This is a genomic window from Desulfuromonas versatilis (assembly GCF_019704135.1).
Lineage (GTDB): Bacteria > Desulfobacterota > Desulfuromonadia > Desulfuromonadales > NIT-T3 > Desulfuromonas_A > Desulfuromonas_A versatilis.
The window spans coordinates 1-115,343 of sequence record NZ_AP024355.1; the positions used below are offsets into that span (position 1 = coordinate 1).

Annotated in this window: 93 protein-coding genes and 1 tRNA gene (1 of these 94 running past the window's edge); 63 read left to right on the forward strand and 31 right to left on the reverse strand. The window is 64.5% G+C overall.

Going from position 1 to position 115,343, the window contains the following annotated elements:
• Window positions 1–131: 131 nt before the first annotated feature.
• The 9 genes from DESUT3_RS00005 to dnaA form a co-directional block, all read right to left on the reverse strand.
• Window positions 132–869, reverse strand: a complete 738-nt coding sequence (locus tag DESUT3_RS00005; protein ID WP_221250421.1) for an endonuclease/exonuclease/phosphatase family protein — start codon at window positions 867–869, stop codon at window positions 132–134.
• 47 nt (window positions 870–916) lie between these two features.
• Window positions 917–1,483, reverse strand: a complete 567-nt coding sequence (locus tag DESUT3_RS00010) for a peptidylprolyl isomerase (protein WP_221250422.1) — start codon at window positions 1,481–1,483, stop codon at window positions 917–919.
• A 43-nt stretch (window positions 1,484–1,526) separates the two neighbouring features.
• Window positions 1,527–2,534 carry an NAD(P)H-dependent glycerol-3-phosphate dehydrogenase gene (locus DESUT3_RS00015; protein WP_221252416.1) on the reverse strand — a complete coding sequence of 336 codons (1,008 nt, stop codon included), beginning with the start codon at window positions 2,532–2,534 and terminating at the stop codon, window positions 1,527–1,529.
• A 30-nt stretch (window positions 2,535–2,564) separates the two neighbouring features.
• Window positions 2,565–3,446 (reverse strand): tetratricopeptide repeat protein, encoded by an 882-nt coding sequence (locus DESUT3_RS00020; RefSeq protein ID WP_221250423.1) that lies wholly within the window; start codon window positions 3,444–3,446, stop codon window positions 2,565–2,567.
• The gene (gene gyrA, locus DESUT3_RS00025; RefSeq protein ID WP_221250424.1) at window positions 3,379–5,886 is read right to left on the reverse strand and encodes a DNA gyrase subunit A; all 2,508 of its coding nucleotides are present in this window, start codon (window positions 5,884–5,886) and stop codon (window positions 3,379–3,381) included. Before gyrA ends, DESUT3_RS00020 begins: the two co-directional genes overlap by 68 nt.
• Window positions 5,887–5,965: 79 nt before the next feature.
• Window positions 5,966–8,353: a DNA topoisomerase (ATP-hydrolyzing) subunit B gene (gene gyrB, locus DESUT3_RS00030; protein ID WP_221250425.1), complete on the reverse strand. Its 2,388-nt coding sequence runs from the start codon at window positions 8,351–8,353 to the stop codon at window positions 5,966–5,968.
• Window positions 8,343–9,458, reverse strand: a complete 1,116-nt coding sequence (gene recF / locus DESUT3_RS00035; RefSeq protein WP_221250426.1) for a DNA replication/repair protein RecF — start codon at window positions 9,456–9,458, stop codon at window positions 8,343–8,345. The genes gyrB and recF overlap by 11 nt, the downstream gene beginning before the upstream one ends.
• 51 nt (window positions 9,459–9,509) lie before the next feature.
• Complete coding sequence (dnaN, locus tag DESUT3_RS00040; protein WP_221250427.1) at window positions 9,510–10,628, reverse strand: DNA polymerase III subunit beta; 1,119 nt, start codon at window positions 10,626–10,628, stop codon at window positions 9,510–9,512.
• A 258-nt stretch (window positions 10,629–10,886) separates the two neighbouring features.
• Window positions 10,887–12,245: a chromosomal replication initiator protein DnaA gene (gene dnaA / locus DESUT3_RS00045; protein WP_221252417.1), complete on the reverse strand. Its 1,359-nt coding sequence runs from the start codon at window positions 12,243–12,245 to the stop codon at window positions 10,887–10,889.
• A 322-nt stretch (window positions 12,246–12,567) separates the two neighbouring features.
• On the opposite strand from dnaA, the gene rpmH reads away from it, so the two are divergent.
• The 18 genes from rpmH (at window position 12,568) to DESUT3_RS00135 (ending at window position 27,881) form a co-directional block, all read left to right on the forward strand.
• A complete protein-coding gene (rpmH, locus tag DESUT3_RS00050; protein ID WP_221250428.1) occupies window positions 12,568–12,717 on the forward strand; it encodes a 50S ribosomal protein L34 in 150 nt (49 codons plus the stop codon).
• Between the two features lie 6 nt (window positions 12,718–12,723).
• Window positions 12,724–13,074 carry a ribonuclease P protein component gene (gene rnpA, locus DESUT3_RS21260; RefSeq protein ID WP_221250429.1) on the forward strand — a complete coding sequence of 117 codons (351 nt, stop codon included), beginning with the start codon at window positions 12,724–12,726 and terminating at the stop codon, window positions 13,072–13,074.
• 18 nt (window positions 13,075–13,092) lie between these two features.
• Window positions 13,093–13,305 (forward strand): membrane protein insertion efficiency factor YidD, encoded by a 213-nt coding sequence (yidD, locus tag DESUT3_RS00060; RefSeq protein ID WP_221250430.1) that lies wholly within the window; start codon window positions 13,093–13,095, stop codon window positions 13,303–13,305.
• Between the two features lie 35 nt (window positions 13,306–13,340).
• Window positions 13,341–14,939: a membrane protein insertase YidC gene (gene yidC, locus DESUT3_RS00065; protein WP_221250431.1), complete on the forward strand. Its 1,599-nt coding sequence runs from the start codon at window positions 13,341–13,343 to the stop codon at window positions 14,937–14,939.
• Between the two features lie 7 nt (window positions 14,940–14,946).
• Window positions 14,947–15,576, forward strand: coding sequence for an RNA-binding cell elongation regulator Jag/EloR (jag, locus tag DESUT3_RS21265; RefSeq protein ID WP_221250432.1), 630 nt, complete (start codon window positions 14,947–14,949; stop codon window positions 15,574–15,576).
• A gap of 5 nt (window positions 15,577–15,581) precedes the next feature.
• Window positions 15,582–16,949, forward strand: a complete 1,368-nt coding sequence (gene mnmE / locus DESUT3_RS00075) for a tRNA uridine-5-carboxymethylaminomethyl(34) synthesis GTPase MnmE (protein ID WP_221250433.1) — start codon at window positions 15,582–15,584, stop codon at window positions 16,947–16,949.
• A 74-nt stretch (window positions 16,950–17,023) separates the two neighbouring features.
• Complete coding sequence (gene mnmG, locus DESUT3_RS00080) at window positions 17,024–18,883, forward strand: tRNA uridine-5-carboxymethylaminomethyl(34) synthesis enzyme MnmG (RefSeq protein ID WP_221250434.1); 1,860 nt, start codon at window positions 17,024–17,026, stop codon at window positions 18,881–18,883.
• Between the two features lies 1 nt (window position 18,884).
• The gene (gene rsmG / locus DESUT3_RS00085) at window positions 18,885–19,538 is read left to right on the forward strand and encodes a 16S rRNA (guanine(527)-N(7))-methyltransferase RsmG (RefSeq protein WP_221250435.1); all 654 of its coding nucleotides are present in this window, start codon (window positions 18,885–18,887) and stop codon (window positions 19,536–19,538) included.
• Window positions 19,539–19,707: 169 nt separating this feature from the next.
• A complete protein-coding gene (locus tag DESUT3_RS00090; RefSeq protein ID WP_221250436.1) occupies window positions 19,708–20,472 on the forward strand; it encodes a ParA family protein in 765 nt (254 codons plus the stop codon).
• A 2-nt stretch (window positions 20,473–20,474) separates the two neighbouring features.
• Window positions 20,475–21,326 carry a ParB/RepB/Spo0J family partition protein gene (locus DESUT3_RS00095; protein WP_221250437.1) on the forward strand — a complete coding sequence of 284 codons (852 nt, stop codon included), beginning with the start codon at window positions 20,475–20,477 and terminating at the stop codon, window positions 21,324–21,326.
• 55 nt (window positions 21,327–21,381) lie between these two features.
• The gene (locus DESUT3_RS00100; protein ID WP_225911578.1) at window positions 21,382–21,762 is read left to right on the forward strand and encodes a bactofilin family protein; all 381 of its coding nucleotides are present in this window, start codon (window positions 21,382–21,384) and stop codon (window positions 21,760–21,762) included.
• 203 nt (window positions 21,763–21,965) lie between these two features.
• Entirely contained in the window at window positions 21,966–22,391 is a 426-nt protein-coding gene (locus DESUT3_RS00105) for an ATP synthase F0 subunit B (RefSeq protein WP_221250439.1), read from the forward strand.
• 23 nt (window positions 22,392–22,414) lie between these two features.
• Window positions 22,415–22,996: a F0F1 ATP synthase subunit B gene (gene atpF / locus DESUT3_RS00110; RefSeq protein ID WP_225911579.1), complete on the forward strand. Its 582-nt coding sequence runs from the start codon at window positions 22,415–22,417 to the stop codon at window positions 22,994–22,996.
• Entirely contained in the window at window positions 22,993–23,535 is a 543-nt protein-coding gene (gene atpH / locus DESUT3_RS00115; protein ID WP_221250440.1) for an ATP synthase F1 subunit delta, read from the forward strand. Before atpF ends, atpH begins: the two co-directional genes overlap by 4 nt.
• 9 nt (window positions 23,536–23,544) lie before the next feature.
• Entirely contained in the window at window positions 23,545–25,053 is a 1,509-nt protein-coding gene (gene atpA, locus DESUT3_RS00120) for a F0F1 ATP synthase subunit alpha (RefSeq protein WP_221250441.1), read from the forward strand.
• 27 nt (window positions 25,054–25,080) lie between these two features.
• The gene (gene atpG / locus DESUT3_RS00125; RefSeq protein WP_221250442.1) at window positions 25,081–25,950 is read left to right on the forward strand and encodes an ATP synthase F1 subunit gamma; all 870 of its coding nucleotides are present in this window, start codon (window positions 25,081–25,083) and stop codon (window positions 25,948–25,950) included.
• A gap of 8 nt (window positions 25,951–25,958) precedes the next feature.
• Complete coding sequence (gene atpD, locus DESUT3_RS00130) at window positions 25,959–27,410, forward strand: F0F1 ATP synthase subunit beta (RefSeq protein WP_264082179.1); 1,452 nt, start codon at window positions 25,959–25,961, stop codon at window positions 27,408–27,410.
• 57 nt (window positions 27,411–27,467) lie between these two features.
• A complete protein-coding gene (locus DESUT3_RS00135) occupies window positions 27,468–27,881 on the forward strand; it encodes a F0F1 ATP synthase subunit epsilon (RefSeq protein ID WP_221250444.1) in 414 nt (137 codons plus the stop codon).
• 98 nt (window positions 27,882–27,979) lie between these two features.
• Here the strand turns inward: DESUT3_RS00135 and DESUT3_RS00140 are convergent, their stop codons facing one another.
• Entirely contained in the window at window positions 27,980–28,702 is a 723-nt protein-coding gene (locus DESUT3_RS00140; RefSeq protein ID WP_221250445.1) for a FadR/GntR family transcriptional regulator, read from the reverse strand.
• Window positions 28,703–28,807: 105 nt separating this feature from the next.
• Between DESUT3_RS00140 and dinB the strand changes: the two genes are divergently transcribed.
• The gene (gene dinB, locus DESUT3_RS00145) at window positions 28,808–30,007 is read left to right on the forward strand and encodes a DNA polymerase IV (RefSeq protein ID WP_221250446.1); all 1,200 of its coding nucleotides are present in this window, start codon (window positions 28,808–28,810) and stop codon (window positions 30,005–30,007) included.
• Here the strand turns inward: dinB and DESUT3_RS00150 are convergent.
• On the reverse strand, window positions 29,975–30,745 hold the full coding sequence (locus DESUT3_RS00150) for a sugar phosphate isomerase/epimerase family protein (protein ID WP_221250447.1): 771 nt from the start codon (window positions 30,743–30,745) through the stop codon (window positions 29,975–29,977). The genes dinB and DESUT3_RS00150 overlap by 33 nt on opposite strands.
• Window positions 30,738–31,265, reverse strand: coding sequence for a potassium channel family protein (locus DESUT3_RS00155; protein ID WP_225911581.1), 528 nt, complete (start codon window positions 31,263–31,265; stop codon window positions 30,738–30,740). Before DESUT3_RS00155 ends, DESUT3_RS00150 begins: the two co-directional genes overlap by 8 nt.
• A gap of 159 nt (window positions 31,266–31,424) precedes the next feature.
• On the opposite strand from DESUT3_RS00155, the gene DESUT3_RS00160 reads away from it, so the two are divergent.
• Window positions 31,425–32,135: a GntR family transcriptional regulator gene (locus DESUT3_RS00160; protein WP_221250448.1), complete on the forward strand. Its 711-nt coding sequence runs from the start codon at window positions 31,425–31,427 to the stop codon at window positions 32,133–32,135.
• A gap of 171 nt (window positions 32,136–32,306) precedes the next feature.
• Window positions 32,307–32,888, forward strand: coding sequence for a YfaZ family outer membrane protein (locus DESUT3_RS00165; protein ID WP_221250449.1), 582 nt, complete (start codon window positions 32,307–32,309; stop codon window positions 32,886–32,888).
• An 80-nt stretch (window positions 32,889–32,968) separates the two neighbouring features.
• Here DESUT3_RS00165 and DESUT3_RS00170 read toward each other — a convergent pair whose 3' ends face one another.
• The 4 genes from DESUT3_RS00170 to DESUT3_RS00185 are packed head-to-tail and all read right to left on the reverse strand — an operon-like array spanning window position 32,969 to window position 35,883.
• Complete coding sequence (locus tag DESUT3_RS00170) at window positions 32,969–33,760, reverse strand: ABC transporter permease (RefSeq protein WP_221250450.1); 792 nt, start codon at window positions 33,758–33,760, stop codon at window positions 32,969–32,971.
• Window positions 33,757–34,695: an ABC transporter ATP-binding protein gene (locus tag DESUT3_RS00175; protein ID WP_221250451.1), complete on the reverse strand. Its 939-nt coding sequence runs from the start codon at window positions 34,693–34,695 to the stop codon at window positions 33,757–33,759. The genes DESUT3_RS00170 and DESUT3_RS00175 overlap by 4 nt, the downstream gene beginning before the upstream one ends.
• A 53-nt stretch (window positions 34,696–34,748) precedes the next feature.
• Window positions 34,749–35,528, reverse strand: a complete 780-nt coding sequence (gene tatC, locus DESUT3_RS00180) for a twin-arginine translocase subunit TatC (protein ID WP_221250452.1) — start codon at window positions 35,526–35,528, stop codon at window positions 34,749–34,751.
• Window positions 35,518–35,883: a twin-arginine translocase TatA/TatE family subunit gene (locus DESUT3_RS00185; protein ID WP_221250453.1), complete on the reverse strand. Its 366-nt coding sequence runs from the start codon at window positions 35,881–35,883 to the stop codon at window positions 35,518–35,520. Before DESUT3_RS00185 ends, tatC begins: the two co-directional genes overlap by 11 nt.
• 125 nt (window positions 35,884–36,008) lie before the next feature.
• On the opposite strand from DESUT3_RS00185, the gene nadA reads away from it, so the two are divergent.
• The 4 genes from nadA (at window position 36,009) to DESUT3_RS00205 (ending at window position 42,514) form a co-directional block, all read left to right on the forward strand.
• On the forward strand, window positions 36,009–36,959 hold the full coding sequence (gene nadA, locus DESUT3_RS00190) for a quinolinate synthase NadA (protein ID WP_225911726.1): 951 nt from the start codon (window positions 36,009–36,011) through the stop codon (window positions 36,957–36,959).
• Window positions 36,960–37,028: 69 nt separating this feature from the next.
• Window positions 37,029–40,517 carry a transcription-repair coupling factor gene (gene mfd / locus DESUT3_RS00195; RefSeq protein WP_221250455.1) on the forward strand — a complete coding sequence of 1,163 codons (3,489 nt, stop codon included), beginning with the start codon at window positions 37,029–37,031 and terminating at the stop codon, window positions 40,515–40,517.
• A 106-nt stretch (window positions 40,518–40,623) separates the two neighbouring features.
• Window positions 40,624–41,544 (forward strand): peptidylprolyl isomerase, encoded by a 921-nt coding sequence (locus tag DESUT3_RS00200; protein ID WP_221250456.1) that lies wholly within the window; start codon window positions 40,624–40,626, stop codon window positions 41,542–41,544.
• Between the two features lie 22 nt (window positions 41,545–41,566).
• Window positions 41,567–42,514, forward strand: a complete 948-nt coding sequence (locus DESUT3_RS00205; RefSeq protein ID WP_221250457.1) for a SurA N-terminal domain-containing protein — start codon at window positions 41,567–41,569, stop codon at window positions 42,512–42,514.
• A gap of 76 nt (window positions 42,515–42,590) precedes the next feature.
• On the opposite strand, the gene DESUT3_RS00210 is transcribed toward DESUT3_RS00205, so the two are convergent.
• The 5 genes from DESUT3_RS00210 to purB all read right to left on the reverse strand — a co-directional run bounded on the left by DESUT3_RS00210 (window position 42,591) and on the right by purB (window position 47,989).
• On the reverse strand, window positions 42,591–43,643 hold the full coding sequence (locus DESUT3_RS00210; protein WP_221250458.1) for a hypothetical protein: 1,053 nt from the start codon (window positions 43,641–43,643) through the stop codon (window positions 42,591–42,593).
• 128 nt (window positions 43,644–43,771) lie between these two features.
• Window positions 43,772–44,170, reverse strand: coding sequence for a peptide-methionine (R)-S-oxide reductase MsrB (gene msrB, locus DESUT3_RS00215; protein ID WP_221250459.1), 399 nt, complete (start codon window positions 44,168–44,170; stop codon window positions 43,772–43,774).
• A 293-nt stretch (window positions 44,171–44,463) separates the two neighbouring features.
• Complete coding sequence (locus DESUT3_RS00220) at window positions 44,464–45,531, reverse strand: sensor histidine kinase (protein ID WP_221250460.1); 1,068 nt, start codon at window positions 45,529–45,531, stop codon at window positions 44,464–44,466.
• 1 nt (window position 45,532) lies between these two features.
• Window positions 45,533–46,243, reverse strand: coding sequence for a response regulator transcription factor (locus DESUT3_RS00225; protein WP_221250461.1), 711 nt, complete (start codon window positions 46,241–46,243; stop codon window positions 45,533–45,535).
• Window positions 46,244–46,633: 390 nt separating this feature from the next.
• A complete protein-coding gene (gene purB / locus DESUT3_RS00230; RefSeq protein WP_221250462.1) occupies window positions 46,634–47,989 on the reverse strand; it encodes an adenylosuccinate lyase in 1,356 nt (451 codons plus the stop codon).
• Window positions 47,990–48,210: 221 nt separating this feature from the next.
• On the opposite strand from purB, the gene DESUT3_RS00235 reads away from it, so the two are divergent.
• Window positions 48,211–48,996, forward strand: coding sequence for an enoyl-CoA hydratase-related protein (locus tag DESUT3_RS00235; RefSeq protein ID WP_221250463.1), 786 nt, complete (start codon window positions 48,211–48,213; stop codon window positions 48,994–48,996).
• Window positions 48,997–49,011: 15 nt separating this feature from the next.
• Here the strand turns inward: DESUT3_RS00235 and DESUT3_RS00240 are convergent, their stop codons facing one another.
• The gene (locus tag DESUT3_RS00240) at window positions 49,012–49,380 is read right to left on the reverse strand and encodes a hypothetical protein (RefSeq protein WP_221250464.1); all 369 of its coding nucleotides are present in this window, start codon (window positions 49,378–49,380) and stop codon (window positions 49,012–49,014) included.
• A gap of 208 nt (window positions 49,381–49,588) precedes the next feature.
• Here DESUT3_RS00240 and DESUT3_RS00245 point away from each other — a divergent pair, with 208 nt between their 5' ends.
• The gene (locus tag DESUT3_RS00245; RefSeq protein ID WP_221250465.1) at window positions 49,589–51,031 is read left to right on the forward strand and encodes a putative nucleotidyltransferase substrate binding domain-containing protein; all 1,443 of its coding nucleotides are present in this window, start codon (window positions 49,589–49,591) and stop codon (window positions 51,029–51,031) included.
• Window positions 51,032–51,045: 14 nt separating this feature from the next.
• On the opposite strand, the gene lpdA is transcribed toward DESUT3_RS00245, so the two are convergent.
• Genes lpdA through aceE form a run of 3 tightly spaced genes read right to left on the reverse strand, consistent with a single transcriptional unit; the run spans window position 51,046 to window position 56,640 of the window.
• Complete coding sequence (gene lpdA / locus DESUT3_RS00250; RefSeq protein WP_221250466.1) at window positions 51,046–52,452, reverse strand: dihydrolipoyl dehydrogenase; 1,407 nt, start codon at window positions 52,450–52,452, stop codon at window positions 51,046–51,048.
• A 39-nt stretch (window positions 52,453–52,491) separates the two neighbouring features.
• Window positions 52,492–53,943 (reverse strand): 2-oxo acid dehydrogenase subunit E2, encoded by a 1,452-nt coding sequence (locus tag DESUT3_RS00255; protein ID WP_221250467.1) that lies wholly within the window; start codon window positions 53,941–53,943, stop codon window positions 52,492–52,494.
• Window positions 53,944–53,952: 9 nt separating this feature from the next.
• Window positions 53,953–56,640 (reverse strand): pyruvate dehydrogenase (acetyl-transferring), homodimeric type, encoded by a 2,688-nt coding sequence (aceE, locus tag DESUT3_RS00260; RefSeq protein ID WP_221250468.1) that lies wholly within the window; start codon window positions 56,638–56,640, stop codon window positions 53,953–53,955.
• Window positions 56,641–56,998: 358 nt separating this feature from the next.
• Here aceE and ppsA point away from each other — a divergent pair, with 358 nt between their 5' ends.
• From ppsA to DESUT3_RS00300, 8 genes are all read left to right on the forward strand, one after another.
• Window positions 56,999–59,380, forward strand: a complete 2,382-nt coding sequence (ppsA, locus tag DESUT3_RS00265; protein WP_221250469.1) for a phosphoenolpyruvate synthase — start codon at window positions 56,999–57,001, stop codon at window positions 59,378–59,380.
• Between the two features lie 71 nt (window positions 59,381–59,451).
• Window positions 59,452–60,690, forward strand: a complete 1,239-nt coding sequence (locus DESUT3_RS00270) for an MgtC/SapB family protein (RefSeq protein ID WP_221250470.1) — start codon at window positions 59,452–59,454, stop codon at window positions 60,688–60,690.
• A gap of 39 nt (window positions 60,691–60,729) precedes the next feature.
• Complete coding sequence (locus DESUT3_RS00275) at window positions 60,730–61,317, forward strand: DsbA family oxidoreductase (protein WP_318835967.1); 588 nt, start codon at window positions 60,730–60,732, stop codon at window positions 61,315–61,317.
• 36 nt (window positions 61,318–61,353) lie between these two features.
• Entirely contained in the window at window positions 61,354–61,764 is a 411-nt protein-coding gene (locus tag DESUT3_RS00280) for a GFA family protein (protein ID WP_221250472.1), read from the forward strand.
• A gap of 12 nt (window positions 61,765–61,776) precedes the next feature.
• Window positions 61,777–61,853: transfer RNA gene (locus DESUT3_RS00285), tRNA-Arg, on the forward strand.
• Window positions 61,854–62,150: 297 nt separating this feature from the next.
• Window positions 62,151–64,940, forward strand: coding sequence for a transporter substrate-binding domain-containing protein (locus DESUT3_RS00290; protein ID WP_221250473.1), 2,790 nt, complete (start codon window positions 62,151–62,153; stop codon window positions 64,938–64,940).
• 278 nt (window positions 64,941–65,218) lie between these two features.
• Window positions 65,219–65,689 carry a hypothetical protein gene (locus DESUT3_RS00295; RefSeq protein ID WP_221250474.1) on the forward strand — a complete coding sequence of 157 codons (471 nt, stop codon included), beginning with the start codon at window positions 65,219–65,221 and terminating at the stop codon, window positions 65,687–65,689.
• 209 nt (window positions 65,690–65,898) lie between these two features.
• Window positions 65,899–67,302 carry an MFS transporter gene (locus DESUT3_RS00300; protein ID WP_221250475.1) on the forward strand — a complete coding sequence of 468 codons (1,404 nt, stop codon included), beginning with the start codon at window positions 65,899–65,901 and terminating at the stop codon, window positions 67,300–67,302.
• A gap of 69 nt (window positions 67,303–67,371) precedes the next feature.
• Here DESUT3_RS00300 and DESUT3_RS00305 read toward each other — a convergent pair whose 3' ends face one another.
• A complete protein-coding gene (locus DESUT3_RS00305) occupies window positions 67,372–67,692 on the reverse strand; it encodes an RNA recognition motif domain-containing protein (protein ID WP_221250476.1) in 321 nt (106 codons plus the stop codon).
• A 188-nt stretch (window positions 67,693–67,880) separates the two neighbouring features.
• Between DESUT3_RS00305 and DESUT3_RS00310 the strand changes: the two genes are divergently transcribed.
• Window positions 67,881–69,545: a formate--tetrahydrofolate ligase gene (locus DESUT3_RS00310; protein WP_221250477.1), complete on the forward strand. Its 1,665-nt coding sequence runs from the start codon at window positions 67,881–67,883 to the stop codon at window positions 69,543–69,545.
• 24 nt (window positions 69,546–69,569) lie between these two features.
• Here the strand turns inward: DESUT3_RS00310 and DESUT3_RS00315 are convergent, their stop codons facing one another.
• The gene (locus DESUT3_RS00315; RefSeq protein ID WP_221250478.1) at window positions 69,570–69,764 is read right to left on the reverse strand and encodes a hypothetical protein; all 195 of its coding nucleotides are present in this window, start codon (window positions 69,762–69,764) and stop codon (window positions 69,570–69,572) included.
• 284 nt (window positions 69,765–70,048) lie between these two features.
• On the opposite strand from DESUT3_RS00315, the gene DESUT3_RS00320 reads away from it, so the two are divergent.
• From DESUT3_RS00320 to DESUT3_RS00340, 5 genes are all read left to right on the forward strand, one after another.
• Entirely contained in the window at window positions 70,049–70,837 is a 789-nt protein-coding gene (locus tag DESUT3_RS00320) for a dienelactone hydrolase family protein (protein ID WP_221250479.1), read from the forward strand.
• Between the two features lie 36 nt (window positions 70,838–70,873).
• A complete protein-coding gene (locus tag DESUT3_RS00325; protein WP_221250480.1) occupies window positions 70,874–71,080 on the forward strand; it encodes a (2Fe-2S)-binding protein in 207 nt (68 codons plus the stop codon).
• 91 nt (window positions 71,081–71,171) lie between these two features.
• Window positions 71,172–72,173 (forward strand): 4-hydroxythreonine-4-phosphate dehydrogenase PdxA, encoded by a 1,002-nt coding sequence (pdxA, locus tag DESUT3_RS00330; protein WP_221250481.1) that lies wholly within the window; start codon window positions 71,172–71,174, stop codon window positions 72,171–72,173.
• 185 nt (window positions 72,174–72,358) lie between these two features.
• Window positions 72,359–75,172 (forward strand): excinuclease ABC subunit UvrA, encoded by a 2,814-nt coding sequence (uvrA, locus tag DESUT3_RS00335; RefSeq protein ID WP_221250482.1) that lies wholly within the window; start codon window positions 72,359–72,361, stop codon window positions 75,170–75,172.
• 345 nt (window positions 75,173–75,517) lie between these two features.
• Window positions 75,518–75,919: a PEGA domain-containing protein gene (locus DESUT3_RS00340; protein ID WP_221250483.1), complete on the forward strand. Its 402-nt coding sequence runs from the start codon at window positions 75,518–75,520 to the stop codon at window positions 75,917–75,919.
• 49 nt (window positions 75,920–75,968) lie between these two features.
• Here the strand turns inward: DESUT3_RS00340 and DESUT3_RS00345 are convergent, their stop codons facing one another.
• Window positions 75,969–76,427: a hypothetical protein gene (locus DESUT3_RS00345; RefSeq protein WP_221250484.1), complete on the reverse strand. Its 459-nt coding sequence runs from the start codon at window positions 76,425–76,427 to the stop codon at window positions 75,969–75,971.
• A gap of 175 nt (window positions 76,428–76,602) precedes the next feature.
• Between DESUT3_RS00345 and DESUT3_RS00350 the strand changes: the two genes are divergently transcribed.
• The 5 genes from DESUT3_RS00350 to cls all read left to right on the forward strand — a co-directional run bounded on the left by DESUT3_RS00350 (window position 76,603) and on the right by cls (window position 81,320).
• The gene (locus DESUT3_RS00350; protein ID WP_221250485.1) at window positions 76,603–77,976 is read left to right on the forward strand and encodes a TrkH family potassium uptake protein; all 1,374 of its coding nucleotides are present in this window, start codon (window positions 76,603–76,605) and stop codon (window positions 77,974–77,976) included.
• A 20-nt stretch (window positions 77,977–77,996) separates the two neighbouring features.
• Window positions 77,997–78,653, forward strand: coding sequence for a potassium channel family protein (locus DESUT3_RS00355; protein WP_221250486.1), 657 nt, complete (start codon window positions 77,997–77,999; stop codon window positions 78,651–78,653).
• A 124-nt stretch (window positions 78,654–78,777) separates the two neighbouring features.
• Window positions 78,778–79,287, forward strand: coding sequence for a rubrerythrin family protein (locus tag DESUT3_RS00360; RefSeq protein ID WP_221250487.1), 510 nt, complete (start codon window positions 78,778–78,780; stop codon window positions 79,285–79,287).
• Between the two features lie 126 nt (window positions 79,288–79,413).
• On the forward strand, window positions 79,414–79,743 hold the full coding sequence (locus tag DESUT3_RS00365; protein ID WP_221250488.1) for a hypothetical protein: 330 nt from the start codon (window positions 79,414–79,416) through the stop codon (window positions 79,741–79,743).
• A 155-nt stretch (window positions 79,744–79,898) separates the two neighbouring features.
• Window positions 79,899–81,320 carry a cardiolipin synthase gene (gene cls / locus DESUT3_RS00370; protein WP_318835968.1) on the forward strand — a complete coding sequence of 474 codons (1,422 nt, stop codon included), beginning with the start codon at window positions 79,899–79,901 and terminating at the stop codon, window positions 81,318–81,320.
• A 294-nt stretch (window positions 81,321–81,614) separates the two neighbouring features.
• On the opposite strand, the gene DESUT3_RS00375 is transcribed toward cls, so the two are convergent.
• Complete coding sequence (locus tag DESUT3_RS00375; RefSeq protein ID WP_221250489.1) at window positions 81,615–82,424, reverse strand: energy transducer TonB; 810 nt, start codon at window positions 82,422–82,424, stop codon at window positions 81,615–81,617.
• 447 nt (window positions 82,425–82,871) lie between these two features.
• Here DESUT3_RS00375 and DESUT3_RS00380 point away from each other — a divergent pair, with 447 nt between their 5' ends.
• Together DESUT3_RS00380 and DESUT3_RS00385 are read left to right on the forward strand one after the other, a co-directional pair.
• The gene (locus tag DESUT3_RS00380) at window positions 82,872–86,048 is read left to right on the forward strand and encodes a tetratricopeptide repeat protein (RefSeq protein WP_221250490.1); all 3,177 of its coding nucleotides are present in this window, start codon (window positions 82,872–82,874) and stop codon (window positions 86,046–86,048) included.
• A 27-nt stretch (window positions 86,049–86,075) separates the two neighbouring features.
• Window positions 86,076–88,541: a TonB-dependent receptor plug domain-containing protein gene (locus DESUT3_RS00385; RefSeq protein ID WP_221250491.1), complete on the forward strand. Its 2,466-nt coding sequence runs from the start codon at window positions 86,076–86,078 to the stop codon at window positions 88,539–88,541.
• A gap of 23 nt (window positions 88,542–88,564) precedes the next feature.
• On the opposite strand, the gene DESUT3_RS00390 is transcribed toward DESUT3_RS00385, so the two are convergent.
• Complete coding sequence (locus tag DESUT3_RS00390) at window positions 88,565–91,654, reverse strand: LVIVD repeat-containing protein (protein WP_221250492.1); 3,090 nt, start codon at window positions 91,652–91,654, stop codon at window positions 88,565–88,567.
• A gap of 30 nt (window positions 91,655–91,684) precedes the next feature.
• Window positions 91,685–94,135 carry an ATP-binding protein gene (locus DESUT3_RS00395; RefSeq protein ID WP_221250493.1) on the reverse strand — a complete coding sequence of 817 codons (2,451 nt, stop codon included), beginning with the start codon at window positions 94,133–94,135 and terminating at the stop codon, window positions 91,685–91,687.
• A gap of 343 nt (window positions 94,136–94,478) precedes the next feature.
• Here DESUT3_RS00395 and DESUT3_RS00400 point away from each other — a divergent pair, with 343 nt between their 5' ends.
• The 15 genes from DESUT3_RS00400 to tssI all read left to right on the forward strand — a co-directional run.
• Window positions 94,479–95,096, forward strand: coding sequence for a type VI secretion system-associated FHA domain protein (locus DESUT3_RS00400; protein ID WP_221250494.1), 618 nt, complete (start codon window positions 94,479–94,481; stop codon window positions 95,094–95,096).
• Window positions 95,093–95,557, forward strand: coding sequence for a type VI secretion system lipoprotein TssJ (gene tssJ / locus DESUT3_RS00405; protein WP_221250495.1), 465 nt, complete (start codon window positions 95,093–95,095; stop codon window positions 95,555–95,557). Before DESUT3_RS00400 ends, tssJ begins: the two co-directional genes overlap by 4 nt.
• Window positions 95,558–95,583: 26 nt before the next feature.
• On the forward strand, window positions 95,584–96,921 hold the full coding sequence (gene tssK, locus DESUT3_RS00410) for a type VI secretion system baseplate subunit TssK (RefSeq protein ID WP_221250496.1): 1,338 nt from the start codon (window positions 95,584–95,586) through the stop codon (window positions 96,919–96,921).
• Between the two features lie 6 nt (window positions 96,922–96,927).
• Window positions 96,928–97,713, forward strand: a complete 786-nt coding sequence (icmH, locus tag DESUT3_RS00415) for a type IVB secretion system protein IcmH/DotU (protein WP_221250497.1) — start codon at window positions 96,928–96,930, stop codon at window positions 97,711–97,713.
• Window positions 97,710–101,381, forward strand: coding sequence for a type VI secretion system membrane subunit TssM (gene tssM / locus DESUT3_RS00420; protein WP_221250498.1), 3,672 nt, complete (start codon window positions 97,710–97,712; stop codon window positions 101,379–101,381). The genes icmH and tssM overlap by 4 nt, the downstream gene beginning before the upstream one ends.
• 44 nt (window positions 101,382–101,425) lie before the next feature.
• The gene (tagF, locus tag DESUT3_RS00425) at window positions 101,426–102,445 is read left to right on the forward strand and encodes a type VI secretion system-associated protein TagF (RefSeq protein ID WP_221250499.1); all 1,020 of its coding nucleotides are present in this window, start codon (window positions 101,426–101,428) and stop codon (window positions 102,443–102,445) included.
• Entirely contained in the window at window positions 102,442–104,013 is a 1,572-nt protein-coding gene (gene tssA, locus DESUT3_RS00430; RefSeq protein WP_221250500.1) for a type VI secretion system protein TssA, read from the forward strand. The genes tagF and tssA overlap by 4 nt, the downstream gene beginning before the upstream one ends.
• A 53-nt stretch (window positions 104,014–104,066) precedes the next feature.
• Entirely contained in the window at window positions 104,067–104,576 is a 510-nt protein-coding gene (tssB, locus tag DESUT3_RS00435) for a type VI secretion system contractile sheath small subunit (protein WP_221250501.1), read from the forward strand.
• 214 nt (window positions 104,577–104,790) lie between these two features.
• Entirely contained in the window at window positions 104,791–106,323 is a 1,533-nt protein-coding gene (gene tssC / locus DESUT3_RS00440) for a type VI secretion system contractile sheath large subunit (RefSeq protein WP_221250502.1), read from the forward strand.
• A gap of 131 nt (window positions 106,324–106,454) precedes the next feature.
• On the forward strand, window positions 106,455–106,940 hold the full coding sequence (locus DESUT3_RS00445) for an Hcp family type VI secretion system effector (protein ID WP_221250503.1): 486 nt from the start codon (window positions 106,455–106,457) through the stop codon (window positions 106,938–106,940).
• Between the two features lie 184 nt (window positions 106,941–107,124).
• Window positions 107,125–107,538, forward strand: coding sequence for a type VI secretion system baseplate subunit TssE (gene tssE / locus DESUT3_RS00450; RefSeq protein ID WP_221250504.1), 414 nt, complete (start codon window positions 107,125–107,127; stop codon window positions 107,536–107,538).
• Window positions 107,531–109,264 (forward strand): type VI secretion system baseplate subunit TssF, encoded by a 1,734-nt coding sequence (gene tssF, locus DESUT3_RS00455; protein ID WP_221250505.1) that lies wholly within the window; start codon window positions 107,531–107,533, stop codon window positions 109,262–109,264. Before tssE ends, tssF begins: the two co-directional genes overlap by 8 nt.
• The gene (gene tssG / locus DESUT3_RS00460) at window positions 109,228–110,253 is read left to right on the forward strand and encodes a type VI secretion system baseplate subunit TssG (RefSeq protein ID WP_221250506.1); all 1,026 of its coding nucleotides are present in this window, start codon (window positions 109,228–109,230) and stop codon (window positions 110,251–110,253) included. Before tssF ends, tssG begins: the two co-directional genes overlap by 37 nt.
• Before the next feature lie 113 nt (window positions 110,254–110,366).
• Window positions 110,367–113,096 carry a type VI secretion system ATPase TssH gene (tssH, locus tag DESUT3_RS00465; RefSeq protein WP_221250507.1) on the forward strand — a complete coding sequence of 910 codons (2,730 nt, stop codon included), beginning with the start codon at window positions 110,367–110,369 and terminating at the stop codon, window positions 113,094–113,096.
• A gap of 28 nt (window positions 113,097–113,124) precedes the next feature.
• Window positions 113,125–115,343: the 5' portion of a type VI secretion system tip protein TssI/VgrG gene (gene tssI / locus DESUT3_RS00470; RefSeq protein WP_221250508.1), read on the forward strand. Its footprint extends 1,030 nt past the window's final position; the window shows 2,219 of its 3,249 coding nt (coding positions 1–2,219); the start codon lies at window positions 113,125–113,127; the stop codon falls past the right edge of the window.

Genomic DNA, 115,343 nt, shown 5'->3' on the forward strand with positions numbered 1-115,343 from the left:
GTTGCCTGTCTCGTTGGCGTTATTTTTTAAAAGCGGTGCCGATTTCCTCCAGCATGCGGGCAGTTTTTTTTGCCTATCCACCTTTTCCACAGACTTGTCCACAGATGGGGATAACTTTGCGCCTTACCCTGTTACCCAGGCGCGATTTCCATGCGGTTGCGGTTGAGCTTCTCCAGCCGCAGGTAATTGCGGGGATCGATGATCTGCAGGGTCAGGGTCAGGGGGAGGTGGGAGGATGCCTCCCGGGCCAGGGCGTGGCGGTCGATGGCCGTGTGGAGAATGCGCAGATCCCCCTTGAGATAGGCGCGGTCGCGCCCCGCCACGGGGAAGCGGGAGGGGTAGGTGCCGTGCCACAGGGGGCGGGGGGCCCTGCGCAGGCCCATATTCAGGCTGACGTTGCCCGGTCCCCAGAAAAGGTCGCCGAAATCCCCCAGCACCAGGGTGGGACAGGTCAGGCAGCGATTGCCAAGCAGGGTTGGGCCGAGCAGATAGTCGATCTGCTGGCGCCGCAGCCGGGGAGTGGTCTCGAGCCGCAGGTTGAACAGGTGCAGGCGTTTTCCGCCAAGGTCGACATCGGCGCGCAGCACACTGCAGTCGCCGCCAAGGTCGAATTCCTGGATACCCCTGAGGGGATGGTAAGAGAGAAAGGCGTTGCCGGCAGGCCCGGGGAGGCCCGGGTAGCAATGCATACCGAGCCGCTCGCCGAGTTGCTGCAACTGGTTCTGGGCCGGAAGGGTGCTGACCTGCTGCAGGGCGACGATGTCCGGCGCGCCGGCGGCGATCACCTCGCGGATGCGATCCGGGTCGCTGCGCCCGTCCCCGCCCCGGCAACGCTGGATGTTGTAGGTCATGACGCGGATCGTGGTCATGCGACCCTCTTCCGACAATGGCTAAGCTCGGCTCTCGACCGTGGGGGCTAGGGGGCGACCCGGCGCACCGCCTTGATGAGCACCTGCTCTTCGGGCAGGTCCTGGAACAGCCCGTTGACCCGTTTGGTCCTGGCATTGCCAATCATATCAACAATATCCATACCTTCAACTACTTTCCCGAACACCGCGTAGCCGAATTCCTGCGGGGTGCGGCCGCGCTGATTGAGAAAATCGTTGTCCTTGAGATTGATGAAGAACTGGCTGGTGGCGCTGTCGACCACTCCGGTGCGGGCCATGGCGAGGGTGCCGCGGTTGTTTTTCAGGCCGTTGCCCGCCTCGTTGACGATGGGCGGGTGGGTTTCCTTGCGCTTCAGATCGCCGTCGAAACCCCCGCCCTGGATCATGAAGTCCTTGATCACCCGGTGGAAAACGGTCCCGGAATAGAACCCTTCGTCGACGTAGCGCAGGAAGTTCTTCACCGACTCAGGCGCCTTTTCCTGGTCGAGTTCGATGGTGATGTCGCCCTTGTTGGTCTCCATGATCACCTGCGGCCCGGCCCAGGCGTTAACCGTAAGCAGCACAGCCGCCGCCAGCAAAAAAAGTTTTTTAAGCATGATTTTCTCCTGATTTCCGAATCCTGACTCCTGGATTCTGCGCTTAAATGCCCTCGGCCTTAAGTTCCCGCTGCATCAGGTCGATGACCGCCTGGCGCGGGTCTTTGGCCTCGTACAAAACCCGGTACATCTGCTCGATGATCGGAACTTCCACGCCGATTTTGCCGGCAAGCTGGAAGGCCGACAGGGTGGTTTTCACCCCCTCGGCGACCATGTTCATGCTCCCCAGGATCTGCTCCAGGCTTTTGCCCCTGCCCAGTTCCATGCCGACGGTGCGGTTGCGCGAAAGATCCCCGGTGCAGGTCAGTACCAAATCGCCCATACCGGCCAGGCCGGCGAAGGTGGCGGGTTTGGCACCCATGGCCACCCCCAGGCGGGTGATCTCGGCCAGCCCCCGGGTGATGAGGGCGGCGCGGCTGTTGTGGCCGAAGCCCAGCCCGTCGGCCACCCCCGCGGCCAGGGCGATGACGTTCTTCAACGCCCCGCCCAGTTCCACGCCGACCACATCGTCGTTGCGGTAGACCCGGAAGCAGTCGGTGCTGAAGATCTCCTGGACCTGTTCGGCGACAACGGGGTTCCCCGAGGCCACCGCCACCGCAGTCGGCATGCCGGCCGCCACCTCGCGGGCGAAGGAGGGCCCGGAGAGAAAGGCCAGGCGCTGGGCGATCTGCTTGCCGAATACGTCTTCAAGAACTTCGGCCATCGGCTGCAGGGTGTCGTTTTCGATCCCCTTGGAGGCCGAAACCAGGATGGTCTGCGGCGAAACGTGGGGGGCGGCCTGCTGCATGACCCGCCGCATTACCTGGGAGGGGGGAACCAGCAGCAGCAGGTCCTTGCCGGCGGCTGCCGCGGCCAGGTCGTTGGTGAAGCCGAGATTCGCCGACAGGGTGAAGTCCGGCAGGAACAGATCATTGACCCGGGTGGCGGACATGCGTTCCACCAGGTCCTTTTCGTAGGCCCAGAGGGTGACCGGGAAGCCTTTTTTCGCCAGCAGGTCGGCCAGGGTGGTGCCCCAGCTTCCGGCTCCGATGACGCCGATTTTCATAGACAGTTTCCTCTCCAGTGGCGGGCAGCGCCGAGACTAGGGAGCCTTTTTCTTGCGGATGCGTTCGCGGACCTGGTCGGTTTTTTTCGCCAGGGCCTCCCCGTTCGGATAGATCCCGGCGAGGCTCTCCAGGATTGCCAGGGATTCGTCCAGCCTCTCCTCCTCCTCGAGCACGCTGGCCAGGCCGAAGCGCGCCTCGATGGTGTAGGGGCTTTCCGGCCAGTCGGCGATCACCCGCCGATAGGCGGCCTCGGCCTGCTTTAACAGGCCCTCCAGGGAATAGGTCACCGCTACCCGATAATGGACCTCGGGCAGCAGGGGGCTCTCGGGAAAGGCCTTGACCAGGCTTTCCAGCTCGATGCGCGCCTGCTCGAAGTTATTCAGGCGAAAATAGCAGTCAGCGGCCTCGTATTGGAGCCGGTCGGGGTTGGCCGCCCCGCTGTCCAGCAGTTTTTGATAGGCGACGATGGCCCGATTGTAGTCCCGCAGGCGGTTTTTGTAAATCTCCGCCACCTGCTCCTGGGCTTTCAGCACCAGGTCCGAATCGGGGTAGTCGTGCTCCAGCAGCAGAAAGACCAGGACCGCTTCCTGGTAGTTGCCCAGATAGAGATTGAGGATCTCACCGGCGGAAAAGAGGGCCTGGGGAGCCAGGCTCGAGGAGCGATGCCGGGAGTGGATCTGCCGGTAAAGGTCCGCGGCTTTTTCGAACTGCTCCTGGTGAACCAGCAGTTCGGCCTGCTGGATTCGCTCCAGCAACTGAGACTCGCTGGCGCGGAGGTAATAGGTACCGCCTGCCCCGGCAGCCAGGCCCGCCAGCAGGATCAGCCCCACCAGCGTCCAACGCCGCTTCTTATTCCTCTTCCGGCGCTCCCTCAACTCCTCCTTCAAAAGCTTCTTCTTCAGCTTCTGAATCTCCATTTTCCTCGTCCTTCTCTGCCAGCTTGGCCACCGCCACGATGCGCTCGCCGGGCTCCAGCACCATCAGCCGCACCCCTTGGGTGTTGCGGCCGATGATCGAGAGGTGCGAAACACTGGTGCGCAGCACCTTGCCCCGGTCGGTAATGAACATCAGGTCGACATCCTCGTTGACCAGCTTGATGTCGACCACCTTGCCGTTGCGCTCGGAGGTCTTGATGGTGATGATCCCCTTGCCGCCGCGGCTCTGCACCCGATATTCCTCGAGATCGGTGCGTTTGCCGTAGCCGTTCTCGGTGACTGTGACCAGGGTCGCCGAGGTGGCGTCGGTGACCACCTCCATGCCGATGATGCGATCGTCGTCCTCGAGCAGCATGCCGCGCACCCCGCGGGAGGTGCGGCCCATGGGGCGCACGTCGCTCTCGGGGAAGCGGATCGCCTTGCCGTGGCGGCTGGCGAGCAGGATGTCCATTTTGCCGTCGGTCAGGCGGGTGGAGACCAGGCGGTCCCCCTCGTCGATGGTCAGGGCGATGATGCCGCCGGCACGCGGGTTGGAGTAGGCCATCAGCTCGGTCTTCTTGACCACGCCGTTGCGGGTGGCGGTGATGATGTATTTGCCTTCGGCAAACTCCTTGACCGGCAGGATGCTGGTGACGTTCTCGCCCTGGGCGAGTTGCAGCAGGTTGACGATCGCCTTGCCCCGCGAAGCCCGTCCCCCCTGGGGAATCTCGTGGACCTTGAGCCAGTAGACCTTGCCCTGGTCGGTGAACACCAGGATGTAGGAGTGGGTCGAGGCGATGAACAGGTGCTCGACGAAATCCTCCTCCTTGGGGCGCATGCCGGTCTTGCCCTTGCCGCCGCGGCGCTGGGCGCGGTAGAGCGAGACGGCGTTGCGCTTGATGTAGCCGGTGTGGGAGACGGTGACCACCATGTCCTCCTCGACGATCAGGTCCTCGAGGGAGAGCTCGCCGGTCAACGGCACGATCTCGGTGCGGCGGGGATTGGCGTACTTCTCCTTGATCTCCAGCAGCTCGGTCTTGATGATGTTGAGGATCTCCACCTCGCTGGCGAGGATCTCCTTGAGCCGGGCGATCAGCGCCAGGATCTGGTTGTACTCCTCGACGATCTTGTCGCGCTCCAGGCCGGTGAGCCGGTGCAGGCGCATGTCGAGGATGGCCTGGGCCTGGATGTCGCTGAAGCCGAAGCGGGCCATCAGCCGCTCCTTGGCCTCGGGGGAGTTGGCGCTGGTCTTGATGATCTGGATCACCTCGTCGAGGTTCTCCAGGGCGATCTTGAGACCTTCGAGGATATGGGCGCGGGCCTCGGCCTTCTTCAACTCGAAGATGCAGCGCCGGGTCACCACCTCCTTGCGGTGGTCGATGAACAGGTCGAGGACCTCGCGCAGGGTCAGGATGCGCGGCTGCCCGCCGACGATGGCGAGCATGATGGTGCCGAAGGAGGACTGCATGGCAGTCATCTTGTAGAGCTGGTTGAGCACCACCTGGGGGATGGTGTCCTTCTTCAGCTCGATGACGATGCGCATCCCCTCGCGGTCCGATTCGTCGCGCAGGTCGGAGATCCCCTCGAGCTTCTTGTCCTTGACCAGGTCGGCGATTTTTTCGATCAGCTTAGCCTTGTTGACCTGGTAGGGAATCTCGGTGACGATGATCGCCTCGCGGCCGGTGCGCTTGTCCTTCTCCACCAAGGCACGGGCGCGCATGCGGATGATGCCGCGGCCGGTGCGGTAGGCTTCGCGGATCCCTTCGTAGCCGAAGATGAAGCCGCCGGTGGGAAAATCCGGACCGGGGACCTTTTCCATCAGCTCTTCCACGCGGATGCGCGGATCGTCGATGATCGCCACCAGCCCGTCGACCACCTCGCCCAGGTTGTGGGGCGGGATCTTGGTCGCCATGCCCACGGCGATCCCCTCCGAGCCGTTGACCAGCAGGTTGGGGAACTTGCTGGGCAGCACCAGCGGCTCCTGCAGCGAGTCGTCGTAGTTTGGACCGAAGTCGACGGTCTCCTTCTCGATGTCGGCCAGCAGCTCGTGGGCCAGCCGGTCCATGCGCACCTCGGTGTAGCGCATGGCCGCCGCCGAATCGCCGTCGACGGAACCGAAGTTGCCCTGGCCGTCCACCAGCGGGTGGCGCATGGAGAAATCCTGGGCCATGCGCACGATGGTGTCGTAGACCGCTGTATCGCCGTGGGGATGGTACTTACCGATGACGTCGCCGACCACGCGGGCCGACTTCTTGTACGGCTTGTTGAAATCGTTGCCGAGATCGTGCATGGCGTACAGCACCCGCCGGTGCACCGGCTTGAGCCCGTCGCGCACGTCGGGCAGGGCCCGGCCGACGATGACGCTCATGGCGTAGTCCATGTAGGACTTGCGCATCTCGTCTTCGATGTTGATGGTGACTTTATTCTGTTGATCGGAAAGCATGCAAAACCTCCGGGGAGTAAAGGAGCTAGGAGTTAGTAGTGAAAACCAACTCCCGACTCCTGGCTCCTAACTCCTGCCTTTAAATATCCAAATTCGAGACGTTCAGGGCATTGGTTTCGATGAACTCGCGGCGCGGTTCGACCTGGTCGCCCATGAGCACGGTAAATATCTCGTCGGCTTCCACCGCGTCCTCGATTTTAACCTGCAGCAGCACCCGTTTTTCCGGGTCCATGGTGGTCTCCCAGAGCTGCTCCGGGTTCATCTCCCCCAGCCCCTTGTAGCGCTGGATGTACTGGCCCTTCTTGGCCCGGCTGGTGAAGTACTCGAGCAGTTCCTGGCGTTCGTGGATGGCTGTTTCCTCCTTCCCCTCGAGGGAAACGAAGGCTTTTTCATCCACGCAGATATCCTCGACCTTGCGGTAAGCCTGCAGCAGCAGCTTGTACTCGTGGGAGGAGAGGATCTCCAGCACCGTCTGGTCGATGCGCGCCCGGATGCTGCCGAGGGTGAAAAGGATGCGCGGCGGCTCATCGAGGGCTTCGAAAACCGCTCGGGGTTCGATCCCCTTGAGGGTTTCGGCCAGCGGGCGCAAATCGTCCATGTCGGCGAAACCGTTCTGGATCTTGCCGCGCACGAAGATATTGAGCACCTCGCGGTTGACCCCCTTGTGGACCAGTTTGTCGAAGAGGGTGTTGAAATCGATGATGTTGCGCAGAGTCGGGATGATCTGTTTGCCGCGGATGACCTTGCCGGTTTTCTCCATCTGCACGGTTATCCCCTCGGTCCCCTCGTCGAGCAGGTACTCGAGCAGGGCCGCCTCGTCCTTGAGGTAGATCTCCTTCTTGCCGCGCTTGGCCTTGTAAAGCGGCGGCTGGGCGATGTAGAGGTGGCCGCGCTCGACCAGTTCGGGCATCTGCCGGAAGAAGAAGGTCAGCAGCAGGGTGCGGATGTGCGAGCCGTCGACGTCGGCGTCGGTCATGATGATGATGCGGTGGTAGCGCAGCTTGGCGACGTCGAAGTCCTCCTTGCCGATGCCGGTGCCCATGGCGGTGATCAGGGTGCGGATCTCGTTGGAGGTGAGCATCTTGTCGAAGCGCGCCTTCTCCACGTTGAGGATCTTCCCCTTGAGGGGCAGGATCGCCTGGTACTTGCGGTCGCGCCCCTGCTTGGCGCTGCCGCCGGCCGAATCGCCCTCGACCAGATAGATTTCGCACAGCGCCGGGTCCTTCTCCTGGCAGTCGGCCAACTTGCCGGGGAGCGAAAGCCCCTCCAGGGCCCCCTTGCGGCGGGTCAGGTCGCGGGCCTTGCGCGCCGCCTCGCGGGCGCGGGCCGCCTCGATCCCCTTCTCGAGGATCTTGCGCGCGACCTGGGGGTTCTCCTCCAGGTACATGGCCAGCTTCTCGTTCATCAGGGTCTCTACGTACCCCTTGATCTCCGAGTTGCCGAGCTTGGTCTTGGTCTGCCCCTCGAACTGGGGATCGGGGACCTTGACCGAGATGACCGCGGCCATCCCTTCGCGCAAATCGTCCCCGGAGATGGCGGTCTTGACGTTTTTGAGCAGGTTGTTGGCCGTGGCGTAGGTGTTCATGGTGCGGGTCAGCGCCGCCTTGAACCCCACCAGGTGGGTGCCCCCCTCGTGGGTGTTGATGTTGTTGGCGAAGGAGAAGATCTTCTCGTCGTAGCCGTCGTTGTACTGGATGGCCACCTCGATCTCGACCCCTTCTCTCTCCCCCTTGAAGAAAATCGGGGTCGGGTGGACCGGGGTCTTGGCCCGGTTAAGGTACTCGACGAAGGAGAGGATCCCCCCCTCGTAATGAAACTCGTGCTTCTTCTCGGTGCGCTCATCGGCGATGTTGATGCGCACCCCGCCGTTGAGAAAGGCCAGTTCACGCAGGCGCTGGGAGAGCACTTCGAAGGAGAACTCGGTGGTCTCGAAGATCTCGCCGTCGGGCCAGAAGGTGATCTTGGTGCCACGGCGCTTGGTCTCCCCCTCCTCGCGCAGCGGGGTGGTCGGCACCCCGCGCTCGTAGTTCTGGCGGTAGATCTTGTTGTCGCGGCGAATTTCCAGGTCGAGGCGGACCGAGAGGGCGTTGACCACCGACACCCCCACGCCGTGCAGACCCCCGGAGACCTTGTAGGAGTCGCTGTCGAACTTGCCGCCGGCGTGCAGCACCGTCAGCACGACCTCGGCGGCGGATTTTTTCTGCGTCGGGTGCATGTCCACGGGGATGCCGCGGCCGTTGTCCTCGACCGTCACCGAGCCATCGACATGGATGGAGACGTTGACCTCGTCGCAGTAGCCGGCCAGGGCCTCGTCAATGGAGTTGTCCACGACCTCGTAAACCAGATGATGCAGGCCATTGGGTCCAGTGGAGCCGATATACATGGCTGGGCGCTTGCGCACCGCGGAAAGCCCCTCGAGAACCTTGATGCTTTCGGCTCCATACTGCTTTTCCGTCTTATCCGTCATACTTACCTCGTTCTGGATTATCTTCCTGAAGGCTGCCAGCGCGCACCCGGAAAAATTTGCCCTGGTGAATGCCTTCCTTGATCAAAGGTTGAATATCGGTCGTTGTGATGAAAACCTGCCCCCTGCGCTCGAGCAGAAAACGAAAAAAGTATCCCTGGCGATGGCGGTCGAGCTCGCTGGTCATATCATCGAGCAGCAAAACCGGGGGTTCGCCGGTGCGAGATTCCAGATCCATGATCTGAGCCGTTTTGAAAGCCAGCATGAAGGAGCGCTGCTGGCCCTGAGAGCCGAAAAGGCGTAATGGGCGCCCATCAACGAGAAAAAGCGGATCGTCCCGGTGAGGACCGGCCAGGGTCTGGCCCAAACGACGCTCCCGTTCCGCCTTTCCATCCAGTTCCTCACGGAGTCTTTCCCGCAAAGCTTCCTCGTCCGCTTCACCCTCGCGGTAAACCAGGTCGGCCTGCTCCCGGTTATCGGTTATCCCGCCGTAAACTTCCCTCAACCGGGGTGTCATTTCGGCAAGATACCTGGCTCGTTCCCAACGCAGCCGGGCCCCGCAGCGGATCAAGCCCTCGGTCCATGGGGCCAGTTCCTGGGCGGGTTTTCCCTCCCGGAGCAACAGGTTTCGCTGACGCAGGTGGCGCTCAAATTCCTGGGCCCGTTCGAGATACAGCGGATCGGTCTGGAAAATGGCCCGATCCAGCAACGCGCGACGCCCGGCCGGTGAACCTTTGATGAGGTTCACCTCCTCGGGGGAAAAAAGAATCGGACGCAGATGGCCGAAAAAGTCCCGGGAAGATCTCAGGTCCTTGCCGTCGATGCGGACTTTTTTCCCCGTGGAAACAATGCTCAGCTCCAGGCGGCGCTCCACCTGTTGACTGCTGACACGGGCCGAAAGGTGGGCCGTGCCGGTGCTTTCGGGCAGAAATTCCCCGTTGCGGGAAGCCCGGAAGCTTTTCAGGTTGCCGAGAAGGTAAATTCCTTCCAGGAGGTTGGTTTTTCCCTGGGCATTATCGCCCCAAAGAACATTGAAGCCAGTATCCGGGGAAAACTCCGCCCGTTCGATATTTCGAAATGCTCGGTACTGAATCTGCTTAATGTACATGCAGTGGATATCCGGACGATGGCACCTTCCGGGACAAACAAAGTTCCCCGGTCACAGGCGCATCGGCATGACCACGGCCAGGTAGTCGGTCTCTTCTGCGGGGTTGATAAGCCCCGGGGAGAGATTGTCCTTGAGTTTGAGGACAACCTTCTCTGCATCCTGAGCCTGGAGAATGTCCATCAAATAGCGGGCATTGAAGCCGATGGAAAGTTCCGGTCCCTGATATTCAATCTCCAGATCCTCCCTCGCATCACCCAACTCCGGGTTGGATGAGGAAATCTCCAAAAGATCGGTACGCAGGAATAGCTTGACCCCCCTGGATTTTTCGCTGGAGAGAATCGACATGCGGCGCAGAGAGTGCAACAGCAGGTCGCGGGGAATCGTTGCGGCGAATTCGTTGGCCTTGGGGATGACCCGGCTGTAATCGGGAAATTCCCCATCCACCAGACGCATCACCACGATGGTCTGATCCTTTTTGATGACCGCATTGTTGTCCATGAACCCCAGGTGGATATCCGAAGGGCCTTCTTCGGCCATTTTCTTCAATTCCATGATGCCTTTGCGGGGAAAGATGACTCCCTTTTGCAACTCAGGAATGTGGGAGGCACCGAGATCGCGGCTAATCAGGGAAAGGCGGTGGCCGTCGGTGGCAACCAGGGTGAGTTGGGCTTTTTCCTGCTGCTCCGTGGAGCGGAAGAATATCCCGTTCAGATTGTATTTGGTTTCGTCATTGGAAATGGAAAAGGCTGTTTTATCGATCATTTCCTTGAGCAGGGTGCTGCTGATGGCAACAAATTGCTCTTTTTCCGGTTGGGGAAAGTAGGGGAATTCCTCCGCCGAGAGACCCACGATATTGAAAAGAGCCTTTCCGCAACGGATTTCGATCCAGCAATTGTCCTTGGCGAGGAAAGAAATTTCCTTTTCCGGCAGTTCCTTGATGATTTCGTAGAGTTTTTTCGCCGAGACGGTTACCCGACCGGGGGTTTCCACGGTCGCCGGGTGGGATGCGCGCATTCCGACCTCGAGGTCCGTGGCCGTGAGGAAAATCTGTCCATCCCTGGCCTCGATCAGGACGTTCGAGAGAATAGGGATGGTGTTGCGTTTTTCCACTACCCCCTGGATACGGGCGAGGCCCTTGAGGAAAACCTCTTTTTCAATAAAAAATTGCATGGGACCTCCTATTCACAGAAACCGGTTATTTCGAAGAAATAATAAATTCGTTTAGTAGATAGTAGTAAATGCCTGTGGACTTGTGGAAAAGCAAAAAAAAACCTAGGAAAACAGAAACTTGAACTGTTCATCATATCGTTGGCGAGGTGTTGCGGAAAACCTCCGATTTGTTGATGGGCAGTTTTTCACCAGTCTGTCCTCAAAGCTGTCCCCTGGCCATGCACAGGGCCGAAAGGGAAAATGGTGCCCCGCAAAGAACTAATTGGTTAAGGCGTTCTTAATGGTATTGATGGTTGAACGCAACTGGAAATCGTCCTCGGTCTGCTTCTCTATTTTTTTTATGGCGTGGATAATCGTTGAGTGATCTTTGCCGCCAAAACGTTCGCCGATCTCAGGGTATGAGCATGAGGTCAATTGGCGGGACAGGTACATGGCTACCTGGCGGGGGAGGACCAGGGCCTTCAGGCGCTTGGAGGATTTGATGTCCGATACCCGGACATTGTAGTGGGCGGCTACCGTCTTCATGATCTCTTCAACGGTGAGCTCACGGTTTTTTTCCACCAGGATGTCTTTCAAGACCTCCTTGACCATCGCCAGGGTTACCGGTGTGGAGGTAAGGCTGGCATATGCGCCGATGCGGATGAGGTAACCTTCCAGTTCGCGAACGTTGCTGGTTACCGAATTGGCCAGGAACAGGGTGACATCCTCCGGGAGGAATATCCCGTTTTGTTCCGCCTTCATTTTCAAGATGGCCTGCTTGGTCTCTACATCCGGGGATTGGATATCCGCGATCAGGCCCCACTCGAACCTGGACCGCAGGCGTTCCTCCAGGCCCGGAATTTCCTTGGGAAATTTGTCCGAGGTGACGACGATCTGTTTATGGGACTCGTAGAGAGCATTGAACGTGTGGAAAAACTCCTCCTGGGTACGTTCCTTGCCGGCGATGAACTGGACATCGTCAATGAGCAGCACGTCCATGGAACGGAATTTATTTCTAAACTCGTCCATTTTCGCGTAGCGTAGCGAATTTATCAGTTCATTCATGAATTTTTCGGAAGTGTAATAGCAAACGCGCATTTCCGGGTTTTTCTTGTGAATGGCGTTTCCTACCGCGTTGACCAGATGGGTCTTGCCCAGGCCGACCCCACCATAAATAAAAAGTGGGTTATAGGTAGTGGCCGGGTTGTTAGCCACCGCCATTGCGGCGGCAAAGGCAAACTGGTTGGAAGAACCCGAAACAAATTCCTCAAAGGTGTATTTGCTGTTTAAGCCGTATGCGCCGCAACCTTCCCTCGATATGGGTTCGGAGTCCCTGGCGGGCGGGGCTGGTGGTATTTCGGGCGATGAGGGAACCTGGGGAGTTGTATCGGGGCTTTTGCGCTGGGCGATGTTCAACTGCACCCTATAAGCCACCGCGCCAATCTGGGAGAGAGTTTCCCGGATGATGGGGATGTAGTGTTCTCTGACCCAGTCGAGGATAAAACGATTGGGGACCTCCAGGATAACCAGGTCCTTGTCGATTTCCACGAAATGAATGGATTTTATCCAGGTGGAAAAATGCTGAGGGGTTAGGGTTCGCTCCAGGTGAGCGAGTGTTTCCTGCCAGAGTCTGTTCATGGGCAATAAAGGTAAACAGCCGTTCTCCTGGATAAGTGGTACTCGCGGCAAAAAATATCCACACCCTTATAAACAGCTGTGGATAAAAGTAAATTCCTTGTTCGGCGGGGTTGTTAGGGCCGCCTGGAGGGTGGAAATCGACACTCTAAACTAACAGAGGCGTCCCCCCAATGCAACAGGTTTTTCCGCAGAAACGGCGGATCTCGCTGCAAGAAACAGGGAGGGTAATTGCTTTTAGTGCTTGACAAAATACCCGAAAAATGGGTAATGATGTCTTTTGTCAAAAAACACCCAATCCAATGCAAAGGGAGAACATAATACAATGAAAAGAACTTATCAGCCGAGCAAGATCCGTAGAAAAAGAACCCATGGTTTCCGCAAGCGGATGCAGACCAAGAATGGGCAGACCGTTCTCAAGCGGCGGCGGGCCCGGGGCCGTAAGGTGCTGGTGCCTACGATCCCGACCAAATAAAGACCCTTGGCAGGAATTGAAGAGGGAAGGCTGACGTTTCCCAGCCGGCTGCGGTTGCGGGAACGGTTTGAATTCAACCGTGCCTGGGCCAAAGGCCAGAAGCGGCATACCGCCCACTTCATCGTGCTTATCCTGGAAAAGAGTGACGGCCCTACCCGGCTCGGGCTTACAGTAAGCCGCAAAGTCGGGGGGGCCGTTTCTCGCAATAGAGTAAAGCGGATTGTCCGGGAATTCTTTCGTACCCAGCAAAACCATCTGCCGCCTGGAATCGATCTATCCATAATCGCCAAGAAAGGCGCTTGCCGACTCACTGTGGGCCAGTTGTGCGAGGAATTCAAGTTTCTTCTGGTTCGGTAACCAGCATTGGAATACCCCATGCTTAGGCGCTGCCTCATCGGTCTGATCGTTTTTTACCAGAAGTTCATCTCCCCCCTTAAGGCACCCTCCTGCCGATTCTACCCCTCCTGCTCCAGTTATGCCCGAGACGCTTTTGCCAAGTACGGTGTCGTGCGAGGCCTGCTATTGAGTCTGGGCAGAATCGGCAAGTGCCACCCCTTTCATCCTGGCGGGTTCGATCCCCTTCCCTGAAATTTGGCCGCATTGCGGCTGGTTTGGAGCAATCGATGGAAAACAAGAATACCGTTATAGCCCTGGTTCTCATGCTGGCCGTCTGGCTGGGATTCAGCTTTCTCTTTCCTTCGCAGGAACCCGCGCCGGAAACGGTAGGGCAACCCCAGGCCCAGACCAGCACCGCGGTCGATTTCGCACCATCTAAACAGGACCAGCTTGCTGTGCCCCCCGTCGCTATGCCTGAACCGGTCGGGGAGCGGGTGGAGGTGGTGGTTGAAAATGATCTGTTCCGGGCCGTGCTGAGTAACGCCGGGGGAGTGGTAACCCAATTCGAATTGAAGAACTTCAAGGAAACCACTGCTGCCGATTCTCCGAACATCCGGGTCCTGGACCTCCCTCCCGGCCAGGCCGGTTCCCTGCAAATGGGCGGCAGCGGAAATTTCTCCCTCGATCCTCGGCAGCTTTATGCCGTGGGGGATTCTCGGGGAGAAATCAAACTTTCCGGTGATGAGGAAGCTCGCGTGGTTTTTTCCACCACGACCGCCGGGGGCCTGGTGGTGGAAAAGATCTATACCTTTGCCGGCAACAGCTACGCTTTTGACCTTAAAGTCAGGGTAGCCAACCAGGGGAACGACTTCCTGCGCGGCAACCTGGAATTGACCCTGGTACATCCCTGGGACGAAGAGACTAAAGGCGACCGTTTCTCCTTCCACGGCCCTTCCACTCTGGTGGGTGACAAGCTGGTTAAGGACGAGCCCGAAGATCTCGCTCAGGACGGTGCCAAAAGTTACGGGGAGGCGCGCTGGAGCGCCTTTGAGACCAAGTACTTCATGTCGGCATTGGTGCCGCTGGATGGCGCCGGCGAGCAACTGCGAGTGGCTCTTAAGCAGGGGGTTGTGGAAAATGGCTTTTCCACGCCCCAGGTCGATCTGAGGGCCGGCGAAGGGGCTGAATATAGCTACCTGGCTTATTTCGGGCCAAGGGACCTGGATATCCTCCAGGAAGTTGATCATGAGCTTGCCCGGGCCATCGATTTCGGTTTTTTCACCGTGGTGGCAACACCGCTGCTTCACGCTCTTAAATTCTTTTACGGTTACATCGGCAATTATGGGATTGCCATCATCCTCATTACGGTCATTCTCAAGTTGATTTTCTGGCCCCTGACCCAGAAAAGCTACACCTCGATGAAGGCCATGCAGAAACTGCAGCCTGAAATGGCCAAATTGCGGGAGAAATTCAAGAACGACAAGCAGAAGCTGAATATGGAGCTCATGCAGCTCTACAAGCAGAACCGGGTAAACCCCCTGGGGGGGTGTCTCCCCATGTTGATTCAGATCCCGGTTTTCTTCGCCCTGTACAAGGTGCTCATGGACACCATTGATCTGCGGCATGCGCCTTTTGCCCTGTGGCTTACCGACCTATCCGCCAAGGATCCCTATTACATCACGCCGCTGATCATGGGGGCCACCATGTTCATTCAGCAGAAGATGACCCCGAGCACCATGGACCCGGCCCAGGCGAAGATGTTCATGCTGATGCCCGTGATCTTCACCTTTTTGTTCCTCAATTTTCCCTCCGGTCTGGTTATTTACTGGCTGGTCAATAACTTGTTGACCATTCTCCAGCAATACCTGATCAAGCGGCAGGCCTGATAGAATCATGCTCCGCGGTATTCTGGAAGTGGATATAACCGCCGCCACCCTCGAGGTGGCGGTGGAGCAGGCTCTTGGGGAATTGGGCTGCAGCAGAGCCGAAGTCGAAACAACTATCATCGAGGCCCCCGTAAGGGGGTTTTTCGGTTTATTCGGGAAGCGTCCCTGTCGGGTAAGGGTCAAACTCACCGATCCCGCCTTCGTGGCAAGGCGGATCGCCGAAGTACTGCTTGGCAAAGCCGGGATTGAAGGGACTGTTCAGGTATTTCCGGTTCGCCAGAGGATCGAGCTGCAGATCGACTGTGCCGAGCCCGCCCTGCTCATCGGCAGACACGGACAGACCCTTGAGGCACTTCAATGCCTTGTTCAGACTTTGGTCAATCGGTGGGGGGGCAGCCCCATGCCGCTCACTGTCGATGTCAATCGATACCGGGCGCGGCGGCGGGCCTCTCTCGAACGACTTGCCCGGCGCCTAGCCACCCGGGCGCGGATCTCCGGGGAACCTGCTCCCCTACCCGCCCTTTCCCTTCCGGAGCAGAGCCTGGTTCATCAGGTGGTCAGTCAGGAGCGTGGGGTTGCTGCGCGCTCCGTCGGCAACGGCCCTCAGCGGCGTCTGGTCGTATTGCCCCAGAGCTAATGGCTATGGAACCATCAGATACCATCATTGCTCCAGCTACCCCCATTGGTGAGGGAGGGGTAGGGATTTTGCGGATATCCGGTCCTCGTGCGGAAGAGGTGCTGAAGGATATATTCGTTCCCTGCCGTCCCCTTAACCGCTTTGTATCCCACCGGCTCTACTACGGCAAAATAGTTACCAGCCAAGGGCAGACTCTGGATGAGGTACTGGTGGCCTTCATGAAGGGGCCCAGGTCCTATACCCGGGAGGACGTCGCCGAAATTCACTGTCACGGCGGTAGTGTTGTGTTGCGGCAGGTTCTTGATCTGGTTTTGGAGCGAGGCCCAAGATTGGCCAAACCGGGAGAGTTTACCCTGAGAGCCTTTCTTAATGGACGGCTTGATCTGGCCCAGGCCGAGGCAGTCATCGAACTGATCCGCTCCCGCTCCGATTCAGCCGCCTCTTTGGCCCTGCGGCAAATGGAAGGGACTCTTTCGCGGTTTGTTCATGGCCTCAGCGAGCGCATTGCAGATTCCCTGGCCCTGGTCGAGGCCTATGTTGATTTTCCCGAGGAGGATATCGAGCTTCCGGTAGTTGACCAGTTGCTTGCGGATATGGGGGGTGTGGTCCAGGAGGTTGAACGTCTGCTGGATACCTTCGACTCGGGGCGGGTCCTGCGCGAAGGGCTTTCTGTGCTGATTCTTGGGAGGCCCAACGTTGGCAAAAGCTCCCTGCTGAACGCCCTGCTTGGCGAAGCCAGGGCAATCGTTACCGAGATTCCCGGCACTACTCGCGATACCATCGAAGAGCAATTGGTGCTCGGGGGGGTTCCTTTGCGGCTCGTCGATACCGCCGGGGTCAGGGATACCTCCGACCCTGTGGAAAGCGAAGGGGTGCGTCGGGCGCGGGCCAAGGCGGGCACCGCCGACCTGGTGCTGCTGGTGATCGACGGCAGTGTCGCTCCAAACGAAGAGGATCTGCTGGCCTACCGGGCCTGCAGCGGAAGGCCCACGATCTTGGTCGTCAACAAGGCAGATCTCGGCCAGGTGGAACTGGCGAAACCTTTTTGCGACCTGACCAGGGTTGGGGTCTCCGCCCAGCAATCGAGCGGAATCCAAGCACTTCAGCAAGCCATTGTCGAAAAAGCCGGTTTTGGGAGCCGGACTGAGACCAGGGAATCCGTGGTAATTTCCGATCGGCGGCATCGTGAGGCCCTGCTAGCGTGTCGGCGGTGCCTCGCTCAATTTATCGAGCAGGGGCAAGGCGGAGCTTCCCCGGAATTTCTTTCCCTGGAGTTGCAGGAGGCTTTGGCCGCCTTGGGGCAGATCACCGGGGAAACCACCCCGGATGATATCCTCGAACGTATATTTGAGCGGTTCTGTATCGGCAAATAGAATCCATGTTTCACGTGAAACATCCCGATCAACAGTTTGAAAATAATAGGTTTTTTTGACTGAAAGCGAAAAAGATGGCGGATTACGGCAAGGCATATCAGGTTATCGTGGTCGGCGCCGGGCATGCCGGGTGTGAGGCGGCCCTGGCTGCGGCGCGCTTGGGATGCAGGACTTTGCTGCTGAACCTGAGCCTGGACGCGGTGGCTCAGATGTCCTGCAATCCGGCCATCGGGGGCCTGGCTAAGGGTCATCTGGTTAAGGAGATCGATGCCCTTGGTGGCGAGATGGCGCTCAATATCGATGCGACGGGGATCCAGTTCCGTATTCTGAATACCAAGAAAGGACCAGCGGTTCGAGCATCCCGGGCACAGGCTGATCGTCAGCGCTACGCTGCGCGAATGAAGCGGGTGGTGGAAGAACAGGGGAATCTGGATCTTAAGCAGGGGGCTGTGTCCGCCCTGTTGCTCGAAGGACACCGGGTCGCCGGAGTGAAGACCCGGGAGGGACTCTGCTTTCGCGGGGAGGCGGTGGTCTTGACCACCGGTACCTTCATGCGGGGTCTGATCCATGTCGGCCTGAACAATTATCCCGGAGGCCGGGCAGGCGAGCCCCCCTCCGAAGGGTTGTCGGACCATCTGCGATCCATGGGGTTGCGGGTGGGGCGGCTCAAGACCGGAACCCCTGCGCGGTTGGATCGGCGCTCGATCGATTTCGGCAGGTTGACACCCCAGTATGGTGACGATCCTCCCCGCCCTTTCTCTTTTTTGTCGACCTCGATCAGGGGACCCCAGGTTCCTTGCCATATAACCTATACAACGGCGGCTACTCACGAGGTCATTCGCTCGGGCCTGGACCGTTCTCCCCTCTACAGCGGTGTCATCGAGGGGGTCGGGCCCCGCTACTGCCCCTCCATTGAAGACAAGGTGGTGCGCTTCCCCGATAAGGAGCAGCATCAGTTGTTTCTCGAGCCCGAAGGGCTGGGGAGCGCCGAGGTCTACCCCAACGGGGTCTCCACCTCGCTCCCCCCGGATGTGCAACTGGCCTTTCTCAGGACCATCCCCGGCCTGGAGCAGGTGGAAATCATGCGGCCCGGCTACGCGATCGAATATGATTTCGTCGATCCGATCCAGCTGGAACCCTCCCTGCAGACCAAGGCGGTCGCCGGGTTGTTCCATGCGGGGCAGATCAACGGGACCTCGGGTTACGAGGAGGCCGCCGCCCAGGGACTGGTGGCAGGTATCAATGCGGCCCGCCAGGTCCAGGGAACCGCGCCGCTGGTTCTCGGGCGTGACCAGGGCTACATCGGGGTGCTGATCGATGATCTGGTCAACCTGGGTGCCGTGGAGCCCTACCGCATGTTTACCTCCAGGGCGGAGTACCGCCTGCTGCTGCGTGAGGATAACGCCGACCAGCGCCTGACCCCCATCGGCAGAGATCTGGGCCTGGTCGACGATCAGCGCTGGAAGGCCTTCGTGGAGAAGGCCGAGCAGATCGAACGAGGCCGGGCGCGCCTGGAGCAGGTGCGGGTCGCGCCGGGGGCTCGGGAAACCTTGACGGCACTGGGGATCGAGGAGCTGAAAAACGGTGCGTCTCTGGCGGATCTGTTGCGCCGGCCGGATATCCATCTGCAGGATCTGCTCGGCCTCGACGGAGAGTTGGCGGAGCTCGACCCCCTGGCCCTGGAGCAATTGGAGATCTCCACCAAATACCAGGGCTACATCCAGCGCCAGCAGGACCAGGTGGAGCGGTTTCGCCGGGCGGAGAACATCGCCATCCCCTCCGGTTTCGACTATGCCGGAGTGTCGGGACTTTCGGCTGAAGTGCGGGAGAAACTCGCCCGGGTGCGTCCCCTGACCCTCGGCCAGGCCTCGCGGATTCCCGGGGTCACGCCGGCGGCAATCGCCATTCTCTCGGTTTTACTGCGCAGGACTTAGGATGACGCGAACAGAACTTCTAGCCGGCCAGTTGACAGCTTTGGGCCTGGAGGTGGAGCCGCAGGCCCAGGAGCGGTTGCTGCAATTTCTCGACGAGCTGCTGCGCTGGAACCGGCGCATCAACCTGACGGCAATCACCGATCCCGAGGAGGGAATCGAAAAGCATCTGGTCGATTCGCTGACTCTGCTGCCGCTTTTGCAGGAGCGGGAGCGTCTGCTTGACCTTGGCTCGGGAGGAGGCTTTCCAGGAATTCCCTGTCTGCTGGCCCGGCCAGGATTGCAGGTCACCACCGTGGATGCGGTGCAGAAAAAAATCCACTTTCAGCGCCATGTGGCTCGACTGCTCGGAACCAGGGGGCTGCAACCCTTGCACTGTCGCGCGGAGGACCTCCCCAGGGTTTTGGGCGAAGACGGTCGGTTTGACCTGGTGGTGTCCCGGGCCTTCACCTCTTTGGGGGGATTTTTGGCCCTGGGGCTTCCCTGTCTGGCTCAGGGGGGGCGCCTGGTGGCCATGAAGGGGGCCGAGGGGCGCCAGGAGCTGGACCATGCGCAGCCCGAGATCGCCTCCCTGGGGCTGGTCTGCAGCGAACTGCGCGAGTTGGAGTTGCCGCTCTCGAGGGCCAGGCGCACCCTGCTGGTGTTCGAGCGGGCCTGAGCAGAAGGTTTCGGCGGCCGGGCCAGCTCCGCCAGACCCTATATCTTGAGTCTGTTTCCTGGTCTGCTACCAGATATGTGGTCTTTATGGGGAATTCCCTTTTTTCTTTGAAGAATAAAGGTGTTATGGTACTCTTTCCGACCGGTCCAGGTTGTGAGGAGGGAAGCCGATGGCTCTGACCATTGCCATAGCCAATCAAAAGGGCGGAGTTGGAAAAACCACCACCGCGGTCAATCTGGCGGCCTCGCTGGCCGCTGCCGAAAAGCGCACATTGCTGGTGGACATGGACCCCCAGGCCAATGCCTGCAGCGGCGTCGGGCTCGACAAGGCCTCCCAGGAGGCCACCGTCTATCATGCCCTGCTCGGCCAGGTTTCGGCACGCGACATCCGGATCCGCTCCAACCTGGATCATCTCGATATCCTTCCAGCCAATACCGACCTGATCGGCGCCGAAATCGAACTGGTCACCGCCTTTGCCCGCGAGGTCAAACTGCAGGGGGTGCTTCAGGATATAGCCGAGGATTACGACTACATCATCATCGACTGTCCCCCTTCCCTCGGCCTGTTGACCGTCAATGCCCTGACGGCGGCCGACACCGTATTGATCCCATTGCAATGTGAATTCTACGCGATGGAGGGGCTCAGCCAGCTGATGAAGACCATCCGGCTGATCCAGAAGGAACTCAACCCGCGCCTGAGCGTGAAGGGGATCCTGCTGACCATGTTCGATGTCCGCAACAACCTCTCCCATCAGGTCAGCGAAGAGATCCGCAATCATTTCGGGGGGCAGGTGTTCCGCACGGTCATCCCACGCAATGTTCGGCTCTCCGAGGCTCCGAGTCATGGGCTGCCGGTCCTTCTCTACGACATAGCCTCCCGGGGGGCTACCGCCTACCTGGAGTTGGCCAAGGAAATCATCGACTCAGGAAACTAGCCATGGCAAAAAGACCCGCGCTCGGCAAGGGCATTGGTGCTTTGCTGAACTCCGCGACCCAGGAAGGGGGACGCAAGTATTTCCTCTGCCCCATCGAGGAACTGCGACCCCACCACAATCAGCCCCGCAAAACCTTCAATGACGAGAAAATGGCCGAACTGGTCGCCTCGGTCAAGGAAAAGGGGATCATCCAGCCGCTGGTGGTGCGTCAGACCGCCAGCCACTACCAGATCATCGCCGGGGAACGCCGCTGGCGGGCCGCTCAGAAGGCGGGGCTGCGCGAAGTCCCCGTGGTGATCCAGGATGTTTCCGAAGACTGGGCCCTGGAGATGGCCCTGATCGAGAACATCCAGCGGGAAGACCTCAACCCCATCGAGGAGGCCGAAGCCTACCGCAATCTCATGGACGGGTTCGATTTCTCCCAGGAGGAAGTGGCCCGACGGGTCGGCAAGGACCGTTCCACCGTTTCCAATACCTTGCGTCTGTTGCGCCTGCCCCAGCAGGTGCGCGAGGAGGTGCTGGTGGGCCGCATCTCCATGGGCCATGCCCGGGCCCTGCTCTCCCTGGAGGTCGACGAGGACATCCTGGAGGCCAGCCAGCGGGTGGTGGAAAAACAGCTCTCGGTCCGTGAAACCGAGGCCCTGGTAAAGAAAATAAAGAGCTTCGGGGCACCGAAAAAATCCCCGGCCAAAAAGGAACTTGATCCCGAACTGGTGCATCTGGCCGGCGAAATGAAGCGGGCCCTCGGCACCCAGGTGAAAATCGTCCCCAAGGCCAAGGGGGGCAAGATCGAAATTTCCTTTTACTCCGCACAGGACCTGGACCGCTTGCTCGAGGTTCTGGGGATCTCCTGAGACAGGGCAGAGAAGGACCATCCAAACCATGTTCGCCAGGAAGGAAAAAGACGTCATGAGAAAAGAGACGCCCCTTGAGAAAAGTGAAATCAAGGCTTTTCTCGGCCCCGGCAGCCAGTTCGAAGGGAAGTTGATCTTTGACGAAATCGTGCGCATCGATGGCAATTTCCGCGGAGAGGTTACCTCCCGCGATACCCTGATCGTGGGTCAGACCGCCGATGTGCAGGCCGAGGTCAACGTCGGAACGCTGATTCTCAGCGGACGGTTCAAGGGCAACGTCAAGGCGACGGCCAAGGTTGAACTGCGCTCGCCGGCCCAGGTGGACGGCAGCATAGACACCCCGGTGCTGGTGGTGGAAGAAGGGGTGATCCTGAACAGCAACCTGACCATGAAAAAGGAAAAGGCCCCCGAGGAAAAAGCCCCCGCCAAGAAGTAACCGCTCCCCTGATGCGTGGCGGAGTGGTGATTAATCGCCAGAAAAGTTGGAAATTAGCAGAACCTCCTTGACAGACGCCGGGCGGGTATGATAGCAATCTCCTGTTTTATCCCACCCCCCCTCAAAACCGATTTAATCTTAGTCAGTTTTGTATACAGTATACCGAAGGCGGGCTCTTCCCGCCGCAGTGACGAGGTGTTGCAGTGATTGAAATCAATTGGACTATTCTGCTGCAGATTGCCAATTTCCTGGTGCTCATGGCCGTCTTGAACATGCTCCTCTATCGGCCCTTGCGCGAGGTGCTCAACCGGCGCAAGCAGGCGGTCGAGGGCGGCCACCAATCGGCCCGGGATCTCGAGGGGCAGATCAAGGAAAAAATGGCGCGTTACGAGCAGCAACTGCAGGAAGCCAAGGCCAAGGGAGCCGCCGAGAAGGCGACCCTGCGCCAGGCGGCCGCCAGCGAGGAAGCCGAGTTGGTGGGGAAAGCTCAGGGCCAGGCTGCCGAAAAGCTCGAGAAGATCAAGCAGCAGGTAGCCGGCGAGGCCGAACAGGCCCGCACCACCCTGAAGATCGAGGCCCGTTCCCTGGCTTCGGACATCGCCTGCAAGATTCTCGGGAGGGCCCTGTGAAAAACCTGCTCAAGGAATCCGTCATGAAGAAACTTACCGCCATTCTCGCCGCGGCACTGCTCCCTGCCCTGCTGGCCGGCGCTGTTTTCGCCGCTGGCGGCGAGGGGCACCACGTCGACAGCGGCGTTTTGCTGAAAGATTTCCTTTATCGCTGCTTCAACTTTGCCGTGGCCTTCGGCCTGCTGGCCTTTTTCGTCACCAAGCCGATCCGCAAGGGAATGGCCATGCGCCGCGAGGGGATCGAAAAGTCCCTGGCCGACGCCCGCCGCGCCAAGGAGGAGGCTGAGGCCAAGTTCGCCGAATATGATCGCAAGCTCGATCAGGCCTCGCGGGAAATCGAGGAGATTTCCGCTCAGCTCAAGCGCGAGGGCGAGCAGGAGCGGGAGAAGATCCTGGCCAACGCCCAGGCCATGGCCGAGAAGATCCGCCAGGAAGCGGAGAAATCCGCTGCCCGGGAAGTCGCCAAGGCTCGTGGCGAGCTGCGGGACGAGGCCGCACGGCTGGCCATTGAACTGGCCGAGGATATCCTGAAGAAGAACTTCACCGTCGAAGACCATAAACGCCTGGTGAATGAATACATGCAGAAGGTGGGAGAACTACATTGAGTATCAGCGCTATATCCAGACGGTATGCCAAGGCCCTGGTAGACCTGGGGGCCGAGCAGAAGATGGTGGGGCGGTACGCCGAGGAACTGGCCACGGTCGGTTCGCTGCTCGAGCGCGAGGAGTTGCTCCGCCTCATCCTGGAGAGCCCTTCTTTTCCCCAGGAAAAGAAGTCGACCATCCTGGCTGACGTGATCGCCTCGATGAAGCTCTCCGCGGGAATGGCCAAGTTCCTGGGGCTGCTTCTGGCCAAGGACCGCCTCCGGTATCTGCCGCAGATCCAGGGCAACTACCGGGCCTTTGCCGACGAGCTCTCCGGAGTCCTGCGGGCACGCCTCTCCAGTGCCTCGGAGCTGGCTCCCGAACAGCGTCAGGCCATTCAGAAAGACCTCGAAAAGCAGACCGGGAAAAAGGTCGAGCTCACCGTCGATATCGACCCGGCCCTGATCGGTGGTTTGAAGGCCGAATTCGGCGGCAAGGTCTTCGACGGCAGCATCCGGACTCAGCTGAAACGCATTGAAGATACCTTAAAGAAGGGGTGAGAAGGTCCTATGGAAATCAAAGCAGAAGAAATCAGCGCGATCATCAAGAAACAGATCGAAAACTTCGGTCGCGAGGTTGAAGTCAGCGAAACCGGCACCATCATCTCCGTCGGCGACGGTATTGCCCGTATTCACGGTCTGGACAAGGCCATGGCCGGCGAACTGCTGGAGTTCCCCGGCGGGATCATGGGCATGGTGCTCAACCTTGAAGAGGACAACGTCGGCGCCGCCATCCTCGGCGAGGGCGCACACATCAAGGAAGGCGACACCGTCAAGCGCACCGAGAAGATCGTCCAGGTCCCCGTCGGCGAGGCGCTTCTTGGCCGCGTCGTCAACGGCATCGGCATCGCCATCGACGGCAAGGGCGAGATCGACTCCAAGGACTTCCGCCAGGTCGAGATCAAGGCCCCCGGCATCGTTGCCCGTAAGTCGGTTCACGAGCCGATGCAGACCGGCCTCAAGGCCATCGACGCCATGGTTCCCATCGGCCGCGGCCAGCGCGAGCTGATCATCGGCGACCGCCAGACCGGCAAGACCGCGGTGGCCATCGACACCATCATCAACCAGAAGGGCAAGGACGTCGTCTGCATCTACGTCGCCATCGGCCAGAAGCGCTCCACCGTGGCCCAGGTGGTCGACAAGCTGCAGCAGCACGGCGCCATGGATTACACCATCGTAGTTGCCGCCACCGCCTCCGACCCTGCCCCGCTGCAGTTCATCTCCCCCTACACCGGGGTTACCATGGGCGAGTTCTTCCGCGACAGCGGCAAGCACTCCCTGATCATCTACGATGACCTCTCCAAGCAGGCCGTGGCCTACCGCCAGCTCTCGCTGCTGCTGCGCCGTCCGCCGGGGCGCGAGGCCTACCCCGGGGACGTTTTCTACCTGCACAGCCGCCTGCTGGAGCGCGCCGCGAAGCTCAACGACACCCTCGGCGCCGGCAGCCTCACCGCCCTGCCGATCATCGAAACCCAGGCAGGCGACGTTTCGGCCTACATCCCGACCAACGTCATCTCCATCACCGACGGCCAGATCTTCCTCGAGACCGACCTGTTCTACTCGGGCGTGCGCCCGGCCATCAACGTCGGCCTTTCGGTCTCCCGCGTCGGCGGCAGCGCCCAGGTCAAGGCGATGAAACAGGTCGCCGGCACCCTGCGTCTGGCCCTCGCCCAGTACCGCGAGATGGCGGCCTTCGCCCAGTTCGGTTCCGACCTCGACGCGGCGACCCAGCGCCAGCTCAACCGCGGCGCCCGCCTGGTGGAGATCCTCAAGCAGCCCCAGTACAAGCCGATGCCGGTCGAGCGCCAGGTCCTGGTCATCTATGCGGCCAACAACGGCTACGTCGACGAGTACCCGGTCACCGCGGTCCAGCGCTACGAGACCGAGCTGGTCTCCTTCCTGGAGAGCCGCCACGGCCAACTGCTCAACGACCTGGCCAGCAAGAAGGCCATCGACGCTGACCTTGAAGGGCGCATCAAGAGCGCGCTGGAAGAGTTCAAGGGCCAGTTTGTCGTCTAAATCACCGGATACTGAAGGCGAAGACAGATGCCAAGTCTGAAGGATATCAAAAAGCGGATCGGTTCGGTCAAGAACACCAGCCAGATCACCAAGGCCATGAAAATGGTCTCCGCGGCCAAGTTGCGCCGGGCCCAGGATGCGGTGGTGGCCGCTCGCCCCTATGCTGACAAAATGCACGATGTGCTCTCCAGCCTAGCTTTGCGCGAGGAGGCCGAATCCCATCCCCTGCTCCACCACCGGGGCAAGGGGCGCGCCCTGGTGGTTCTGCTGACTGCCGACCGCGGCCTGTGCGGGGGCTTCAACGGCAACATCGCCAAGGCTGCCGAACGCTTCATCCGGCAGAACCAGGACGGCTACGAGGCTTACGACCTGCTGATCATCGGGCGCAAGGGCAAGGAGCTGCTGAAAAGCCGCAAGAACCTCAACATCGTCAAGGTCTACGAGAACATCACCGGCTCGATCAGCTACAGCACCGCAGCGCTGCTCGGGCAAGAGGTGGTGGAAAGTTACCAGGACGAGAAGTACGATGCGGTTTTCCTGATGTACAATGCCTTCCGCAGCGCCATCTCCCAGGTCGCCACCACGGAGAAGCTGCTTCCGATCGTTCCCCGGCAGGTCGAGGAGGGGGCCCACGTCGCCCAATATCTCTACGAGCCGACCAAGGGCGAAGTGCTCGCCCAGATTCTTCCGAAGCACGTCGAGGTGCAGATTTTCCGCGCGCTTCTCGAGTCCGTAGCGTCCGAGCACGGGGCCCGCATGAGCGCCATGGACAGCGCCAGCAAAAATGCCAAGGAAATGATCGGCAAGCTGACGCTGCAATACAACCGTGCGCGGCAGGCCGCGATTACCAAGGAGCTCATGGAGATTATTTCCGGGGCCGAATCGATTAAGAAATAATTCGAACGATGCTTCGCACCTGCCAAGGTGGGAAAAAGGAGGAACGGTTCACCATGAATAAAGGAAAAATTACTCAGGTTATCGGTCCCGTCATCGACGTGGAATTCGAAGCCGGCAAGCTCCCCGAGATCTACCACGCGATTAAGATCACCAACCCTGCCCTTGGCGAGGGAGAATGGAACCTGGTCTGCGAGGTCGCCCAGCACCTCGGCGAAAATACCGTCCGCGCCATCGCCATGGACTCCACTGACGGCCTGGTGCGCGGTCAGGACGTTCTCGATACCGGCAAGCAGATCGTCATGCCGGTCGGTCGCGGCACCCTCGGCCGGATCCTCAACGTCGTCGGCGAACCTGTCGACGAGGCCGGGCCGGTCAATACCGAAAAGCAGTGGGAAATTCACCGCCCTACCCCCGAGTTCGTCGAGCAGTCGACCAAGGTCGAAGCTTTCGAAACCGGGATCAAGGTCGTTGACCTGCTGGCTCCCTACGCTCGTGGCGGCAAGATCGGCCTGTTCGGCGGCGCCGGCGTCGGCAAGACGGTTCTGATCATGGAACTGATTCACAACATCGCCAAACAGCACGGTGGTTTCTCGGTATTTGCCGGGGTCGGGGAGCGGACCCGCGAGGGGAACGACCTGTGGCACGAGATGAAGGACTCCGGCGTTCTCGACAAGGCCGCCCTGATTTACGGCCAGATGAACGAGCCTCCCGGGGCCCGCGCCCGCGTTGCCCTCTCGGCGCTGACCGTCGCCGAGTACTTCCGCGACGAGGAAGGCCAGGACGTGCTGCTGTTCGTCGACAACATCTTCCGTTTCACCCAGGCCGGTTCCGAGGTCTCGGCGCTGCTCGGCCGTATCCCCTCGGCGGTCGGCTACCAGCCGACCCTCTCCACCGAAATGGGTGAGCTGCAGGAGCGCATCACCACCACCAACAAGGGCTCGATCACCTCGGTACAGGCCATCTACGTTCCTGCCGACGACTTGACCGACCCGGCTCCGGCCACCGCTTTTGCCCACCTCGACGCGACCACGGTGCTTTCCCGCCAGATCGCCGAGCTCGGCATCTACCCCGCGGTGGACCCGCTCGACTCCACCAGCCGGATCCTCGATCCCCAGGTGGTCGGCGAAGAGCACTACAAGGTCGCCCGCGACGTCCAGTTCGTCCTGCAGCGCTACAAGGACCTGCAGGACATCATCGCCATTCTCGGCATGGACGAGCTCTCCGAGGAGGACAAGCTGGTCGTGGCCCGCGCCCGCAAGATCCAGCGCTTCCTCTCCCAGCCCTTCCACGTGGCCGAGGTCTTCACCGGCTCGCCGGGCAAATACGTCGAGCTCAAGGACACCATCAAGGGGTTCCAGGAGATCGTCGAAGGCAAGTACGACGACATCCCCGAGCAGGCCTTCTACCTGGTTGGAACCATCGAAGAAGCTCTGGAAAAGGCCAAGAAGCTCGCGGCCTGATCGACGATACAGCGGCGGGGCGAGGTCGCCCCGCCATCCGGATAAAGGACGTTTGGAATGGCAGACAAACTCAAACTGGAAATGGTCACCCCCTACAAGAAGGTGCTCTCTGCGGAAGTGGACGAAGTCACCGCCCCCGGGGCCATTGGCGAGTTCGGCATTCTGCCGGGGCATACGCCGATGCTGACCACCCTCAAGATCGGCGAGATGACCTACCGCCAGGGTGGCCAGACCTTTCATGTCGCCGTCAACTGGGGTTATGTGGAAGTTGAAGAGGACAAGGTCACGGTTCTGGTCGAGACCGCGGAACCGGCGGACGAGATCGACCTGGAGCGCGCCAAGGCCGCTCTGGGCCGGGCCGAGGAGGCGCTTAAAGAGCTCTCTCCCGAGGACAAGGACTTCAAGATCATGCAGGCGGCCCTGGACCGCGCCCTGATCCGCATTCAGGTAGCCAGCCGCAAGGGACGCTGATCCGGGCCCCTTCCCTCCTGCAAATGAAAAAGGACGACCCCTCGGGATCGTCCTTTTTTATTGGGCTGCAGACCCGGCGCACCCGGGTGGGCTCCTGGTCAGCCGTCTTCCTTGAGAATCTGCAGCATCTTTTCCTCGACCAGCCGCAGGTGAGCCATCATGGCCTGGCGAGCCCCTTCGGGGTCGCGCCGGGCAATGGCCTCATAGATGGCCCGGTGCTGGTTGAGCAGCAGCTCCACAAAGCCTGCCTTGCGGTAGAATTCCATCAGGGCCACTTGGATGGTGGCGTGAAACAGCCCGTGGATGGTGTTGAGCACGTGCAACTGCAGGGTGTTGTGGGTAGCGGTGGTGATGGCATAATGGAACTGGGCGTCGACCTCGGCATCCCAGCCCCCGCTGGCCGCCTGGCGGCTCATCTCCTGGAACAATTCCCCCATGTTGCGGATTTCGTCCTCGGTAGCCCGGCTGGCGGCGAGAAACGCCGACCAGCTCTCCAGGCCCATGCGGACCTCGGCCAAAGAGTGCAGCAGGCGCGGATTCTTTTCCACCATGCTGGTCAGCGGCGCGGCCAGGGATTCCTCGGTAAGCGAGCGCACGAAGGTCCCCCCGCCCTGGCGGGATTCGACCAGCCCCATGGCCTCGAGAACCATGATGGCTTCGCGAACCGAGGGCCGGCTGACCCCGAGCAGGGTGGCGAGTTCCCGCTCGGAAGGGATACGCTCCCCGGGTTTTAGCTGGCCCTGGGAGATGTGCTCCTTGATTTGTTCAACGATTTCCTCGGAAATCTTTTTGGGTCGGATCTGTTTGAATACAGTGGTCACGCCAATGCTCCATTTTGGTCTATTGGTATGACCAGTAGATAACATGGTTTTATTCAAAGGTCAAGTGTTCTTAACGCGGCGGACAACGAGGAAATGCCAGGCATTGTGCGCAAAATCATTCACTTGGACATGGATGCCTTCTATGCCTCGGTGGAACAGCGGGACCGGCCGGAACTGAAGGGTAAGCCGGTCATCGTCGGCGGCAGTCGGGAGCGTGGAGTGGTCTGTGCCTGCTCCTACGAAACCCGCGCCTTCGGGGTGCGTTCGGCCATGGCCGTTGCCCGGGCGTTGCGGCTCTGCCCCCAGGCGCTGGTGCTGCCGGTGCGGATGGCCCGCTACCAACAGGTTTCTGCGGAAATCTTTGAAATTTTCGGGCGTTACACCGATTGCATCGAAAAGCTCTCGATCGACGAGGGGTTTCTCGATGTGACCGGCAGCGAACGCCTGTTCGGTCCCGCCCGGCAGATCGCTGAACGGCTTCGCGCCGAGGTCAGGGCCGAAACCGGATTGGCGGTAAGCGCCGGAGTGGCCTCGAACAAGTTTCTGGCCAAGGTGGCGTCGGAGCTGGCCAAACCCGATGGCCTGCTCGAAGTGCCCGCCGACCAGGTCGACCAGTTTTTGCTCCCCCTGCCTGTCTCGCGGATCTGGGGGGTCGGCCGAGTGACCGCCGAGCGGTTGGAGCGCCGGGGTTGGCGGACGATCCGGGAACTGCGGGCGGTCCCCCTGGAGCAGTTGCAGCGGCTGCTCGGTGCTGCCGGGGAGCAGGTGTACCGGCTTGCCAGGGGGTTGGACGAGAGGCCCGTGGTCGCCGACGAGCCGATCAAGTCCATCGGCGCCGAGGAGACCTTCGAACGCGACCTCCGGGTGCCCGAGGCTCTGGCCAGGGAGCTGTTGGCCCTCTGCGAGCGGGTGGCCGCTCGCCTTCGTCGCCGCGGCCTGGTGGGGCGCTGTGTGACCCTCAAGGTCAAGTACGCCGATTTCAGCGCGGTCAGCCGCAGCCTGACCCTGGAGCGGGGCCTCGATTCGGCCCTGGCCATCCAGGCCGAAGCCTTGCGCCTGCTGGGCAGGACCGAGGCGGGCAGCAGGCCGGTGCGGCTGCTGGGGGTAAGTCTGGCCCAGCTTGAAGCCGGTCAGGCGGCGCAGCCGGAACTTTTCGGCGAAGAACAGCGCCGGCGCCAGTCGGCCCTGGATCAGGCGGTGGACCGGCTCCGGGAGCGTTTCGGCGAGAGCGGCATCCGTCGCGCCACCCTGCTCGAGGGCTCCCCCCGGCCCTCAGTCAAGAAAGGGGGCGACCCCGGCGAGTGAGCGCAGCAGGGACTGCCGGTCATGGGATTCCAGGGTCAGGGTCGGAGCCACGGGCAGCTGTTTGAGCAGCCGGAACAGCAGCGGGAAATCGATGCTCCCCTCCCCCACCGGCAGATGCGCGTCACGGTCGCCGAGGTTGTCGTGCAGGTGCAGGTGCACCAGGTGCGGACCCAGGATGGCCAGCCAGTGTTTCAGCGAAACCTTGGCGAACAGCCTCCAGTGGCCGACATCCAGGCAGTGCCCCAGGGTGGGCGAGCCGAGAGCCGTAAGCAGCTGGGCCAGGGTGTCGGGCTGCTCCTCGAAGATGTTCTCCAGCGCCAGGCGCAACCCGAGGCGCTCTGCCGCCTGAATGAGCGGCGGCCAGAACTTCAGGCTGGGCGCAAGCCAGAGGTCGCTTTGCAGGCTGTAGCGCCACTTTTCGTAACCGGGATGAAAAACCACCAGCGAGGCCCCGAGCTCGGCGGCCGCATTCAGGGTCTGGGTGCAGCGCACCAGGGTGGCTTGGCGGATCAGCGGGTCGTTGGTGCCCGGATTGAGATCGTGGAAGGGCGCATGCACCGTGCAGCCGAGGCCGGCCTGCCGCAGGACCCGGGCGCGGGAGCGCAGCTCGACCAGGCTGAGGCGGTCGAGGTCATCGCCACTGAAAGCGATTTCCGGCTGCAGTCGGCGCTCCAGCAACAGGGGCAGAGACTCGCCGAGCAGGCGGTAGGGGACGTGCACATGAAGCCGGTCAGCCATGGAGTCCACCGCCGCTGATCAGGGTTTCGTCGTCCGTGGCGTCGCCATGCACGAATAAAATCCCTTCATTGCTGAGCTTTTCGCAGAGTTCAGGCTCCTTTTCCACCACCACGAACGGGGTGGGACGATCGAGAAATTCCCTGCAGGTCAGGGTGCCGATGCGGCCGTAGCCGCAGATGGTGTAGTGCCCCTGACGCCGGTTGATCTGGTTTTCCATTTTCTTCCTCCCCAGAATCGAGCGCAGTTGCCTTTCGACCATAATCTGGATCATGCTGCCGACCGCGTAGGCGATGATCCCCGCCCCGAAGACGATCAGGATGATGGTGAAGGCCTTGCCGGCGTCGGAGAGGTCGTGGACCTCCTTGAAGCCGACGGTGGCGAGGGTGATGACCGTCATGGAGAGCGAGTCGAAGGCCCCCCAGCCCTCGATAAGCGAGTAGCCGAGGGTTCCCAACCCGATGACGACGACCAGAACCAGAAGAGAAAAGCGCAGGTGGCGGACCGGATCCAATGAAGACACCCTTGCCTTGATCCCGGGGATGATATCCTCGGGAAATTGAAAAGGCAAGGAGATATAAAGGGTTGGCGCTGTCCGGCCGGCCAGAAAAAGCTTGACATGTCCTGTATACAGTATACAATTTAGCGTGTTTTCATTTTACCCTTGCAACGGAGAAACCCCGTGAGACGAAAGCCGATCGAGCGTCACCAGACCCTCCGGGAAAAAATTCTGGAAACCATCCGCGAGGCCATCCTCAAGGGAGCGCTCAAGCCTGGGGAGAAGGTGGCCGAGCCGGAATTGGCCGAGCGCTTCGGCATCAGCCGCACCCCGATCCGCGAGGCCTTCCGGCAGTTGGAGTCCGAAGGGTACCTGTCGGTGATCCCCCGCAAGGGGGCGGTGGTCGCCTCCCTGTCTGAGCGGGATGTCGAGGAGTTCTATGCCATCAAGAGCATCCTTGAGGGGTATGCCGCCCGCATCGCCGCGGAGCGGCTCAGCGAAAGGGACCTGGAGCGACTGGAGACGATCAACAATAACCTGGAAAAACTGGCCCGGGATGGGGATGTAAAAAACTTCTTCAGGGTGCACAACGAATTTCATGAGCTGTTTATCCGGGCCGCGGGCAATGACAAGCTGCTCGAGCTGATCAACCAGTTGGTGCTGAAATTCAACCGGCTGCGCATGGCTTCCCTGTCGCTGCCGGGGCGCATGGAGATCTCGGTCCGCGAGCACCATAAAATCATCGAAGCGTTCCGTGCTCAGGACGGGGCGAGGGCCGACGAGCTGGTCAGCAAGACCGCCGCCATCGGCGGCCAGGTGCTGATCCAGAGCATGGCCCAGGAGCAGGGCCTCAAGGTGGAGAAATCCGTGCTCCAGCGGGCGGTGGATGTCTGATCCCACCCTTCCCGCTCCCGCACCTCCTCGGCGTTTCGCTTTGCGGGACGCCGCTTTCATTTGCGGCAGGTTCACTGCCGGCTTGATTCCCGGGGGCGCCTGTGGCATAGTTCCTCCCAGCCTGGCGCGGCGAAGGTTCGCCGCCTGTGATGCACCAAGGAGATGGATTCAATGAGGATGATGACCCTGAAAACCCTGCTCTTTCCCCTGCTCCTGCTGGCCCTGGGCGCCTCGGCGGCCGGTGCGGCCTCGCTGGCAATCGATTTCAACGATTTCAGTGCCCAGGCCGAACTGGGCCTGCCCATCACCGAAGACGACTACGGCAGCAGCCAGACCTCCTTCCGGTTTCTCTACAACGACGACCAGGACACCGCCCTCGGATCGCTCGGCTTCGACTTCATGGGGCAGCCCGGCAACGTTCCCGGCCTGGAGGTGGGTGCCGCGGCACAGGTGGCCGGCGGCGAGGCCGACGACAGCCAGGATTTTCTCAACCTGGGGGTCGGGGTCAAGCTCGGCTACGCTCCGCCGGTACTCGGCGGCTTCGGACTTTCCGGACGGATTTTCTACTCCCCGGAGATCTTCTCCTGGCTCGATTCGGATCGCATGGTCGAATGGGGAACCCGCGCCAGCTTTGCGGTGACCCCCAAGGTCCGCCTGCACCTGGATTATCAGAACGTGCGCAACGATTTCGAGGACCACGGGACCTGGACCATCGACGACGCGGTGCGCCTCGGTTTCGAGGCCCGTTTCTAGGGCGAACCGGCGATACTACGAAAAAACGGCGCCCCCCATCGCGGGGGGCGCCGTTTTTGTTTGAGGCCTGGCGCTGCGCTTCAGCTGCGCAGCCGGTAGCCGCGCCCGACCAGCAGGGCGGCCCAGGCAAACAGCACGGCGGCCATCAGCAGCGTGATGCCGAAGGAGTGCAGCAGCGGGGTGTCGCCGACCCCGAGGATGGCGTGACGGAAGCCGTCGATGAGGTAGAACAGGGGGTTGAAGCGCGAGAGGTGCTCCCAGAAAGGCGGCAGGATGGATATCGGGTAGAACACCCCGCCCAGGTAGATCAGCGGCAGGATGACGAAGTTGTTGTACATGGAAAGGGCGTCGAAGGTGTTGGAGTAGATGGCGGCGATGATGCCGAACTGGGCGAACAGAAAGCTGGCCAGGCAGGCCATGAGCGCCGCCAGCACCGGCTGCACCCAGGGGAGAGAAGCGAAGAACATGGAGATGATCCCCACCGCCAGCCCGACCAGCAGCCCGCGCAGCATCGCCGCCAGGGTGTAGGCGAAGATGAACTGGGGCGGGGTGATGGGGGTGACCAGCAGATCGACGATGTTCCCCAGGTAGCGGGCCATGAACAGCGACGAGGAGGTGTTGGCGAAGGAGTTGGAAATCACCCCCATGAGGATCAGTCCTGGGATGACGAATTCGGCGTAGCTGAACCCCTCGATGACCGAAAGGCGTTCGCCGAGGGTGGCGCCGAAGACGAAAAGGTAGAGCGAGGCGGTGATGATCGGCGTCAGCAGGGTCTGCACCGAGACCCGGAAAAAGCGCAGCACCTCGCGCTGCAGCAGGGTGGCGAAGGGGAGCCAGCGGATTATCCGCGGCCGGGGGCGTGCCTGGCTCATCGCTCCCCTCCCCGGCCGTTTTTCACCCGCATGCCGGTCAGCTCGATGAACACCTCCTCGAGGCCGGCCTTGCGGGTTTCGATTTCGGCGATCTCCACCCCGACCCGGGTCAGGGCGCCGAGGGCATCGCCGGCGGTTTTGCCCGGCGGGATGGCCAGGGTCAGGGTTTCGCCGCCGGCCTCGAGAGTTGCGCCGAAAGCGGCCAGCTCGGCAGGCACCTGCCCCAGAGGTCGGGACAGAGTCAGTACCAGGCACCGATTCTCCAGGCGCCGCAGCAGCTCGGGGGTGCGCTCCAGAGCGATCAGCTCGCCATGGTTCATGATGGCGATGCGTCCGCACATCTGCTCGGCCTCCTCCAGGTAGTGGGTGGTCAGCAGCACCGTGGTCCCCTCGTGGTTGATCTCGCGGACGAAGTCCCACAAACCGTGGCGCAGCTCCACGTCGACCCCGGCGGTCGGCTCGTCGAGAATCAGCAGCCTGGGCTTGTGGATCAGCGCCTTGGCCACCATGAAGCGGCGCTTGAGGCCGCCGGAGAGCTTGTTCATCGGCTTGTGCAGGTGGGGGCCCAGGTCGAGCCTTTCGATGAGCCGCTCCCGCCAGGCTGCGTCGGCTGGGGCCCCGTAATAACCGGAATGGATGCGCAGCGCCCGGTCGATGGGGAAGAAATGGTCGATGACGATTTCCTGGTGCATGACCCCCACCAGGCGCCGGGTCCTCCGGTACTCGCGCTGGTTGTCGTAGCCGAAGACCTTGACGCTGCCGCGGTCGATGCGGGCCACCCCGGCGACCATGTTGATGGTGGTGCTCTTGCCGGCGCCGTTGGGGCCGAGCAGGCCGAAGATCTCCCCGGGGGCGATAGCAAATTCCACCCCCTTGACCACGGCGGTACCGGCGAAGCTTTTCCAGAGGTCGGTGATTTGCAGGGCGTTGGTCATGGCAATTGGGGCCCGGGCGCGGCTCCACCGTGGGTAGGGGCCTGGTTCCAGGCTCAGGCCTGTCCGGTTTCTTCCGCTTTTTCTTCCGGCTCCTCCACCGCCTTCTTCTTGCCGAACAGCCGCGCCACGATGATGCCGACCTCGTAGAGGATGATGAACGGCAAAGCGATGGCGGTCTGGGAGAACACATCCGGCGGGGTCAGGATGGCCCCGATCACGAAGGCCAGCAGCAGCGCGTATTTGCGGTTCTTCGCCAGCCACCGGTGGTCGACGACCCCCATGCGGGCCAAAAAGAAGATCCCGATGGGCAGCTCGAAGACCAGGCCGAAGGCCATCAGCAGGCGAAAGGAGAGGGTCAGGTAGGAGCCCATGGAGAGCATGGCGTTGATCTCTCCCGAGCCGGTGCCGAACTTGATGAGAAAGGTGAAGATGGTCGGAAAGACAAAGGTGAAGCCGAAGTAGGTCCCGGCCCCGAAGCACAGGGTGCTGGCAATGACGAAGGGGACGGCCAGCTTTTTTTCATGGCTGTAGAGCCCCGGGGCGACAAAGGCCCACAGCTGCCAGAAGATGACCGGCAGGGCGATCAACAGGCCGGCGATGGCGCCCACCTTCAGGTAGGTGAAAAACGGCTCGGTGGCGTTGATGAAGACCAGCGAGCTGCCTTCGGGAAGCGCAGAGCGCACCGGTTCCGAGACGAACGTGAACAGGCGCTCGGCAAAGCTGTAGCAGGCCATGAAGGCCACCAGCCAGGTCCCGCCGGCGATCATCAGGCGCTTGCGCAGCTCTTCGAGGTGGCTGGTGAAAGGCAGTTCCTGCTCGACTTCAGCAGCCATGCGGATCGTCCTTGGGGCGAACCGCATCGGCCGCCGCGGTTTCGGCCCGGGGCGACTCCTGCTGCGGGGCCTGATCGGCAGCTTGCGGTGACGGCGGGACGCCGTCCACGTAGGGGTTGGCCGGCGGCGGCTCCGCGGCCGGGGGCACAAGCTTGCCGTCCTTGGCCAGCCGATCGCGGGTTTCCGCGGTGCGGACCTCGTCGTTGATGGAGCTCTTCAGCTCCTCGGTGGCGCGCCTGAATTCGGCCAGCCCTTTTCCCAGGGCCTTGGCGATGTCGGGCAGTTTTTTGGGGCCGATGACGATCAGGGCCAGGGCCAAAATGAGCAACAGCTCGGGCATGCCGATTCCGAACATGAAAAAAATCCTCGCGTAAAACGGTTTGGGTCGCTATAACGGTGTGCAGAGAATAGCCCCATTCACCGACCCTGTCAAGGTCAAAGGCCGATAAGGGTTTGACATATCAAGGCTTTTGATCTAGTATACTTCGATTAACCACTGCCAGGAAGGTTGCTTGGATGAAACAGGAAGAAATCATTCAGGAGATCCGTCGGCTGGCCGCCGAGCGCAATGCGCTGCTGCTGGCTCACAACTATCAGCGCGATGAGATTCAGGCTCTCGCCGACATCACCGGGGACTCCCTCGGCCTGTCCATGGAGGCCGCGCGCACCGACAAGGACGTGATCGTCTTCTGCGGCGTGCACTTCATGGCCGAAAGCGCCTCGATCCTGGCGCCGGACAAGATCGTGCTGCTGCCCCGGCCCGATGCCGGCTGCCCGATGGCCGACATGGTCACCCCCGAGGGGCTGCGCGAGCTCAAGGCCAGGCACCCCGGGGTGCCGGTGGTCACCTACGTCAACTCCAGCGCCGACGTCAAGGCCGAGAGCGACATCTGCTGCACCAGCTCCAATGCGGTCAACGTGGTCAACTCGCTGGAGGCCGACGAGGTGATCCTGGTCCCCGACCGCAACCTGGGTCGCTATATCGCCCAGCACACCGACAAGAAGTGCATCTTCTGGGAGGGTTACTGCCCCACCCACGACCGCCTCGACGTCGAGGCCGTCAAACGGGCCATGGCCGAGCACCCCGATGCCCTGTTCATGGCCCATCCCGAGTGCCCGCCGGAGATCCTCGAGCTGGCCCAGCACATCTGCTCGACCAGTGGCATGTACGATTTCGCCCGCAACAACCCGGCGAAGACATTCATTGTCGGCACCGAGGCCGGCATTCTCTACCGGCTGCGCAAGGAGAACCCCGGCAAGGAGTTCATCCTCCCCTCGGCCAAGCTGATTTGCCCCAACATGAAGCTCACCTCCCTCGAGGACGTGCTCAAGAGCCTGCAGACCATGAGCCCGGAGATCACCGTCCCCGCCGCCATCCGGGAAAAGGCCAAGCTCACCCTCGACCGCATGCTGGCGGTGCCGCGGGACTAATGAGATATCAAGCTGTCAGCAAAGCCCCACTTCAGGGGGGCTTTGCTGACAGCTTCCCCTTTCCAATCTATGCAACCTGAACACCCTTCCGCTGAAATCGCCCATACTACGGTCCGCTCCTTCGTCGAGGGGGTCACGGCCGGTCCGACCCGCAGCGAAGTGCTCGGCCTGGTCGGCTCGGCAGGCGCCCACCTGCTCGCCGGGCTGCTGGGCGGCAGCGCCGAGACCCTGCTGGTGCTGGTCCCGGACCAGAAGCAAGCCGAGCGGCTGGCCGCCGATCTCGACTTCTTCCACGGCCGCCCCGGCGAGGTCTTTCTCTTCCCCCACTGGGAGGTGCGCCCCTACGAGGCTTTAAGCCCCCATCCCGAGGTGGAGGCGACCCGTCTGGCCACCCTGGCGGCGCTGCACGAGGGGCGGGCCCGGGCGGTGGTGGCGCCGGTGCGCGCCCTGCTGCAGAAGATCATCCCCCGCCCGGTGCTGGGCGGGCTCTGCGAGCGGCTGGTGGTGGAGGACGAATACGACCGCCCGGCGCTGCTCGCCAGGCTGCTGGCCCTGGGCTACGGCTCGGTGCCGCTGGTGGAGGACCGCGGCACCTTCTCGGTGCGCGGCGACCTCCTCGACATCTTTCCGCCGACCCGCAGCCAGCCGGTGCGCATCGAGTTTTTCGGCGACTACATCGAGCGGATGCGCCCCTTCGACGCCGGCAGCCAGCGCTCCTCCGAGCAGGAGCTGGAGGAGCTGGTGCTGCTGCCCGCCCGTGAAATGGTGCTGGCCGGGGTGCATCTGGAAACCTTCGCCGCGCAGCTCAAGGAGCGCTGCGATGCCCTGGAGATCCCCCGCCCGCGCCGCGAAGCGATTCTCGAGGAGGCCCGCGAGGGGCTGATGGCGCCGGGGCGCGCCTTTCTCCTGCCGCTCAACTACGGCGGGCTCGACACCCTGTTCGACTATGCGCCCCGGAGCAGCTGGGTGGTGGTCGACCCCCCGGCGGTGGAGGCCGAGGCCGACCGCTTCGCCGCCGAAGTGGCCGAGGGCGAGGCCCGCGCCCGCCGCCAGGGCGAGCCCTATGTGGCCGGCGCCGAGCTGTTCCTTGGGCCGTCCGAGCTCGAACAGCAGCTCGCCCTGCGCCGGCGTATCGACCTGTCCTCGCTCAAGGTCTACCGCATCGAGGACCAGCGGCCGGTGTTCCGGGTGCAGGCCGAGGGCAACGGCGACATCCGCTCCGAGCTGCGCGGCGAAGGCGGGGGCCTGGCCCTGCTCGCCGAACGGCTCAAGCAGTGGCAATCCGGCGGCTGGAAGGTGCTGCTGGTCTGCCACCAGCGCGGCCAGGCCGAGCGTCTGCTCGACCTGCTCGAGCCCCACGGCCTGCGCCCCCCCTTCGACCCGGGCGGCTCGCTCCGGCTGCTGCGCTCCGGCCAGGCCCTGCTGGTGCTCGGCGAACTCTCGGCGGGCTTCCGGCTGCCGGATGAGAAGCTGGCGGTGGTCACCGAGGAGGAGATCTTCGGCCAGCGCGTGCGCCGCCGCGGCCTCACCGAGGCCCGCGCCCAGGCCCTGCTCTCCTCGCTGGCCGAACTCAAGGAGGGGGATTTCGTGGTCCACGCCGACCACGGCATCGGCCGCTACCTGGGGCTGCTGCACCTGGCCATGGGCCCGGTGGAGGGGGATTTCCTGCACCTGGAGTACGCCGGCGAGGACAAGCTCTACCTCCCAGTCGACCGCATCGAGAAGGTGCAGAAATACGTCGGCGGCGAAGGGCACGTGCCGCGCCTCGACAAGATGGGCGGCAGCGGCTGGGAGAAGGCCAAGCTCAAGGCCCGCGCCGCGGTGGAGGAGCTGGCCCGCGAGCTGCTCAAGATCTACGCCAGGCGCGAAATGAGCGAGGGCTTCGCCTACTCGCCGTCTGACCGCATGTTCCGCGAGTTCGAGGCCGCCTTCCCCTACGAGGAGACCCCCGATCAGCTCGCCGCCATCGAGGAGGTGCTCGCCGACATGGAGTCGGCGCGGCCCATGGACCGGCTGATCTGCGGCGACGTCGGCTACGGCAAGACCGAGGTGGCGATCCGCGCCGCCTTCAAGGCGGTGCTCGACGGCCGTCAGGTGGCGGTGCTGGTGCCGACCACGGTGCTCGCCCGCCAGCACCTGGAGACCTTCCGCGAGCGCTTCAAGGGCTCGCCGGTGGAGATCGACATGATCTCGCGCTTCCGCAGCGCCGGCGAGATCCGCCAGGCCCTGCAGCGCGCCGCCGAGGGCAAGGTCGACGTCCTGGTCGGCACCCACCGGCTGCTGCAGCGCGACGTCAAGTTCAAGGACCTCGGCCTGGTGATCGTCGACGAGGAGCAGCGCTTCGGGGTCAGCCACAAGGAGAAGCTCAAGAAGCTGCGCGCCGAGGTCGACATGCTGACCCTCACCGCCACCCCCATCCCCCGCACCCTGCACATGAGCATGATGGGTCTGCGCAGCCTCTCGGTCATCGACACCCCGCCGGTGGACCGGCTGGCGGTGCGCACCTACGTCACCCGCTTCGAGGACGAGCTGATCCGCGACGCCATCCTGCGCGAGCTGCGCCGCGGCGGGCAGGTCTTCTTCGTCCACAACCGGGTGCAGTCCATCGGCGCCATGGCCGATTTCCTCAAAACCCTGGTCCCCGAGGCCAAGGTCGCGGTGGGCCACGGCCAGATGGGCGAAAAAGAGCTCGAAGAGGTGATGGTCGATTTCATTGACGGCCGCGCCAACGTGCTGGTCAGCACCACCATCATCGAAAACGGCCTCGACATCCCGCGGGCCAACACCATCATCATCAACCGCGCCGACTGCTTCGGGCTCGCCCAGCTCTACCAGCTGCGCGGCCGCGTCGGGCGCTCCAGCCAGCGGGCCTACGCCTACCTGCTGATCCCCGGCGAGGGGATCCTCACCCGCGAGGCCCGCGAGCGGCTCAGGGTGCTGCAGGAGCTCACCGAGCTCGGCGCAGGCTTCCGGGTGGCCAGCCACGACCTCGAGCTGCGCGGCGCCGGCGACCTGCTCGGCGGACGCCAGGCGGGGCAGATCGCCGCCATCGGCTTCGAGATGTACGCCGAGCTGCTCGAGGATACCATCCAGGAGCTCAAGGGGCTGGCCCGCGAGGACAAGGTCGACCCCGAGATCCGCCTGGGGCTTTCGGCCTTTCTGCCCGAGAAGTACGTCCCCGACCCCAACCAGCGCCTGGTCTTCTACAAGAAGCTGGCCGCCGCCGACCACGAGGAGGCCCTCTACCTGGCCGCCGACGAGCTGCGCGACCGCTACGGCGAGATCCCCGAACCGGCCGAGCTGCTGCTCGAGGTGATGAAGCTGCGGGTGCTGATGAAGCGGCTGCGGGTCGAGCTGGCCGAGTACGACGGCCGCCGGCTGGTGTTCGGCTTTCACGCCCGCACTCCGGTGCCGCCGGATAAAATCCTGCGCCTGCTGGAAGACCCGCAGAAGCGCTACCAGTTCACCCCCGACTACCGGCTCTCCATCCAATTGGGCAAACTGCCCGGCGAGGAGCTTCTCGGGGTCGCCAAAAAAGCGTTGCAGGGCTTTCTCTAGCTGTGCTAGCTTGTTCTCCTCCGGCCCCGCCGGCAGGGAGCAGGCCAATGGCTGGCCAGCCCTCGGCAGGCCGGATTTGCCCTGGCCCGTTACCCCCCCGGAACCCATGATTCCCTTGCGCTACCTTATCGGCCTGTTGCTGGTGCTGCTGCTGGTCGGCTGCGAAAAGAAAACGGCGGAGTCCTCGCCGGTGCTGTTGCAGATCGACGGGCGCACCGTCTCCCTGGAAGAATTCCGCCGGCAATTCGAAAAAACCCTCCCCCCAGGGCACTCCCTGTCGGTGGAGGAGACCGAGGACCTGCAGCGCTCCTTCCTGGTGCAGCTCATCGACCGCGAACTGGCGCTGGCCGAGGCTGTGCGCCTGGGGGTGGTCCTGGCCCCCGAGGAGCTCGAGGCGATGGTCGCCGAGTACCGGCGCGACTACCCCGAGGGGGCCTTCGAGGAGATGTTGGCCGAAAGGGGAGTTTCCCTCGCGGACTGGCGCCGGGAGCTGGAGGAAGGGTTGCTGATCGAGAAGGTGGTTCGCCAGGCGGCTTACTCCGACATCGAGGTCAGCGAAGAGGAAATAGCCGAATACTACCAATCGCACCACGATGAGTTCGACCGCCCCGCCCAGGCCCGGGTTCGGCAGATCGTGGTCGGCGACGAGCAGGAGGGCAGGACCCTTCTGGAAGCGCTGCAGGCGGGCGAGGATTTCGCCTTCCTGGCCAGAAACCATTCACTTTCGCCCGATGGCGAAGATGGCGGCGATCTCGACTTCATCAGCCGGGGGGAGATGCCCCCCGAGTTCGACGAGGCCGCTTTTTCCCTTCCGGTCGGCCAGCTCAGCGCCCTGGTCAAGAGCGACTACGGGTATCATATCCTGCTGGTCGAGGAGCGGCGTGACGCGTTGCGGCTCTCCCTGGAGCAGGCCCGGGAGCAGGTCCGCGACCTGGTGCTGGAAACCAAGCAGGATCTCGCCTACCAGCAGTGGCTGCAGGATCTGCGCAGCCGCGCTGCCATCGAAGTAAACTGGTCGCTGCTGTAGTGGCCCAACGGGGATAGACACGATGAAACGCATAGTCTCACTGGCCCTGGCCGCCGTTCTGGCCCTGGCGTTGAACGCCCGGGGCGAAATCGTCAACCGCATCGCCGCGGTGGTCAACGACCAGATCATCTCCACCCACCAGCTAGACAAGGAGCTGACGGCCCGGCGCGGCCCGGGGTGGCTCAGCCTGCCGGCCGCCCAGCAGGAAACCCTGCGCCGCGAGACCCTGCCGGGGCTGATCGAGGAGACCCTGGTCCAGCAGCGGATCGCCGAGCTGGGGCTCAAGGTCAGCGACGACGAACTCGAAGCGGCGATCCAGGACGTACAGCGCCAGAACAAGCTGACCCGCGAGCAACTGATGCAGGCACTCGAGGCGCAGGGGATGTCCTTTACCGACTACCAGGAGAATCTGCGCAAGCAGATCCTGCGCTTCAAGCTGGTCGGTCGCGAGGTGCAGAGCAAGGTCGAAGTGACCAGCCAGGAGCTGCGGGATTACTTCCGCGACCATATCGACGAGTATCGCGAGGCTCCCTACCTGGCCCTGAGCCGGATCAGCTTCCTCATCCCCAAGGGGGCGGATTCCGGACAGATCGATGCGCTGCACGCCAAGGCCGAGCAGGCCCTGGCCCGGATCCGCGGCGGCGAGGATTTCCACGAGGTGCTGTTGGCCTTTGTGGCCGAGAACAGCGCCGAGGGGGGCGACATGGGGACCTTCGCCGAAGGGGAGCTGACCGCCACTTTCGAGGAGGCGGTGCGCGGGCTTGCCCAGGGCGAGGTCGCTCCGCTGGTGGAGAGCGTCGACGGGTTTCACATTCTCAAGGTGACCGAGAAAAGCCCCGGGAAAATCCGCCAGTTCGACGAGGTCAAGGGCGAAATCGAAAAGGCCCTCAAGGAGCGCAAATCCGAAGAGGGGTTCAAGACCTGGGCCGAGGGGCTGCGCAAGAACGCCTACGTCGACATCCGCCTGTAACCCTCGACTCCACTTATGCAAAAGGCCCCGCCGGTATCCTCCGGCGGGGCCTTTGTTTTTGTCCGGCCAGGGGTAGCTATTCCAGGGACATGACCGGACAGTTGACGATAAAGCCGGCCGCCCGCAGGCCGCCCAGGGCCGGATTCATCGGCCCAAAGCCGCCGCTCGCCAGGGCGCCGTCCTCCACCAGATCGGCGACGTCCTCGTGGTGATCGAGCAGCCGCCGTTCGCCGGCGGCAATCGCCTGCTCCGTCCAGACCGCCGGGTGCACGTCCCAAAGCGGGCTGTAGATCGGCAGGCGGCCGCGGTTGCGGGGATGCACCTCGGTGATGTTGAGCGGCGAGCCTTCGCCCAGCAGCGCCGAGGAGAGGCCCTGGCGCTCGGGGTTGTCGACGCCGGTTTCGCCGTTGACGATGGCCACGATGGCGGCGCGGGCCGAGTCAGCGGCGTTGGAGGCCAGGCCGGGGGCGGCGTTGAGGTTCGGCGCGAAGGTGGACTCCTCCAGCGCGGCCGCCGTCGGGTCCGAGGCGTCGGTGCTCAGGTAGAGAATGTTCTTGCCGTGGTACAGCCCCGGGGTCAGCCTGAGGGTCACTTCCTCGCGGGCCAGGTCGATGGCCACGACCTTGTCGTGCAGCCCGCTGCCGTTGGCGACCTGCGGCGCGTTCAGGACCACCCCGTCGCCACTGGTGATCAGCGGGGAATAGGCCGCATCCCCGAGGGAGCCGGGCTCCGCCAGCTCCGGGGGGAAACCGGTCTCGGGGTTGGGGACCAGGCGGTGCTCGGGGGTGAAGTCGACGGTGCCGCTAAAGACCACCAGCCCCCTTTGCTCGGTGACCGTCTGCACCGCCGCGCTGCCCAGGGCATTGACCAGCTTGGGAGACCAGTTGACCCCTTTTTCCCGGGCGAGGTCCCGGTCCGAGGCCTCGGTGACGATGTACCAGACGGTATCGCCTGCCGCGCTGCGGGCCTCGAACAGCGGCAGGGTGATGGTTTCGTTCTCCTCGTCCAGGGCGATGGTGCTGTCCAGGAACTGCTCCCGCGCCTCGCCGGACGGGGTGGGTATTATCAGACTCAATGGCAGGACCAGAACACCCGCCAGCCAGATGATGCCTTGACCACGAAGTGACATGACTGCCTCCATTGTCGATCGAGCGTGATTGCCCTCAGCCCCATTTTACGTCCGGTTTTAATCGCCTGTCGCCCCGGTTCTGCCGGCCGCGGTCCCCTGCTTTTCCTGCCCTCGATATCGGACAGGGGTCATTTCTTGGCCTCGAATTCCAGGGACGCGGAGTTGATGCAGTAACGCTGCCCCGTGGGGCGTGGCCCGTCGTTGAAGACGTGGCCGAGATGCCCGCCGCAGCGCGGGCAGATCACCTCGTTGCGCACCATGAAGAAGCTGCGGTCCTTGCGCAGCTCGACGTTTTCCGGGGCCACCGGGGCATTGAAGCTCGGCCAGCCGGTGCCCGAGTCGAACTTGGTCTCCGAGCTGAACAGGTCGAGGCCGCAGGCGGCGCAGCGGTAGATGCCGTGGCCGTGGTGATCCCAGTACTTGCCGGTAAAGGCCCGCTCGGTCCCCTGTTCGCGCAGGACGTGGAACTGCTCGGGGGTCAGTTGTTTTTTCCATTCGCTTTCGGACTTGGTGACTTTTTCGCTCATGACGTATTTCCCTTCCGCGCTGGAATAAACTTTCAGCCTGGTGTCGGCGATGGCGCCCCCCCCGCGTTCTCCGGTGAGGCGCCCGGGGCCTTGGCCGCGGCCAGTCCCACCAGCAGCAGCCCCAGCAATAATGCGGCGTAGCTTCTCATCAGCGGATCTCCTTGCTGCCCGAGGGCCCTGGCTCAATTATCGCCTTTTCCCGGGCTTTGGTGGGGGCCGGCGATGATTAAACCTTAGCAGGGTGGGATAAAGTGCGGATAAAGGGCAATTAAAGATCTGGTAAAGAATGGGGCTCAGTCGGGCAGGGTGAACCAGACGCGGGTCTCCCCGGGGGAGCTCTCCGCCCCGACCAGGCCGCCGTGGGCCTCGATCAGCTCCTTGACGATGGCCAGGCCGATCCCCGCCCCGCCGGCTTCGCGGCTGCGCGAACGCTCGGCGCGGAAGAAGCGCTCGAAGATGAAGGGGAGATCCGCCGCGGCGATCCCCTCGCCGCTGTTGGCGATGACCAGGCGCACCGCCCCGGTGTCGCGCTCGGTGCGGATGCTGACCCGCCCCCCCTGGGGGGTGTATTTCCAGGCGTTGTCCACCAGGTTGCGCAGCGCCTGCAGCAGCTTGTCCCGGTCGGCCTGCACCTGCTTTGCGGCCGGGTCGTAGCGGGTCTCGACGCGGATGCCGCGGGCCTCGAAGTTGGGCCGATAGAGCGCCAGCAGCTGGTTGATCAGCTCGGGGAGGGCCAGCGGCTGACGCTGCAAAAAGGCTTTGGCCGCATCGGCGCGGGCCAGCTGCTGCAGGTCCTCCACCAGGTGCACCAGGCGCAGGATCTCCTGCTGCAGCATCTCGAAGGTCTGCCGCGTGGGGGGCAGCACCTCGTCGGCGAGGCCCTCCAGGTAGCCGCGCAGGTTGGTGAGCGGGGTGCGCAGCTCGTGGGCCAGGTCGGCGACCATGGTCTTGCGCAGCCCCTCCACCCGCGCCAGGCTGTCGGCCATGCGGTTGAAGGCCAGCCCCAGTTCGCCGACCTCGTCCCGCGAGGTCACCTCGACCCGCGCCGAGTAGCTCCCCGCGGCCAGCTCCCGGGTGATCGCCGCCATCTGGGCCAGCGGCCGCAGCACCCGCTGCGTCAGCAGGAAGCTCAGCAGCAGCGCCAGGGCCAGCGCCGCCAGGGTGGCCCAGAGCAGGTAGCGGTGGATGGCGGCGAGGAACATCTGGTGGGTCTCGGTGGGCGAGACCATGTACTTGTCCATCAGCACCATGAAGTAGTCGGCCGCCAGCTGGTCGATGGCCCACCAGATCACCAGGATGATGACGGCGATGACCGGCACCACATTGATCAGCAGCAGCTTCCACAGCAGGCGCTGTTTCACCTCACCCCTCCCCCGGTTCGGCGAAGCGGTAACCGAAACCGCGCACGGTGAGGATCAGCCGGGGCCGGGCGGGGTCCTGTTCGACCTTCTGCCGCAGCTTGCCGATGTGCACGTCGATGACCCGGTCGACCACCACCTCGCCGTGCTGGTAGAAGTGGTTGAGCAGCTCCTCCCGGGAGAAAACTCGCCCCGGGGCGCTCATCAGGGCGCGCAGCAGCTTGAATTCCGAACCGGTCAGCTCCACGGGCCGTCCGTGCAGGGTGACCTTGTGCTTGAGCGGATCGAGCACCAGCCCGGCCTGGACCAGGGGGCGCTCCCCCGGGTGGGGGGAGCCGCCGACCCGGCGCAGGATCGCCTTGACCCGCTCCACCAGCTCCCGCGGGCTGAAGGGCTTGACCACGTAGTCGTCGGCGCCCAGGGAGAGCCCGAGCACCCGGTCGATCTCTTCCTCCCGCGCGGTCAGCATCAGGATCGGCACGTCGGAGAAGCGGCGCAGCTCGCGGCAGATCTCCCAGCCGTCGAGCTTGGGGAGCATCACGTCGAGGATGACGAAGCCTGGGGCCTGGCGGCGGGCCAGCTCCAGGGCCTGCTCACCGTCGTAGGCGGCGAGGGTCTTGAATCCTTCGCGCTCGAGGTAGGTGGCGACCAGGGCGGAGGTGTTGCGGTCGTCTTCGGCGATCAGGATCGGGCCCTGCAGCGCGGCGGGGTTCATGGGCGGCTCCTGGTTTTTTTCGCGAATGGGAACTACTTGAAATTATAACAACGCAGGTGGGTGATTGCCTTGGCGGCCGGGTTCGGAGCAAAAAAAAACAGGGGTCTCGCCCCCTGACGGCGACTTACTCTTTTGGTGTGCGCCAAAAGAGTAAGCAGAAAAACGCACCCCGATCCTTGCCCGCCTGCGGCGGTTCCCTGCGCTGCGCAGACGTTTGGCGGACGGGCAAAAACTCGCTGCGCTCAGACATTTGCCCGTCTGGGTCGCCAAACGTCCACTCCGCTCCGGCGGCGTCACAGGGGGAAGAAAAACGCACTTCTAATACCCCAAAAAAGCAAGGGACCGCGTCGGCGGTCCCTTGGGGTGGTGCATCCGTTGGTCGAAGCTGGCTCAGTCGAGCAGCTCGGCGATCTTCGCCGCCATGCCGGTGTAGCTGGCGGGGCTCATTTCGAGCAGGCGCTGTTTGTCCTCGGCGGCCAGCTCCAGGGTTTCGACGAAGCTGCGGATGGTTGCGCGGTCGATGACGTTGCCGCGGGTCAGCTCCTTGAGCTTTTCGTAGGGCTTCTCGATGCCGGCCTTGCGCATCACGGTCTGGATCGGCTCGGCGAGCACCTCCCAGGCCTGGTCCAGGTCGCCGGCCAGCTTCTGCTCGTTGAGCTTGAGCTTGCCCAGCCCCTTGAGGGTCGACTTGTAGGCGATCAGGCTGTAGCCGAAGCCGACCCCCATGTTGCGCAGCACGGTGGAGTCGGTGAGGTCGCGCTGCAGGCGCGAGATCGGCAGCTTGGCGCTGAGGTGGTTGAAGACGGCGTTGGCCAGCCCGCAGTTGCCTTCCGAGTTCTCGAAGTCGATGGGGTTGACCTTGTGCGGCATGGTCGAGGAGCCGATCTCGCCCTTGACCGTCCTCTGCCCGAAGTAGGCCATGGAGATGTAGGTCCAGACGTCGCGGTTGAGATCGGTGAGGATGGTGTTCCAGCGCGCCAGGGCGTCGAACAGCTCGGCCATGTAGTCGTGGGGCTCGATCTGGGTGGTGAACAGGTTCTGCTTGAGCCCCAGCTCCTTCTCGATCACCCCCTTGGCCAGGGCGACCCAGTCGACCTGCGGGTAGGCGCTGAGGTGGGCGTTGAAGTTGCCCACGGCGCCGTTGAGCTTGCCGAGGATCTGCACCGCGGCGATGTTCTCGCTCTGCTTCCGCAGGCGCGCGGCGAACACCGCCAACTCCTTGCCGATGGTGGTCGGCGAGGCGGTCTGACCGTGGGTGCGGGCCAGCATCGGCACCTCTTTGAACTCGGCGGCCAGGCGCTTGAGAAAGGCGATGATCTGCTCCTGGAACGGTCCGATGGCGGCCAGCCCGTCCTTGAGCATCAGGGCGTGGGAGAGGTTGTTGATGTCCTCGGAGGTGCAGGCGAAGTGGATGAACTCGCTGAGCTCCTCCAGGGGCGAGCCGGCGATCTGCTCCTTCAGGTAGTATTCCACGGCCTTGACGTCGTGGTTGGTCACCGCCTCGATGGCCTTGACCTTCTCGGCCTCGGCGGGGGTGAAGCGCTCGACGATGTTGCGCAGCAGCAGCTCCTCCCCGGCGCTGACCGCGCGGCACTCGGGGATGCCCGGCTCGGCGCACAGCGCCAGCAGCCACAGCACCTCCACCTTGACGCGGTTGCGCAGCAGCGCGTATTCCGAGAAGCACTCGGTCAGTTCCTGGACTTTCGATCCGTAACGCCCGTCGATGGGGCTGATGGCGGTAATCATCGGCTGTTTTCTCCTTATTCGTTCGATTCGACGGCAATTTAGCTCAGTTGGGCGGTTTCTGCAACCCTCAACGGCAGGCCGCGGGGCGATTTTCGGCGGAGCCGGCGCCGGGAGAAGCCGTTGACAACGGCCGGCGGATAGATGTTAAGTTGAGCGCAGCTTCGCGTTGCCCGCCGCACGAGCGGGCCGCGGCCATGGCAAAATCGGATGGAGGAGAAGCGATGAGCCGATACGCAAACCTGCTGCTCGAGACCGCCGGGGGGATCGCCACCCTGACCCTGAACCGCCCCAAGGTGCTCAACGCCCTCGACGAGGCGACCCTGCGCGAGCTGGGCGAGGCGGTGGCGGCGCTGGAGAGCGACCCCGAGGTCAGGGTGATCATCCTCACCGGCGCCGGCGAGAAGGCCTTCGCCGCCGGCGGCGACCTGGCGGCGGTGGTCGATTTCGGACCGCTGCAGGCAAGGGCGTTCGCCCGGCTTGCCCAGGGGGTGCTGGGCGCCATCGAGGGGTGCGCCAAGCCGGTCATCGCCGCGGTCAACGGCTACGCGGTGGGCGGCGGCTGCGAGCTGGCCATGGCCTGCGACATCCGCCTCGCCGGCAGCAACGCCCGCTTCGGCCAGCCCGAGGTCAACCTGGGGATTCTCGCCGGCTGGGCCGGCACCCAGCGCCTGCCGCGGCTGGTCGGCAAGGGGCGCGCCCTGGAGCTGCTGTTGACCGGCGATCTCATCGACGCCGCCGAGGCCCTGCGCATCGGTCTGGTCAACCGGGTGACGGCGCCGCAGGAGCTGCTCGCGGCGGCCCGGGAATTGGCCGAAAAAATCGCCGCCAAGCCGCAGACGGCGGTGCGCCTGACCCGCGAGGCGGTGCGCAACGGCCTGGAGATGGACGGCGCTCGCGCCGAACACTACGAGGCCGAGCTGTTCGCGCTCTGTTTTGCCAGCGGGGATCAGAAGGAGGGGATGCGGGCGTTTCTCGAGAAACGCAAACCCCGGTTCAGGGATCGCTGAAGGAGGGTTGCCCGCTCAAAAGGCGCTCAGGTAGCGCAGGATGCCGAGCAGGCTGATCACCGCCAGCGCCACCAGCGAGACGCGGATCTCGTCGGAGCTGCGCCGGCGCCGCCGCAGGTTGGCGGCCAGCCCGGCCAGGCTGAAGGCCAGCCCGGCGAGCATCGAGTAGAAGAGGTAGCGCGCCAGCTGCAGGTCCCAGGTGGTGCGCAGCCGGATCTGGTACCAGCGCTCGAAGAAGGTTTCGATTTCGGGTTTGGCCAGATCGAGAAACACCAGGGCGGCCAGCATGGCCAGCCAGCCCAGGCCCCCCAGCCAGCGCAGCGAACGCACCAGCGGGTCGGGTCCCCTGCGCCGCTCGCGAAACGGTTCTGCCTCGTTGACCATGGCGCTTCCCCCCCCTTCCCCGGCGAATCACGACTGCCCGCATCATAGCAACTGCCCGGCAGCCGGTCCAGGCTTTTGGCCGGCGAGGCCGCCGCTGCTCCCATCCCCTTTGCCATTGACAGGACCCGGTCATTTTGTAACAGTGTTTGTCTGGAGCCGGTCCGGACGAACCCGGGCCTGGCCCCATTCATGTGGGAGCTGTTAGAGGATGGCCGAAGAAAACATCTTTTTCCTGCCGGTGAGCCAATTCTGCCGACGGGTCTATTACACCTGCGAGGTGGACGAGCCGGTCGTCGAACTGGCGGCGACCATGGCCGAAAAGAACGTCTCCAGCCTGGTGGTCCGCGCCGGCGGCGATCCGGTGGGGATCATCACCGACCGCGACCTGCGCAACAAGGTGGTGGCCATCGGCGCCGATCCGCGGGCATTGCGGGCGCGGCAGATCATGAACGGGCCGCTGATCACCGTGAGCGAGCAGGACAGCTTTTTCGAGGTGGTTTACCAGATGTCGCGGCACGGCATCCACCGGGTGGGGGTGGTGGACGAGCAGGGGCGGCTTTGCGGCATGGTCGTCGAATCGGACCTGATCAAGCTCCAGACCAAGTCCCCCCAGCACCTGGTCAAGGAGTTCGAAAACGCCGCCAGCATCGCCGAGCTCAAGGCCCATTACCGGGAGATCGAGGAGCTGGTGGTGTTCCTGCACAATGCCGGGGTGCGCACCCCCGACCTGGTGCGGCTGATCTCCGATCTGCACGACCAGCTCCTGCTGCGCCTGGTGGAGCTGCTGCGCGAGGAGCGCTTCCCCGAGCTGACCGAGCGCTTCGCCTTCGTGGTACTCGGCAGCGAGGGGCGCGGCGAGCAGACCCTCAAGACCGACCAGGACAACGCCATCATCCATGCCGAAGACCTGGGCGCCGCGGAGCTGGAGCGGCTCGAGGCCTTCTCCGCGGCGCTGATCGCGGCGCTGATCGAGATCGGCATCCCCGAGTGCCCCGGCGGGATCATGGCCAAGAACCCCTTCTGGAGGCGCAGCCTGGGGGAGTGGACCCGGGCGATCGACCAGTGGATCGGCAACCCCGTCTCCCAGAACATCCTCAATTTCAGCATGGTCGCCGACGTGCGCCTGATCTACGGCGACCCCGGGCTGGTCGCGGAGCTCAAGGAGCACATCCTCGGCCGCAGCGCGGGCAACACCCTGTTCATGGCCCGGATGGCGGCCAACGTGGCGCGCTTCAACCCGCCGCTGGGGATCTTCGGCGGCTTCAGGGTCGAGAAGGAGGGGGAGCACAAGGGGCAGATCGACCTGAAGAAGGCCGGGATCTTCGTCATCACCGAGGGGATGAAGGTGCTGGCCCTGGAGGCGGGGCTGCTGGGCGGCTCGACCCGGGAGAAGATCGGCCGGCTGCGCGACAAGGGGGTGCTCGGCCCCAAACAGGCCGAGGACCTGGAGGCCAGTTTCACCCTGCTGGCGTTTTTCCGGCTGCGCGGCCAGGTGAAAGCCATCGCCGAAGGGGGCGAGCCTGACAACTTCATCGACCCCGAGTCGCTCAACCGCGTCGAAGAGGCCCGCTTTCACGAGGCCCTCGAGGTGGTGAAGTCCTTCCAGGGGACGCTCAAGGGGCATTTCCGCCTGAACATGCTGGCAGGCTAGCCAGCCGGGGAAGATCAGCCCTTGAACAGCATCTGCGCGGCGTCGTAGAGGGTCTCCGACAGGGTCGGGTGGGGGTGGATGGTGTGGCGCAGGTCCTCGGCGACGGCGGCCATCTCCAGGGCCAGCACCCCCTCGGCGATCAGCTCCCCGGCGCCGGGGCCGGCCATGGCCACGCCGAGCAACCGCTGGGAGGCGGCATCGACGATCAGCTTGGTCAGGCCCTCCTCGCGGCCCAGGGTCAGGCACCGGCCGTTGCCGCGCCAGGGGAGCTTGGCGGTCTTGATCTCGAGCTTCTGCGCGCGGGCGGCGGTTTCGGTCAGCCCGCACCAGGCGATCTCCGGGTCGGTGAAGACCACCGCGGGGATCGCCCGCGGCTCGAACAGCGCCTTGTGCCCGGCGGCGGCCTCGGCCGCGACATGGGCCTCGGCGTAGGCCTTGTGGGCCAGCATCGGCTCGCCGGCGATGTCACCGATGGCGAAGATGTGCCTCTCGGCGCTGCGCCGCTGGCCGTCCACCTCGACGAATCCCTTGGCGTCGAGCCTGACGGTGGTGTTCTCCAGGCCGAGCCCTTCCGTATTGGGGCGCCGGCCGATGGCTACCAGCACCTGGTCGAAACGCCGCGTGCTCTTTTCCCCCTTGCCGTCCTCCAGGCTCACCTCCACCCGGTTTTTTTGCGGCCGCAGCTTGGTCACCCGGGTACTGAGCAGGATTTCCGAAAACCTTTTGTCGAGCCGTCGCCGGAGCACCGAGACCAGGTCGCGGTCGCAGCCGGGGAGCAGCCCGTCGGTCATCTCCACCAGCGAAACCTGGCTCCCCAGGGCGGCATAGACCGAGCCAAGCTCCAGGCCGATGTAGCCGCCGCCGATCACCAGCAGGCTCTTGGGGATCTCCGCCAGTTCCAGCGCCGCGGTGGAATCGAGGATCCGCCCGCCGTCCGGATCGGTCCCCGGGAGCGGGATCGGCCGTGAGCCGGTGGCGAGGATGGCCTGTTCGAAGGCCAGCTCCCCCTCCTCCCCCTCGGCGGTGGTGATGGCCAGGGTCGTGGCATCCTTGAACCTGGCCTTGCCCCGCAGGTAGGTCAGCTTCAGCTGTTTGGCCCTGGCCCCCAGCCCCCCGGTCAGCCTGTCGACGACCCCCTTCTTCCACTGCCGCACCCGCTCCAGGTCGATTTGCGGCTTGCCGAAGCTCACCCCGAGGGCCGCGGCCTCCTCGGCTTCGCCGACCATCCGGGCCAGGTGCAGCAGGGCCTTGGAGGGGATGCAGCCGCGGTACAGGCAGACCCCGCCGGGGTTGACCTCGGGGTCGACCAGGGTCACCGCGAGTCCCAGCTCGGCGGCCCGGAAGGCCGCGGCGTAGCCGCCGGGACCGGCGCCGATGACCACCAGCTGGGCTTTGCCGGGAATGGAATCGGGCGGGTTCATCGGGATCGTCCTTTCCTTCTGAATAGGGGTGGCGCTTGGCTAGGAATTTTCCATCACCAGCTGCAGCGGATTCTCGATGGCCTCGCAGATCCAGCGCAGAAAGCGCGCGCCGTCGGCGCCGTCGATCACCCGGTGGTCATAGCTCAGGGCCAGGGGCAGGACCAGCTCGGGGACGAACTCGCAGCCGTTCCAGACCGGCTGCTGCTGGGCCCGGGAGACCCCGAGGATCGCCACCTGGGGGGCGTAGACCAGCGGGGTGAAGGCCTGGCCGCCGATCCCGCCGAGGTTGCTGATGGTGAAGGTCCCCCCCTCCAGGTCGGCCGGGCTGATCTTCCCCTCGCGGGCTTTGCCGGCGATTTCGTTCAGCTCCAGGGCCAGCCGCGCCAGCCCCTTGCGCTGGGCCTCGCGCAGCACCGGCACGAGCAGGCCCCGGGGGGTGTCGACGGCCACCCCGATGTGCACCGAGTGCTTGAGGACCAGCTCCCGGGCGGCCAGATCGAGGCTGCTGTTGAAGCGGGGGAAGGCCTGCAGGGCCGTGGCGCAGATTTTCGCCAAAATCGCCGTGGTGGTCAGCTTGCCCGCGGCCGCGACCCGCTGGTTGAACTCCTTGCGGTATTTCTCCAGCGCGGTAATGCGGGCCTGGTCGTACTGGGTGACCATGGGGATGGTCGACCAGGCGTAGCTCATGGCGTCGGCGGTCAGTTCCCGCACCCGTGAGAGCGGCTCGCGGCTGACCTCGCCCCAGCGGGAAAAATCGGGCAAGGGGCGCTGGGCATGCAGCCCCGGGAACTCTCCCACCGCCGCGGGCGCCGGCCCGCCGCCGGTGATGCGCTGCATGGTTTCCCGGACGAACAGGCGCACGTCGCTCTCGCCGATCCGGCCGCCGGGTCCGCTCCCCTGCACCTGGTAGATGTCGACCCCCAGCTCCCGGGCCAGGCGGCGCACCGAGGGTGCGGCCGGGGCGACCTGCTCGCCGCGGCGCACCAGGCTCAGATCAGGCTTGCCGGCCCGGAACTCCTCCTCCCTCTCCGGCTTGGCCTCTTCCTTCTCCGGCTTGGCCTCTTCCCTCTCCGGCTTGGCCTCTTCCCTCTCCGGCTTGGCCTCTTCCCTCTCCGGCTTGGCCTCTTCCCTCTCCGGCTTGGCCTCTTCCCTCTCCGGCTTGGCCTCTTCCTTCTCCGGCTTGGCCTCTTCCTTCTCCGGTTTGGCCTCTTCCTTCTCCGGCTCGGCCTCTTCCTTCTCCGGCTCGGCCTCGCTTTCCGCGTCCATCAGCATGATGACCGCGCCGACCTCCACCTCGTCCCCTTCGTTCACCTTGATCTCGGTGATCTTGCCCGCCGCGGGCGAGGGGATGGCCACCACGGCCTTGTCGGTCTCCAGCTCGAGCAGGGTCTGGTCAGCCTCCACCCGGTCGCCGACGGCGACGGCCAGGGACACCACGGTCCCCTGGTGGACCCCCTCGGAAACCTCGGGAACTTTGATTTCAAGCGCCATGGTTCTCTCTCAGTCCTTGTGCGGGTTCAGTTTGTCGGGGTTGATGGCGAAATCCACGAGCGCCTTCTCGACGGTCTCGGCGGGGATCTCCCCGGCCAGGGCCAGCTGGCGCAACGCGGCCAGGGCGATGTAGCGGGCGTCGACCTCGAAGAAGTCCCGCAGCCGCTCGCGGCTGTCGCTGCGCCCGAAGCCGTCGGTCCCCAGGCAGTGCAGCGGCCCGGGGAGCCACTTGGCCAGGCTGGCCGGCAGCAACTTCAGGTAGTCCGAGGCGGCGACGAAGACCCCGCTCTCCTTGGCCAGCAGCTGGCCGAGGTAGGGGACCTTGGCCTTCTTGCCGGGGTGGAGCAGGTTCCAGCGCTCGCACTCGATGGCGTCGCTGTAGAGTTCCTTGTAGCTGGTGACGCTCCAGACGTCGGCGGCCACCTTGAACTGGCTTTCCAGGATCTGCCGGGCCTTGAGGGCCTCGTTGAGGATCGCCCCGCTGCCCAACAGGTGCGCCCTGGGGCGTTTGCCCTTGAGCGAAGATCTGGCGAAGCGGTACATCCCCCTGACGATCCCCTCGCGCACCCCGGCGCCCTTGGGCATGGGGGGCATGGGGTAGGTCTCGTTCATCACCGTCAGGTAGTAGATCCAGTCCTCCTGGTGGCAGTACATGCGGGTCAGCCCGTCGTGCACGATCACCGCCAGCTCGTAGGCGAAGGCGGGGTCGTAGGCCTTGACCCGGGTCGGCGCCATGGCCAGCACCTGGCTCTGGCCGTCCTGGTGCTGCAGCCCTTCGCCGGCCAGGGTGGTGCGGCCGGCGGTGGCGCCGACCAGAAAGCCCCGCGCCCGGCAGTCGCAGGCCTGCCAGATCAGGTCGCCGACCCGCTGGAAGCCGAACATGGAGTAGAAGGTGAAGAAGGGGACGGTCTGCACGCCGTTGTTGGCGTGGGCGCTGCCGGCGGCGATGAAGCTGGCCAGGGCGCCGGCCTCGCTGATCCCCTCCTCGAGGATCGCCCCTTCCTTCTTCTCGTTGTAGAACAGCAGGCTCCCCTTGTCCACCGGCTCGTAGAGCTGGCCGACGTGGCTGTAGATGCCGGCCTGGCGGAACAGCGACTCCATGCCGAAGGTGCGCGCCTCGTCGGGGACGATGGGCACGATCAGCTTGCCGAACTCGGCGTCGCGCAGCAGCTTGGCCAGCAGGTGCACGTAGGCCATGGTGGTCGCCAGCGGCCGCTCGCCCGAGCCCTCGAAGTACTCGCGGATGATCTCCTCGGTCTGGCAGGCCATGGGATAGCTGGCGTTGTGCCGCTTGGGCAGGGTGCCGCCCAGGGCCCGGCGCCGCTCCCTGAGGTAGGCGATCTCCGGGCTGTCCTCGGCCGGCCGGTAGAAGGGGGTCTCGGCGATCTCGGTGTCGCCGATGGGGATGTTGAAACGGGTGCGAAAGGCCTTGAGCTCCTCCTCGTTAAGCTTTTTCTGGGCGTGGGTGATGTTCTTCCCCTCCCCGGCCTCGCCCAGGCCGTAGCCCTTGACCGTCTGGGCGAGGATCACCGTCGGCGATCCCTTGTGCTCGACGGCCGCCCGGTAGGCGGCGTAGACCTTGTCGGGGTCGTGGCCGCCGCGGGTCAGCTGGCCGAGTTGCTCGTCGCTGTAGCCCTCGACCAGCTCGAGCAACTCCGGATACTTGCCGAAAAAGTGCTCGCGCACGTAGGCGCCGTTGCCGACGATGAAGCGCTGCATCTCGCCGTCGACCACCTCTTCCATGCGCTGCACCAGCTTGCCCGAGCTGTCGGCTTCGAGCAGCCGGTCCCAGTCGTCGCCCCAGATCACCTTGATCACGTTCCAGCCGGCGCCGCGGAAGGCCGCCTCGAGCTCCTGGATGATCTTGCCGTTGCCGCGCACCGGCCCGTCGAGCCGCTGCAGGTTGCAGTTGATGACGAAGATCAGGTTATCGAGCTGCTCGCGGGCGGCCAGGGTGATGGCGCCCAGCGATTCGGGCTCGTCCATTTCGCCGTCGCCGAGCATCGCCCAGACCTTGCGGCCGCTGCTCTTGCGCAGCCCGCGATCAACCAGGTAGTGGTTGAAGCGCGCCTGGTAGATGGCGCACAGGGAGGTCAGGCCCATGGAGACGGTGGGAAACTCCCAGAAATCCGGCATCAGGTAGGGGTGGGGGTAGGAGCTGAGCCCCCCCTTCTCGGGGCGCAGCTCGCGGCGGAAGCCCTTGAGGTCCTCCTCGCTCAGCCGCCCCTCGAGAAACGCCCGGGCGTAGACCCCCGGCGAGGCGTGCCCCTGGAAAAAGACCATGTCGCCGAGAAACTCCTCGGTGCGGCCGCGCCAGAAATGGTTGAAGCCCACCTCCCAGAGGGTCGCCGCCGAGGCGAAGGTGGAGATGTGACCGCCGATGCCGGGCGACAGCTGGTTGGCCCGCACCACCATGGCCATGGCGTTCCAGCGGATGATCGACTTGATGCGCCGCTCCAGCTCGCGGTCGCCGGGATAGACCGGCTGCCGGCTGCGCGGGATGCTGTTGAGGTAGGGGGTGTTGGCGGTGAAGGGGATGCTGACCCCCTGTTCCTGGGCGCGGACCTGCAGCAGGCGCAGGATCTGCCGGACCCGCTCCGGCCCCTGGGTCTGCAGCACGTAGTCGAGGGACTCGCGCCACTCGGCGTTTTCGATCTGTTGCAGCTCTGCGGGTGTCTCCTGACTGTTTCGGGCCATACACCACGACTCCTTCGGAAAAACAAGCTTCTTCCTCGCCGACAAAACCCTTAAACATTACCGTATTTTTCCCGGATGGCCACCGGAAACCCGGCTGGAGATGGCAAATTTCCCCCGGCCGGGGGAAATTTGCGGGATGGGGGCGGAGTACCGCTCCGGGGCGGCAGGCTCTCCCATGAAAAAATTCTCCTCAAAGCGTTTGACAGGGACCGCGCAACTGCTACAAGAAATGACAGGGCCGTGCCTGAGGATGGTCCTGGTTTGCCTGAAATTTTAACGGCTTAGCCTGGATACGGAAACCCGATGCGGATTTGCTCGCCAGGTTATAGCCATCCGGGTCTGCCCGAGGAGAATCGCCATGACCAAGCCCAGTGAGTCGATCCGCTGGTTCGAGCAGCTAAGCAACCGGGACGTGCCCCTGGTCGGCGGCAAGAACGCCTCGCTGGGGGAGATGATCGGCGCCCTCAAGGCTGAAGGGATCAGGGTTCCCGACGGTTTTGCCACCACCGCGGCGGCCTTCCGGCACTTTCTGGAAGCCAACCGGCTCGAGGAGCGCATCCGCGAACACCTCGCGGCCTTTCAGCGCGGCGCGAAGTCGCTGCACGCCACCGGCGAAGCCATCCGCCGCCTGATCCGGCGCGGCGACTGGCCCGAGGAGATCGCCGCGGCCATCGGCGCGGCCTACCGCGAGCTGGGGCGGCGCTGCGGCGCCGAAGAGCTCGACGTGGCGGTGCGCAGCAGCGCCACCGCCGAAGATCTGCCCGATGCCAGCTTCGCCGGGCAGCAGGAGACCTTCCTCAACATCGGCGGCGAACCGGAGCTGCTCGAGGCCTGCCGGCGCTGCTACGCCTCGCTGTTCACCGACCGGGCCATCGCCTACCGGGAAAACCAGGGGTTCGACCACCTGCAGGTGGCCCTGTCGGTGGGGGTGCAGAAGATGGTGCGCGCGGACAAGGCGGGCGCCGGCGTGATGTTCTCCATCGACACCGAGACCGGCTTTCCCCGGGTGGTGGTGATCGACGCCGCCTGGGGGCTGGGGGAGAACGTGGTGCAGGGGGCGGTGAGCCCGGACAGCTACACGGTGTTCAAGCCGCTGCTCGCAGAGCCCGCGCTCAGCCCGATTCTGCGCAAGAAGCTCGGCGGCAAGGAGAAAAAACTGGTCTACGCCCGCTCTGCCGGACAGACCACCCGCAACGCCGAGACCTCGGCCCGCGAGCGGAATTCCTTCGTGCTCGGCGACGAGGAGATTCTGCAGCTGGCGCGCTGGGCGGTGATCATCGAGGCCCATTACGGCAGGCCGATGGACATGGAGTGGGCCAAGGACGGCGAGACCGGGGAGCTGTTCATCGTCCAGGCACGCCCGGAAACCGTCCAGTCGCGCAAACAGGCCGGGGTGCTCAAGAGCTACTCGCTCAAGCAGCAGGGCGAGCTGCTGCTCAGCGGGCTGGCCATCGGCGAAGGGATCGCCGCCGGGCGGGTCCAGGTGATCAAGAGCGCGAGCGAGATCGAGCGCTTCGAGCCGGGGAGCATCCTGGTGACCGGCATGACCGATCCCGACTGGGTACCGATCATGAAGAAGGCCGCCGGCATCGTCACCGACCACGGCGGGCGCACCTCCCACGCCGCCATCGTCAGCCGCGAGCTGGGCATCGCCGCGGTGATCGGCACCGAGCGCGGCACCAGCGAGCTCAAAGACGGGCAGGAGGTGACCCTCAGCTGCGCCGAGGGGGAGCAGGGCCGGATCTATGCGGGCCTGCTCGAGTTCGAGCAGAGCGAGGTGAACCTGGAGGAGCTGCCCGAGATCAGGACCCGGATCATGCTGAACATCGCCAGCCCGGCCGCGGCCTTTCGCTGGTGGCGGCTGCCCTGCCGGGGGATCGGTCTGGCGCGCATGGAGTTCATCATCAACAACCTCATCCAGGCCCATCCCATGGCCCTGCTCAATTACGACCAGCTCGAGGACAAGGAGGCCAGGCGCCGGATCCGCGAGCTGACCCGCCACTACCCCGACAAGAGCGAATACTTCGTCGATCAGCTCGCCCAGGGGATCGCCACCATCGCCGCCAGCCAGTACCCCGAGCCGGTCATCGTGCGCATGAGCGATTTCAAGACCAACGAGTACGCCGAGCTGATCGGCGGCCGCCAGTTCGAGTTCGCCGAAGAAAACCCCATGCTCGGCTTTCGCGGGGCCTCGCGTTACTACAGCGAGCGCTACCGGGCCGGCTTCGCCCTGGAGTGCGCGGCCATCAAGCGGGTGCGCGAGAAGATCGGGCTGGCCAACCTGGTGGTCATGATCCCCTTCTGCCGCACTCTCAAGGAGGCCGACCGGGTGCTCGAGGTGCTGGCCGAGGAGGGGCTGGTGCGCGGCCGCAACGGGCTGGAAATCTACGTGATGGTGGAAATTCCCGCCAACGTGGTGCTGGCCGAGCAGTTCGCCGAGCGCTTCGACGGCTTCTCCATCGGCTCCAACGACCTGACCCAGCTCACCCTGGGGGTCGACCGGGATTCGGCGCTGCTCAGGGAGCTCTTCGACGAGCGCGACCCGGCGGTGAAAAGCTTGATCCGCCAGGCCATCCGGGCGGCCAACCAGACCGGCACCAAGATCGGCATCTGCGGCCAGGCCCCGAGCGACTACCCCGACTTCGCGGCTTTCCTGGTCGAGGAGGGGATCGATTCGATCTCGCTCAATCCCGACAGCGTGATCGGGGTGATCCGCCGGGTCGCCGAGGTGGAGCGGTAGGCCGCTTCGGCTCCAGGGTATGCAAAAACTGAGATCCGCCGCTAAAATTAAAGCAACGGGGGAGGGTCTTCATGGATTTGCAACTCTGGCAACAACTCGGCATATCCCTGGGACTGGGGCTTCTGGTCGGGCTGCAGCGCGAATGGGCCAAGCCGCAGGTCGCCGGCATCCGCACCTTCTCGCTGATCACCGTCCTTGGCACGGTCTGCGCGCAGTTGGCCCAGGTCTTCGGCGGCTGGGTGCTCGGCGGCGGGATCGCCGCGGTGGGGGCCCTGATGGTGGCGGTGAACCTCAACCGCGGCCGGGGCAAGGCGGCCCGCCCGGGGCCCACCACCGAGATCGCCGCGCTGCTGATGTTCGCCGTGGGTGCGCTGCTGCCCATGGGGCAGACCCCGGCCGCCATCGCCATCGGCGGCGGGGTGGCGGTGCTGCTGCAGTGGAAGCGGCCGCTGCACGGTTTCGTCGAACGCATCGGCGCCACCGACATCCGCGCGGTCTTTCGCCTGGTGCTCATCGCCCTGGTGGTCCTGCCCCTGCTGCCCGACCGCTCCTTCGGCCCCTACGAGGTGCTCAACCCCTTCGAGATCTGGCTGATCGTGGTGCTGATCGTCGGCATCAGCATCGGCGGCTACCTCGTCTCCCGCTACCTGGGACCGCGCAGCGGTTCGGTGCTGAGCGGCATTCTCGGCGGGCTGATCTCGAGCACCGCCACCACCGTCAGCTACGCCCGCCGTTCCAGGTCAGCGCCCGAGGTCTCGGCGCTGGCCGCCCTGGTCATCATGCTCGCCTCCACCGTGGTCTTCGCCCGGGTCACCTTCGAGGTGGCCCTGGTGGCCCCGGCCATCGTCGGCCAGGTGCTTCCCCAGTTCGCGGTCATGGGCCTGTGGATGCTGCTGATTTCCGGGGGCGCTTCGCTCTGGGCCCGCCAGCAGGCCGAGCGCGTCCCCGAGCCCAAGGACCCCTCCAACCTCAGCGCCGCGGTGCTCTTCGGCGCCCTCTACGCCCTGGTGCTGCTGGCCGTCGCGGCGGCCCGGGAATCCTTCGGCGATCGCGGCCTGTACCTGGTCGCGGCGCTCTCCGGGCTGACCGACATGGACGCCATCACCCTGTCCACCGCCCAGCTGATCAGCGCCGGGCGTCTCGAGGTGGACACCGGCTGGCGCATGATGCTGGTGGGGGCGCTCTCCAACATCCTGTTCAAGACCGGCGCCATCGCGGTGCTGGGGCACCCCCGGCTGCTGGGGCGCATCGCCGTGCTGTTCGGGCTCTCTGCAGCCGGCGGGGTGCTGCTGCTCTGGCTCTGGCCCTGACCCCCTTGCCCCCGTGCGCCGCCCTGCTACACTAGAGCCATGAGCGAACTGGAAGTCTTTTTCGACTACGTCTGACCCTGGTGCTACTTCGGTACCGTGCGTATCGACCAGTTGCGCGAGGAGTTCGACCTGAGGCTGCGCTACAGCGTCTTTCCCCTGCACCCGGAAACCCCCGAGCAGGGACAGTCGCTGCAGGAGCTGTTCGGCGCCCGCATGGACGTGGCGGCGATGCTCGAGCGGCTGCGTTCGGTGGCCGCCGAGCTCGGCTTGCCATTCGGTGCGCGCACCCACACCTACAACAGCCGCCGCGCCCAGGAACTGGGCAAGTGGGCCGAAGCCCGGGGCCTCGGCGAGCCGTTTCACGGCGCGGTCTACCGGGCCTACTTCGCCGAGGGGCGTAACATCGCCCGCCCCGAGGAGTTGGCCGCCATCGCCGCCTCGGTCGGCCTCGACGGGGCCGAGGCCCGCCAGGTGCTCGCCGAGGGGCGCTTCGCCGCCGCCGTCGACGCCGACTGGGCCCGGGCCCGCTCCCTGGGGGTCAACGCCGTGCCGACCCTCGACTGCGGCGGGCGCCGCCTGGTCGGCTTCCAGCCCTACGAGGCCTTTCGCCGCCTGGCAAAGGGCTGAACATCCTCCCATCCCCAAGGCAAAGGAGATACCCCCATGTCCGATCAGCCAACCGGCTCCTGCAGGTGCAATGCGGTCACCTTCGAGGTCAAAAACCCCCTGCAGTTCGCCGCCAACTGCCACTGCAACATCTGCAAAAAGACCACGGGGGGCGCCTTTTCCTCCATAGCCATCGTCGACGAAGCCGACCTGGTCTTCACCGCGGGCGAGAACCTGCTGAGCGAATACGCGATAAGCGAAAACGCCAGCAAGTACTTCTGCAGCAAGTGCGGCTCCCCGGTCTACAACCGCCACAAAAAGTTCCGCGGCAAGCTCATGCTCCCTATTGGTGCCCTCGACAAGCCCGGGGAGATTGCCCCCGTGGTCAACGTCCACTGCGAAAACATGCTCCCCTGGGTGCCCAACATCATGAAAATGACCAATTTCGACCGCGACGCGGTCAAGTAAGGCTCCCGAAAAGCGTCGCTAGCTCAGCTGGATAGAGCATCTGACTTCGGATCAGAGGGTCGGGGGTTCGAATCCTCCGCGGCGCGCCAGCAAAATCAAGGCCTCAGCCCGACATGGGCTGGGGCTTTTTTTCTCCTGAGGTTCCGTCCGTGTTGCTGCGTGGAAGGCCTTGATTGGCCTCTTCCCCTAGGCTTGGCCGCGAACGCAGCCTGAAGCGGTAATGTTTGGCATGAAAAATGGAAATGCAGGGATTAATTTTTTCGGGAGTCGGCTATAATTCGTACGAGTTGAACGGCCGGTCCCGGCTTTTTCGCAGTTTGCCCCCCCCTGGCCGGCCGGTTCCGGGTGAATCAGGGGCGTAAGAACGGACCTCCACGAGGACATCGATGATCCGCAACGGCGCTGTTGTTTTCCTGACCATCCTGCTGCTCATTAGCCTTGGGGCACTCTGCCCCGCGGCCCTGGCCCAACCCTCCCCGGCGGAATCCCCGCTGCCATCCGCCCTTTCGCCGGTGGTCGCCGGTTCCGAGTACGACTATCCCCCATTTTGCATCGTTACCAAGGAGGGACAGGCCGACGGTTTTTCCGTCGAGCTGCTGCGCGCGGCGCTTCGCGCCATGGGGCGCGAGGTGCGCTTTCACCTCGGCCCCTGGAGCGAGGTCAAGCAGGCCCTGGCGGAGCGCCGAGTCCAGGTGCTCCCCCTGGTGGGGCGCACCCCCGAGCGCGAGCAGGCGTTCGACTTCACCTTCCCCTACCTGACCATGCACGGCACCATCGTGGTGCGCGACGAAGAAACGGGGATCCGCTCGCTTGACGACCTGGCGGGAAAACAGGTGGCGGTCATGGCTGGGGACAACGCCGAGGAGTTTCTGCGCCGGCAGCCGGTCCCGGTCAGCATCGTCACCACCGAAACCTTCGAAGATGCCCTTCGCGAGCTGGCCGAGGGCCGCCACGACGCCGTGGTCATCCAGAAGCTGCTCGCCCTGCAGTTGATGAAGGGGCTGGGAGTCGAAAACCTGAAAACCGTCGGCCCGCCCCTCAAGGAGTTCGTGCAGTCCTTCTGCTTTGCCGTCGTCGAGGGGGACCGGGAACTTCTGGCCCTTCTCAACGAGGGGCTCGCCCTGGTCATCGCCGATGGCACCTTCGGCCAGCTGCGGGAAAAATGGTTCGGCCCCATGGAGGATGACTCCTGGGGAAAGAGCCGGATCGTGATCGGCGGGGACTTCAACTATCCCCCCTACGAGTTTCTGGACGAGAACGGCCAGCCCGCCGGGTACAACATCGACCTGACCCGGGCCATCGCCAAGGAAGCGGGGCTCTCCGTCGAAATCCGCCTCGGACCCTGGTCCGAGATCCGCCAGGGGCTCTCGGACAAGGAAATCGATGGGATCCAGGGGATGTTCTACTCCCTCGAGCGGGACAGGAATTTCGACTTTTCCCCGGTGCACACGGTGGTCAGCCATTCGGTGGTGGTGAGGGACGACTCGCCCATGCCGCGAACCCTGGCGGAGCTGGCCGGAAAGTCGATCCTGGTCATGAAGGGGGACATCATGCACGACGTCGCCCTCAAGCAGGGCTACGGCGAGTGGCTCATCACTGCCAGGTCGCAGGAGCAGGTGCTGGAAATGCTGGCCGGGGGAACGGGCGATTGCGCCCTGATCGCCAAGCTTCCGGCGCTCTACTGGATCGAGAAGCATGGCTGGAAAAACCTGCGGGTTTCGGACTCTTCGGTCTTCTCCCCCGAGTACTGCTACGCCGTGCCCAACGGCAATGGCGCCTTGCTGGCGCGTCTCTCCCAGGGGCTGGCCGGCCTGAAGGCCACCGGCGAATACCGCAGGATCTACTCCAAGTGGTTGGGGGTCTATGAAAAACCCCAGGTGGGGCTTGCGGATCTCTTCAGGTATTCCCTGTTCGTGGTCCTGCCCATCGTCCTGCTGCTGTTCGCCTCGCTCGCCTGGTCGCGGATGCTGCAACGCAAGGTCGAGGGGCGCACCGCGGAGCTGCGCAACGAAATCGCCTGGCGCAAGCAGGTGGAGGAAAAACTCTACCGGACCCAGAAGTTCGAGGCCATCGGCCAGCTGGCCGGTGGGGTTGCCCACGATTTCAACAACCTGCTGACGGTCATCGTCGGCTACAGCGACATGCTCAGGCGCCGCCTGAAGGCCGACCCGGCCGCGCTCACCGAGGTGGAGATGATCGCCAAGGCCGCCCAGCGCGCCGAGAGCCTGACTCGCCAGCTGCTGGCCTTCGGCCGCCGGCAGGTGCTGGCGCCCAGGGACCTGAACCTGGTGGCCCTGATCCACGACGCCCAACCGCTGCTGCAGAAACTGCTGAAGGAAAACGTCCAGCTGAAAATCCGCTCGACCCTCGAGCAGGTCACGGTCAAGGTGGACCCGGCGCAGATCGAGCAGGTATTGATGAACCTGGTGGTGAATGCCAGGGACGCGATCGGGGAGAAGGATGGGGAAATCGTCATCTCGACTACCATTGCCGAGCTGGATGCCCAGGCCCTGGGAGAATTCGCCGAGACGGCGGGCAAACCTTTCGGGCTGCTCACGGTGGAGGACAGCGGGTGCGGCATCGCCCCAGAGGTGAAGGAGAAGATCTTCGATCCATTTTTCACCACCAAGGAGCTGGGGCGCGGAACCGGCCTCGGGCTCTCCACGGTCTACGGGATCGTCAAGCAGAGCGAAGGTTTCGTGTTTGCCGACAGCGCACCGGGAAAGGGGAGCCGGTTCCACGTCTACCTGCCCCTGGGCAGCCTCCCGGAGGCGGCGCCTGCGGTGCGCTCACCCTGGCTCGGCGGGGCGGAAAAGTCCGCCACCATCCTGGTGGTCGACGATGACGAGCTGGTCCTGACCCTGGCCGTTCAGACCTTGCGGGAACAGGGCCACGAAGTCCTCGCCGCCAATTCGAGCGCCCAGGCGCTGGGCTGTTGGCGGGCTAATCATGGACGGATCGAACTGCTGCTCACCGATATCGGACTGCCCGAGGTCAACGGGCTGAGCCTGGCTGCGCAGATGAAAGAGGAAAAGAGCGAGTTGAAGGTGCTCTATTTCTCGGGCTATGCCGATCTGCAGGGAGCCCAGATCCCCGAAGGGGCCTTTTTGCAGAAACCTTTTCCGCCGGCCGCCCTGGTGACCAAGATCGAGGGGCTGCTGAAACGCGCACCCTGAGAACCCCCCGCCCAAATCTGTTGCTGCTGTCGCTTTTCGCCGAATGCCCCCATTCAGGCGCGGCGCGCCTCGGGCCCTGCCGGCCCCAGGAGACTGTCGCCGTGCGGAGACGATTTCCCCCTCCCTTTCCCCCGCTGAACACCTCATCCCTAAACAAGTGTTTGAAATTGCAGGGTTTTTCTGGGAGCCTGGCGCTTGGCAGGCTTGCTGCATTCCCGCCAGGGGGCTTTGCGCCCTGGATAAGGTGCTCCGATGCCATTGGCGAAAGGATGGAGGTCATGAAAAAAGTGTGGTTGCTGCTCGGCGTCGCCCTGCTGCTGATGCCGGCCGGCGGGCGGGCGGAGGTGGGGATCAATCTCAACATCAACCTGGGCGACGGCGGAGCGGTCCCCGTGGTCATCGAAGAGCCGCCGGTCTTTCTGCTGCCGGCCCGGCTCGGCTTCAGCGTGGCGGTGGGGGTTCCCTACGACATGGTCTTCATCGAGGGGCGCTACTACCTCTACCGGGGCAACATCTGGCACGTCGCTCCCCGTTACAGCGGGCCCTGGGTGGTGGTGGGCCACGACCATCTCCCCTACGGCCTGCGCAAGCACAAATACCGGGAGATCGTCCTCTGCCGGGACGAGGAGTACCGCTACTACAAGCGGGACCGGGACCATTACCGGGGCCATGTCCACCACCCGGGAAAGGGCCATGGCAAGGGCAAGGGGAGAAAAAAGCACGAGGATGACGACAGCAGCGATGACTGATGCTGTGTTCGCCGTGCCAAGCAGCCAAGGAGACTGAAGGCCAGAGCAACAAGGAGGCCCGGACCGTTTTTCACGCCAGCGGTCCGGGCCTGGTTTTTTTCGAGCGGGAGGGGCCAATGCCGATTTCGGGGTAGACGGACGGCGAAAAGCGGGTCAAGATGAAGCGCCGGTAATCGCGCCCCGCCACCTTTTTCCCCGAGAGGAACTCGATGCCCCAGCAAGTCTCCCGTTCGGCCGCGCTGTTCGTGGTCTGCGTGGCCCATTTCCTCATGCCCTTCATGATGTCCGCCGTGGGGGTGGCCCTGCCCGCCATGGGGCGGGAATTCGGAGCCAGCGCCATGCAGCTGGGGCTGGTGGAGACCACCTACGTGCTGTCGGCCTCGATCTTCCTGCTGGCCATGGGGAGGTTGGGGGACATCCACGGCCGCCGCCGCGTTTTCCAGGCGGGCATCGCCGTGTTCACCCTCATTGGTGGGGCGCTCTCCCAGGCCTGGAGCATCGAGGCGGTGATCGGCCTGCGCTTTCTGCAGGGGATGGGGGGCTCGATGGTCATGGCCACCACCATGGCCATCGTCGTTTCCGTGTTCCCCCCCGAGGAGCGGGGCAAGGCCCTGGGGATCGCCATCGCCAGCGTCTATGCGGGGATCTCCTGTGGTCCCTTCATCGGCGGCGCGCTGGTTTCAACCCTGGGCTGGCGCTCACTGTTCTACCTGTGCGTGCCGCTGGGGGTGATCACCTACCTGATCAGCCGCGCCAAGCTGCGCGCCGAGTGGGCCGAGGCCAAGGGGGAGCCCTTCGACTGGCAGGGGAGCCTGATCTATGCCGCCTCGATTCTGCTGCTGATCGCCGGTGCCTCCAATCTCGACCACGGCCCCTGGGCCTGGTTGCTCATGTTCTGTGGGCTGGCCGGGGTAGGGGCGTTTCTGGCCTTCGAGGGGCGCACCCCCTACCCGGTGCTCAACGTGGCGCTGTTGCGTCGCAACCGGGTCTTCGCCCTGAGCAACCTGGCGGCCCTGTTCAACTACGCCGCGACCTTCGGGGTGACCTTTTTTCTGAGCCTCTACCTGCAGTACGTCAAGGGGATGGATCCCCACCAGGCCGGCAGCGTGCTGATCGTCCAGCCCATTGCCCAGACCCTGCTTTCGCCGCTGTGCGGCCGGCTCGCCGACCGCATCCCGGCCGGGCGGGTCGCCACCGCCGGCATGGCCCTGTGCGCGGCGGGCCTCGGCATCGCTGCAAGCATTTCCGCTAGTACCCCCCTCGCGGTCATTCTGACCCTGCTGGTGTTTCTCGGCATGGGCTTCGCTCTGTTCTCCTCGCCCAACGTCAGCGTCATCATGGGGAGCGTCGAACCGCGTTACCTGGGGGTGGCCTCGGGGCTCAATTCGAGCATGCGCACCCTGGGGATGATGACCAGCATGACCATCATCACGGTGATCTTTTCCGTCTTCATGGGCGGCCATGCGGTGACCGCCGCCACCCAGGATGCCTTCTTGCGCAGTATGCAGACCGCGCTGACGGTGTTCTGCGGGCTGTGCCTGCTGGGGATTTTCTGTTCCCTCGGCCGTTTGGGCGGGACTCCCTCGCGCCAACAGCAGGGCGGGCCGCGCTGAGCTTTCTCCCGTTCGAAAACAAAGGGGCGACCCCGTTGCCGGGATCGCCCCTTTGTGCGTCTGTTCGGCCTAGCGCCGCCCTCCCCTATGTCCTTTTCCTTTGGCCGGGCGCTCCTCCGGGGGCCTCTGCCCGGCCCGTTCGGCCTTGTCGCGGGCCAGCGAAACGCCGATTTCGCGGTTGATCAGCAACGCCCCGTCGAGGATGACCGCCGCTTCTTTGGCCTCGGCCTCGCTGGCCATGCGCACGAAGCCGTTGCCTTTGAGCAGGCCGGTCTTCGGGTCGGTGAGCAGGTTGACCGAGCGCACCGTTCCGGCGACGGCAAACAGCTTGCGCAGGTCCTCTTCGGTTGCCTGGAAGGAGATGTTGGTCACATACAGGTCTTTTCCCATGATTTCTCCTATTCTCATACCTTTGCCCGGTGCGTGGCCGGCTTGCGGGGGGCGGGTTTCTTGGCTAACGTTTAATACACATAATGGTCGCGGGCACCTGAAGATTCCACAGGTCGCCGGGGAAGTCAAACTGCAAAAAGGCCGGCCTCGATTTTATGGGAGCGCCGCCTCTTGGAAGGTCAGCCGTCATGCCGAGTGATGTCGAGATTGCCCGCCAGTTCAAGCCGCGCCCCATCGCACAGATCGCTCTAAGCCTCGGCATCGACGAGGATGACCTGCTGCTGTACGGGCGCGAGATTGCCAAGGTGAACCTCCGCGCCCTGGGCCGACCCTCGGCGAAAAAGGGTCGGCTGGTACTGGTTTCGGCCACCACCCCCACCGCCGCCGGGGAGGGGAAGACCACCACCACCATCGGCCTCGGCCAGGCCTTGGCCCAGCTGGGCGAGTCGGTCTGCCTGGCGCTGCGCGAACCGTCGCTGGGCCCCTGCCTGGGGATGAAGGGGGGCGCCACCGGCGGCGGCTACAGCCAGCTGCTGCCGGCCGAGCGGATCAACCTGCACTTCACCGGCGACTTCCACGCCGTCACCAGCGCCAACAACCTGCTTTCGGCCATCATCGACAACCACATCTACCACGGCAACGAGCTGCGCATCGACCCCCGCCAGATCCTCTGGCGCCGGGTCATGGACCTGAACGACCGCAGCCTGCGCCACATCGTGGTCGGCCTCGGCGGCCGCGGCCAGGGGCCACCGCGGGAGGGGGGCTTCGATATCACCGCCGCCTCGGAGGTGATGGCCATGCTCTGCCTCGCCGCCGATCAGCAGGACCTTCGCCAGCGGCTCGAGCGCACCCTGGTCGCCTACAGCTACGAGGGGGAGCCGATTTTCGCCGGTCAACTCGGGGTCACCGGGGCCATGCTGGCGCTGCTGCGCGACGCGCTGCACCCCAACCTGGTGCAGACCCTGGAGGGGGTGCCGGCCTTTGTCCACGGCGGGCCCTTTGCCAACATCGCCCACGGCTGCAACAGCCTGGCCGCCACCCGCATGGCCATGCACCACGCCGACTGGGCGATCACCGAGGCGGGCTTCGGCTTCGACCTGGGGGCGGAGAAGTTTTTCGACATCAAGTGCCGCCTGGCAGGTCTCGACCCGGAGGCGGTGGTGCTGGTGACCACCGCGCGGGCGCTGAAGATGCACGGCGGCAAGAAGAAAACCGAACTGCTCGACCCCGACCCCGCGGCCCTGGCCCAGGGCCTGGAAAACCTCGACAAGCACATCGAGAACGTGCGCAGGTTCAACAAGCAGCCGGTGGTGGCTTTGAACCGCTTCGCCGGCGACAGCGACGCGGAGATCGCCCTGGTGGCCGAGCGCTGCGCCCGGCACGGAGTCCCCTTCGCCCCCGCCAGTCACCACGCCGAAGGGGGGCGGGGGGCGTTGGAACTGGCCCGGCTGGTGATGGCGGCAGCCGAGGGCAGCCGCCCCTACGCGCCGCTCTACGACCTGGCCCTGCCGGTGGCCGAGAAGGTGCGCGTGATCTGCCGTGAGATCTACGGTGCCGGCGACGTCGCCTTCACCCGCCAGGCGGAAAAGGACCTGCGCCAAGTGGAGCGGCTCGGCTATGCCGGGCTGCCGGTCTGCGTCGCCAAGGCCCCCAGTTCGCTCTCCGACGACCCGGCCTTGCACGGAAGGCCGCGCGACTTCGAGGTGACGGTGCGCGGCGTCGACATCAACGCCGGCGCCGGCTTCCTGGTGGTGCTGACCGGGGACATTCTGCGCATGCCCGGTCTGCCCAAGTCCCCCGCCGCGGAGCGCATCGACCTGAGCGCCGAGGGGGAGATCCTGGGGTTGGAGTGAGTTGGGGCACCGACCCGGAAGGCGTCAATGCCGGGTCGGCTCCTGCTCCTGCTGCTCCTCGGAGGCCTCGACGGTGTCTTGGATCGACAGGTTCAGCTCCTCGAGCAGCCGCTCCACGGGAATGTGGTGGATTTTCGCGGCCCAGTTGATTTTCATGACGTGGGCCGAGAGGGCGAAGATCCCCTTTTTCATGTCCGGGCAGCCGTTGCGCAGGAACACCTAGGTCTCGGGGAAGCGTTCGATGACGTTCCAGACCCGCATGTCGCCGGTTATCGTCTGCTTGGTCATGGCCTGCCTCCTTTCTATGCCGTGTTTGGCGTTGGAGTTTTCTAAGACCATTGTAGCGCAGGAATCCCCACGCGCCAGGCGTCGCTTCCGAGCCGCAGCCGTCCGTGCTGGCATCTTCGGCGCTTCGCACTATAATTGAGACAAAATCGCTCCGCTTCCCCGATGGAAGCGGGAGCCCGGAACCTGTCGGATCGATATGTCTCGAGGAGGTGCCTATGGCACGCATCATGATGCTGATCGCCCTGTCGCTGTGGCTGGCTGGCGACGCCTCGGCGGCGGTGCAGGGCAAACCGGTGGAATACCGGGCCGGGGAGACGGTTCTCAAGGGATACCTGGCCTGGGACGACGCGGTGAAGGACAAGCGCCCCGGCGTGCTGGTGGTGCACGAGTGGTGGGGACACAACGAGTACGCCCGCAAGCGCGCCGAAATGCTCGCCGGGCTCGGCTACCCGGCGCTGGCGGTGGACATGTACGGCGCAGGGCGGCAGGCGGCCCATCCCGATGACGCCGGCAAGTTCGCCGGGGAGTTGCGCAAGAACCTGCCGCTGGCCACCGAGCGTTTTCTGGCCGCCCTCAAGCTGCTCAAGAGCCAGCCGGGAGTCGACCCGGAGAAGCTGGCCGCAATCGGCTACTGCTTCGGCGGCGGGGTGGTGCTGGAGATGGCCCGGGCCGGCGTCGAGCTGGCCGGGGTGGCGAGTTTTCACGGCAGCCTCGGCACCGAGCACCCCGCCCGGGTCGGCGCGGTGAAGGCGCGGCTGCTGGTGCTCAACGGTGCCGATGACCCCTTCGTCACCCCCGAGCAGATCGGCCAGTTCAACCAGGAGATGGCGGCGGCCCGGGTCGGCTACGCTTTCGTCAACTACCCCGGGGCCAAGCACAGCTTCAGCAACCCCCAGGCCGATGAATTCGGCAAGAAGTTCAATCTTCCCCTGGCCTATCACGCCGAGGCGGATGCCGCGTCCTGGGGGGCGCTGCAGGAATTTTTCCGGGAAATTTTCCAATGAGGCCGGCCCCCGGGGGGGGGCGGTGATGGGTGAAGCATGGATGAACAGGCTATTCTGGAGGGGCTCAAACCGGTCTGCCTGTGCAAGGGGATCCGCAAGAGCGTGTTCCTCAAGCACATCGCCGCCGGGCTGACCAGCGTCGAGGCGCTGAAAAAGGCCACCGGGGCCGGCAGCGGCCCCTGCCAGGGGCGCCGCTGCACCCCGCGCATCGAGGAATTGCTCCGCAGCCGCGACCAGGGCTGAGGGAACCCCGGATCAGGTTGGCCGATCGTGGTTGTCTGCCGAGGTGGCCGTAGGCTATACTACCCTCTTGCCCCCCAGCGGAGAACCTAGCGTGAACCGGCCCCTCATTCTGACCATGGGCGACCCCACCGGGGTCGGCCCGGAGATCATCGTCAAGGCCCTGCTCTGCGGGGCGCTGGAGAACCTGTCGCGCCCCCTGCTGGTGGCGGGCGACCCGGGGGTGCTGGAGAAGGCCGCTGCGCTGTTCGGCGCCGAGAGCACAATTTCTTACGGCACCGGCCTGGTCAGCCACCGCCTAACCATCGCCGGGCGCAACCTGGAGGTCCACGCCCTCTCGCTGCTGCCCGCCGGGCAACTGGAATACGGCCGGCCCACCCCCGAATGCGGGCGGGCCATGGCCGAGTACATCGAATGGGCCTGCGCCCGCTGCCAGCAGGGAGTGGCGGCGGGGATGGTCACCGCGCCGATCAACAAGGCCGCCATCCACGCGGCGGGCTACGAATTTCCCGGCCATACCGAGCTGCTCGCCGCCTGCTGCGGGGTCGACAAGGTGGTGATGATGCTCGCCGGCGAGCGCCTGCGGGTCTGCCTGGTCACCACCCACCTGGCGCTTGCCGAGGTGCCGCGGGTGCTCTCCGAAGCCGAGATTCTCGCCACCATCCGCATCACCGATGCTTCTCTCCGGCGCTTCTTCGGCCTGGATCGGCCGCGCCTGGCGGTGCTCTCCCTCAACCCCCACGCCGGCGAGGGGGGGATGTTCGGCGACGAGGAGGCGCGGCTGATCGCCCCGGCCATCGCCGCCGCCCGCGCCGCGGGGATCGAAGCGAGCGGCCCGCACAGCGCCGACACCCTGTTCCACTTCGCCGCCCGGGGGGGCTACGATGCGGTGGTCTGCATGTACCACGACCAGGGGCTGATCCCGCTCAAGCTGCTGCACTTCGACGACGGCGTCAACGTCACCCTGGGCTTGCCCATCGTACGCACCAGCGTCGATCACGGCACCGCCTACGATATCGCCGGCACCGGCAAGGCCAGCGAGGCGAGCCTGGTGGCGGCGATCCGCATGGCGGAGAAGATGACCGGGCATGTTTAAAGGCGGCCTCTCGCTCGTTTCCTGCAATCCCTGGAGGGGCGGGGAAGGCTCAAAACCCACGTCAAAGGCAATGGGACACGGATCAAATCTGAAAAGGCCGGATAAAATCTGATTTTTCAGGCAAAAGGATTTTAGGTTTTCGGTTTTAACCAGTCACCTGTCACGAATCACCAGTCACGGCCTTTATGCCCGACAAAATCATCATCAAGGGTGCCTGCGAGCACAACCTGAAGAACATCGACGTGGAGATCCCCCGCGACCAGCTGGTGGTGATCACCGGCGTGTCCGGCTCGGGCAAATCGACTCTGGCCTTCGACACCATCTACGCCGAGGGGCAGCGCCGCTACGTCGAAAGCCTCTCGGCCTACGCCCGGCAGTTTCTCGAGCAGATGGAGAAGCCCGACGTGGAGAGCATCGAAGGGCTCTCGCCGGCGATCTCCATCGAGCAGAAGACCACCTCGAAAAATCCCCGTTCCACCGTCGGCACGGTCACCGAGATCTACGACTACCTTCGCCTGCTCTTCGCCCGGGTCGGCCGGGTGCACTGCTCGGGGTGCGGCAAGGAGATCGCCTCGCAGACCGTTGAGCAGATGGTCGACCGCATCCTGGCCATGCCCGAGAAGACCCGGCTGATGCTGCTGGCGCCCATGGTGCGCGGGCGCAAGGGCGAGTACCGCAAGGAGCTCAAGCAGCTGCAGGCCGACGGCTTCGTGCGGGTGCGCATCGACGGCGAGATGTACGAGCTGCCGGAGGTGCCGGCGCTCGATAAGAACAAGAAGCACGACATCGAGGTGGTGGTCGACCGGCTGATCGTCAAGGAGGGGATCGCCGCGCGCCTGGCCGACTCGCTGGAGACCGCCCTGCGCCTGGCCGACGGCATCGTGCGGGTCGAGACGGTCGGCGGCGAGAGCCAGCTTTTCTCCGAGCAGCACGCCTGCGTCGAGTGCGGCATCTCCTACCCCGAGATCACCCCGCGCATGTTCTCCTTCAACAACCCCCACGGCGCCTGCCCCGACTGCCACGGGCTGGGCACCCGCATGTACTTCGACCCCGAGCTGGTGGTCCCCAACCCCGGGCTGTCGCTGCGCGAGGGGGCGATCCTGCCCTGGGAGAGCCGCACCGGGGTCTACTACCAGCAGCTCATCGAGGCGCTCGGCGACCACTACCAGTTCGATCTGCGCACCCCCTTTGCCGAGCTGCCCGCCAAGGTGCAGGAGACCTTGCTGCGCGGCTCGGGCAAGGAGAAGGTGCGCTTCTTCTTCGACCAGGGCGGCCGGCGCCACTTCTATGAAAAGGCCTTCGAGGGGGTGATCCCCAACCTCGAGCGGCGCTACCACGAGACCGATTCGGAGAACGTGCGCGAGAGCCTCGAGCGCTTCATGAACGTAATGCCCTGCCCCACCTGCGACGGGGCGCGGCTGCGCAAAGAGTCGCTGTTCGTGCGGATCGGGGGCAAGAGCATCCGCGAGGTCACGGCCCTCTCCATCGTCGAGGCCGAGGCCTTCTTCGCCGAACTAAGCTTCAGCGCCAAGGAGGCGGAGATCGCCCGCCGGGTGCTCAAGGAGATCCGCGAGCGGCTCTCGTTTCTGACCCACGTGGGGCTCGACTACCTGGCCCTCGACCGCACCTCGGGGACTCTCTCGGGGGGCGAGGGGCAGCGCATCCGCCTGGCCACCCAGGTCGGCTCCTCGCTGGTGGGGGTGCTCTACATCCTCGATGAGCCCTCCATCGGGTTGCACCAGCGCGACAACCGGCGGCTGCTCGAGACCCTCAAGCGCCTGCGCGACCTGGGCAACACGGTGCTGGTGGTGGAGCACGACGAGGAAACCATCCTCGAGGCCGACCACGTCATCGACATGGGCCCCGGCGCCGGGGTCAACGGCGGGCGCATCGTCGCCCAGGGGACCCCCCAGCAGGTGTTGGCCCACCCCGATTCGCTCACCGGCCGCTACCTCTCGGGGGACCTGTCCATCGCCCTGCCGGCGCAGCGGCGCGCCAGCGAGCGCTTTCTGACCATCAAGGGGGCGCGGGAGAACAATCTCAAGGGGATCGACGTGGCCATCCCCCTGGGGGTGATGACCTGCGTCACCGGCGTCTCCGGCTCGGGCAAGAGCACCCTGGTCATCGACACCCTCTACCGGGCCCTCTCCCAGCGGCTCTACCGGGCCAAGGAGAAGGCCGGTCGGGTCGACGACATCCTCGGCCTCGACCAGCTCGACAAGGTCATCGACATCGACCAGTCCCCCATCGGCCGCACGCCGCGCTCCAACCCGGCGACCTACACCGGGGTCTTCACCGACGTGCGCGATCTGTTCGCCCAGCTCCCCGAGGCCAAGCTGCGCGGCTACAAGCCGGGGCGCTTCTCCTTCAACGTCAAGGGGGGGCGCTGCGAGGCCTGCCAGGGCGACGGCATCATCCGCATCGAGATGCACTTTCTGCCCGACGTCTTCGTCACCTGCGAGGTCTGCAAGGGGGCCCGCTACAACCGCGAGACCCTCGAGGTGCGCTACAAGGGCAAGAGCATCGCCGAGGTGCTGGGCATGACCGTCAACCAGGCGAGCGTCTTTCTCGAGAACATCCCCAAAATCCGCGGCAAGCTCGAAACCCTGCGCGAGGTGGGTCTGGGCTACATCAAGCTCGGCCAGAGCGCTACCACCCTCTCGGGCGGCGAGGCCCAGCGGGTCAAGCTCGCCAAGGAGCTCGGCAAGCGCGCCACCGGGCGCACCATCTACATCCTCGACGAACCGACCACCGGCCTGCACTTCGCCGACATCCAGAAGCTGCTCGACGTGCTGCAGCGGCTGGTCGAGGCCGGCAACACGGTGGTCATCATCGAGCACAACCTCGACGTCATCAAGACCGCCGACCACCTCATCGACCTGGGCCCCGAGGGGGGGACCCGCGGCGGCGAGCTGGTGGTCTGCGGCCCGCCGGAGGAGGTTGCCCGCTGCTCGCGCTCGGTCACCGGCCGCTACCTGCGCCCCTACCTCGATCTGTAATCGCCTGGGGGGCTAACCCCTTCAGCAGTGGTCAAAAAACCACCCGGCAGGTGTCGCGATGTGGTTTTTTTACAACATCGCGTCCGGTTTTTTTACGTGGCCGGCTCCACCTGGCGGGACCCCTGTCTCCGCATGTCGGCGCCGGGAGAAGAAAAATCCGTGTTTTCCCTGGCCGTTGACGCTACCTTAAGCTTCCGGAATTAAAGGAAATATAGGGAGGAGAGGTTCTGGATTGGCGGTCTGTGAGCTGCTGCCGGCTACCCAGGTCGGCGACGGGTGGCCTGCTCCTTGCACGGGTTCTATTACCCGCAGACGAGCCTAAGGTATGAAGAAACAGAGGGTTTTATGGTGAAAAAAGCGATTTCCGTCCTGCTGCTGCTGTTTTTCACGAGTGCCTGCGCCCACCAGGCGGCATTTGTCACCGATCCGCCCGGCGCCGAAGTATTCGTCGACGGCCAGGCCATTGGCGTCACCCCCTGCACCTACTCCTACCAGAACAACACCGGGGGGCAGTATGCGGTGACCATCGAGAAGGCCGGCTACGAGTCGGTGCGGCACAAGGTGCGGGCCGACGAGGTGGATGCGCCGGCGCGGAAGAAATGGCTGGCGGCGGGGCTGGTCTGGAGTCCCCTTTGGCTGGGGACCCTGTTCACCAAGAAACTCAAGGAAAGTTACGAGTTCGCTCTGAAGCGCAGTGCTCCCAGGATGACGGCCAGTGCCGTGGAGGTGGAAGCGGATCGTTTCTAGCTGGGCGTTATCGGAAAAGTCGACAGGCGGGTCAAATGGCCCGCCTGTTTTATTTGGTGCCGGCCGGCGCTATCTGGCAGATCAGCGTGCGGTTGGCCACGTACTGGCAGCCGTCCCCCTCCAGGACGAAGAACGGCGGGGCGCTGTTGATGAAATCGACGAGGCGGTTCTTTCCCCGGGGCAGGTCGATCACCACAACCCCCTGCAGGGATTCGCGGCCGAAGAAGTGGAGGCGGACTTCCTTGCGTTCCCCCAGGGGCATCTCCTCCTCGGCGGTGGGGAGATAGCGAATGTGGCTGACCGCCTCTTTGTTGACCAGGGAGAAGGCTCCCTCGTTGCTGCGAAAGGGGAAGAACTGCTCCTTTTCATTGAGCAGGTCGGAGATGCTCTGGGTGCCGCTGTGGCTGGAGGCGTAGGGGCTCAGAAAGACAACCCCTTCCAGCACCAGGCCGTCGGAGAGAAAGATGGCCACCGGGTGTTCCTGCTTGTCCACGCGGTATTCGTTCATGAGATCCTCCCGGGGGAAAGTGCAACAGGCCAAAGGGTAATACGTTTTTCAGGGAAAATCAAGGATTTGCGATCCGAACCCGGTGAGGCGAAGCCCTCCGCCCCGTCCCTCGATGGCCCCCTTGCGTCGATTGCGCGAAGGGTGTAGCATCAGGGGAATTTTTCGGAGCCGTTTCATGGGGCGCATTTCCAGGCGTCTGGGTGAGCTGACGCCAAACCAGGCGCTGATCGTCTATTACCTGCTGGCCATTCTGTTGGGGGCGTTCGCCCTCAGCCTCCCCCTGGCTTCCCGCCAGGGGCCCCTCCCCTTTATTGACGGACTGTTCACCGCCACCAGCGCCATGTGCGTGACCGGGCTGGCCGTGGTCGACACCGGCAGCCGCTTCACGCTGTTCGGGCAATTGACCATCCTGCTGCTGATCCAGGTCGGCGGGCTGGGGATCACCACCTTCTCGGTCTACCTGTTCTTCTATCTGCGACAGGGGGTGGGGATGCGCGGCCGCTGGATCATTCACGAGACGCTGCTGCATACCCCCGTCGACTCGCTTCGCGACCTGGTCCGCAGCATTTTCAAGCTGACTTTGGCCATCGAAGCGGCCGGCGCGGTCCTGCTGGCTTTCGCTTTCGTCCCCCGCCTGGGCTGGACCACGGGGGTGTATTATGCGATCTTCCATTCCGTCTCGGCATTCTGCAACGCCGGCTTTGCCCTGTTTTCCGACAGCCTGATCGGCTTTCGGGACGACCCTCTGGTCAACCTGACCATCATGGGGCTGATCATCCTGGGCGGCATCGGCTTTCTGGTCATGCGCGAAGTCCTGGCCTCGTGCCGGCGGCCCAGGGCAGGCGGCCGCCGGCGCCTGTCCCTGCATTCGCGGCTGGTGCTCTGGACCAGCCTGGCGCTGGTCGCAGGCGGGGCCGTGCTGATCGCGCTGCTCGAGGCGCCGGCCTCATTTCGGCAGCTGCCCGCCGGCGAGGCCTTCTGGATCGCCCTGTTCCAATCGGTGACCGCCCGCACCGCCGGTTTCAACACCATCGACCTCAACAGCTTCGAAGCCCCCACCCTGTTTCTGATGATCTTCCTGATGTTCGTGGGCGCTTCGCCGGGCTCCTGCGGAGGCGGCATCAAGACCACCAGCCTGGCCCTGTTCGTCGCCATCCTGCACAGCCGCCTCAAGGGCAGCGCCCACACCAACGTGTTCCGGCGCACCCTGCCGGATGAGCTGGCCACCAAGACCCTCACCCTGGTAATGCTGGCCGCCCTGTTTCTTGGCGCGGCCACTTTCGGCCTGCTGACGGTGCAGATGACCGGAATCCCCTTCCGGGAGAGCGGCGGACTGTTTCTGGACTATGTCTTCGAGGCGGTCTCGGCCTTCGCCACGGTGGGGCTCTCCCTCGGGGTGACCCCCCAACTGGTGCCTGCGGGCAAGCTGATCGTCATCCTGCTGATGTTCGTGGGCAGGGTCGGGCTGCTGACCGTGGCGTTCACCATTATCCGCCGCAGCCGCGAGGACGCGGTGCGCTATGCGGAAGAAAACATCATGATCGGCTGATCGGGCCGGGAGAAATTGCCATGAAACGTTTTTGCGTCATCGGTCTGGGCAACTTCGGTTTCCACGTGGCCACCACCCTTTACAGCGAGGGGCATGAAGTCGTCGCCATCGACACCGACCGCGACAAGGTGCAGCGGGTCAGGGAGCATTCCTCCTACGCCATCCTCGGCGATGCCGCCAGCAAGGAGTTCCTCAAGGGCCAGGGGATCGACGAAATGGACGGCGTGGTGGTCTCGACCGGCGAACGCTCCCACCTCTCGACCCTGATCACCCTCTACCTGAAGGAACTCAAGGTGCCGCGCATCGTGGTCAAGGCGCTCGACGAGGACCACGGCCGGATCCTGGAGAAGGTCGGGGCCACCGAGGTCATCTACCCCGAGAAGGACATGGCCGTCAAGACCGCCCGCAGCCTCTCGAGCCCCAACATCCTCGACGTCATCCCGATTTCTGAGGATTTTTCCATCACCGAGGTCGGGCCGCCCCGCCACATGGTCGGCAAGACCCTGATCCAGCTGGACCTGCGGCGCCGGTTCAACGTCACGGTCATCGGTGTCAAGGAGATGCTGACCGGCAACTTCGTCACCCTGCCCCCGGCGGACTACATGATCAAGGACAGTGATCTGCTGGTGCTGATCGGCAAGCCCCTCGACATCGAACGGGCCTGCCAGGCAAAGTAACCTGGATGGGCCATCGACCCGCCCGGGCAGGTTGTGGAAAGGTTGACATGCGCCGAGGAATAATTAGAATGTTAGGGTCTTTTTGATGCCTGCTAGATTAAATTAAATTCAAGGAGCAAATTCAATGGCGGAAATGAAAGGTAGCAAGACCGAAAAAGATCTCAAGGAAGCCTTTGCCGGCGAATCCCAGGCCAACCGTACCTACCTGGCCTTTGCCCAGAAGGCCGACCAGGAGGGCTTCACCCAGGCGGCCAAGCTGTTCCGCGCGGCGGCCGCGGCCGAAACCATCCATGCCCACGCCCACCTGCGCGCGCTCGGCGGCATCCGCTCCACCAAGGAAAACCTCAAGGAGGCGATCGGCGGGGAAACCCATGAATTCATGGAAATGTACCCCGGGATGATCAAGGACGCCCAGGCCGAAGGCTTCGAGGTTGCCCTGAAGAGCTTCACCTTTGCCAACGCCGTGGAAAAGGTTCACGCCAAGCTTTATCAGCAGGCCCTGGACAATCTCGGCAGCAACGAAATCGTCGACTACTATGTCTGCAAGGTCTGCGGCAACACCCTGGAGGGAGAGCCCGATGGTCCCTGCACGGTCTGTGGTGCCGTGAAGAACGCCTTTTTCAAGGTCGACTGATCGCTCGACCGATACCCCACCGGAAGCCGGGTCCTTGCGGGGGCCCGGCTTTTTTTCGCTGACCAGGGCGGCAGGAACCCATCCGCCGGCCCCGTCCCCAACGATTGCCGCCTGACGAGGTAGGTCATGGATAAGTGCCCAGTTTGCAAGGAGCAGAAAAAAGGTAAATTCTGGTGCAGCGCCTGCAAGACGGTATTCGTCTGTCCGATGCAGAACTGCGGCGCCGAAATCCGCAAGCGCGACGCTGCCGATTGCCCGCGCTGCGGGTTGATTTTCGCCGAATACATCAAGAGCAAGAAAATGTACCGCCAATGCCCCAAGTGCAAGAAAAAACAGGGGTTGTCCGATCCCCAGTGCAAGCATTGCCGGTATTGGTTCAACTGCCCGACCTGCGGCCACAAGGTCCCCTCCACCAGCATGCTGACCTGCCCGCGCTGCGCCACCAGCCTGCGCTGAACCTTCTTCTCCGGGGCGCGGCGGGAGTCCACTCTCCCGCGCCCCGAGCCGATCCGCACCCCGCCCGGGGCTTTCCGGGTGAAAGATCCTCCCGCCTTTGCTAGACTAGTACATTAATGAAGTGCTGGTGAATTGACCCCTTCGAGGAGGTCCTCTTGCTGTACCTGACCCTGTCGCTGGTGCTGAGCCTGGCGGGACTGCTCTCCGCCGGTCACGCCCTGCTCCACAAGCGGGATCCCCGCGCCGCCCTGGGCTGGATCGTGATGTGCCTGGCCCTGCCGGGGGTGGGGATGGGGCTCTACTGGCTGCTCGGGGTCAATCGCATCCGGACCCGGGCCCGAGACCTGCAGAGCCAGGGATCGACCTGGTTCGAGCCCAGCCTCTGCGCCTGGTCGCGGGAGAGCGCCGAGCAGTACCCCTTCCGGGCGGAAAATTTCGCCACCCTGCTGCATCTCTCCGATGCGGTCACCCGCCGCCCCCTGCTGCAGGGCAATCACATCGAACCGCTGCACAACGGCGAGCAGGCCTATCCGGCGATGCTCGAGGCCATCGCCGGGGCCCGGCAGTCCATCCTGCTGTCCACCTACATCTTCGAATCCAACCCGACCGGGCGCCGTTTCACCGACGCCCTGGCCGAAGCCGCGGCTCGTGGCGTCGAGGTGAAGGTTCTTATCGACGGACTGGGCGAGCGTTACTCCTTCCCCCCGGCCCGCCGGCTGCTCCAGGGCAGCCGGGTGCGGGTGGCCCGCTTTCTCCCCCCCAGCCTCTCCGGGCACGGCATACACCTCAACCTGCGCAATCATCGCAAACTCCTGGTGGTCGACGGGGTGCTGGGCTTCAGCGGCGGGATGAACATCGGGGACCGGCACCTGGCCGAAAGCAGCGACCCGCGCCGGGTGGTCGATATTCATTTCCGGGTGCAGGGTCCGGTTGTGGGGCAGATGCGCGAGGCCTTCCTGGAGGACTGGCAATTGGCTACCGGGGAGGGTTTCCACCAGGAAAAACCGCCCGCAGTGGCGGCAGGGGGGCAGGCTTTCTGCCGGGGGATCAGCGCCGGGCCGAACGAGGATTTCGAAAAGCTCCCCTGGATTCTGACCGGGGCCTTGAACTGCGCACGCCGCCGCCTGCGGATCATGACGCCGTATTTCGTGCCGGACCGCTTCCTGATCGCCGCGATCAACGCCGCGGCCCTGCGCGGGGTGACGGTGGAGATCGTTCTGCCGGCACGGAACAACCTCCCCTACGTCGCCTGGGCGACCCGTTCCTATCTTTGGGAGCTGCTGCTCTACAACGTGCGCATCTTCTACCAGCCGCCGCCCTTTGTGCACAGCAAGCTGCTGCTGGTGGATGACGACTACGCGCTGGTCGGCACCGCCAACCTCGACCCGCGCAGCCTGCGGCTCAATTTCGAATTCTGCCTCGAAGTCTACGACCGCAATTGCAACCGCCAACTGGCCGCGCATTTCGACACCGTGCGCGCAGCCTCCCGCCAGGTGCTGCTGGCCGATGTGGACGGGCGCCCCCTGCCCGTCAAGCTCAGGGACGCCTTCGCCAAGCTGTTTTCCCCCTATCTATGAAAACGCCAGGGCGGCTGATGGGCCGCCCCGGCGCTTAATTTTCCGGGTTCTTGTCTTCCGTCCCGGGTTGCTCCTTCCGCACGGGAAGGCTGCAGCTGTCGGAAAGTCAGGTCTGCACCCCGAGTTTGGGGAGGATCCAGCGGTTGAGAATGAACCAGACGGCCAAAACACCGAGCAGGCCGAGAATCTCCATGACGTGCCTCCTTTTTAGATATGACAATCAATATATAGCATTCTTATTTCAGAAGCAAGCCCTCCCCTCCTCTGGGCGCGAGGGGGGTCCAAGTGTCCGGCTCAGGAGTCCTTCAGGCTGAAGCGCACCGGGACCCGAACCTCCTCCTCCACCGGAGTCCCATTGCTGGTGGCCGGGCGAAACCGCCAGGCGTGCACCCCCTCGAGGGCCGAGCGGTCGAGAACCGGATAACCCGATGAATGCTCGAGGGTCGCCTCGAGCACTCTGCCGGAGATGCCGACCCTCACCTTGAGCAGCACCTCTCCTTCCCAGCGCCGCAGCCGCGCCTGGCGGGGGTAGGTGGGGCGCGGGGTGTGCAGATAGGCGGGCGGCGTGCTGACCACCTCGGGCGCGGGGCTAGCCGTCGCGTTGGGCGGTGCTGCCCCGGGGCTGACTGGAGAAGGGGCCGCGGAAGCCGCGGAATCCGGCACAGCTGCCGGAGGTGCGGGCGCCGGCGTCGGGTCAGGTGCGGGAGCGGCGGAGTGCTGCTCCGGCGGGGGCGTTGGATGCGAATCGCGGGCCGGGAGATCCGGCTTGGGGGCGGCCTCTTCCCGGAGGGGGGTAGCCGCCGTGGGCTTGGACTTGCTGGCGAAAGACGCCTGCCTCTTTGGTGTAGCTGGTGCGGGCTCGGGTTTTTCCGGGACGGGAGCGGGCTTCAGCGCCGGTGGGGGCGCTACCGGTTTGCTGGCGGCCGGCGGCGTGGCGGGCTGCTGCGGGCGTTCGGGGGGCGCGGGGGCGGGGCTGCGCAGGCCGACCTCCACGGCCCGGAGCGGCCGCGGGCCCAGGCGTGTCGGCTTGCCCGGCAGGGCGAACAGGGCGAGGTGCAGCAGCAGGGAGACGAGCAGTCCCGCGATGAGCGGTTTTTTAACCATGGCAGTCGTCCGGGCCCTTGCCGGCAGGCCGGCCAGGGGTGGTCGAGGCGGAAAAGGAAGGTACCTGCCAACTTATACGCCATAAGGCAAACCCGGGCAAGGTTGTTTCAGAGAAAGTAGCTGCTGCAGGAGTCTCGAGGCTGTTGGGTTGCGGCGGGCCTGGGGAAGAAGTGGTCTTCTTGGGCTGATGCCGATGCATTCAAACCTGGTCATTTGGGGCCGCCGAAACGAATTTCCACCTACTTTCCACGCTTTTGGTTGATTTTGCATGCCTCCGTTGGTAAGTTGCATGGTCAGGTAAGGGTTTTGAATAATCTGGCCCACATTGGTCAAGTTTAAAAAACAAAATCCAATATTTCAGGTTGATAAAACAGGATACGAAGTCTTTTCAGGGAGATTGTTTTGCTTCTCTGCGTTCATGGAAATCGGAGGTTCAACCGTCTTGTCGTGGGCAGCCTGTGGCTGCTGCTGGGAGTGATGGCCGGCTGCGGGGGTGGCGGTGGCGGCGGAGGAGAATCTTCGGCTCTCCCCGGCTCGCGCACCGTTGCCGGGGTGGTCGAGGATGGCCCGGTGACGGGCGCCCGGGTGTATCTGCACAGCAAGATCAGCGGCGAAGTGGTCAGCTTCTGCGGGCCCAGGGGCACCGGGCGCTGCGAAACGGTCAGCGGTCCCTCCGGGGAGTTCACCTTCCAGGTCAACGGCGGCGCCAACCTCTCCAGCCTGGTCGCGGTTTCCCAGGGGGGGAAGGACACCGAAACCGGTGTCGAATTCTCCGGGATCGGGATGCGCGCCCCCCTCGAACTGTTCGTCGGGGCCGAGCACGACCTGGCGATCACCCCGATCACCTCTCTGTGCGCCGGGCGTCCGGGCGACTTTCGGCCTCTGGAGCAGACCAGCGAACTGGTCCGCGGCTGGCTCGGCCTCGGGCAGGCCACCCCGCTGGGAGCCCGCCCCTCGGACCACCCCGAACTGCTGCAGCGGTCCCTGCTGCTGACCAAGCTGGCGTTGGAAAGGAAAAAGGCCCTGGCTGCCGACCCCTTCGGGGAACTGGCCCAAGGGATCGATTTTTCCAGGCTGTTCGACGAAGCCGGCACGCCGCAGGAGGCGACCCTGGTTTTTCTCGGCTTCGATGACCGGGCCCGCCGCGCCATCGGCGATCTGCACCGCCTGCTGAGCCTGGCCGGAGGGGAACCTCCCGCCGCGGTGTTCAAGCGCGCCGAACTTGCCGGGGCGGCGGCCGAATTCGTCGGCCTGATGTTTGCCGAGGATGCCGCCTTCGACGCCGCCAACGAGAATTTCCGGGCCAATGCCGTGCTGCTGGCCGAGCGGATTCTGGTCGGCACCGGCGGAGTCGTCCCGCTGGGGGGGCTGGTCCCCGAGCGGCTGGTCCGCTACGTCCTGCACGCCTACGGTCCGCAGAGCTGGAGCTGGGGCGATTTCACCGCCGACCGGGAGGCATTTGCCGCCCGCCTGGTGCACCGGGAAACCGGCCAACCCTTCGGCTTCGACCCCTTTCTTTTCGACCTGGTGCGCATCACCGCCCCCCAGGTGACCGCCCTGCCCCTGCTGCAGAGCGAACTGCCCGGTGACGACAACCGCAAACGGCTGGAATATTACTACAACTCGGACATCTCCCATCTATACCAGGCGGAAAAACTCATCGGCACCGTCTTCGACGATACGGTCAACGACGCGATCATGCTCGAGATCGCCAAGGGCAAGGCCCAGGCCGGGCTGCTCGGCGAAGCCCGCACCCTGATCGAAACCCAGATCTACCAGTCGGAAGTCAGGGGCCATGCCTGGCTTGCCTATGCCGAGGCCCTGAAAGATTTCGACAGGCGCGACGAGGCGGTTTCGGCGCTCGACGAGGCCGGTCTCCTGTTCGACAGGGTGATCGCGGCCAAGGGGCTGGTCGGTTTCGGCAAGATCGACGGTGGAAATATCCGCTCTCTCATCAAGGGCTACCGGGTTGCCGGGGCCCTTTCCCGGGGCCTTGACCAGTTGTTTCGATACGCAGGTCAACTCAATCCCGCCCAACACTCCAACCTGATCTACGGCCAAATCTTTTCCGCGGCTCTCGGGGTGGCTGATGCGTTGATCGAAACCGGAGATCTGGCTGAGGCTGGAATGGTCGTGAACCTCATGCACGACCTCGCCGACGTGACGCCACCCAGCAGCAGCGACTACAAGACCAGGGTTTACCACTGGGTGGAAACGGCCAGGCGCTACGTGGATTTGGGGGATTTCGGGACGGCCTATACCATTTGCCAAAAGGTTCAGGCGATCCGCAGCAACGACGGCTTGGCGGCCAACCTGACCGGCTCGAAAACCTACGATTATATGGCCGAAATGGCCATGGTCCTTTACGATATCGGCCAATTCGGCCTGGGCCACGACCTGATCGCCTCGCTCCCCGGCGGGGCCAGCGACCGAATCCAGTCCGAAGCCTGGAAAAAGTTGGCCTCCCATGTGGCCCTTCAACAGGGCCTGGGCCTGCTGCACGTCCCGGAGCCCGCAACATTCGCGGAGTTCAGCGCGCTGGATATCCTCGAGTACCGGATGATCCTCGACTGGTACAATGCCGATGTCCTGGAGACGCGGATCGAGGCCCTGACCTATTACAACGACAACCTCCAGTACCTGGCCGGGAAGCTGATCGGCGAGGGGCGTTTCGCCGAGGCGGAGCAGGTGCTGGACCAGGCCGTCGCCCTGGTCGCGCAGCTGGACGACAACCAGGACAAGAAGTTGACCCTGGCGACCCGGCAGATCAGCATGGGCAGCTCCAAGGTCAATTACGGCTACGCCAAGCTGGCCGGCTTGTACCTGAGCCTGTTCCTCGAGTCGGGCGAGGAGGCCTACCGGCAGCGGGCCGGCGACCTGTTGGCCGAAGCGGAGGCTGTCGCCCAGGCGATCGTCGACCCGGTGATGTTCAGCAAGGCCACCGCGGCCATTGCCGAGGGCTACCTGGATCTGGGCAACGACGATAAGACCCGCGAACTGCTCGGCCGCGACCTGGCTCTTGAAGAATACCAGCGGGTTGCCCGGGCGTACCTGGCCCTGGGTGACGACGGGGAGGCGCTGGCGCTGCTGGCGGCTTATGTCGAGCGGGCCAGCGCCCTGTTCGGCAACCTGACCCCGGCCGAAGACCAGAACCGGCTGGCCCGGGAGGAGACCGACCACCTGCTCAAGGCCGCGGATCTGTACATCGAACTTGGGGCGTATCAACAGGCCGTGACGGTTATCGACCTGGCTGGCCAGAGCGCCTGGGAGATCCTGGTGCCGAGCGAGCGCATGCTCCGCCTGCAGCGGGTCGTGGAGCGCTATGCCAAGGCCGAGGACTTCGAACAGGCCCTGGCCCTGGCCCAAGCTCTGCCCTTTACCTTGGACCGCAACCAGGCGATCCAGGCGATCGCCACGGTTTTCGCCACCCTGGACCGGTTTCCCGATTCCCCCGTGGCCAACGTGGACACCGATGGAGACGGGCAGCCCGATTTCTTCCACCCGCTGGCGAGCGCGGCTGACATCGCCGCCTCGGGGCTGACCCTCGACCCCGACTGCGACGGTGACGGGATCGATGATGTCAGCGATTTCCGCCCGCTGTTCGCCGAGCCCAGCGGGCGTTAACCCTCCGCCTTCTTCAGGATTCATTCCTTGCCGCAGTTCAAATCGATTTCCATTGCCGCACTGTTGGCCGGGGCAGCCCTCTGGGGGGCAGCCCCGGCCTGCGCCGAGGAGCCGGCGGGCCAGCCGCTGCGGCTCGCCCCGGTGGAGGTCACCGGCACCATCGACAACCCCGCCACCGGCAAGTCGACCATCCCCGGCGAGGTCATCCGCGACCTGCCCCGCGGCAACGGCAGCATCAACGAGCTGCTGCGGGTGCTGCCCGACGTGCAGCTCAGCGAGGATTTCAACACCAACAAGAACGCCGGGGAGATCCTCCCGCCCAACCTCTCCATCAGCGGCGGCAAGGCCTTCGAAAACAATTTCGTCATCGACGGCATCGGCAACAACAGCCTGCTCGATCCCGCCACCCGCAGTGCCGACCTGGTCAGCGACGTGCCCGGCCACCCCCAGCAGCTGTTCCTGTTGGCCGACCTGGTGGACGAGATCACCGTCTTCGACAGCAGCGTCCCCGTGGAATACGGCGGCTTCACCGGCGGCGTGGTGGAGGTGAAGACCCGCCGGCCGCGCAGCGAGTTCGGCGGCGGACTCGCCTACCGGACCACCCGCGACCAGTGGACCAGGTTCCACCTCGACGAGGGCCAGCAGGCCGAGGCGGAGCTGGTCGGCAGGATCGAAGACCAGCCGCGCTTCGAAAAACACCAGGCCTTCGTCAGCCTCGATCTGCCGCTGGGGGACTCGGCCGGGCTGCTCGGCGCCTACGGGCAGGTCTTTTCGAAAATTCCCCTGGCTCACCTGGGCGGCTCCAAAGCGGAGACCCGCCGGGGGGAGAACTATTTCCTCAAGGGGGTCTGGGACCCCACCCCGGAGGATGCCCTCGAACTCAGCCTGACCTACGCTCCCTACCGGGAGGAGCGGTTTTTCGCCGACGTGCTGGGCAGCGATTTCGAGCTGGAAGGGGGAGGGATCTCCTTGAGTGCGGGCTACCGGCATTTTTTCAGCCTGGGCGAGCTCTCCCTCGAGGGGGCGCTGCAGGCCAGCGAAAACAGCCGCCGGGGCCCCCGCCACTTTCGTTCCTGGGCGATCACCGACAACAAGGACTGGGGGCTCATCTCCGGCTCCGACGTCAGCCCCGAAGGGGGGTTCGGCAGCGTCGAAAAGACCCAGCAGGGGCTGGCCGTCAAGGGGGTGGTGAACTTCGACGAACGCTTCACCGGCCCGGTCGGCCACGGGGTCCAGCTGGGGTTCGAGGCCGAAATGGCCCGGGGGACCTTCGAGCGGGAGGAAACCACCTTCGTCTTCAAGGGGGCCCGCACCACCCCCGACATCATCTGCGGCGAGGACACCTTCGCCTGCGAGGAGCAGGAGCAGTTCTTCACCCTGCGCAACGTCTACGACCCCGCCTCGGTCATCGCTCGCATCAACAGCTATCACCTGTTCGCCGAAGACCAGCTCGGCTTCCGGCGCCTGAGCCTGCGCCCCGGGGTGCGCCTCTCCTACGACGATTTCATGGAGAACCTCAACCTCTCGCCCCGGCTCGCCGCAGGCTACGACCTGTTCGGCGACGGGCGCACCCGGCTGGTCGCCGGAGCGGCCCGCTACTACGGCCGCAGCCTGCTGACCTACAAGCTGCGCGAGGCCCGGCCCCCCTTCCGCAGCGAGGCCCGCACCTCCTTCCAGAACCGCCCCACCGACTGGGAGCCGGCCGCCTTCCAGGGGGTCAACGTGACCCGCTTCTCGCGGTTGGATACCCCCTATGCCGACGAGCTAACCGCCGGGGTCGACCAGGCCCTGTTCGGCGGGCGGCTGAGCCTGAAGTACGTGCACCGCGAAGGGCGCGACGAGTTCGCCCGCAGCTACGGCGAGGTGCAGCCCGACGGGCTGCGCTACTACACCCTGAACAACCACGGCAGCAGCCGCCACGACGGCTACCGCCTCTCCTGGGAGCGGCGCTTCCGCCGCCAGTTTCTCTCCCTGAACGCCACCTACCAGGAGACCCTCAGCAGCAACGAGGACTACGACACCACCCTGGAAGCGGACGAGCTCGAGGACCGGGTCTGGTACGGCGACGACATCCTGCTCAAGACCGAACTCCCCAGAGGCGACTACAACCGCCCCTGGGTGCTCAACCTGACCTGGATCGCCCAGCTGCCGGGCGGCTTCACCTTCACCAACCTGACCTGGTACCGCAGCGGCTACGAGACCATCGAGCCGACCGGGATTTTCCGGGAAATCCCCGGCGGCGAGCGGCGCAGCGACCCGCTGACCGGCGAGGAGATTTTCGAGAGCCTGGAGATCTACGAGGCGCAGGACCGCGCTGCGGCTCTGCTCTTCGACTGGAAGCTGAACTGGCGCAAAGCCGTGTACCGCGACCAGGAGCTGGGGCTGAGTCTCGAGGTCTACAACGTCTTCGACGAGAAAATTCGCGCCGGCCGTTCGCGGGACACCTTTGTGGTAGGGCGGCAGTTCTGGGCGGGGGCGGAATACCGGTTCTAGGAGCCTGTCGTCCGGCGCTGGGCTCAGGGCGCGGGGATGGTCACCCGCCCCGGCAGTTCGACGCTCCCCGTGCGGTTGAACACCCGCAGGGTATATTGGCCGGGGGGCAGGTCCCCGGGCAAGGGCAGGGTGAGCCGGTCCGGCTTCGACACTGCCAGGGCCTGGATCTCGCGGGGAAGCTGGGCGAATTTTAGCCCTCCGTAGCCGTCGGCGATGATCAGGGTGTCGCCATCGAACTGGAGGTCATGAGCGACCCCCTGGGTGTGGATGGTCCCGATCAGTTGCGGCTCGGCGGGGTGGCTGAGGTCGATGACGTGGACCCCGTGATGGAGCGCGGGGACCAGGGCGAGCTGCCCCTTCAGCACGACCTTTTTCGACCATCCGGGCAACTCCACCGACCCGGCCAGCCGCGGGCGGCCCGGATGGCTGATGTCGATGACCTGCAGCCCCCCCTCCCCGCAGGCGGCGAAGGCGAATTCCCCCTGGACCGCCACATGGAGGACCTGGGCGAAATTGCGCAACGGCCAGGGGAGGGAAAGCCCGCCGACCCGTTTGGGGTGCAGCGGGTCGGCCAGGCTGAGAACCTGCAGCCCTTCCCGGCCGCTGGCCAGGAGCAGATGCTCCCCCGCCAGGGCCAGGCCTCGTGCCCCGCCTGGGGTTTTCACCGTGGTGAGGAGCCGGGGGGCACCCCGGTCGTTGATGTCGATGACCTGCAGCCCCGCTGGGCCGTCGGCCAGGTAGAGCAGGTTCTCGGCTGCCACCAGGCCGGCAGCCTGACCGGGGGTAATCAGGGACCCCAGGATTTCCGGTCTGGCGGGATCGCCGATATCGAGAATAAAAAGCCCCTGAGCGGGATCCGAGGCAAAAGCCAGGTGGCCGGAAATGACCAAGTCGGTTAGCGAACCCGGGGCCTGGCTGCCGCCGACCAGTCGTGGTCGGGCCGCATCGGAAATGTCTGCCACCAGGATTGAGTTGTTGCCCACCAGGTAGAGGCGATTGCCGGTGACCGCCAGGTCACGGACCGGCGTGGGAAGCTCCAGGGTGCCGGCTATCCGGGTCTTCCCTGGCTCAGCGATCTCGATGGCCAGCAGTTTATCTGCAGCGCCCAGGTAAACGTAGCCTCCGCTTTCGGCGGATACGATCCTGGAATGGGGGGTAGCGATCCTGGAAGAGGGAATAGGAATAGGAAACTTCTGGTTCAGTTGCAACCGGGCCGGGTCGGAGGCATCCAGAATGGTCAGCAGGTCCTGTCTTCCCTCCACCCCGAGGCAGAACACCAGAGAATCCTCAACCTCCAGATACACACAAGAAACCCCATCGGGCCCACCGCCGAGCAGCCTGGGGCTGCGGGGGTCCTTGAAATCGATAACCTGGACCCCCCTTTCCCCGGTGGCGACAAAGGCGAGCTCCCCCCGCAGGGCGAGGTCCCTGGCCGGGCCGGGCAGGGCCAGGGCCTTCTGGAGTTGCGGCCTTTCCAGGGAGGAGATATCGCTGATCAGCAGGCCCCGGTCGTAATCGGCTACCAGCGCCAGGTCCCCTGCCAGTTCAAGGGCCAGGGGATTGGCCACCTGATCGATGCTTCCGAGCGGGCGCGGCGCGGCCGGGTCGGCCAGGTCGAAGATCTGCAGCAGGCGGGATTTCCCCGTGGTGAAGGCCGTCTGCCCGCGCAGGGCCGCCGCCTCCGTCGGTCCGAATCGGTCGAGACGTTTTCCCAGGGTCGGCCGGTCCGGGTCCTCCAGGTGCAGAAGCCTGGACTGCCTGTCGGTCAGGCCCAGGGGGGGCGCAAGGGTCAGGCTATCCGGGCTGTTCAAGGATTGAACCTCGCCGAGAGGTCGCAATTCCCCGGGGGTGGCCAGATTGAAGAGCTTTAGGCCGCCAAGGTTCTCCCCGACAGCCAGAATCCCCTCGGCCAGACGGACCAGTTGGAAATTTCCACGGGCCTCCGCCTCATTTGGGGAGGTTTGTTCCAGGACCTCCTGTCCTCCGAGTACCTGCAGTCCCTGTTCTCCACAGGCAAGAAAAATCTCATCCCCCGCGACGGTGAAACCCAAAATCCGGTGGTCGTTCTGAATCATCCCCAGCGGGCTGGGGTGGGCGGGATCTTCCAGATCAAAGCGATAGAAACCTCCCGTTTGGGCCGCGAGGTAGAGACGCTCACCGCTGACCTCCACCCGGGTGGCTTTTTCGCCAACCGCCAGCGAACCGAGAAACCGGGGCTGGAGGGGGTCGGCCAGGTCGACGACCTGCAGGCCGGCCTGGCTGGCCGCCAGGTAGGCGATCTGGCCGGCCAGGGCCACCTCGCGGACTTGCCCATGGGCGGCCAGGTGGGAAACCGGCCGGGGGTCCTGCGGGCTGGAGACGTCGACCAGGTGGAGCCCCCCCTGCCCCGCGGCGACCAGGACCAGGTCGCCCATGAGGGCCAGATCCCAGGCGAAACCCGGGACTTGCAGGCTGCCCACCAACCGGGGTTCGCCGGGCTCGGCGACGTTCACCACCTGCAGGCCGCCGCCTCCCGTTGCCAGATAGGCCAGATCGCCCCGCACGGCCACGTTCATGGTCACCCCGTCGGTGGGCAGGGTCCCGAGCAGCCGTGGCGTTTCGGGTGCGGAAATGTCGACGATGGCCAGCCCCCCCTTGATGAGGGCCAGGTAGGCCCTGTCCCCCTGCAGAGCGATGGACCAGGTCTTCCCCGGCAGCTCCAGGGTGCCGACGATCCGGGGCGAGGCCGGGTCCGTGATGTCGGCTATCGCCAGCCCTCGGGAAGCATTCGCCAGGTAGGCGAAATCCCCCCGCACGGTGACGTCCTCCAACATTGAATGAGTGTCGAGGGCGCCGATCCGGGCCCTTCGGTTCAGGGTGTCCGGGACCAGGGAAACCCGGGTGGTCCGGTCGAAGCCCGAGCCATGGAGGACCAGCTCTTTCAGAGAACCGGTGGGGGTGGAGACCGCGGTAATGTCGTCGACTCGCAGGGGGGGAGGCGGGCTCGGATTGGCCAGGGCGAAGAGCCCGGCGCTCAGGGCCAGCAGGATGGCGCAGGCCGCCAGCGTCCAGAGCAGACCGCGGCGTCCTTGCCCCCGTTGGGGAATTTTGTCCTGGATTTGGGAATCGTGCATGGCGGGGCGATTATCCTGTGGGCCGAACCATCAGCAGGCTTTTTCGGCCCGGTGGCGGGGGCCGTGCTTCAGCCATTTGTCAATTGTTTCCAGTAGCTGCTTCTGCTTGAAGGGTTTGCGCAGAAAATCGTCCATCCCCGCCTCGCGGCAGCGCTGGATGTCCTCCTGCTGCGCCCTGGCGGTCAGGGCGATGATCGGAGCGGCGAAGCCGGCGGCGCGCAGGGTCCGCGTGGCCTCGAAGCCGTCCATGACCGGCATGGTGCAGTCCATCAGGACCAGCTGGTGCCCCCCCTGCAGCGCGGCCTGGGTGGCGAGGCTGCCGTTGGCGGCCACTTCCAGCCGATATCCGGCGCCTTCCAGGAGGATCTGGATCAGCCGCTGGGTGGTGGGGTTGTCCTCGGCCAGCAGGATGCAGGGGGCGTTGCCGGCGGGAACCGGTTTGGGCGTACTCTTCCCGGGGCGGGGTCCGATTTCGGGCTCCGCGGCGCGCAAAAAGACCTCGAGGTTCGCCGCCAGCTGGGAACTGCGCACCGGTTTGAGCAGGGTGCCGACAAAGCCCCGCCGGGAGAGCTCCTCCTCCCGGCAGCAATGCACCTGCGGCGCGAGCTGCACCAGGCGGGTTTCTCCGCGTGGCCAAAGGGTCCGGATCTCAGCGACGACGGCCTTCGATCCGGCCTCGGAAAGGCCCTGGTCGATCAGCACCAGCGCAAAGGGGCGCCCGGTGTCGGCGGCCCGGCGCAGCTGGGCGAGGGCCTCGCTGTGGTCGGCGGCACCGGTGACGACCAGGCCGAGGGCGCCCAGGTCCGCCTCCAGCTGGGTGCGGGTCGCCGCGTGGTTCCCGACCAGCAGCAGGCTTTTGCCCTGCAGTCCCGCGGCAGCCGGCATTTGACCGGGCCCTTTGGCGGGCTGCATTTCCATCGGCAGCCTGAGCCGGAAGGTGGAGCCCGCGCCCGCCGCGCTCTCCACGCTGACCTCCCCGCCCATCATCTCCGCCAGTTGCTTGACGATGGACAGACCCAGGCCGGTCCCCCCGAAGCGCCGGGTGGTGGAGTTGTCCGCCTGGGTAAAGGAATCGAAAATCCCCTCCTGGGCTTCCGGGGCGATGCCGATCCCCGTGTCCTGCACCTCCAGCCGTAACCACAGGGTCTCTCCGGCCTCCTCCTCCGCTTCGGCCCGCAGCAGTACCTCGCCGCTCTCGGTGAACTTGACGGCGTTGCCGACCAGGTTGAGCAGGATCTGCCGCAGTCGCCCGGGGTCGCCCCGCAGCGCCAGCGGCAGGTCGGCCGGAATCTGGCAGACCAGCTCCAGCCCCTTGGCGAAGGCCTTTTCGGCGAGCAGGGCGGCCACCTCCTCGAGGAGTTCCCGCAGATCGAAGTCGACGTGCTCCAGCTCGATCCTGCCCGCCTCTATCTTGGAGAAATCGAGAATGTCGTTGAGGATTTCCAGCAGAGCCTCGCCGGAGCGGTGCACGGTTTCGGCCAACTCGCGCTGGGAGGCGCCGAGACGGGTCTTGAGCAGCAGGTCGGTCATGCCGAGCACGCCGATCATCGGTGTGCGGATTTCATGGCTCATGTTGGCGAGGAACTGGGATTTGGCCTGATTGGCGGCGTCGGCGGCGTTCTTGGCTGCTTCGAGCTCGGCAATCGTCAGCTGCAGGCGGCGGTTGGTGTGGCGCAGCTCGGCGGTCCGGTGCTGGACCTGGTCCTCCAGTTTCAGGCGGTGGTCCTCCAGCTGCCGGTCGCGCAGCTCGATTTCGCCCAGCATCCGGTTGAAGCCGTCGATGAGCGTGCCCACCTCGTCCCCGGTTTCCCGCTCGGCCCGCAGCGAAAAGTCCTTCTCCCGCGAGACCCGCTGCATCAGCCCGACCAGCTTGAGGATCGGCCCGGAAAACAGCCGCTGCAGACGGGCCGAGAGCAGGTAGGCGAGCTGCACGAGAATGCCGAGGACCGCCAGGACTGTCGCGGCGATCCCCAGCAGGCGCTGGCGCAGGTCGCCGAGGCCGCTCTGCAGGAACACCATCCCGATCTGCTCGCCGTCCACCATGACCGGGCGCAGCAGGGCCAGATGCTCAAAGGTGAAGCAATGGGCCGGCCGCCCCTCCTCCATCGGCTCCTCCAGGGAGTCGCAGATCAGCTGTGCGGCGCCCTTTCCCTCCGCGATCTCGGGGTTTCTCTCGTTGACGAACTGGGCGAAGGGAGCCTTATTGCGGTCGAGCAGGTAGGCCATCTGCACCTGCGGCTCCGCGGCCAGGGAGGCGAGGGTTTCGTGGGCGGATTTCTTGTCGTTGAAGAGCAGGGCCAGTCGGTTGCTGGAGGCGAGTATGTCGGCCAGGCTGGTGACCTTGTCCAGGGTGGCCTGGCGATAGGAGATGACTTCGGTAGCGACGAAGGCGGCCGTGGCGAGCTGCAGCACCAGGCAACCGACCACCATCATCAGCGCGGTCAGTTTGCTGGCTATGGAAGCATCCCGAAACGGGCGCATCGTTAATCCCCCCCCGGCGGCTCGGTCGCTGAAACCTGATCCTTGGTATTAAAATCCAGCAAAAGCCAGAATTAGCGGAATCTTATCAGTTCGCAGGCAGCTTTGGAAGCTATTTTTTACCGACATTGAAAAAACGGCGACGGTCCTTTTGGGGGCAGCACTTGGCTGACGTAAGTGCTCGCGAAAAAAAATTCATGTGAGGGCTTTTTGGTTTGACAGGCAAAATTAATGCGTGCTATTAAACCACCCTTTAGTTTGTACTTAAATTCAAATTTTTTGTGGAAAAAAAATTAATGTTTTCCGGGAGGCGCCGCGCTGCGTAAATCATGTTGAGGATTCCGCAATGAAAAAGCCTCAGGGGCGTGCCTCCCGGCGGGGGGCGAAAGAGACTCCGGAACCGGGTGCGGTGGAATGCCGCAATGGGCAGAACCCGCCGGCTGCAAAAGTCCGCATCATGTCGGGAGTGACTGCAAAAAACCTGGTGGGCGGCCTGGCCCGCCTGGTGGAAGGGCAACGCTGCTTTGCCGAGGAACTCGGGTTGGCTTACGGCAGGGTTTTTGGGGATGGGTACGAATCCTTCAAAAACCGCAAGCCCGAAGAGGTGCTGCGGGAGTGGCTGACCGGGGCCGAGGATGGGGCCGAGCACCTGCAGGTTCTGCTCGAAGACCTTCTGCAGCACCAACTGGCCCTGATGGAAGCCCTGGAGGGGGTAGCCGACGAGGTGTTGCGCCAACTCAGTCCCGAGCGGATCGAACAAGCCTCGCCAGGGGTTCTGGGATTGCGGCCCCTGGCGTGGCGCCGTTTCCGCAGGCTGCATGCCGAATTTGCCGGCAACCCCCACCTGCGCCATCAGAAACTGATCCTGGAAGGTTTTCTCAATGGCTATGTCAAGGCCCGTGAGCAAAGCCGGGCCGCTGCCAACCCTGCCACGGGGTGTGTCCAAGGAGGTTCTTCATCATGAAATTCCGGAACTTGAGCTGCTGCTTCTGGTTGCTGGTCCTGCTTTGCCTGGCCGCGGGTTGTTCGCCTCCCCAGGTCAAGATGGGTCTGTCCAGCACCGCAAATCTGAATCTCAATGATTTTGACGAGCCCTTGCCGGTCATGGTCAACATCTACCAGCTTTCCGACGCTCAGCCCTTCAGCAAGGCCAGCTTCGAGGAGCTGTGGAAGAAGGACCTGATGACCCTCGGCGACAGCCTGCTGACCAAGGAAACCCTGACCCTGAACCCGGCCTCCCAGGAGCGCCTGGAGTACCTTCGTCATGACCAGGCACGCTACATTGCCGTGATGGCGGTCTTCCGAAAGCCGGAAAAGGAGGCCTGGCGGGATGTCCGGCCGGTGGCGGATGGGTTTTTCAAGAAACGTTTCTCCAGCAAGGTAACCGTAAATCTCAAGGGCAACAGCGTAGAATTTGTCGATTGATTGCAGCCGGTCGGGGACAAGCAAGCATGGGTGAATTGAATAAGGTTATCTGGGCCGAGGGGATGTTTCTGGGCCAGCAGCATTTTCAGGCCTGGGACCGCTATCAGGAACGCAGCCAGCTGGTGCGCAGTCGGGTCCAGAGCCCTTTTTCCTGGGGGCTGCTGTCGCTGGGCATCGACGACAAGGCCATGGCCAACGGCAACTTCCGCCTGCAGGAGTGCAGTGCGATCTTTCCCGATGGCCGCTTGGTCAGCTTCGATGCCTCCCGGGATGAGCCGCTGGCCTGCGAGCTGCGTTGCGGCGGCGGGGAAACCGCCGAGGTATTCCTGGCGCTGCCGGCCAATGCCAGGGTAAAGGGCGTGTCGGGTTACCCCGACCGGAGCCAGCTCTGCGGCTGGCAGGCGGACTACCGGCAGCTGGGCGACGAATATGACAACGATCGGGAACGGGAGGTGCTGCTGGCCCGCCCGAACCTGGCCCTGCTCACCGACCGGGATTGCCTGGAGCAGTTTGTCTGCATCAAGATCGCCCGGGTGGTCAACGAGGGCGACGGCGGCTACCGCCTGGTTCGGGAGTTCATCCCTCCGGTTGCCCGGCTCGGTGCCTCGGTCTACCTCAAGGGGCTGCTCGGGCGGGTGATCGAGGGGATCGGGGCGCGGCTGCGCACCCTCAACGACCGCCGCGGCCAATTCGGCGGCGGCCCCGGCGAATTCGCCCGCACCGACCCTGCCCAGATCCTGCTGCTGCACAGCCTGAATTCCGCCTATCCGCAATTGCTGCATTTCCAGCAGCATCCGGATCTCGGTCCCGAACCTCTGTATCGGCTGTTCTGCCAACTGGTCGGCGGGCTGTGCGCCTTCAGCCCAGAGTTGGAGGTCAGCGCCCTGCCACGCTACCAGCATGGCGAACTCACCGGGGTATTCCAGAGTTTCGAGCGCCTGCTGGGCAACCTGATCAACTTTTCCACCACCGCCCCCAGTGCCGCGCTCAGGTTGACCCGGGAGAGCGAGGCGCTGCTTTCGGTGACGGGGCTCGACTCGCAGATCCTGCAGGGTGCCAGCCTCTTCCTGGAGGTGCTGTTCGAGGCAGAGGATCCGCTCTGGATCACCGATTTCACCCGCCAGATCAAGGTCGCCTCGCGGGGCACCATCGAGTTGACGGTGGCTTCGGCCCTGCCCGGGGTGCGCATCGTGCACACCCAGCGCCCGCCGAACAAGCTTTCGGTCAAAAGCGGCTGCGAGTATTTCCGCATCGAACCGAGGGGGGATTTCTGGGGCAAGGTTCTCGAGGAGGGGAGCCTGGCGCTGTTCCTGCCCCGGCATTTCTCGGCCGCAGACATCGAACTGGTCACCGTGCAGGAGTAGCTGAGCATGGACAACGGGGCGGAAAAAACGCGTATCAACCCGCTGCTGGAATGCAGCGAAACCATCTTCTCCCTGATCGCGGTTTTCAAGAGGGGAGACCGGGGCGCCGGTCTGGATGCCGACTACCGGGAAAAAGTCCTCTCCGGCTTCGACATCATGGAGCGGATGGCCTTCGAGCGGCAGATCGGCATGGTGGTGCTCAAGGACGCCAAGTATGCCCTGGCGGCCTGCATCGACGAGGCGGTACTCAGCTCCAGCTGGCCCGGCCGGCTGCAGTGGATGAGTCGCCCCCTGCAGATGGAGCTGTTCGGCGACCACTTGGCCGGGGAGGGGTTTTTCGAGCGCCTGACCAACCTTCGTCAGGGCGGAGAGGCCAACCTGGAGCTGCTGGAGCTTTTTTACGCCTGCCTGCAGCTGGGTTTCGAGGGGATCTACAAGCTGCGCGGCCTGGAGCAGTTGATGGCGCTGCAGGTCGATCTGCGCGCCCAGATCGAAGGCTATCGGGGGGTGGTGAACCCCACCCTGTCGCCCGCAGGTGTCCCCCTGGTGCCGCTGATGACCAGGGTCCGCCGCGAGGTCCCCTACTGGGTGGTCACCGTGGTCACGGTGGCGGTGGTCTTTTTCACTTTCCTCGGCTATTCGGTGACGGTCAACAAGCTGGCCGAGCGCAGCGTCGTCTCGATCCAGACCGACCAGGCTGCCATGCTCGGCGTGCTCAAAAATCGGGCCCCGGCCCCGGAGCCGGTCAATGAAGCGCCGACCCAGTTGCAGGATAAGGTGCCAACCAAATGAACAAGATACTGATCTTCCTTCAGGCGTATCTGCTCGGCCGCTCGGGCAGCCGGTTCGTCGGGCTGTTGCTGTTGCTTTCCCTGGTCTGGTGGGCGGGCCCCCATGTCGGACTGGACGGCGAGCGGCTGCGCCTCATGGTGATGGGGGGCATTCTGCTGTTTGCCCTGGGCTGGTGGCTGGTCAAGCTGCTGCTGGTGCGCCGCCGGGCCGACCGTTTCAAGAAGGAGCTGCAGTCCCACGATGAAAAGGGGATGGGGCGCCAGCTGGAGATCGAGGAGCTGCGCACCAAGATGGACGAGGCGATCGCCTCGCTGAAATCCTCCGAACTGGGAGTGGGCTACCGCGGCAATGCTGCACTTTACGCCCTTCCCTGGTTCATGATCATCGGCCCTTCGGCTGCCGGCAAGACGACCCTGCTGCGCAACTCGGGGCTGCATTTTCCCTACGCCCAGGGGAATGATATCGACATCAAGGGGTTCGGGGGGACGCGCAACTGCGATTGGTGGTTTTCCAACGAGGCGGTGCTGCTCGATACCGCCGGCCGCTACACCACCGAGGAGGACGATCAGGAGGAGTGGAGTGCCTTTCTTGCCATGCTCAAGAAGCACCGCTCGCGCATCCCGCTCAACGGGGTGCTGGTTGCGGTCAGCCTGGCCGACCTGCTGACGGCCGACGAGGGGGGGCTGGAGTGGCACGTGAAGATCATCCGCGATCGCATCGACGAGCTGACGACCCGGCTCGGCTGCGTCTTCCCCATCTATCTGGTGCTCACCAAGTGCGATCTGCTGCATGGTTTCGAGTCGTTTTTCGCCGATCTCGGCGACAATGACCGCAACCAGGTCTGGGGGGCCTGGCTGGCCGGCCGCTCCGCCGACCAGGAGTTGGCCGAAGCCTTCGAGGAGAAGATGCGGCTGCTCTATCAGCGGCTGTGCGAGCTGCGCCTGCGCAAGCTCTCCATGCAGCGCCGCTTCGAGGCCAAGAGCGAGATTTTCGATTTTGCCGCCCAGTTCCGGGCGGCCTCCGACAAGCTCATCGAATTCGTCAACCTGCTGGTGCAGCGCAACCCCTACCAGGAAACCCCAAGGTTCTGCGGCGTCTACTTCACCAGCGCCACCCAGGAGGGGACCCCGATCCAGCGCATTCTCGGCAACCTGCGCCAGGCTTTCGGGTTCGTCGAGGACGAGGTTCCCCGCGATGCAGGCACGCCGAAAAGCTATTTCATCAAGAAGCTGTTCCAGGAGGTCATATTCCCCAATGCCCTGGGGGTTTCCCGCAACCGGCGCAGCGAGGTGGTGCATCGCTGGCTGAAAAGCGCCTGGGTCAGCGCCTGCCTGGCGGTTATCGGCGCCAGCGTGCTGCTGCTGAGCACCTCGCTGACCAGCAACACCCTGCTGATCAACCAGGGCTCCGGCCGGGTGGCCGATCTGCGCACGGCGGTGGTCGCCGAGGACCCTTCGGCGCTGCAGGTTTTCGAAGGCCTGAGCGGGGTTTACGATCACCACCAGAAGCTGCTCGACTACGAACGCCGGCTGCCCTGGCACCTGATGCTCGGCGTTTACCACGGGGACAAGCAGATCGCCCCCGCCCTGACCACCCTGCTGAGTTCCATGGAACAGGCCTGCTTCCGCCCGATGCGGACCGCCCTGGAATACCGTCTGGAAAATTACGCCCGCCAGTGGGAAGCCTCCGATGACCAGGGACAGGAAAACATCCGCGATCCCTACTACCAGGCGCTCAAGGTCTATCTGATGCTGGCCGACCCGCGGCGGCTCGAGGAACCCTTCGCCCTGCCGGTGCTGGTCGGGCTCTGGAAGGAGCAGATCCAGCGCGGCGAACCCGAGAAGGGCTTTGGGGCGGAGCAGGAGGCGCATTTCGAGGCGCTGGTGCGCCTGTACCTGAACCACCTGCGGCTGGAGCCGTCCGAGCCGTTGGCCATGGCCGCCTGGCAGACCCGCCAGGCGATTGTCGAGAAGGCCCGCAAGCAGCTGCGTACCCCACCCAACGCCGAACGTCTTTATGCCCAGCTGCTGAGCAAGGCGAAGCTTTCCCTGAAAGACCAGAAACTGGAGGAGCTGATCAAGGGGTACTCCTTTGGGGTGTTGACCAGCGATTACCTGCTGCCGGGGGCCTATACCGAGAAGGGGTGGCGCGAGTTCATCCAGCCGGAGCTGGAAAAGGCGGTCGCCTCGGCCAGCCGCGGCGATTGGGTGATCGGCTCCTACCGGGGCGAGCTGGCCGGAGCGGACCCGGCTCGGAAAGGCGAAGCGGAGGCCGCGGCGGAGAGCTCCGGCGAAGCCGAGGCGGAAGCCGAGGAAGGGACCATCGACGGCGAACTGGCCCGGCGTCTTACCGGGGAGGTGCGCCGCCTCTATTTCGCCGATTATGCCGATGCCTGGTTCCGGCTGCTCGAGTCGGTGCGCATCAGCCGTTTCGATTCCCTGGAAGATGCCGCCAAGAAAATGTTGATCATCGCCCGCGGCGACGGGCCGTTTGGCGAACTGCTCCGCGTGGTCTCCAGGAACATCAACCTGAGCGATCCGCTCAAGGTTGCCTCACTCGAGGCGTCGACCCAGGGTATTGCGGGGGGAGAGAACCAACCGCAGGTCAGCCTGGTCAGGGAGCTTGACGCGCCCCTGCGCGACCTGCGCAAGTTCACCGACCCGGCGGACAAGATGACCGTCAGCCTGCTCATCAACCAGTACCTGCTGGCCGTCTCCACGATGCAGGGCGAACTGGAGCGGCTCTCCGCCGCGGTCGACGTCCAGCGCCAGGCCAAGCTTTATTCGGCCACCATCCTTACCGGTGGGGGGGCCAATTCGGAACTTTACAAGAGCTGGGTTTCCACCTCGAGCCTGCTCAACGGCATCGAGGCCCGTACCCGTCGGATCGCCTCGCGGATGCTGATCGCTCCGATCCAGAACGTCTGGCGGGTGATTCTGGCCGAGGCCCGCAAGGACCTGCAGCGCGAATGGAGAGCCTCGGTGCTGGCGAGCTTTGGCGGCAAACTGCAGGGCAAGTTCCCCTTCGACCCGCAGGGGCCCGACGCCGCCCTGGCCGACGTCTCGGATTTCTTCCGCCCCGGCGACGGGGTCTTCTGGTCCTTCGTGCACAACCAGCTAGCGCCCTTCATCACCGAGGGACGCCACAGCTGGAGCCAGAAAACCTGGCTGGATCTCGGTCCGGGTTTTGAGCCGGGCCTGCTGATGTCCCTCTCCCATGCCCGCAGCATCAGCGGCAGCCTGTTCCGCCGCGGCAACGACGAACCGGATATCCGCTTTTCGGTCTATCCACTGCCGACCCGGGGGCTGAGCGAGATGTATTTCGAGGCCAACGGCCAGATGTACCGCTACCGCAACGAGCCCCAGGAGTGGCGGGTGTTTCGCTGGCCGGGCAGTGCGGAGAAACTCGGCGCCCGGGTCTACGGCATCAACGGGCGCGGCGGCGCCAAGGCGGCGCTCGATTTCGAGGGAGTCTGGGGCCTTTTCCACATCCTCGACAAAGCCCGGGTCTCCGCCGAGGAGGGAGCCCAGTATCTCAGCGTCTGGGAGCTGCAGGACGCTGGCCAGGAGCCGATCCAGGTGCAGTTCAGGATCAAGGCGGACCGGGAAAACAACGTCTTCAGCCAGGGGCTGTTCAGCGATTTCCGGGTACCGGAGACCATCTTCTAGTCCGGGGTGCGAAGCGCCGCCCAAACGGAGAACCTTGCCATACCATGTTCGGTTTTTTTGCGAAAACTACCAGGGCCCAGGCTCCCAGGCTGCCCGACCAGTTCGGCTGTTTCGGCAAGCTGCCGATCCATTCCGATTTCATTCGTCACAACCTCAACGCGCGGGAGATGCTCGGCTTCGAAAAATGGGTCCAGGAAGGTGTCGGGCTGATCACCCGCAAACATTCCGGCGGGTGGCCTGAAAATTACCGGAACTTTTCGCGCTTCCATTTTGCCCAGGTCGGCGGCGACCATGAACGGACCCTGGTGGGGACGCTGGTGGCGAGCCGGGACCGCAGCGGCCGCCATTATCCATTTACCGTCTGTGCGGTAGCCGAAGACCCCCTTTTCCGCGAGATGCAGGCCGTTCTGCCGTTGGTGTTCGGGGATTTTTTCCGCAGCGCCGAGGGGCTGTGCGCTGAACACTGGACCAGCGAACCCCTGGGTGTGCTGACCAGCCGGGTCGACTGCCTCGGCCGCCGGGATACGGGCCTGACCCGCCGCCACCTGCTCGAGGGGCAGATCGGCTTGCTGGAGCAGGCCACCATGGGCCAGTTCTGGGCGGCGGCCCTCCCCGGGGCGGACGCCGCCGCTCGCCAGCAGTTGTTCAACACCCTGTTCAGTGCCTTGAAAACGGTGGTGCGCCGCGGCCCCACCCGCACCAACTGGGGGATCCGCCTGCCGATACCCGGCGAGGGGGATCAGCGGCCCGCGGTGGTGTTCTGGATGCAGGTCATCGAATCGATCCTGGAAGATCGCTCCTGGCGGGCCCACTATTTCTGGTGTCGGGGCGAGGCTGGCCGGCCGGCCGGCCTGACCGTGTTTTTCAAGTCCATGCCGGGCTCATTTCTGCTGCAGCTGCTCAATCCGCAACTCGACGACGGCTCGATTTTCGATACTTCCCGGGAGCTTGCCCGGGCCGCGGAAATCCGCTGCGGCGGCGAGCTGGAACGGCTGCTGGCCCGCGATGAGGTGCCGATGCTCGAAGTGCTCTACAAGGCCGGGCGCCGGGAGGTGCTCTCATGAGCCAGACGGCGGCGGCAACCCCGCTCCAGGCTCCCTTCCCGGTTTGGCTGGCAACCCTTGGCGCGCCCCTTCCGGGCGCCGACCCCTGCGGCGAGGATTCGCGCTACGGCGACGCCTTTGCCCTCATCAAGCAGGAGATCGACAAGCTGCAGGGGAACGATTACCCCCGGGTGGCCGCTCTGTGCCGGCAGGTGCTTGCCGAACAGAGCAAGGATCTGCGGGTGGCCGGGTACCTGCTGCTGGCTGCACTGTACACCGAGGGGGCCGCAGGGCTGCTCGAGGCCGCCCGCGCCTATCGCATCGTCTGGGAGGATTTCGGCGACGACTGCTTTCCGAAAAAACCGGGCGGCCGCATCGCCGCCCTGCAGTGGCTCAACAACCCCAGGCTGGAGAGCTTCGCCCGCCAGCATGCCGGGGAGGCCAGCCGTGCTCAGCTGCTGGAGTTGCGCCAGCTTATCGACACCATCAATCAGGCGTCGCAAGCGGCCCTGGGCGAGTCGGCGCCGCTCTGGAGCGGGCTCGACAAATGGCTCAAGACCCGACTCGGGGGCGCTCCTTCCGCTTCGCCCGAGCCCCCTGGGCAAACGGAGCCCCAGCGCGCATCCGGGCCGGCCCCGGCCCCGGTGTCCCCTGCCCGACCAGCCGAATCTGCACTCCCCGTTGCGGCGGTCGGCTCCGAGCGGGAGCTGACCCAGGCCACCCGGGCGATCCGCGACTACCTGCTGCAGCGCAAGGAATATCTGCAGGCGGCGGCCTACGCGCGAGCCCTGCGCTGGGGTGCGCTGGTGCTGCCCCCGCACCAGCAGGGGCACACCCGGGCTCCCGCACCGCGGCGCAGCGGCCTCAACGAACTGAGCCAGCTGCAGCAGGGCGGGGAGTACGATGCCGCCTTCCGCCTCTGCGAGAACCTGTTTCTCGAACCCGGGGGGCATCTCTGCCTGGATCTGCAGCGGCACGCCGCCGCGGCGGCTCGGGGCATGGGGCGCACCGAGCTGGCCGAATTCATCGTCGCCCAGGCCGCTGCCCTGGTGCAGCGCCTGCCGGAGCTGCCCGGGCTGTATTTCGAAACCGGCGAACCCTTCGCCGACGGCCAGACCCGCGGCCTGCTCGAGCCTGCTTCTGCCGCGTCCGCTCCACTGCCCCAGGCCCAGGGCCGGGAAGACTGGGAACTCGATCTCCTGGCGCTGCTCGAGGCTGCCAGGGACCTGGTTTCGCAAAAAAAGCTGCCGGCGGCCCTGGGCCTGCTCAAAACCTGCCCGGTCCCCGGCGAGAAGCAGCGCCTCTGTCTGCGCCTCGCCTCGGCCCGCCTCTGCTTCGAGGCCGGCCGCCCCGAGATCGCCCTGCCCCTGCTCGATGAACTGGAAGTCGCCGTTGCCTCCCAATCCCTCTACCACTGGGAGCCGGCCCTGGTCCAACAGATCTGGGGACTGCTCCTTGAAACTCTGCAGAGTTTGCTGCAGAAAGCCGCCGGCGGCGGCAAGGAGCAGCTGACCGAGCGCCTCGCCGCCCTCAGGGCCCGCATCTGCCGCACCGACCCCGAAGCGGCGGCCCGCCTGCTGCGGGACTGAATTCTTGCAAAGATTGCCCATCAACCCGATTCCGGCCGACAAAGGAGACGATCATGGCTGACAGTTTTCAAAAGGAAATCCCCAAGGCGCGCATCAACATCGCCCTCGATGTGGAGACCGGCGGGGCCAAGAAAAAGCTCGAGTTGCCCCTCAAGATGCTGGTGATGGGCGACTTCAGCAACGGCAAGACCACCGGCCGGGTCGCGGAGCGCGAGCGGATCGAGATCAACAAGAACAACTTCGAGTCGGTGCTCGGGGAGATGTCGCCCAAGGTGCGCTACCAGGTCCCCGACCTGCTCAAGGGCGACGGCAGCGAACTGGACGTGGAGCTGCAGTTCGACTCCATGAACTCCTTCCACCCCGAGCAGGTGGCGCAGAAGATCCCCGAGCTGCACAGCCTGATGGCCATGCGCAACCTGCTCAAGGACCTCAAGTCCAACCTGCTCGACAACGCCAAGTTCCGCAAGGAGCTGGAGAAGATCGTCAACAGCCAGCCGGAGCTCGAAGGGCTGCGCCAGGAGCTGGAAAGGGTCGTCGCCGCCAGTTCGGCGGATGAGAGTTGATCGGGAGAAGCCTAATAATCCAAGGAAAAGGCAATTGGCCACGGATCAAATCTGATCAAGTCTGATTTTTAAAACCTAGATAATTCAGGTCAAAATCCAGGCAGTCAGTCTCTGAAGAAGGCAAGTGACAGTGATTTATCAGATTTTATCCGATCTTATCCGTGGCCGATTGTAGTCTTTAGGGTTTTTTCATTTGCAGTTGGGAGAAAAAACGATGGCAATTCAAGAGAGTGTAAAAACGGCGCCGGTCACCGTGGAAGAAGCCGAAGCGAGCATCTACGAGCGGCTCTGCGCGCTGGTCGATATCCAGCCGCTGGCCGAGAATGTGGAACTCAACAGCTTCGCCGACTCGGGGCGGATGGCCGAGATTTCCCCCGAGAAGCGCCTGACCGCCGGCATCCGGGTGTTCATCGACCTGGCGACCCGCAACCGCTCGCAGATCGAGCGCATTGACAAGGCTCTGCTCGACAGCTACATCGCCCAGATCGACGGCATGATCAGCGCCCAGCTCGACGCGGTGCTGCACCACGAGAAATTCCAGCAGGTCGAATCGGCCTGGCGGGGGCTCAAGTTTCTGGTCGACCGCTGCGACTTCCGCTCCAACACCAAGGTGGAGCTGCTCGACTGCAGCAAGGACGACCTCCAGGACGACTTTGAAGAAGCCCCGGAAACGGTGCAGACCGGCCTTTACAAGCACGTCTACGTCAACGAATACGATACCCCCGGCGGCCAGCCGATCTCGGCGATCGTCGCCAACTACGAGTTCGACGCCTCCGCTCCCGACATCGCCCTGCTCTCCGAGCTGTCGCGGGTTTCGGCCAGCGCCCACTGCCCGTTTCTCGCCTCGGCCGGAGCGCGCTTTTTCGGCAAGGAGAATATCGACGAACTGCCCAAGATCAACGACCTGGCCAACTACATGGAGAAGGCCGAGTACGCCCGCTGGCGCAGTTTCCGCGAGTCCGAGGACGCCCGCTACGTCGGCCTGCTCACCCCGCGCTTTCTGATGCGCCTTCCCTACGGCCGCGAGAGCAGCCCGGTGCGCACCTTCAACTACGAGGAGTCGGTCAGCGCCGAGGGGCACGAGAACTACTTGTTCGGCAACCCGGTGTTCGCCTTCGCCGCCAACATCGCCCGCAGCTTCGCCAAGCACGGCTGGGCGGTGAACATCCGCGGGCCCGAGGCCGGTGGCAAGGTCGAGAACCTGCCGCTGCACCAGTACGACGCCGGCAAGGGGCTGCAGAACAAGATCCCCACCGAGATGCTGATCTCCGAAACCCGCGAACTGGAGATGGCCAACCTCGGCTTCATCCCCTTGAGCTACTACAAGAACAGCGACTTCGCCTGTTTCTTCTCGGCCAACTCGGTGCAGAGGCCGGCCGAGTACTCGACCCCCGAGGCGACCGCCAACAGCCGCATCAACTCGCGGCTTCCCTACATCTTCCTGGTTTCGCGCATCGCCCACTACCTCAAGGTGCTGCAGCGCGAGAGCATCGGCACCACCAAGAGCCGCCAGGTGCTGGAGAACGAGCTCAACGACTGGCTGCAGACCCTGGTGACCAAGATGAAGGATCCCGAGCCGGAGCTGATCGCCACCCACCCGCTCAAGGACGGTCAGGTCATCGTCCAGGAGATCCCCGAGAATCCCGGCTATTTCAGCGTTTCGCTCTACATCGTGCCGCATTTCCAGGTCGAGGGGGTCGACGTGCGCCTCAACCTGGTGGCGCAGATGCCCCGTGCTGAAGGCTGAATTGGTTTTCCCCTGCCCCCTGGGTGGGGAGGGCCGGGGTGGGGGGATTCAATTTCCGGCCCGTTGCAGTTGAAATGAGCTTCAAGGCGCACAGTGCGTCATCATCTTTAAATGAACAAAAGGAGGAAAAAATGGCAATTCCTGCGTACATGTGGATCAAGGACGATCAGGGGAGCAAGATCGAAGGCCCGGTGACCATCTCGGACCGGGAGGGGAGCGTCGAGGTGCTCGGCTTCAAGCACGAGCTGCGCATCCCCACCGACGGCGACACCGGCGCCCTGACCGGCACCCGCAAACACGAGCCGCTGGTGTTCCTCAAGGCCTTCGATTCGGCCTCCCCCTACTTCTACAAGGCCTGCGCCAACGGCCAGACCCTCAAGGAACTGACCCTGAGCTGGTACAAGATCGACGACACCGGCACCGAGAAGGAATATTTCCGCCACAAGCTCGAAGGGGTCAAGATCACCTCCATCAAGCCGACCATGCACAACGTCAAGGACATCGACAAGGAGCGCTACCCGCACCTCGAAGAGGTCTCGGTCCGTTACGCCAAGATCACCTGGAGCTACGTTGACGGCAACATCGAGTTCTCCGACTCCTGGACCGAGGGGCGCTGAGCTTCCTGACTGTTCAGCAGCAATTGATGAGCTATTCTCCTCCCCCTTCAAGGGGGAGGTCGGGAGGGGGATGGGGTGCGTTTGGTTGGGCCCATCCCCTCCCCAGCCCTTCCCTTGAAGGGGAGGGTGTTTATCCGAATAGCTCCTTAACGCAAGTGGTTGTCTAGATATTTCAGGATCTTCCATGTCCCCTGCTCTCTTTGACATCCTCACCGGCCGCGCTGACGCCGCCGATCCCCGGGGAGCGCTTTCCCTCAGCCTGCAGGACCACCTGCAGCGGCTGCTCAACGCGCGGCGTGGCTCCCTGGCCCACCTGCCCGGCTACGGTATGCCCGATGTGGCCAAGCTCTACGAGGCCCTCCCCTATTCCCTGGAGCCGCTGAAGGCGGCGCTGCGCCAGTGCATCGAGGTGTACGAGCCGCGCCTGGGGCAGCTCCAGGTCCGCCAGGCCGTAGCGCCGGGCCCCGGCGTCGGCCGCCTGCAGTTCGAGGTCAGCGGGCGCACCGCCTGCGGGCAGCTGCTGCGCTACCTGGTCTGTTTCTTCAGCGGCGGCAACGCCCAGGTCGCGCTGCTCTCCGGCGAGGCGGCTTATGCCTGAGTATTTCGACGCCGAGATGCGCCTGCTGCAGGAAGCGGCCCAGGAGTTCGCCCGGGCCTATCCGGAAAAGGCCGGGATGCTCAACCTGCAGGAGGTCCGCGACCGCGACCCCTACGTGGAGCGTCTGCTCGAGGGGATGGCTTTTCTCACCGCCCGGGTTCGGCAGCGCATCGACGACGATGTCCCCGAGATCGCCGAGGCGCTGCTCTCCCATCTCTGGCCGCATTTTCTGCGCCCCTTCCCTTCGGCGGCGATCATCCAGTTCGAACCCCGCCCCGGGCAGCTGCAGAAGAGCCAGACCCTGAGGCGCGGCACGGTCCTGCTCAGCCCGCCGGTGGGCGAGGAGCGGGTGCTCTGCCGCTTCCGCACCACCAGCCCGGTAACCCTGCAGCCGCTGCGGCTGGCCGCGGTGACTGCGCAGGAGGCCGGCCACGGCGGCACCCTGCTGCGGCTGCGCTTTCAGTTCGATGCCGGGGTCGAGGCCAGGAGCCTCGAGCTGGAGCGCCTCAAGCTGCACCTGCACGCCGACCCCGCGGTGGCGTTGAGCCTCTACCATGCCCTGGTTGGCCAGGTTCGCGAGGTGCGCCTGCGTTTTCCGGCCCAGCCGACCCAGGCGCCCCGGCGGCTCGGCGGCCAGGCGGCGATTACTCCCTGCCACCTCTTCCCGGAGGAGCTGCTGGTGCCGGCCTCGGGGCGCAGCTTCCACGGTTTTCACCTGCTGCAGGAGTATTTCTGCTTCCGCGAAAAATACCTCTTTGTCGAACTGCAGAACCTGCAGCGGATCGCCTGGCCCGAGACCTGCGCCGAGTTCGAACTCGAGGTGCAGCTGGGCTGCCTGCTCGACAAGGAATTCAACCTGAGCCGCGACAATTTCCGCCTCCACTGCGCCCCGGCGGTCAACCTGTTCAGCACCACCAGCGAGCCCATCGACCTGACCCACAAGCGCAGCGAATACCCGGTGCTGGCCGATGCCGCCGCCCGCGAGGGGGTGCGGGTCTACAGCGTCGATAAGGTCACCGGCACCAGTTCGGCCAGCGGTAAGCGCTTCAGCTACTCGTCCCTGCCCTCCTTCAAGCATGGCGGGCCCGGCGGCCGCTTCTTCCAGGTGCGGCGCCAGCACGCCGAGGGGATGCGGCCGACCACGGCCCTGGTGGTCGGCGGCAAGATCGACTACGCCCGCGAGGCGCTCTCCTGCGAAATCACCGCGACCAACGGCGACTACCCGCGCCGCCACCTGCAGATTGGCAGCCTCCACGTGGCCGCGCCCGAGGTGCCGCTGACGGTGAAGTTCAGCAACATCACCCGGCCGAGCCGCACCCTGCAGCCGCCGCGCCGCCGCGACTACCGGCTGGCCCTGGTTTCGCACCTGGCGGTCAACTACCACAGCCTGGCCTCGGCCGAGGCCTTCAGGCAACTGCTGGCCCTCTATGATTGGACCGAGCAGGGGCAGAACCAGCGGCGCATCGACGGCATCCGCGAGATCGCCGTGGCCCCGGTCAACCGCATCCGCAAGGGCGCCCTGCTGCGCGGCCTGGAGGTCACCCTGACCCTGGCCGAGGACCATTACCTGTCGACGGCCGACTGCCACCTTTTCGGGACGGTGCTGCACCGCTTCCTGAGCATGTACGCCTCGGTCAACGCCGTGGTGCAGACCCGAATTCTGCTGCACCCCTCCAACCGGGAACTGAAATGGGAACCGCTGCCTGGGGAAAATTTCCCGCTCTGATCCGCGACCTGCTGGAGCATCCCGCCGCTTACGACTTTTACCAGGCAGTGCGCCTGGTCGAGGTCTGCAGCGGTGGTGAACGCCGCGGCCCCCGCGGTCTGCAGGGGCCGATCCGGATGCGCCCGGCGCCGGAGACGTGTTTTCCGGCCGCCGACATCCGCCGCAGCTTCGTCGACGAGCAGGGGCGGATCAATTTCGAGCTCAATTTCATGGGGCTCTACGGGGTGGATGCCCCCCTGCCCCATTATTTCATCGAGGCGGTAGCCGCCGAGGACGAGGCGGGCCAGGTGCTGCGGGCGTTTCTCGACGTGTTCAACCGCCGGCTCTACGAACTGCTCTACCTGGCCTGGAAAAAGTTCCACCTGCCGGTCAGCGGCGACGGCCAGAGCACCCTGTACCAGAGCTACCTGGCGGCGCTCAGTGGTCAGGCGAACCTGTCCGACGCAGGTGAAGAGCCGGCCTACGCCGGGCTGCTGGGGAGCCGGGTGAAGAATGCCGCCGGCCTGGCCGGGCTGCTCGGCGAGTTTCTGCAGTGTCCGGTGCAGGTGCGGCAGCACGTTCCCTGCTGGGTCGAGTTGGACAGCACCGCCTCATTGGGAGGCGGGGAGCCGCTGGTGCTCGGCGAGAACAGCCTTCTGGGCGAGCGGGTTCTCGACCTCAGCCGCAAAATCGCCGTGGTGGTCGGGCCGGTGTCGTTGGAAAAGGCCGCGGAGCTGCTGCCGGGGCAACAGCGGGCCGCCGAGCTCGGCGAGCTGATCCGCCAGTATCTCGACCCGACCCTGCTGTTCGATGTCGAGCTGCTGATTCAGGCCGGCGCCGGAAACGGCCTGCGCCTGGGCGGCCAGGAGGCGATCCTCGGCTGGACCGCCTGCCTCGGCGTCCCTGGGGCGGCGGTGAACAAGATCCACCTGCCCGGCAGCAGCTTCAAGCCGAGCACCTCACTCCGCAGGCCCGAAACGAACCGGGCTGGGCTGTCGCGGGTGGCCTGAGGGGTGTTAATCCCAGGCAACGAGTTTCAAAGGCGCGGCCCATGGCAAGCGTCCCCTCTCCCCCCCCGGGGAGAGGGGGCTTAATTATGTAAAACAATAAAAGAGCAATGATTATGGACCAACGACACATCCGCACCCTGCTCGACCGCCTTAACGGACACTGCGTCATGGCCCTGGAGGCCGGCGCCGCCTTTGCCGCCGCCCGCGGCCATTACGAGGTGACCGTCGAGCACGTGGCGCTCAAGCTGCTGGAGAGCGGCGGCGGCGACTTCGACCGGCTGCTGCACCAGTTGGGCATCGACCTCGACGCCCTCTGGCAGGGGCTGCTCGACAACCTGACCCGGCAGCGCGCCGGCAACGGCGGCAAGCCGGCCTTCTCCCTGCTGCTGTTTCAATGGCTGGAGCGGGCCTGGATGGCTTCGTCGCTGCATCGCGGCGAGGGACAGATCCGCTCCGGTGCCCTGCTCGAGGCGCTGGTGGAGATGGCGCCGATGCTGCCGGGGACCGGCTTCGCGGTGCTGGATGGCCTCCCGGTGGAAAAACTGCGGCGCGAGTTCGCCGCGCTGACCGCCGGTTCCAGCGAGAACCCTGCGGTATCCGCGCCCGCCAAACCCGCAGCGCCGGTCGGCGGCGCCGCTCCCTCCGGTGCTGGCGGCTCGAGCCTGGCGAGCTTCACCATCGACATCACCGAGCGCGCCGCCCGCGGCGGGGTCGACCCGGTGCTGGGGCGCAACGACGAGATCCGCCAGGTGGTCGACATCCTCACCCGGCGGCGCAAGAACAACCCGATCATCGTCGGCGAACCGGGGGTCGGCAAAACGGCGCTGGTCGAGGGGCTGGCCCTGCGCATCGCCGAGGGGAGCGTCCCCGAGGCGCTCAAAGGTGTGCGGCTGTTGACCCTTGATCTGGGCCTGCTGCAGGCGGGCGCCGGGGTCAAGGGCGAATTCGAAAAACGCCTCAAGAACGTCATCGACGAGGTCAAGGCCTCCGCGACCCCGATCATCCTGTTCATCGACGAGGCCCACACCCTGATCGGCGCCGGCGGCGAGGCGGGGATGGGCGACGCCGCCAACCTGCTCAAGCCGGCCCTGGCCCGCGGCGAGCTGCGCACGGTGGCCGCCACCACCTGGAGCGAGTACAAGAAATACTTCGAGCGCGACGCGGCGCTCGAGCGGCGTTTCCAGCTGGTCAAGGTCGATGAGCCTTCGGAGCAGGGGGCCATGGTCATGCTCGGCGGCCTCAAGGGCCTCTACCAGAAGCACCATGGCATCCTTATCACCGATGGCGCCATCGAGGCGGCGGTGAAGTTATCGAGCCGCTACATCAACGGCCGCTACCTGCCCGACAAGGCCATCGACCTGCTCGACACCGCCGCCGCCCGCGTCCGCATGGGCCAGGCCGCGGTGCCGGCGGGGATCGAGGCCGATCGCGAACACATCGCCTACCTGGAGCGGCGCCTGGCCCATCTGGGCGAAGAGGCTGGCGAGGGGCTGCCCGTCGATGGCAGGCTGCAGGCGGTCCTCGAGCAGGAGTTGGCCGCCACCCGCGAACGGCTTGCGGATGCCGAGCAGCGCTGGCAGGCGGAAACCGCTCTGGTGGCCCGCATCCGCAGCAAGGGCTCGAAAACACCCGACCCAGATGCGGCCGGCAATACCAAGAAAGTGGTCGCCCTGAAAAAGGGGAGCGATCCGCTGCGCCAGCAGCTCAGGGAAATGCAGGGAGAGCAGCCGCTGGTCCAGGCCGAGGTCAACGCCGCCGCCATCGCCGAGGTGGTCTCCGACTGGACCGGGGTGCCGGTAGGCAAAATGGTCAAGGACACCGCCGCGGCCCTGCTCGAATTCGAGGACCTGGTCGGCTGCCGGGTTGTCGGTCAGCAGGCGGCCATCGCCGCCATCGGCCGGGCGATCCGCAGCGCCAAGGCCGGCCTGCGCAACCCCGACGCGCCGCTGGGGGTGTTTCTGCTGGCCGGGCCCAGCGGGGTGGGCAAGACCGAGACCGCCCTGGCCATCGCCGACCAGCTTTTCGGCGGCGAGCGCTTTCTGGTCACCATCAACATGAGCGAATACCAGGAGGCCCACACCGTCTCCCAGCTCAAGGGATCGCCCCCCGGCTACGTGGGCTACGGCGAAGGGGGCGTACTCACGGAGGCGGTGCGCCAGCGTCCCTATTCGGTGATCCTGCTCGACGAGGTGGAAAAAGCTCACCCCGACGTCATGAACCTCTTCTACCAGGTCTTTGACCGCGGCTTCATGCGCGACGGCGAGGGGCGCGAGATCGATTTCAAGAACACGGTCATTCTCATGACCAGCAACCTGGGCGCCGAGGCAATCGCCGAGCTGGCCACCCCGCCGGCCGAGCCGGAGGGCCCGCAGGAAGGGGAGGGCAGCTGGCAGCCCCCGACCCTCGCCGCCCTGCGCGAGGCGATCCAGCCGGCGCTGCTGCGCCACTTCGCCCCGGCCCTGCTCGGGCGGATGCAGGTCGTCCCCTACCTGCCCCTTGACGGCGAAGCCCTGCAGGCGATTGCCGCCCTCAAGCTCGACCAGGTCGCTCAGCGCCTGCACGCCGCCCACGGCATGGAGCTGCGCTGCGCGCCGCAGGTGATCGCCCAGCTGGCCGACGCCTCGCGCCAGCCGGAGACCGGGGCCCGCTTCATCAACGCCCTGATCGAGCAGCAACTGCTGCCCGGCGTGGCCCGCAGCCTGCTGGGCTTCATGATCGAAGACGACATGCCGGACATTCTCTCCCTGGAGGTCGACGAACAGGGCGAACTTACCTGCCTGTTCGCCGACCGTGCCGCCGAGCCCGAGGAGAAAGCGGCGGTCGAAAGTTCCGAAAGCCGCTGAAACGCTTCACGCAAGCCGCTGGTAATCTATGACCGACCTTTCTGCCAACCCGAGCGGAGCCTTCGGCCTCGCCGCCCACCTTAGCCAGTTTGCCCTGCGGGTCCAGGGGCTGGCCGAAGACGCCTTTGCCCTGCAAGGCTTCACCGGGAACAGCCATGGCCTCTCGGAGGACTACCTGTTCTCGGTGGTGGTCGAGGCCGAGACGCTGGTGCCGCCGGGAGAGGTCGTCGGTGCCGGGGCGGTGCTTGAGATCCAGCGCGGCGGGGAGGCGGTTCTCATCCACGGGCTGCTCAGCGAGTTCAGCCTGACCGGGGCCACAACCGCCGGCGGCTACGAGTACGTCGCCGGTCTCTCCTCGCCCCTTTATCCTCTGAAGCTATCGCGGCGCAACCGGGTCTTTCTCGGGCGCAGCGTCCCCGAGATCGTCCAGGGGGTGCTCACCGGCGCCGGCCTGGCCGCCGCCGACTTCAGCCTGAGCCTTGAAAATGATTATCCCCTGCGCGAGTTCACGGTGCAGTACGGGGAGAGCGATTTCGACTTCCTGCGCCGGCTGATCGATGCCGAGGGGATTTTCCTCCGCTTCGAATCAACCCGGGAACGCGCCAAGGTCATTTTTCACGACGGCGTAGAGCAGCTGCCGGAGCTGTCCGGCGGACCCCTGCTCTACCAGGTGCAGACCGGCAGCGTGCGCGGCCGCGAGACCGTCTTCGCCCTGCATCCCCGGGCCAAACTGCTCACCGGCGAGGTGCAGCTGCGCGACTACAACTACCGCACCCCCGAGGTGGGCCTCGAGGCCCACGCCAGCGGCAGCACGAGCGGCCACGGCCGCGGCTACCGCTTCGGGGAGAACTTCAAGAGCCTGCAAGAAGGGCAGGGAGCGGCCCGCATCCGCCAGCAGGCCTGCGACTGGCAGCGCGAGGTCCTGACCGCCGAGTCGGACTGCCGGGGCGTCGCGCCGGGGCATAAGCTCGCCATCACCGGCCATCCCGACCCCACCTGCAACGGCGAGTTCACGGTCATCGAGGTCGAGCACCAAGGGGACCAGAAGGCCGGCTTCGCCTACGGCCGGCGCGCCCAGGGGATGAGCTACCGCAACAAGATGCTGCTGATTCCTGCCGGCGTCCCCTTCCGCAAGCCGCCGGCCGAAAAGCGCCCCATGCACGGGGTTTTCACCGCCCGCATTGAATCGCCGGGGGGCGACTACGCCTACCTGGACGAGCAGGGGCGCTACCGCGTGCGCCTCGGGTTCGACCGCGCCGCCACCCCCGCCGGCGAGGCCAGCCATCCCCTGCGCCTGCTGCAGCCATACAGCGGGGAAAATTACGGCCAGCACTGCCCGCTGCACGCCGGCACCGAGGTGGCCGTGGCCTGCGTCAACGGCGACCTCGACCGGCCGGTGATCCTTGGCGCGCTCCCCAACCCCGACACCCCCACCCCGGTCACCAGCGCCAACCCCAGCCAGAACATCCTGCGCACCTGGGGCGGAAACGAACTGCTAATGGACGACCGCAAGGGGGCGGAGAAGATCGAGCTGTTCACCCGCGAGCGCCAAAACATCCTCTCCCTGGACGCCGACCGGGCCGGCCACCGCCTGCGCCTGGCCAGCGAGGAGGGCGAGATGGAGGTGCAGGCGGCCAAGACCCTGCTGCTCGAATCCGGCGACAGCCACCGGCTGCAAAGCGGTGGCGACCACCAGATCAGCGTGGAGAACAGCCAGCGGCTGGCGACCAAGAACCAGCAGATCGAACTGCAGTCCGCCACCGACATCCGCCACAAGGCCAAAGAGAATATCCGGCTCCAGGCCGAGGCCGAGAACATCGAGCTGACCGCCGGCAGAAACCTGGTGATGGAAGTCGCCGAGGGGATGTCCGTCGAGGTGCGCAACCAAAACCTCTCTCTGCAGGTGCAAAGTGGCAACCTGAGCATCCAGGCCTCCGGCGCCATCAGCGTCAACGGCCAGGGCGGCGGCGCCATCCTGATCGGCCAGTCCGGCGGCGAACTCGAAATCGCCCCCGACGGCGCCATCACCATCGATTCGCATACCGTGGAGATCAACGGGCAGAGCGTGAATATTCAGGGTTCGCAGAATGCGCAGGGTGGGGGCGGTGGGTTTGCCGGTGTTCAAACCACTGGTGCTTTGACCGCGGTAAGTTCTAACGTCAACCCGAGTGAAGGGCAGATTTTCCAAAACGCAAATCCAGGGCCAGATGGAAGTAATAGCCCAGGCCAGGGGGCAAAAAACGATTT

Bases quoted from the DNA above. Each gene is read 5' to 3' on its own strand.
- tssB (WP_221250501.1), top strand. From the start codon at position 104,067: ATGGCTGACAGTTTTCAAAAGGAAATCCCCAAGGCGCGCATCAACATC.
- gyrB (WP_221250425.1), bottom strand. From the start codon at position 8,353: ATGACGGATAAGACGGAAAAGCAGTATGGAGCCGAAAGCATCAAGGTT.
- DESUT3_RS00350 (WP_221250485.1), top strand. From the start codon at position 76,603: ATGGGGCGCATTTCCAGGCGTCTGGGTGAGCTGACGCCAAACCAGGCG.
- lpdA (WP_221250466.1), bottom strand. From the start codon at position 52,452: ATGAACCCGCCCGATTCCATTCCCGGCAAAGCCCAGCTGGTGGTCATC.
- DESUT3_RS00270 (WP_221250470.1), top strand. From the start codon at position 59,452: ATGGATTTGCAACTCTGGCAACAACTCGGCATATCCCTGGGACTGGGG.
- rpmH (WP_221250428.1), top strand. From the start codon at position 12,568: ATGAAAAGAACTTATCAGCCGAGCAAGATCCGTAGAAAAAGAACCCAT.
- DESUT3_RS00255 (WP_221250467.1), bottom strand. From the start codon at position 53,943: ATGGCGCTTGAAATCAAAGTTCCCGAGGTTTCCGAGGGGGTCCACCAG.
- DESUT3_RS00090 (WP_221250436.1), top strand. From the start codon at position 19,708: ATGGCTCTGACCATTGCCATAGCCAATCAAAAGGGCGGAGTTGGAAAA.
- tssC (WP_221250502.1), top strand. From the start codon at position 104,791: ATGGCAATTCAAGAGAGTGTAAAAACGGCGCCGGTCACCGTGGAAGAA.
- DESUT3_RS00360 (WP_221250487.1), top strand. From the start codon at position 78,778: ATGGCGGAAATGAAAGGTAGCAAGACCGAAAAAGATCTCAAGGAAGCC.
- DESUT3_RS00210 (WP_221250458.1), bottom strand. From the start codon at position 43,643: ATGTCACTTCGTGGTCAAGGCATCATCTGGCTGGCGGGTGTTCTGGTC.
- DESUT3_RS00390 (WP_221250492.1), bottom strand. From the start codon at position 91,654: ATGCACGATTCCCAAATCCAGGACAAAATTCCCCAACGGGGGCAAGGA.
- DESUT3_RS00375 (WP_221250489.1), bottom strand. From the start codon at position 82,424: ATGGTTAAAAAACCGCTCATCGCGGGACTGCTCGTCTCCCTGCTGCTG.
- DESUT3_RS00235 (WP_221250463.1), top strand. From the start codon at position 48,211: ATGAGCCGATACGCAAACCTGCTGCTCGAGACCGCCGGGGGGATCGCC.
- dnaN (WP_221250427.1), bottom strand. From the start codon at position 10,628: ATGCAATTTTTTATTGAAAAAGAGGTTTTCCTCAAGGGCCTCGCCCGT.
- recF (WP_221250426.1), bottom strand. From the start codon at position 9,458: ATGTACATTAAGCAGATTCAGTACCGAGCATTTCGAAATATCGAACGG.
- DESUT3_RS00320 (WP_221250479.1), top strand. From the start codon at position 70,049: ATGGCACGCATCATGATGCTGATCGCCCTGTCGCTGTGGCTGGCTGGC.
- tssH (WP_221250507.1), top strand. From the start codon at position 110,367: ATGGACCAACGACACATCCGCACCCTGCTCGACCGCCTTAACGGACAC.
- uvrA (WP_221250482.1), top strand. From the start codon at position 72,359: ATGCCCGACAAAATCATCATCAAGGGTGCCTGCGAGCACAACCTGAAG.
- DESUT3_RS00245 (WP_221250465.1), top strand. From the start codon at position 49,589: ATGGCCGAAGAAAACATCTTTTTCCTGCCGGTGAGCCAATTCTGCCGA.
- gyrA (WP_221250424.1), bottom strand. From the start codon at position 5,886: ATGCTTTCCGATCAACAGAATAAAGTCACCATCAACATCGAAGACGAG.
- atpA (WP_221250441.1), top strand. From the start codon at position 23,545: ATGGAAATCAAAGCAGAAGAAATCAGCGCGATCATCAAGAAACAGATC.
- tssF (WP_221250505.1), top strand. From the start codon at position 107,531: ATGCCTGAGTATTTCGACGCCGAGATGCGCCTGCTGCAGGAAGCGGCC.
- tssE (WP_221250504.1), top strand. From the start codon at position 107,125: ATGTCCCCTGCTCTCTTTGACATCCTCACCGGCCGCGCTGACGCCGCC.
- tssM (WP_221250498.1), top strand. From the start codon at position 97,710: ATGAACAAGATACTGATCTTCCTTCAGGCGTATCTGCTCGGCCGCTCG.
- DESUT3_RS00400 (WP_221250494.1), top strand. From the start codon at position 94,479: ATGAAAAAGCCTCAGGGGCGTGCCTCCCGGCGGGGGGCGAAAGAGACT.
- atpG (WP_221250442.1), top strand. From the start codon at position 25,081: ATGCCAAGTCTGAAGGATATCAAAAAGCGGATCGGTTCGGTCAAGAAC.
- msrB (WP_221250459.1), bottom strand. From the start codon at position 44,170: ATGAGCGAAAAAGTCACCAAGTCCGAAAGCGAATGGAAAAAACAACTG.
- mfd (WP_221250455.1), top strand. From the start codon at position 37,029: ATGCAACCTGAACACCCTTCCGCTGAAATCGCCCATACTACGGTCCGC.
- dnaA (WP_221252417.1), bottom strand. From the start codon at position 12,245: ATGAACAGACTCTGGCAGGAAACACTCGCTCACCTGGAGCGAACCCTA.
- jag (WP_221250432.1), top strand. From the start codon at position 14,947: ATGCTCCGCGGTATTCTGGAAGTGGATATAACCGCCGCCACCCTCGAG.
- DESUT3_RS00170 (WP_221250450.1), bottom strand. From the start codon at position 33,760: ATGAGCCAGGCACGCCCCCGGCCGCGGATAATCCGCTGGCTCCCCTTC.
- DESUT3_RS00205 (WP_221250457.1), top strand. From the start codon at position 41,567: ATGAAACGCATAGTCTCACTGGCCCTGGCCGCCGTTCTGGCCCTGGCG.
- DESUT3_RS00365 (WP_221250488.1), top strand. From the start codon at position 79,414: ATGGATAAGTGCCCAGTTTGCAAGGAGCAGAAAAAAGGTAAATTCTGG.
- DESUT3_RS00185 (WP_221250453.1), bottom strand. From the start codon at position 35,883: ATGTTCGGAATCGGCATGCCCGAGCTGTTGCTCATTTTGGCCCTGGCC.
- DESUT3_RS00005 (WP_221250421.1), bottom strand. From the start codon at position 869: ATGACCACGATCCGCGTCATGACCTACAACATCCAGCGTTGCCGGGGC.
- yidD (WP_221250430.1), top strand. From the start codon at position 13,093: ATGCTTAGGCGCTGCCTCATCGGTCTGATCGTTTTTTACCAGAAGTTC.
- DESUT3_RS00100 (WP_225911578.1), top strand. From the start codon at position 21,382: ATGAGAAAAGAGACGCCCCTTGAGAAAAGTGAAATCAAGGCTTTTCTC.
- tssJ (WP_221250495.1), top strand. From the start codon at position 95,093: ATGAAATTCCGGAACTTGAGCTGCTGCTTCTGGTTGCTGGTCCTGCTT.
- DESUT3_RS00095 (WP_221250437.1), top strand. From the start codon at position 20,475: ATGGCAAAAAGACCCGCGCTCGGCAAGGGCATTGGTGCTTTGCTGAAC.
- mnmG (WP_221250434.1), top strand. From the start codon at position 17,024: ATGGCGGATTACGGCAAGGCATATCAGGTTATCGTGGTCGGCGCCGGG.
- DESUT3_RS00290 (WP_221250473.1), top strand. From the start codon at position 62,151: ATGATCCGCAACGGCGCTGTTGTTTTCCTGACCATCCTGCTGCTCATT.
- DESUT3_RS00280 (WP_221250472.1), top strand. From the start codon at position 61,354: ATGTCCGATCAGCCAACCGGCTCCTGCAGGTGCAATGCGGTCACCTTC.
- ppsA (WP_221250469.1), top strand. From the start codon at position 56,999: ATGACCAAGCCCAGTGAGTCGATCCGCTGGTTCGAGCAGCTAAGCAAC.
- tssA (WP_221250500.1), top strand. From the start codon at position 102,442: ATGAGCCAGACGGCGGCGGCAACCCCGCTCCAGGCTCCCTTCCCGGTT.
- atpD (WP_264082179.1), top strand. From the start codon at position 25,959: ATGCTTCGCACCTGCCAAGGTGGGAAAAAGGAGGAACGGTTCACCATG.
- DESUT3_RS00325 (WP_221250480.1), top strand. From the start codon at position 70,874: ATGGATGAACAGGCTATTCTGGAGGGGCTCAAACCGGTCTGCCTGTGC.
- aceE (WP_221250468.1), bottom strand. From the start codon at position 56,640: ATGGCCCGAAACAGTCAGGAGACACCCGCAGAGCTGCAACAGATCGAA.
- DESUT3_RS00010 (WP_221250422.1), bottom strand. From the start codon at position 1,483: ATGCTTAAAAAACTTTTTTTGCTGGCGGCGGCTGTGCTGCTTACGGTT.
- DESUT3_RS00175 (WP_221250451.1), bottom strand. From the start codon at position 34,695: ATGACCAACGCCCTGCAAATCACCGACCTCTGGAAAAGCTTCGCCGGT.
- DESUT3_RS00295 (WP_221250474.1), top strand. From the start codon at position 65,219: ATGAAAAAAGTGTGGTTGCTGCTCGGCGTCGCCCTGCTGCTGATGCCG.
- tagF (WP_221250499.1), top strand. From the start codon at position 101,426: ATGTTCGGTTTTTTTGCGAAAACTACCAGGGCCCAGGCTCCCAGGCTG.
- yidC (WP_221250431.1), top strand. From the start codon at position 13,341: ATGGAAAACAAGAATACCGTTATAGCCCTGGTTCTCATGCTGGCCGTC.
- DESUT3_RS00355 (WP_221250486.1), top strand. From the start codon at position 77,997: ATGAAACGTTTTTGCGTCATCGGTCTGGGCAACTTCGGTTTCCACGTG.
- purB (WP_221250462.1), bottom strand. From the start codon at position 47,989: ATGATTACCGCCATCAGCCCCATCGACGGGCGTTACGGATCGAAAGTC.
- mnmE (WP_221250433.1), top strand. From the start codon at position 15,582: ATGGAACCATCAGATACCATCATTGCTCCAGCTACCCCCATTGGTGAG.
- DESUT3_RS00165 (WP_221250449.1), top strand. From the start codon at position 32,307: ATGAGGATGATGACCCTGAAAACCCTGCTCTTTCCCCTGCTCCTGCTG.
- DESUT3_RS00150 (WP_221250447.1), bottom strand. From the start codon at position 30,745: ATGGCTGACCGGCTTCATGTGCACGTCCCCTACCGCCTGCTCGGCGAG.
- tssG (WP_221250506.1), top strand. From the start codon at position 109,228: ATGGGAACCGCTGCCTGGGGAAAATTTCCCGCTCTGATCCGCGACCTG.
- DESUT3_RS00225 (WP_221250461.1), bottom strand. From the start codon at position 46,243: ATGAACCCCGCCGCGCTGCAGGGCCCGATCCTGATCGCCGAAGACGAC.
- DESUT3_RS00300 (WP_221250475.1), top strand. From the start codon at position 65,899: ATGCCCCAGCAAGTCTCCCGTTCGGCCGCGCTGTTCGTGGTCTGCGTG.
- DESUT3_RS00135 (WP_221250444.1), top strand. From the start codon at position 27,468: ATGGCAGACAAACTCAAACTGGAAATGGTCACCCCCTACAAGAAGGTG.
- DESUT3_RS00340 (WP_221250483.1), top strand. From the start codon at position 75,518: ATGGTGAAAAAAGCGATTTCCGTCCTGCTGCTGCTGTTTTTCACGAGT.
- atpF (WP_225911579.1), top strand. From the start codon at position 22,415: ATGAAGAAACTTACCGCCATTCTCGCCGCGGCACTGCTCCCTGCCCTG.
- rsmG (WP_221250435.1), top strand. From the start codon at position 18,885: ATGACGCGAACAGAACTTCTAGCCGGCCAGTTGACAGCTTTGGGCCTG.
- DESUT3_RS00310 (WP_221250477.1), top strand. From the start codon at position 67,881: ATGCCGAGTGATGTCGAGATTGCCCGCCAGTTCAAGCCGCGCCCCATC.
- DESUT3_RS00305 (WP_221250476.1), bottom strand. From the start codon at position 67,692: ATGGGAAAAGACCTGTATGTGACCAACATCTCCTTCCAGGCAACCGAA.
- DESUT3_RS00020 (WP_221250423.1), bottom strand. From the start codon at position 3,446: ATGGAGATTCAGAAGCTGAAGAAGAAGCTTTTGAAGGAGGAGTTGAGG.
- tatC (WP_221250452.1), bottom strand. From the start codon at position 35,528: ATGGCTGCTGAAGTCGAGCAGGAACTGCCTTTCACCAGCCACCTCGAA.
- DESUT3_RS00395 (WP_221250493.1), bottom strand. From the start codon at position 94,135: ATGCGCCCGTTTCGGGATGCTTCCATAGCCAGCAAACTGACCGCGCTG.
- DESUT3_RS00200 (WP_221250456.1), top strand. From the start codon at position 40,624: ATGATTCCCTTGCGCTACCTTATCGGCCTGTTGCTGGTGCTGCTGCTG.
- DESUT3_RS00345 (WP_221250484.1), bottom strand. From the start codon at position 76,427: ATGAACGAATACCGCGTGGACAAGCAGGAACACCCGGTGGCCATCTTT.
- DESUT3_RS00240 (WP_221250464.1), bottom strand. From the start codon at position 49,380: ATGGTCAACGAGGCAGAACCGTTTCGCGAGCGGCGCAGGGGACCCGAC.
- DESUT3_RS00445 (WP_221250503.1), top strand. From the start codon at position 106,455: ATGGCAATTCCTGCGTACATGTGGATCAAGGACGATCAGGGGAGCAAG.
- tssK (WP_221250496.1), top strand. From the start codon at position 95,584: ATGGGTGAATTGAATAAGGTTATCTGGGCCGAGGGGATGTTTCTGGGC.
- icmH (WP_221250497.1), top strand. From the start codon at position 96,928: ATGGACAACGGGGCGGAAAAAACGCGTATCAACCCGCTGCTGGAATGC.